The following is a 110,065-nucleotide window of genomic DNA, read 5'->3' as shown; positions in this document are numbered from 1 at the left end:
GTGCTATGTACCGTAAGCTAAAAGTTTACGCAGGTACTGAGCACAACCATGCTGCACAACAGCCTAAAGTACTAGACATCTAATTGGGAATTATGACAATGGCAGAGAATCAATACTACGGCACTGGTCGCCGTAAAAGCTCAGCAGCTCGCGTTTTCATCAAACCGGGTACTGGCAACATCGTTATCAACAAGCGTAGCATCGAAGAATACTTCGGTCGCCCAACAGCGCGTATGGTTGTTCGTCAACCTCTAGAGCTTGTTGAAATGACAGAGAACCTAGACCTATACATCACTGTTAAAGGTGGTGGTATCACTGGTCAATCTGGTGCAATCCGTCACGGTATCACTCGCGCTCTTATGGAGTACGATGAAACTCTACGTCCTGCTCTACGTGCAGCTGGCTACGTTACTCGCGACGCTCGTTGCGTTGAGCGTAAGAAAGTTGGTCTACGTAAAGCACGTCGTCGTCCACAGTTCTCTAAGCGTTAATTTTCGCTTCCAGAGTTTATCTGGCTACTGTGTACAGAAAGCTCAACCTTCGGGTTGGGCTTTTTTTTATTTATTAATAAGTTAGCAATTAACCTCCTGCTTTGTCCCTTCATTTACCATCGCCCTCTATACAGCAAAAAATTAATTTTAAGTAACGATGTTATCGTTAGGTTGCAAAAAAGAATGCATTTCTCACATTTTTTGCAAAAAAGTACCTTTAACTTGTCAAAATATCGTCTGTTACATATCCTTTTTATGTTGGAAACAGTTTGAATTTGTAATTTTACTGTTACCTTTTCGTTGGAAGTTAGCCGTAGCTCCAGGGATGCATAAGGACATAATAATAATCCAAGGCGGGAGTAAGGGAGAATATTGGATGAGCAATGCGCCAGTAAGCAAAGGACGACGTCGCTTTCTGACCGCAACAACCTCGGTTGTTGGCGGGTTAGGAGCTGCAGCTATCGCCGTTCCTTTTATTAAATCATGGAATCCGAGTGCGAAAGCAAAAGCAGCCGGTGCACCTGTCGAAGTTGATATCAGTAAATTAGAAGATGGACAAATGGTTCGCGTTGAATGGCGAGGCAAGCCGGTGTGGGTTGTTCGTCGTAGCAAGGCTGTCTTACAAGAGTTAAGTACCCATGATGGTGAATTGCGAGATCCTTCATCAGACGAGCCTCAGCAGCCATCTTATGCACAAAATGAATTCCGTTCAGTAAAGCCTGAAATCTTTTTAGCCTTGGGTATTTGTACTCACCTTGGCTGTTCTCCAACTTATTTACCCGATAGCTTTAATGAACAAGTAAATGGCGTATCGTCAGGGTTCTTCTGTCCATGTCACGGCTCTACATTTGATATGGCTGGTCGTGTATTTGCTGGCGTGCCTGCGCCATTGAACCTCGTGATACCTCCATATCAATTCTTAGATGACAACACGATTATCGTTGGTGTTGATGGGGAGGCCGTATAATGAACGCGCTACTAGGTTGGATTGAAAAACGTTTACCCGTCACGAATGCTTATAGAAAGCATTTATCTGAATATCCGATGCCGAAAAATTTCAACTTTTGGTACATCTTTGGTTCTCTTGCCATGTTGGTGCTTGTTAATCAGATCGTAACCGGGATCTGGCTAACCATGAACTATGTGCCATCAGGTGAGGGGGCATTTGCTTCCATTGAATATATCATGCGAGATGTAGAGTATGGTTGGTTGCTGCGTTATATGCACTCAACGGGCGCTTCCGCATTTTTTGTGGTGATTTATCTGCATATGTTCCGCGGCTTGATCTACGGATCTTACCAAAAGCCTCGTGAGCTACTGTGGTTATTTGGTATGTTGATTTTTCTCATTCTTATGGCTGAAGCGTTCATGGGGTATTTGTTGCCATGGGGACAAATGTCATTCTGGGGCGCACAAGTAATTATTTCGCTATTTGGTGCAATACCTGTAATTGGTGATGATCTAACTCTCTGGATTCGAGGGGATTATGTTGTCTCAGGGGCAACGCTAAACCGTTTCTTTGCATTACACGTTGTTGCGCTGCCAATCGTATTGTTGTTGCTCATTGTGTTGCACGTATTAGCACTTCATGAGGTGGGTTCAAATAACCCTGATGGTATTGAGACAAAACTGCCTAAGGGCACTAAAGGTGAAGGGTATAAAACACAATTTCGTTTTCATGAATACTACAGCAACAAGTATGACATCATTGATTCAATCCCATTTCACCCTTATGGAACAGTTAAGGATTTGATTGGTGTTGCTGTTTTCGCATTCTTCTTTAGCTACGTGATCTTTTTTAACCCAGAAATGGGTGGGTACTTCCTTGAGCCACCAAACTTTGAAGCTGCAAATCCACTAAAAACACCTGAGCACATTGCGCCCGTTTGGTATTTCACGCCGTTCTATGCGATTTTGCGTGCGGTACCCGATAAGTTATTAGGTGTGGCGGCAATGGGAGCATCGATTGTCTTCTTATTCCTGTTACCATGGTTCGATCGCTGTAAAGTTCGCTCTTTCCGTTATCGTAGCAAAGTGCATTTTATCAATATTTGTCAGTTCACTGTAAGCTTTATTGCACTAGGTATTTTAGGTACGTTACCTGCAACACCTACTTATACATTGCTTGCACAGATCTTTAGTTTTGCTTATTTTATGTTCTTCATTTTATTGTTCTTTTACAGTAAAAATGAGGCAACGAAACCGCTGCCAGAGAGGGTGACATTCAAATGAAAAAATTGATTGTAACGCTGCTGGCAATGCTTCCTACTTTTGCTTTTGCGGCAGGTAGCAACGTCCCCTTAGATACGGCGAATAATGACTTAACAGACAAAGCATCACTTCAACGTGGCGCAAAGACATTTATGAATTATTGTTCTGGATGTCACTCAACCGAATACCAACGCTACGAGCGAGTGGCAGAAGATCTTAGTATTCCACCAACGTTAATGAAAGAAAATTTGATTTTTGATCAAAATGCCAAAATTGGTGATTTGATGACAAATGCGATTTCAACCGAGTATGCGTCAGCCTCATTTGGTGCTCCTGCTCCTGACTTAACCTTGGTTGCGCGTGTTCGAGGTACAGATTGGATCTATACTTATTTACGATCCTTTTATGCCGATCCTAGTCGTCCATTTGGTGTTAATAATTTAGTGTTCCCAAGTGTAGGTATGCCGCATGTTCTCGAAGAGTTACAAGGCGCACCACATAAAGTATTTGAGACCAAAACGATTGACGGTGAGAAAGTTCAAGAGTTTGTTGGGATCGAATCTGATGGTACTGGAGAGCTGAACGCCGAAGAATATGACGATATGGTACGTGATTTGGTTAACTTCCTTGATTACTCTGCTGAGCCAATGAAGCTGGAACGACAGCAAATGGGTTTGTGGGTGATGGGCTTTATTGCGGTATTCTTTGTTTTAACAGTCCTGTTGAAGAAAGAATATTGGCGTGATGTCCACTGATAAGGTAATCTAGTGGGTTAAGAATCTCGCAATGGGGGCTTAAGCCTCCATTGCTTTTTGTGTATTAAATATACTGGAGGGGTTGATGGCTGTTGCTGCCAATAAACGCTCTGTGATGACTCTGTATTCTGATGCTTCAGACATCTACAGCCATCAGGTGCGTATCGTACTAGCCGAGAAAGGTGTTAGTGTTGAAATCGAGCTGGTTGATCCATTGAATCTACCTGAAGATCTGTTAGAGCTGAATCCATATCAGTCAGTTCCTACATTGGTTGATCGTGAATTAGCACTATACCAAGCGAACATCATTATGGAGTACTTGGATGAGCGTTTTCCTCACCCGCCTCTAATGCCGGTTTACCCTGTTGCTCGTGGTAACAGCCGTCTAATGATGTACCGTGTTGAGCGTAACTGGTACTCACTTGCAGAGAAGATTAATACTGGCACTGCCGATGAAGCTGACAAAGCACGTAAACAATTACGTGAAGAGTTACTTGCATTAGCACCAGTATTTGCAGAATTCCCATTCTTCATGAGTGATGAGTTCAGCTTAGTTGACTGTTACCTTGCTCCACTACTATGGCGTCTACCTGAAATGGGTATTGAACTAAGTGGTGCTGGCGCAAAAGAAGTGAAAACTTACATGACACGTGTATTTGAACGTGACTCTTTCCTAGCTTCATTGACTGAAGCTGAACGTGAAATGCGTTTAGCTGGCCAGTAATATGGATATGGAAAAAATGACTCCGCGTCGTCCCTATTTGTTGCGGGCATTTTATGATTGGTTAGTGGATAACGATCTCACACCGCACTTGGTTGTTGATGCAACATTACCAGGTGTACAAGTACCAATGGAGTTCGTTAGTGATGGTCAAATCATCCTAAACGTTGCTCCTCGTGCTGTGGGTAATTTAGAACTGGGTAATGAAGCAGTTAGCTTTAATGCGCGTTTTAGTGGTCGTCCACATTCTGTTATCGTACCTATGTACGCTGTGCTTGCTGTTTATGCGCGTGAAAACGGAGCAGGAACAATGTTCGAGCCAGAGCCTAGCTATGAATCAGATATGCCAGTCTTTGATGATGTTGATAATATCGAAGATATGATTGATGAAGCATCAGAGCCTAGCTCTCCATTCGCCGTAGTTAGTGAAACTGAAACTGCCGGTGATGAGCCTGATGATGAGCCGCCACGTCCTCGCGGTCGTCCAAGCTTACGTGTTGTTAAATAGATAGTTTCTCTTTAATAAAAACGCAGCCAATAGGCTGCGTTTTTTTATATCGATACAAGGGCGACTAGCGACTTTGGCTCGGTTCGAATAATGTCACTACTTTTTTAACACCATTGATATTTCGCGCAATATTGATCGCTATTTCTTTTTGGCGTGGCGTAACATAGCCTAAAAGGTAGACTTGGCCGCCCTCGCTGATCACCTGGATTACCGCTCCCGTTAACTGCTTACTTGCGATAAGTTGAGATTTCACCTTGGTGGTTAGCCAAGCATCATAACTAATATCACCTACGCTAAGTAAAGGTCTAACTTCAAGCTGGTTATAAAGATCTTTTACATTATCAATATGCTTAACCTGCTGAGCAAATTGTGTTTTTGCTGCGTCAGACGTGGCCTGACCTATCAGCAGTACTTTACCGTTAAGCGATATACTGTTAGCACTGATTGAGCGAGTAAATTGGCGGCTATTTGCCAGACCCGCAATATCCATTTCTACTTTTTGATCTTGCCAATGTTGTTCTAGATCTCGTGGATCTTGCGTGGAAAAACTCGAACATCCTTGTAATACAAGGCTAAAAATTAGCAATAGGCGGCATACCCAGTTCATTGATTATCCTTCGTGGTGCGGGAAGAGTACTTGGTCAATAAGATCGCACAAGCAATGTACTGTTAGTAAGTGGCCTTCTTGAATGCGCGCGGTACGTTGAGATGGAATACGAACTTCAACATCTTGTATACCAAGTAACCCCGCCATTTCGCCACCATCTTTACCTGTTAAGGCAATGATAGTCATATCACGTGTAAGTGCCGCTTCCATTGCTTTGATAATGTTTTTGCTATTACCACTGGTTGATAATACAAACAGAATATCACCGGCCTGACCGAGTGCGCGCACTTGTTTTGAAAACACTTCGTCGTGGTGATAATCATTAGCGATCGCTGTCAGAATTGTTGTGTCAGCTGTTAATGCTAAAGCAGGAAGGCTTGGGCGCTCAGTTTCAAAACGATTAATCAGACATGAAGCAAAGTGTTGTGAATTAGCAGCTGAGCCGCCATTACCGCAACACAAAATCTTATTGCCGTTTAATAGGCTCTGCACCATAACTTGGGCGGCTTTTGAGATGGAGTCTGGAAGTGCTTCTGCTGCTGCAATTTGAGTTTGGATACTTTCGGTAAAACTTTCGCGAATGCTATCTAGCATGATTAACCTTCAACTAAGATGTTGGTATGCCACTCAATATGGTGTTCTTGACTTTCAATTGTCACGACGTCAAATCGACATTCGGTTTGATCGATTGAAAAGCCATTTTTTTGTAACCAAAAAAGGGCAGTGCGTTTTATTTTTTGTTGTTTATGCCAATTCACCGCTTCTGAAGCTGAACCGAAATGGCGATGTGTCCGGTATTTTACTTCAATAAAGACAAAACATTTACCTTGTCGCATAATTAAATCAATTTCACCACCGCGACAGCTAAAATTTCGTTCGATAAGCTTAAGACGGTGGCGAGACAGAAACTGTTCCGCCATCCGTTCATAAGTTTGACCTTGTTGTCGTTTATTCAGGTTGAATACCGTCAACAGTGAATTTACCCCAGTCAATTTGACGATGGATCACACATTGGCCATCAGCACTTAATTTGCCCGTAACACCTTGTGTTGTGTAATCATTCATCGCACGTAATTGTGGTAGTTCATTACTTAAAAGATAAGCATCCATACCAAAAGCATGAAGACGAACGCTGGTATTACCTTCATTCGGCCACAATTGGTTGAAACGCTCCATATAACTTGCCGGCGGATTGATTAGAAGTGGAATATCACCGATTTCTACACCTTGGATCTCTGAAGAGTATCCTTTGCGATCTGGATTACTTCGAGAGCTAACATAAATTTGCGGTGGGTTACCACTTGGTGGCAATGATGCTTCAATAAATGGCTTGATAGTCATCAATTCATTTTTGCTAGCAACGATATATATCGCATCTGTATTACTACCTGGGGCGCGCCCAAATACCTGACGGATTTGCTGTGGTATCTCGTCGCTTGCACCAAATGTAGCCACTTGTGCTGGTTGACTATTTAAGCTTGTCCACTCTTGATTAAACGCGGTACTTACTCGCTGACCATAACTGTTTGATGGTACGAGTACGACAGGGTTTCGATGACCTTCACTGAAAATATGCTCTGCAGCTTGCTCTGCACTTTGCTCTGGCGATAGGGCAAAATAACACGCGTTAGGGTGGTTACTATTAATTTCAGGTGGCATATTTAACGCCAACGTATTGATGTGTGTGGTGTTATCTTGTTGAAATTCTGAGATTTTATTCTTACGCAATGGACCTACAACAAATTGAGTGCCATTTTGCTGTAATTTCGCCATGATTGAAGCCATTGATTCTGCTTCTGTATCATAGATATTAAGATTTGTATCAGCGCTTCTTTCAGCATCATCCATCATTGCATCAATAAAACCATCACGTACAGTTTTACCTTGTGCGGCAAAGCGGCCTGATAATGGTAAAAGCAAAGCAACACGATCTAGCTTAATGGCTTTAAGGTTCATTACCGCTTCAAGTTCTGCGGGTAAATATTGGTTAGCAGGATGATATGGATGTTGACTCAGCCATTGCTCAACGGCGCTTTTTAATTTTCCTGGTTGACGGCTAGCGCTGTTTTTTAGCATAGCAAGTTCAACCCAACCTTTTAATACATCTTCATCACTACCAATTTTTGCGTTACTTAATTGTGCGTTGGAGTGGCCAGATAAGTCATGCCATAGGTTATTCCAGTTGGCTGCTTTTTGATCGTTGCTTAAGTAAAAATCAAGTTTACTGCGTTCACGCGCGGCTTGAAATTTATGGTTAAGTTGATCTAATAATTCAGCACGGAATGTGTAATAACGTTGGTACTGACTTTTCGTCAATTGCCAAGACGGTTGGAAATTTAGGCTATTAAGTGCTTCTTGATATTGCCCTTGATGATAGCGGATCGCAGCACGAGCAAGTTGCCATTCAGCAATTTGCAAAGGGCTCATAGATTGTTGTGATAGTTTGGTAACTTGTTGGTCAGCTTGCTGCCATTTATCTTCTTCTATCATTGCTTTAAGGGCTAATATTTCCCAGTTAATACGCTCTGTACCCTTACTGGCTTGAGCTTTACTGAGGTAGGCGGCTGAGCTTTGAGCGGCTGCCGCAGTGATATCCGTTAATGGAGCCTGCTGATTGTACAGGTTTGACGTGCTACAGCCTGCTAAAATAACAGCAAGGGCTACAGGCGCCATTAGTCGTGATACACTTTTACGCTTATGGGTAAAATTGGGCATTGAATTCATTCAACTGTGACAAATTACTCTTGATATTAATTGCAGATGAGATCTAAGACAAATGAGTGAAACCAATTCAAGCATGGTTGATGTTGCTACGTTATACATCGTACCTACACCCATCGGTAATTTGGCTGATATAACACAACGAGCATTAGACGTGTTAGCAAATGTAGATTTGATTGCTGCTGAAGATACTCGCCATACATCACGCTTGTTATCCCATTTCTCTATCTCAACCCGCACCTTTGCGCTTCATGATCATAATGAGCAGCAAAAAGCTGACTTTTTGATTGAAAAGCTTCAGTCAGGTACCAGTATTGCTTTGGTATCAGATGCTGGTACGCCGCTGATCAGTGATCCAGGGTATCATCTTGTTAATCGCTGTCGTCAAGCAGGTGTTAAAGTTGTGCCATTACCAGGCCCATGTGCAGTGATCACTGCCTTGAGTGGTGCTGGCTTACCGTCTGACCGATTTAGCTTTGAGGGCTTTTTACCACCCAAAAGTAAAGGTCGCCGTGACTGTTTTCAAGCGTTAGCAAACGATGAGCGCACGTTAATTTTTTACGAATCGCCACATCGTATTAATGATTCCCTGAGTGATATGTTAGCCGTGCTTGGTGCTGAACGCCAAGTAGTATTAGCGCGTGAGTTAACAAAAACTTATGAAACAATCCATGGTGCACCATTAGGAGAGTTAATTGAGTGGCTTTCTGAAGACAGTAATCGTGTTCGTGGCGAGATGGTGGTTTTAGTCGCCGGTCATCGCGCGCAGAAAGAAGAGCTATCAGCAGAATCATTACGCACACTGGGCTTGTTAGTAAAAGAATTACCCTTGAAAAAAGCCGCCGCATTGACAGCGGAAATTCATGGTGCGAAAAAGAATGCGCTCTATAAGTGGGGTTTAGAAAACCTAGGCTAAAATAAAGTTAACGACTGCCAATTTTTTATGAGCTGTATGATAAAATTTGGTGAGAATTAGCTTTCTTTGCTGTTTTTTTCGTCAGGCTGTAATTTTGTTTCGGTTTTCGCTAGCAACTGTGATCGTTGTCTTATACAATCCATGCCGGAGTAGGTCAGGTAATCGCTGCTTCATTGATGTCCTTTGGGAGACTGATGAAGGGGAGGAAAGTCCGGGCTCCACAGGGCAGGGTGCCAGATAACGTCTGGGGGGCGCAAGCCCACGACAAGTGCAGCAGAGAGCAAACCGCCGATGGCCTATTGCTTGCAATAGTGCACAGGTAAGGGTGAAAGGGTGCGGTAAGAGCGCACCGCGCAGCTAGTAATAGTTTGTGGCAGGGTAAACTCCACCCGGAGCAAGACCAAATAGGTCCCTAATGGCGCGGCCCGCGTTGGGGACGGGTAGGTTGCTTGAGTCTGTGAGCGATTGCAGACCTAGACGAATGATTGCCGCCGCGTAAGCGGAACAAAACCCGGCTTATCGACCGACTCCCTACATTTAGAGAAGGTGGTGTTTGGATAACAAACACCACCTTTTTTTCGTCTTATTTCCGCATAAACATAACTTTCGCTTGATGACTACAGAGTGTGTTAGAACTCTGTTTGAATTACTGTCAGACGCTTGACATCTTTTTTGTCTCATACGTACACTTTATGGTGGGAATTTGTGGGGAAAAGTGGTGCTGTCTCATTCTCTTTGTTTTTTATTCTGCTAAAGTCGGTTACTACAGCTGATTTTTAGTATCATTGAATGGGCATTGGAATGTTAAGAGGCGCAACGGTTGTATCGCTCGATAACAAAGGACGCTTTGCGATCCCTAAGCGTTATCGTGCCGAGATACTAAATCATTGCGACGGCTTATTCGTATGCACTATTGATCACCAGTTTTCTTGCTTGTTGCTCTACCCCATGAATGAATGGGTACACATTGAAGCGAAGTTAGCGACATTATCAAGCCTTCATCCTGCGGAGCGTCGAATTCAACGTTTGTTACTCGGCCACGCTAGTGAATGTGACATGGATGGGCAGGGGCGAATACTACTTCCTGCTACCTTACGAGAATACGCGTACTTACAAGATAAGATCATGCTTGTAGGCCAATTAAATAAATTTGAAATTTGGTCTGAATCTTTGTGGCAACAGCAAATTGAACACGATATCAACCTTCAGGCTGAGGATGCGATAGCACAGTCATCGCGCCTTAGTGAGCTTTCACTTTAGCTGAACTTATATTTATGTCTGAACAATTTGAGCACGTTTCCGTTTTACTGAATGAATCTGTAGACGGATTAGCAATTAAACCCGACGGTATTTATATCGATGGTACCTTTGGCCGAGGGGGACACAGTCGCCTTATTCTTTCTCATTTAGGTGAGAATGGTCGTCTATACAGTATTGACCGAGATCCTCAAGCGATTGCTGAAGCTCAGAAGATTGATGATCCTCGCTTCGAAATTATCCATGGCCCATTCTCTGGCATGGAAAAATACATGGAAGAGCGTGATTTAATTGGTCGTGTTGATGGTGTGTTACTGGATTTAGGTGTGTCATCACCGCAATTGGATGATGCAGAACGCGGCTTTAGCTTTATGCGAGATGGTCCGCTTGATATGCGTATGGATCCGACATCGGGTCAGTCAGCCGCTGAATGGTTGGCTGAAGCTGAAGCGGATGATATTGCATGGGTACTAAAAGAGTTTGGTGAAGAACGTTTTGCCAAACGTATTGCTCGCGGTATTGTTGAGCACCGTGAAAACCCAGAAAAAGAGCCACTAACACGTACTCGTGAATTAGCGAGCTTAATTGCGGCAGTATCGCCGTTTAAAGATAAGCACAAACACCCTGCAACACGTAGTTTTCAAGCAATTCGTATTTACATTAATAGTGAGCTAGATGAAATTGAAACGGCGCTAAACGGTGCGGTGAATATTTTAGCTCCTGAAGGTCGTTTATCAGTGATCAGTTTCCATTCACTGGAAGATCGTATGGTAAAACGCTTTATTCGCAAACAGAGCAAAGGACCTGAAGTTCCAGCAGGTTTACCGCTTACTGAAGAGCAAATTAAAGCTTTAGGTAGCGCCGCACTTAAAACGGTAGGCAAAGCGATTAAACCTTCTCAAGATGAATTAGGGTACAATACGCGAGCGCGTAGCTCTGTATTACGGTTGGCTCAGCGTCTATGAAGCAACCTACAGAATCATCATTGAATCTGGCTCGCCTGATTGGACGAGATCTCGTCACAGTCGGGCTTGTTCCTCTCATTCTTTCTTTTGTTATTCTCGCATCAGCACTGTCAGTGGTGTACATCACTCATGACACACGCCAGCAAATTGTGAAACAAGAACAATTATTAACTGAACGTGAAGGCTATGATGTGGAATGGCGAAATCAGATCCTCGAAGAAAATTCGCTTGCAGAGCACAGTCGTATTGAACGATTAGCTGAGACTGAACTCAAAATGCAACGACCATCCGCTGATAGTGAAATTGTTATCCAATAAACATGAAATTATTCAATCGTTCGACGCCGAAAAATAGCGTAACCAAGAAAGCGAGACCATTTATTAAATGGCGCTTTACTGTTGTTTGTATTTTTATCCTGTTAGGTTTTTTCGGCTTAATTGCTCGTGCCGCTTACATTCAGGTACTTGAACCTGGTCGTCTTATTCAAGAAGGTGATGCGCGTTCTTTACGTACTAAGTTGATGCCTTCTGCACGCGGTATTATCTCTGATCGTAACGGTGAACAGTTGGCTGTTAGTGTGCCTGTTCAAGCTGTATTTGCTAACCCAGCAGAAATTTTCAAGCATGGTGGGTTAAGTGATGTACAGCGATGGCATGCATTAGCTGATGTGCTAAATCTCGATCGCACTTGGCTATTACATGAATTAGAAACAAAGAAAAGTCGCCGCTTTATTTATCTTGCCCGTCAAGTTAGTCCCGCGATGGCAAATTACGTCCATAAATTAAAGCTTCCAGGTATTGGCTTAAAAGATGAATCTCGTCGTTTTTATCCTTCAGGCGAAGTTAGTGCGCACTTATTAGGCTTTACCGGTATTGATGGCCATGGTCTTGACGGTGTAGAGAAAACCTATGATGGTTGGTTAACGGGTGAGCCGGGTCGACGTACCGTACGTAAAGACCGTTATGGTCGCGTGGTTGAAAATATCTCACAACAAAAGCGTCAACCGGGTAAATCATTACAGCTCAGTATTGACCAGAGAATTCAGGCCGTCGCGTATCGAGCTGCAAAAGAAGGGGTGATGGATATCCCTGCTACGTCAGTTAGTATCGCCATATCAGATGTGCGTACTGGTGAAATTCTGGCGATGGTCAATGCGCCGTCGTTTAACCCAAATAATCGCAATGATCGTCAACCATACAAGATGCGTAACCGCGTCATTACCGATACATTTGAACCGGGCTCAACGGTTAAGCCGTTTGTAGTATATACCGCGATAAAACACGGTATTGCGAATGAACATACCTTAATTGCGATTCCTCAAAGTAAGCATTTCCGTGTTGGCAGTAAGGTTATAACCGATGTTTCACGGGTTGAACCGTTAGCGACGGTACAGCGCATTTTACAAAAATCGAGTAACATCGGTGTGACCAAGTTGTCACTTGCTATGCCTGTTGACTATATCCTTGATACGTATCGTAAAGTCGGTTTTGATGAGCCATCAGGTATTAACTTGATCGGTGAGACAACAGGCCACTTCCCTAACCGTTACCGTTGGTCTGACATTGAACGTGCAACGTTAGCATACGGCTATGGTTTATCGTTAACGCCGATCCAGTTGCTTCATGCTTACACTACGCTGGGGGCGTATGGCATTAAGCGTCCACTATCAATACTAAAGACTGAAAGAGTCGTACCGGGTGAGCAAGTGCTCGATCCAGCGATCGTTAAGAAAGTCTTGTTAATGATTGAATCAGTGACTGATAAAAAAGGTGGTGGCGGTGGCTCGCGTGCTGCTGTTCCTGGTTATCGTGTTGGTGTGAAGACGGGTACCGCGAAAAAAGCGATTGCTGGTGGTTATGGTGATGATTATTTCTCCTATACCGTCGGTGTTGCACCGATCAGTAACCCACGTTTAGCGATCGTTGTTATGGTTAATGAACCGAAAGGTAAAGTTTTCTATGGTGGTGCTGTTGCTGCGCCAATTCTATCTAAAGTATTAGGCAGCGCTTTACAGATTTTAAACATACCACCAGATGCATATACGTTGCATAAAGTTGATGTGGATAAGGGAGTCTAAATAATGGCATCGTCAAAGAGTGTGATGAAATTAGGGGCGCTGTTATCACCATGGCTGGCAATTGATAAGTTGCCTCTTGAACTTACAGAGATCCAGATTGACGCGATAACATTAGATAGTAGAGAAGTGATCTCTGGAAGTTTATTTACAGCGGTGAATGGACATACTGTTGACGGTCGTCGATATATTGAAACAGCGATAAAGGCTGGTGCAAGCGCTATTATTGCAGAGGCCGATGGGATCGCTAATGAAGGGGATATAGCACTTAAAGATGGTGTGTATATTATTTACCTTCAGGATCTTAATCATAAGCTTTCCGCAATTGCTGGACGTTTCTTTGATCACCCAGATCAAAAGCTGGCACTGTATGCCGTCACGGGAACGAATGGTAAAACCACAATTAGTCAATTATTAGCACAATGGGCAAACCTTGCTGGCTACAAAGCTGGCGTGATGGGGACGACCGGAAATGGTTTGTTGACTGATTTAAAACCTGCTGCAAATACCACAGGTAGTGCGATTGAAATTCAACAAACTTTATCTCAACTGGTAGAGCAAGGTGCAGATTTTACTGCGATGGAGGTTTCATCACATGGGTTGGTTCAAGGTCGCATTCGTGATATTCATTTCAAAGCGAGTATTTTTACCAATTTAAGTCGTGATCATTTAGATTATCATGGCTGTATGCAAAATTATGCCAATGCTAAAAAGTCATTGTTCACTGAACATCAAAGTAGAATGGCGATCATCAATGCAGACGATGCTGTAGGGGCGTCATGGCTTAAAGATATACCGAATGCGGTGGCTGTAGCGATTGATCCACAAGCGGTTGCCAATCATGCAGGGTTAAAGCTGTGGGCGACAGATGTCAGGTTTAGCACACAAGGTGTCACCATTGAATTTGACTCGAGTTGGGGACTAGGTAAGTTTACCGCGCCTTTGGTTGGATCATTTAATGCTACCAACTTGTTGTTAGCGTTAGCAACATTACTCGCGACTAACCATTCAATGGCTGATTTACTTGAAAAAGCCCCTCAATTACAAGCAGTAATTGGGCGTATGGAAGTTTTTCAAGACACTGACAAAGCTATGATGGTGGTCGATTATGCTCATACGCCAGATGCGTTAGAGAAAGCATTGCAAGCACTGCGTGTGCATTGTGATGGTAAGTTATGGTGTATTTTTGGCTGTGGTGGTGATCGTGATAACGGTAAGCGGCCTATGATGGCTGAAATTGCAGAGCGTTTATCTGATTGCATTATTCTTACGGACGATAACCCTAGAAGTGAAGATCCAAACGGGATTGTTGACGATATGCTTACAGGCCTTATTTCTCCAGAATCAGCGACCATTATTCATGATCGCGAAACGGCTTGTCGTCATGCACTCACTCATGCCTCTCGCCAAGATATTATCTTAGTGGCTGGTAAAGGACATGAGGATTATCAAATTCTCGCTGATCGCACTATTCACTATTCTGACCGCGAAACGGTAGCTGCACTATTAAAGGAATTGGCATGATTGACGTTCAACTAAGTCAGCTTGCATCGGTATTAAATGCCGAGTTAATTGGCGCTGATATTTCAATTGCTGCGGTATCGACAGATACACGTAATATCCCATCAGAAACGTTATTTATCGCGTTAAAAGGTGAGCGTTTTGATGCTCATGACTTTTGTCAAACCGCGAAAGACAACGGTGCTAAAGCGCTGTTGGTAAGTAAGCCCTTACCTGTTGAATTACCACAGCTAGTAGTTAGTGATACACGCATTGCTTTAGGGATGATGGGGGCATGGCTTAAAGCACAGATGACCGAAAAATACGGTTTAAAGACATTAGCATTAACCGGGAGTTGCGGTAAAACAACCGTAAAAGAAATGTCTGCCGCGATTTTGGCTAATAAAGGTCAAGTATTAGCAACCGCCGGTAATTTTAATAATGACATTGGTGCGCCACTGACGTTGTTGCGTTTAACGCCTGAATATCAATATGCAGTTATTGAGCTTGGTGCTAATCATCAAAATGAAATTTTTTATACCACGAATTTAGTTAAGCCTAATGTCGCATTGATTAATAATATTGCGGCTGCGCATTTAGAAGGTTTCGGCTCGCTACAAGGTGTAGCAAAAGCAAAAGGTGAAATCTTTGAAGGGTTGGTACAAAACGGTACTGCCATTATTAATTTCGAATCGAATGATTTAGCGTTATGGCAGCCACTATTAGCAGAGCATCAAGTATTAACATTCTCGACAGACTCGCATCAAGCGGATTATTTTGCCGAGAAGATAAAGATTACCACTCAAGGGTTAGCCTGTTTTACAATGTGCACCCCAATTGGCAAGATCGACATTAATTTAGCACTTGCGGGCATGCATAATGTATCAAATGCATTAGCTGCTGCTGCGTTAACCGTCTCGTTAGGTGCGACATTAGCTGATGTTAAAGCTGGGCTAGAAACCATGGCAAATGTAAAAGGTCGCCTTGATATTACAGAGCCTTATGCACGGTTACGTCTGATTGATGATACCTATAACGCCAGTGTTGCTGCGGTAAAAGCAGCGATTGATGTGTTAGCAAGCTTTGAAGGTAAGCGCTACTTCATTTTTGGCGATATGGCTGAATTGGGTGAAGAAAGTGATAATTTACACCGAGAAGTGGGCGAATATGCTCAAGAAAAACAGCTTGATTGTGTGATGACGTTTGGTCACTCAAGCGCTGTTGTTAGTGAACTCAATCAAGGACAACACTTCAGTGATAAAGGTGCGTTAATCATGTCACTGAAACAACAATTACAACAATATTCTCGTCAACCTGATGCTGAGACTGTCACTGTGCTAGTAAAAGGCGCAAGAAGTTCAAAGATGGAAGACGTAATTGCAGCCTTGCAGGAAGATAAATAATGATTTATTGGTTAGCTGAACAATTTCAGTCAACACTCCCTTTTTTCCGATTGTTCGAATACCTAACATTCCGAGCGATCATGAGTATTCTGACAGCGTTGCTGTTTTCGTTATGGATGGGGCCTCGTATGATTGCCCGTTTGCAAATGTTGCAAATTGGTCAAGTCGTACGTAACGAAGGTCCTGAGTCTCACTTTAGCAAGCGTGGTACTCCAACGATGGGTGGTATCATGATCCTTGCTGCAATCACATTTACGGTATTATTGTGGTGTGATTTATCCAATCCTTATGTATGGGCCGTTTTAGTGGTCATGTTGGGTTATGGTGCAGTCGGCTTTGTTGATGACTACCGCAAAGTTGTCCGTAAAAACACGGACGGTTTGATTGCGCGCTGGAAGTACTTCTGGCAATCAGCGATTGCACTTGTTGTCGCTTTTGCACTATACGCATACGGTAAAGATACTGCTGCGACTCAGCTTGTGGTTCCTTTCTTTAAAGATGTCATGCCACAACTAGGTTTGTTTTACATTGTAATGACTTACTTTGTGATTGTCGGTACCAGTAACGCAGTTAACTTAACTGATGGTCTCGACGGCTTGGCGATTATGCCGACCGTAATGGTATCGGCAGGTCTTGCTTTTATTGCGTGGGCAACAGGTAACTTTAACTACGCTGAATACCTTCATATTCCTTACATTAAAGATGCTGGCGAACTCGTGATTCTGTGTACCGCAATAGTGGGGGCTGGTCTTGGCTTCTTATGGTTTAACACTTATCCAGCCCAAGTCTTTATGGGCGATGTAGGCTCATTAGCACTGGGTGGTGCGTTAGGTACTATTGCTGTGCTTGTTCGCCAAGAGCTATTGCTTGTGATCATGGGTGGTGTGTTTGTAATGGAAACCGTATCGGTAATTCTACAAGTAGGATCATACAAACTACGTGGTCAACGTATCTTCCGTATGGCGCCTATCCATCACCATTACGAATTAAAAGGCTGGCCAGAGCCACGTGTTATTGTGCGTTTTTGGATTATTACATTGATGTTGGTATTGATTGCGTTAGCAACGCTTAAGGTTCGTTAAAAATGAAAGGCTTGGCTGGTGTGAATAAGATCGTTGTTATCGGTCTTGGTATGACAGGGCTATCTGTTGTAAATCATTTAATGCGTCTACCACAATCACTGACCATTAAAGTGATTGATACGCGTGACAATCCGCCCGGCCAAGATCAATTACCAGATTCTGTTGAGCTATATAGCGGGCAATGGAATACCGAATGGTTGCTATCTGCTGATTTGATTGTTGCAAGTCCAGGTATTGCACTAGCAACACCTGAGCTTGTTGTTGCAGCAGAAGCCGGTATTGAAATTGTTGGTGATATAGAGCTGTTTGCTCGTGAAGTCGATAAACCTGTTGTGGCAATTACTGGCTCAAATGGTAAAAGTACAGTGACGAGCTTAGTCGGTGAAATGGCAAAAGAAGCGGGAGTTAATGTTGGCGTTGGCGGTAATATTGGCTTTGCAGCCCTTGATATGCTGGCGCAACAACACGCACTTTATGTGTTAGAGCTTTCGAGCTTCCAGTTAGAAACGACGACTTCTCTTGAGTTAACTGCCGCTGTTTACTTAAACCTTTCCGAAGATCATATGGATCGCTACCCTGGCGGTTTAGCACAATATAGCCAAGCAAAAATGCGTATTTTCGATCACGCAAAGCTGGCTGTTTTCAATCGTGATGATTTAGCAACAAAACCGACTCAGTTTAGTGGGGCAATGACAAGCTTTGGTTTTGATGACCAAGACTATGGTATTGTTTTAGTTGATGGCAAAGAGTGGCTAGCTGTGAACGGTGAAGCTGTAATGGCTGTAACTGATATTGCTTTAGTTGGTCGCCACAATGTTGCTAACTGTTTGGCCGCACTTGCACTTGCTGATGCTGCAGGGATCCCACGTGATGCAGCATATCGTGCAATGCAACGTTATACCGGTCTTGCGCATCGTTGCCAGCTTGCGGTTAACCGTCATGGTGTTCGATGGGTTAATGATTCAAAAGCGACGAACCTTGCAAGTACATTAGCAGCATTGAATGGTTTACAACTTGAAGGTAAATTGCACTTATTGATGGGTGGCGATAGCAAAGGTGCCGAGTTCAGTGAACTAAAACCTATTTTAGCTGACTTAAATGTTCAGTTGTATAGTTTTGGTCGTGATCGACACTTATTTAACGACGTTGTTGATAACGCCATCAGTGTTGAAACCATGAAGGATGCTATGGTCTGTATTAGCCGCACGGTTCAATCTGGAGATATGGTTTTATTATCGCCTGCTTGTGCAAGTTGGGATCAATTTGCCAACTTTATGGCACGTGGCGATGCTTTTGTTGAACAAGCGATTCAGTTACAAGATTCGGTTTCAGGAAATATTTGATGTTTAGTATGATCCGTAATGGATTTGCCGCTGTGGGGGGCTGGTTTATTAAACCAAGTAAGCCCTGTTTATATGACCGCCAATTGGTTTGGATCGCAATTGCATTGATGATCACAGGTCTTGTTATGGTGACATCGGCTTCTGTTCCTGTCGCAACTCGTCTTACAGGCATGCCTTTTTATTTTGCTTATCGTCACGCATTCTTTCTTTTTGGCGCGATTTGTATTGCTGCCATTGTATTGCAAATACCAATAGCAAAATGGAAGCAATATAGCTTTCCTATGTTGCTGATATCTATAGTTTTACTCGCCGTCGTGTTAATTATTGGTCGTTCAGTTAATGGTGCTGCGCGTTGGATCCCATTAGGTATATTTAATCTTCAGCCAGCCGAATTTGCCAAGCTCTCTTTATTTATATTTCTTGCAGGTTACCTCGTTAGACAATATAACCAAGTGCGCGGTAGCTTCATTGGCTTCTTAAAACCGCTTGCCGTATTGGGAATTCTTTGTGTGCTATTACTGATGCAGCCCGATTTAGGTTCATCAGTAGTAATGTTCGTTACCACTATCGGTATGCTATTTATAGCAGGTGCAAAACTTTGGCAATTTTTAATGATGCTGGTTACGGCTCTTGTGGGTATTGCCTTTTTGATCGTTTTAGAACCCTATCGTATGCGCCGCGTGACGTCATTTCTTAACCCATGGCAAGATCCCTACGGTAGTGGCTATCAGCTAACTCAGTCATTAATGGCATTTGGTCGTGGTGAATGGTTTGGACAAGGCTTAGGTAACTCAATTCAAAAATTAGCTTATCTACCAGAAGCACATACAGACTTTGTATTTGCGGTATTAGCTGAAGAGTTAGGCTTAGCTGGCGTTATTATTGTACTGTGTTTACTGTTTGCACTGGTTTACAAAGCCTTAATGATTGGTCGTAAATGTCTTGAAAGTGGCTTATTGTTTGGTGGGTTTCTGGCATTTGGCTTCGGCTTTTGGTTTGCATTCCAAACCCTTGTTAACGTTGGTGCTGCTGCAGGTATTGTTCCAACCAAAGGTCTAACATTACCACTTATCAGTTATGGCGGTTCCAGTTTATTTATTATGGCAGCAGCGGTTGCCATTCTTGTTCGTATTGATTTTGAGCAGCGTGTTGCTGAGAAATTTGAGTCAGCAGAGCCGGCTGAAATTGATAATGAAGCGCTCGATAATATGGATGGAGCGGTGCAGCAAGTAGCTACCGATCCTGAGGCTTTACTTAGTGAGCCTACTCAATTAAATAATGATAAAAAAGACGCTCATGACAAAGAATAAACGTTTATTAGTAATGGCGGGTGGCACTGGTGGCCATGTTTTCCCTGGTCTTGCTGTTGCACAAAAATTGCAACAACAGGGATGGGAGATCCGCTGGTTAGGTACCGCAGATCGTATGGAAGCGGATTTAGTGCCTAAGCATGGTATTGAAATCGACTTCATTAAAGTGAAAGGTTTACGTGGTCAAGGTGTACTGCGTTTACTGACGGCACCATTTAAGATTGTGGGTGCTATTTTACAAGCCCGTAAATATATAAAAGCATGGCAGCCCGATGTTGTACTTGGCATGGGAGGTTACGTTAGTGGTCCTGGCGGTGTTGCGGCTTGGTTATCAGGTGTTCCTGTTGTATTGCATGAGCAAAATGCCGTGGCAGGTTTAACTAACCAGTGGCTGTCTAAAATTGCAGCTAAAGTACTACAAGCTTTTCCTGGTGCATTTTCTAATAAAGAAGTTGTGGGTAATCCTGTACGCCATGATATGACAGTTTTACCCGCTCCTGCAGAACGATTTGCTGAACGTACAGGGCCTATACGTATTTTGGTTATGGGGGGCAGTCAAGGTGCACGTATTTTGAACCAAACCATGCCTGAAGCGGCAAAGGTGTTAGGCGATAGCGTTACCATTTGGCACCAAGCAGGTAAAGGTAGTCAGCAATCAACGGAACAGGCTTATAACGAACAAACCACAACACCTCACAAAGTCACCGAGTTTATTGATGATGTTGCTGCAGCTTATAGTTGGGCTGATTTAGTGGTTTGCCGTTCAGGGGCACTAACTGTTTCTGAATTGTCTGCTGCAGGTGTTGGTGCCATCTTTATTCCATTTATGCACAAAGATCGTCAACAAGCACTCAATGCTGATCACCTAGTTCAATGTGGCGCCGCAAAAATGATTGAGCAAATGGATTTGACGGTGTTAGGTTTAGCGCAAGAGATCCAACAATTAGATCGTCATACGCTTGAAAAAATGGCGTGTGCAGCAAGTGAGGCTGCTATTATTGATGCCGATAAACGAGTAGCTAACGTGATTAAATCACTAGTAAAAAATTAATACGGGAACAAAGTGATGAGTAAACTGGATAACCAGCAATTAGCAAAAATTCGTACAATGGTGCCAGAGATGCGCCGTGTTGAGCGAATTCACTTTGTCGGCATTGGCGGCGCAGGTATGAGCGGTATTGCTGAAGTACTTGTAAATGAAGGCTACCGTATTAGTGGTTCTGATATTGCGCCTAATGCTGTAACAAATCGTTTGACAGCGAAAGGTGCAGAGATCTTTTTTGGTCACTCTGCTGAAAATATTCAAGGTGCTAGTGTTGTTGTTGCTTCTACGGCAATTAGCAAAGAAAACCCTGAGCTTGTAGCCGCTACAGAGTCACGTATTCCTATTGTACGTCGTGCTGAAATGTTAGCTGAATTAATGCGATACCGCCATGGTATTGCAATTGCTGGTACGCACGGTAAGACAACGACGACAGCGTTAACGACACAGATTTATTCTGAAGCAGGCTTAGATCCAACGTTCGTTAATGGTGGATTAGTAAAAAGTGCAGGTACTAACGCACGTTTAGGTTGCAGCCGTTATTTAATCGCAGAAGCGGATGAAAGTGATGCCTCTTTCTTGCACCTTCAACCGATGGTGTGTGTGGTCACTAACATTGAAGCTGATCATATGGATACTTATGGCGGCGATTTTGAAGTATTAAAGCAAACCTTCATTGATTTTCTACATAACCTACCATTTTACGGATTGGCAGTAATGTGTATTGATGATCCTGTGGTACGTGAATTACTGCCACGTGTTGGTCGTCCAATGATCACTTATGGTTTTGCGGAAGACGCTGATGTTCGCATCACTAATTATACGCAAACAGGACATCAAGGTCATTTCACAGTATTACGTAAAGATAAACCAGCTCTGAACATTACCCTAAATACCCCAGGTAAGCATAACGCTTTAAATGCAACTGCAGCGATTGCTGTTGCGACAGAAGAAGGCGTTGATGATGAAGCGATAATGCGTGCTTTAATTGAATTTGAAGGTACGGGTCGACGTTTTGACCATCTGGGTGAATTTGAAACAGGCAATGGTAATGTGATGCTGGTGGATGATTATGGTCACCACCCAAGTGAAGTTGATGTAACGATTCAAGCTGCGCGTGCTGGTTGGGCTGATAAGCGCTTAGTGATGATTTTCCAGCCTCACCGTTATAGCCGTACTCGCGATCTTTATGATGACTTTGCCAATGTCCTCGAGCAAGTTGATGTGTTAGTGATGCTTGATGTGTACTCTGCTGGTGAAGCTCCTATTGCAGGTGCTGATGGTCGAGCGTTATGCCGAACTATCCGCTCTCGTGGCAAAATTGATCCTATTTTCGTACCTGAAGCAGAAGAGTTGCCCGCTATTCTTGCAAATATTATTCATAATGATGATTTAGTTTTGACACAAGGTGCAGGTGATGTCGGCAAAATAGCGCGTCAGCTAGCAGAAATGAAGTTGAATATCGAGACGATGAAAAAAGACGTATAAATTAGTACATGGCAATATGTATGCGTCGAAAATGATAATAGCTGGCTATGGATTGTGTATACAATAGCCAGTTGTTTTGTTTTTTTCGATATTTTGGTAGATATATACAAAATTATTCTCAGGTTGTGTACATAAAACACCTCATGAGTGTTGGAGTGGGTCGAGTTGGTCGGTATAATCGTTTAACTTTGCTTATTTACATCTGAGATAGCTGACAGCTAATTTGTACCCATGTGGTAAGGTTAAGCTGAATGAGAAAGCGAAGAGTAAACAATGACTGAAGAAGTCGTAGACCAAGAGTATATACATCCATCACCCAAAAAGTGGTCTCACTGGGGGGGATTGGCGTTTTTCCTCTTTGTCATTGGTTTTACGGTTTGGTTATTCTGTGGAACAAAAAGCTGGATGACAGATACTAACCGTTTGCCCTTGTCACAATTAGTGATTCAAGGACATTTGCATTATCTAACCAAAGACAATGTACGCCAGACTATATTAACAATTGATCATCTTGGTACCTTTATGACCCAAGATGTTAATACTATTCAGGCTCATGTAGAGGCACTGCCGTGGGTTGCTCATACTGCAGTACGAAAGCAATGGCCTGATACGATCAAAGTTTTCATTGTAGAAAACCAACCAGTAGCGCAATGGGATCATAAATATTTGGTTAATAAAGATGGCCAAGTATTTAAAGCGCCTGCTGAGCAAGTTGCAGATTTAAACCTGACTAATCTCTCTGGCCCTGAGGCCAGCAGTGAAGAGGTATTAGCTGCATTGCGAGAAATGCGTCCCTTACTAAAGAATTCTGGCTTAAGTATTGCTTCGTTATCATTAAATGAACGTCGAGCTTGGCGAATCTTATTAGCCAATGGCATTACTCTTGACTTGGGCCGGGAGGCTCGAATGGAGCGTTTTAAGCGTTTTATCGAAATTTATCCAGAATTAGTAAAACTGAATAAACCGATAGAATATGTGGATTTGCGTTATGATACTGGCGCAGCTGTGGGTTGGAAAACAATACCGGAACATGATGCCCATGTATCGGATACCAAATAAGAGCGTGTGTTAATGACTAAGGCTGCAGATCAAAAACTTATCGTTGGTCTTGATATAGGCACATCCGAAGTTACGGCTTTGGTTGGGGAAGTGCTGCCCGATAACACAGTGAATGTTATCGGTATGGGAAGCAGTCCGTCACGCGGAATGGATAAAGGCGGGGTCAATGACCTTGAATCAGTAGTTAAATCAGTGCAACGAGCCGTTGATAAAGCTGAATTAATGGCTGAATGCCAAATCAGTTCCGTGTACTTGTCGTTATCAGGAAAACATATTAGTTGCCAAACAGAAAAAGGCATGGTGCCAATTTCTGAAAAAGAAGTGACACAAGACGACGTCGATAATGTTATTCATACGGCGAAGTCAGTAAAGTTAAGCGATGAACAACGAACTTTACATGTAATTCCTCAGGAATTTGCTATTGATTATCAAGAGGGGATTAAAAACCCTGTTGGTTTATCAGGAGTTCGTATGGAAGCCAGTGTTCATTTGATCACGTGTCACAATGACATGGCGAAAAACATCGTTAAAGCAGTAGAGCGTTGTGACTTGAAAGTTGATCATCTGATTTTCTCAGGATTAGCATCAAGCTATGCTGTACTGACACCGGATGAGCGAGAGCTCGGCGTATGCGTTGTCGATATTGGCGGCGGTACGATGGATCTTGCTATTTGGTCTGGTGGTGCATTACGCCATGCGGAAGTCATTCCGTATGCAGGTAATGTGGTAACCAGTGATATTGCTTATGCATTTGGTACACCGCCGGGTGACGCTGAAGATATTAAAGTGAAATACGGCTGTGCACTGAGTGAATTGGTGAGTAAAGATGCCAAGGTTGATGTTCCAAGTGTTGGAGGTCGACCATCTCGTAGCTTACAAAGCCAAACACTAGCAGAAGTGATAGAGCCTCGTTACAGCGAATTGCTGGGGCTGGTTAATCAAAAGCTGTTAACAGTACAAGAACAGTTGCGTGAAGCGGGTGTAAAACACCACTTAGCCGCGGGCATCGTCCTAACCGGGGGCGCTGCACAAATGGAAGGTTTGACTGAATGTGCAGAACGGGTGTTCCGTCACCAAGTGCGTATAGGTCAACCTTTAGAGTTAAGTGGTTTAACTGACTATGTTCAGGCCCCAACTTATGCAACTGCAGTAGGATTACTGCATTACGGAAAGGACAGTCAATCATTTGATGAAAATGAGCTAGAACCTAAACGTTCAGTTACTGGTTTATTTTCACGAATTAGTGGTTGGTTAAAAAAAGAATTTTAAACCTGATGCGAACAGGATAACGGAGAGAACACATGTTTGAACCGATGATGGAAATGTCTGATGAAGCGGTAATTAAGGTCATTGGCGTTGGCGGCGGCGGCGGTAATGCTGTCGATCACATGGTACGTGAATCTATCGAAGGGGTGCAGTTCATTAGTGTTAACACTGATGCACAAGCACTACGTAAAACAAGCGTAAGTACAGTTATTCAAATCGGTGGTGATATCACTAAAGGTTTGGGTGCGGGTGCTAACCCACAAGTCGGTCGTGATTCTGCGCTAGAAGATCGTGAAGCAATCAAAAAAGAGCTAGAAGGCTCTGATATGATCTTCATTGCTGCTGGTATGGGTGGTGGTACTGGTACTGGTGCTGCTCCAATCATTGCTGAAGTTGCAAAAGAGCTAGGTATTCTTACTGTTGCGGTGGTGACTAAACCATTTAGCTTCGAAGGTAAGAAGCGTATGGCTTTTGCTGAGCAAGGTATCGATGAGCTTTCTAAGCATGTTGATTCATTGATTACGATTCCAAACGAAAAGCTACTAAAAGTACTTGGTCGTGGTATCACATTGCTTGACGCTTTTGCTAAAGCAAACGACGTTCTTAAGAACGCTGTTCAAGGTATTGCTGAGCTAATCACACGCCCTGGCATGATTAACGTCGACTTTGCTGACGTACGTACAGTAATGTCTGAGATGGGTCATGCGATGATGGGGAGCGGTGTTGCTTCTGGCGACGACCGTGCTGAAGAAGCGGCTGAAATGGCAATTTCTAGTCCACTACTAGAAGATATTGATCTAGCTGGTGCGCGTGGTGTTCTTGTTAACATCACTGCGGGTATGGACATGCGTTTAGACGAATTCGAAACTGTGGGTAACACAGTTAAAGCATTCGCTTCTGATAACGCAACTGTTGTTATCGGTACATCTTTAGACCCAGATATGACTGATGAACTACGTGTAACAGTTGTTGCTACAGGTATTGGTAAAGAAGTGAAAGCGGATATTACGCTAGTGACTTCATCTAAGCCTGTTCAAGCGACAGTAGCACAAGAAAAAACAGTTGTTGCGGAAGAAAAGACAGTAACTAATAATGATGGTCAAGCGACTGCGGCTAAGCCACAAGCTGATCATGATTACTTAGATATTCCTGCATTTTTGCGTAAACAATCTGATTAATATCTATAGTTAATAGGATGATGCTGACTGGGTATATAACGAGTCATGATATTAAATGTGACTATATTGAAATATTATGGTTTTTATAGCTAGATAATCAGTAAGTTAATAGTGTCTTTGACGATTAGTTTAAAGGCACTTATTTAGCCTATTTCAAATTATTTTGGATATTTAGTAGCTTATGGTATGATTTATGTCCATTTCGCGTAGTTGTACTTGAAAATGGGTTTTATTTAGCTTAGTTGCTTTATGACTAAAGTTTGTTTAACAGTTGAGATATGAGCAGATGATCAGACAACGTACACTTAAAAGCATTGTGCAAACGACTGGTGTGGGTCTCCACTCTGGACGTAAAGTGACGCTTATTCTGCGTCCTGCAGCCGCTAATACAGGCGTGATTTATCGTCGTACAGATTTAAATCCTCCTGTGGATTTTCCTGCGAATGCAGATTCTGTGCGCGATACCATGTTATGTACAGCTCTTGTAAATGAAGAGGGCGTGCGTATTTCAACGGTTGAGCACTTGAATGCAGCACTAGCAGGTATGGGTATCGATAACGTGATTATCGAAGTTAACGCACCGGAAATTCCTATTATGGATGGTAGCGCGAGCCCATTTATCTACCTGCTTCAATCTGCAGGTATTGAGACGTTGAATGCGCCTAAGCGTTTTTTACGTATCAAAAAACCTGTTCGCATTGAAGATGGCGACAAATGGGCGGAACTCGTTCCTTATAACGGTTTCCGTCTGGATTTTGCTATCGAGTTTAACCACCCTGCGATTGAATCAGATCAGCAGCGTCTAGTGTTAGATTTTTCAAGTAAGTCTTTTGTTAAAAATATCAGCCGCGCTCGAACCTTTGGTTTCATGCGTGATATCGAATACTTACAATCACAAAACTTATGTTTAGGTGGTAGTTTCGATAATGCGATTGTACTGGATGATTATCGTATTCTTAATGATGACGGTTTGCGTTTTGACAATGAGTTAGTGACCCACAAAGTATTGGATGCCATTGGTGATCTATATATGTGTGGTCATAACATTATTGGTGAGATGCGTGCTTATAAATCAGGACATGCGTTAAACAACCAATTATTACGTGCAGTACTTGCTGATCAAGAAGCCTATGAATGGTCCACTTTTGAAGATGAGCAGCAGGTTCCGGTTACTTTTGCTCAACCTGGAATGGTACTAGCTTAATACCAAGCGCAAAAAGAATTAAAAAACGCCGAGCATCTTGTTCGGCGTTTTTGTATCTGTTGTTTCTATTAAAACAAATAATTCGCAATAGTACTGTCATAAAAGCTTATAACCTTTGTCTTTGTAAGGAAATAATTGACCTTTATATTTGAAATTATCTTTTTTGATGATGAATAATTATGCGTCCTTATAACTCAATCCAAATAACATTACATTGGCTAACACTTATACTGATCCTCTCTACATATACATCTATGGCAATGATTAAATTTATTCATATTTCGCCTGCAATGTTTGGTTTCCTTTATAAATTACATATGACTACTGGAATTTCAGTTGGGGTCATCTTTGCGGCTAGATTGTATTTGCGTATCAGTCGACTGGTTAAATACCGCGATCAACCGACAGAGAAAAAAGAGTTATTAACGATAAAAAGACCATAGATATATATGTATTTGTGTTTCTTTTTGGCTCCTTTATTCGCAATATTAATGCAAGCTGAATTAATAATTCCAACGGAAGTGTTAGGTATAAAACTATCATCTATCACAACGCTAATGAGTAACTATAGTTATTCATTGCATCTCGGACACTTTGCTATCGCGATATTGGGACTAGGCTTTATTGTTCGTCATGCAATAAAGGCTTGCTACAAACATATTATAGGTAGGGAAGGGAATATAAAGAAAATGTGGTTTGCTTCCTAATACTTAATATTAAATAGCGGAATAAGACTTTGCTATTTAATATTATTTGCCCGTTTATGAGCTAATTGTGCGATACGTTCTAAACGTTTTTTGACCTTATCTGGAGCAGTTGCTGCAGTGGCTAATAGGTGCTGGGCAGCAACTTCGGTTATTGGTTTTTGTATAATATCCGGTATTTTGTCTTGTTGCTGCTTCTGTACAGCTGCAAGAGAAGGGTTCACTTTTATTTCAATATCTTGCAGTTTAGGCAATAGCTTTTCTCGTAACTTCATCATCAAAGTGTGGCGTTCGTAATTAAGGCGCATCGACCAAGCTGCAGACTCTGTTTCTATAATTAAAATTCCCTGGCGATAATTACTCACACGGCAATGTTCAGCACAATTAACATGCTGCTTTATCGCGGTATTTAACTGGCTTAATGCGATAGCTCGCTGTTGAATATTATTAAGCCCTGTTTCTTCTAAAAGATCCCCGGTAGTTTGGGGACGGCGATCTCTCATAGTCTGTGATCCTAAGTAATGATGTTGCTCAAAGTTGAAAAATTGCGGATATGATCCTAATTTTGCGAATATAAAAAGTGCTGAGCCTGCTTTTCCCATAGGCGATGACACTAATATGACTTATTATATCACTCATATAGGTTAATATATCTTGAAAGATGTACCTGCAAGTGTTGTTACTGCCACCGTCGTATTTAAGCGTTAAATTGCTATCTCGTTTTATTTGGTGATGGTTATTAATGAATACCCCTTGAAAAGTGGTTTTCATGACACAATATTAGTATGACACAGTTTCAGGATTATCCTCTTAGTCACCATTGTGGCGATTCTAGTGGGACAGGGATTGCTTACGGTCCCCCAGAGAATGAAACCAGATTAAGCGATTCAGCAATAGATACGCTGATATAACAAAGAGAAAACGGCATCGCCATGTTATCAAAACTACTGACTAAAGTTATCGGTAGCCGTAACGACCGCACTCTGCGTCGTATGCGCAAAATTGTTGATCAAATCAATAAGCTAGAACCTCAATTTGAAAGCCTACAAGATCATGAGCTGCAAGCAAAAACAGCTGAATTTCGTGAGCGTTTAGATCAAGGCGAAACGCTAGATCAACTACTACCAGAAGCCTTCGCGACCGTTCGTGAAGCATCCAAGCGTATTTACGGTATGCGCCACTTCGACGTCCAGCTGCTTGGCGGCATGGTCTTGAATGATTGTAAAATTGCAGAAATGCGTACCGGTGAAGGTAAAACTCTGACTGCAACCCTTCCTTCATACTTAAATGCTTTAACAGGTAAAGGCGTTCATATTGTAACCGTGAACGATTACCTAGCAGCACGTGATGCCGAAACTAACCGTGAGTTATTTGAATTTCTCGGTATGACTGTAGGTGTAAACGTACCTAATATGTCACCACCTGCTAAAAAAGAAGCATATGCAGCAGATGTTCTTTATGGAACGAATAACGAATTTGGCTTTGATTACTTGCGCGATAATATGGCATTCCGCCCAGAAGATCGTGTTCAACGCGAACGTTTCTTTGCGGTTGTCGATGAAGTTGACTCCATCTTAATTGATGAAGCACGTACTCCGCTGATCATTTCAGGCCCTGCTGAAGATAGCTCTGAAATGTACATTAAGATCAATGAATTAATTCCTCTACTTGTTCGTCAAGATAAAGAAGATAGCGAAGAGTACCGTGGTGAAGGTCACTACACAGTAGATGAAAAATCGAAACAGGCTTATCTAACTGAAAATGGTCAGGAGTTTGTTGAAGAGCTGTTGATTAAAAATGGCTTAATGGAAGAGCACGATACTTTGTACTCTCCAGCGAACATTAGCTTATTACATCACGTAAATGCAGGCCTACGTGGTCACGTATTGTTTGAAAAAGACGTCGATTATATCGTTCAAGATGACGAAGTGATCATCGTTGATGAACATACGGGTCGTACCATGCCTGGTCGTCGTTGGTCTGAAGGTCTTCACCAAGCTGTTGAAGCTAAAGAAGGCGTGAAGATCCAAAATGAGAACCAAACGCTAGCATCGATTACCTTCCAGAACTACTTCCGTTTATACGATAAGCTTTCTGGTATGACAGGTACGGCTGATACTGAAGCGTTTGAATTCCAGTCTATCTACAATCTAGATACAGTTGTGCTGCCAACTAACCGTCCGATGGCACGTATCGATAACGGTGACTTGGTTTATATGACAGAAACTGAGAAGTTTGCTGCGATTAGCCTAGACATTAAAGAGCGTGTACAAAACGGTCAGCCTTGTTTGGTGGGTACTGTATCGATTGAAAAATCTGAGTTGTTGTCAAATGCACTTAAGAATGAAGGCATTAAACACAACGTACTAAACGCAAAATTCCACGAAAAAGAAGCGGATATTATCGCCGGAGCTGGTGCGCCAGGTGCGGTAACTATTGCAACTAACATGGCCGGTCGTGGTACCGATATCATGCTTGGTGGTTCGTGGAAGACTGATGTTGAAAAACTCGATAACCCAACTGAAGATCAAATCGCGAAGATCAAAGCCAAATGGCAAGAAAAGCATGATGCAGTATTAGCGTCAGGTGGTTTGCACATTATTGGTACTGAGCGTCACGAATCTCGTCGTATCGATAACCAGCTGCGTGGTCGTGCGGGTCGTCAGGGTGATGCTGGTTCTTCTCGTTTCTACCTATCAATGGAAGATGGCTTAATGCGTATCTTCGCTTCAGATCGTGTATCAGGCATGATGAAGAAGCTAGGTATGGAGCAAGGCGAAGCGATTGAACACCCTTGGGTATCGAAGGCTATCGAGAATGCACAACGTAAAGTTGAAGGACGTAACTTCGATATTCGTAAGCAGTTGCTTGAGTTTGATGATGTTGCTAACGATCAGCGTAAAGTTGTTTACGAATTACGTGATGAATTAATGCATGCTGAAGATATCAGCGAAATGATTGAGCACAACCGCGAAGACGTGCTAAATGCATTAATGGATAGCTATATTCCACAACAATCTCTTGAAGAAATGTGGGATATTAAAGGCTTAGAAACTCGCCTGAAAGATGATTACGATCTTGAGCTACCGATTCAACACTGGCTTGATACCGAAGATAAACTTTACGAAGAAGCACTTCGTGAGCGCATTGTAGAAAAAGCGCTTGAAGTTTATCGTGAGAAAGAATCTGTTGTTGGTGCTGAAGTCCTACGTAACTTCGAGAAAACAGTAATGCTGCAAAATCTTGATACGCTATGGAAAGAACACCTAGCGGCGATTGATCACTTGCGTCAAGGTATTCAGTTACGTGGTTATGCACAGAAGAACCCTAAGCAGGAATACAAGCGTGAATCGTTTGAACTGTTTGAAGAAATGCTGGATAACTTGAAGAGTGATGTTGTTGCTATCTTAAGTAAGGTACGTGTACAGCAGCAGGAAGAAGTTGATCGCATGGAAGAAGAGCGTCGTCAAATGGCAGAAATGCTAGCTCGTCGTCAACAGTTCCAGCATCAAAGTGCAGAAAGCCAAATCACTGATGAATCATCAGAAGAGCCTGAAGCTCAAGGTACTTACGAGCGTGAAGAGCGTAAAGTAGGTCGTAATGAGCCTTGTCCTTGCGGTTCAGGTAAGAAATACAAGCAATGTCACGGTCAGATCAACTAAGATTGTTGTTATTGTAGATATTAAAAAAGTCGCTCTAGAGCGACTTTTTTATTGGCTGAAAATCAAGGTTAAAAATGTAGATTGTCGGTCTTCAAGCTAATTTATTAAGCGAAAGACTGCTGTATTTTATCGAGCACAGCTTTATTAGCATCTGGGAAAGGGTAATCAGTGAGTGCATTGATAGCGACCCATTCCCCCGGTTGACCTTCTTTACCAAAGGCTTCGCCATTAAATTGATGGATCAGAAAGAAATCAAATTTTAGCGATTTATCTGAATAATCATGAGCAAGGCTAATAAAAGGCTCAACGTCAGTGGCATGAATACCGACTTCTTCTTGCAGCTCACGGATCACTGCTTGCTTTGCTGTTTCACCTGTTTCTACTTTTCCGCCAGCAAATTCCCATAAGCCACCTTGATGTGCTTTATCAGCGCGGCGGGTAATGAAAACATGCTTTTTCTCTGAATCTAAAATAATGCCTGCCGCAATCCAAACTTGCTTCTTATCCATGCTGTTAATAACCCATATCGTCAGACCAACCATCAGAATCAGATAGGTCAGGTGCGCCTGGAATCGATTTTTCTTCTTCCGCCCATTCGCCAAGATCAATCAATTGGCAGCGTTTACAGCAAAAAGGACGAAATGGACTCTGTTCACCCCAAACCACATCAGTTTTACAGGTAGGACATTTTACGACAGTAATATTGGTATTGGTTGTTGATTGAGACACAAAAACCTCAGCAAATGGCTAATTTAAATTCAATATCGCTTGCGACAGGGTCCCCTTCCACAAAGGGAGAGAAACGAATAGCAAAGCGACTACGATGTCCCGATATCATAGGATAAACGCCATCTTTAGCGCAAATTTCTAGCCGTAATAAACAGGCATTTTCAGCGTCATACTGAAAGAAGCCATTACGTGCATGATTGGTTTTATATTGTGCGCTTTCTCGGGTTAACTTCAACCAGAGATTGAGCGCTTCATTAAGTTCTGAAAGCTCATGCAACCAGCTTTTCATTGCTTGTTGTTTATGCTCATCGCTAAGATGCAGCCAGTGATGCAATGACGGTAGATCAAAACAACAACTACCACCGGGAATGGAAAAACGTTGTTTTATGCTGGAAAGAAAACGATCTTCTCGTAAGTTCTGTCCTAGACGAGGGGATGAAATTAACGCTTTTTGTGCTTGTTCCATCGAATCGATAATTTGTTGCAGTGCAAGCTCGTCAACACCATCAATGTTTAACCAATTCATCAGTTGCTGACGTTGTTTCTCTATATCTTTAGCAAGATCGGTTTTAACTTGTACTTGGTCTAAAATCTCAAGCAAATCAAAAAGGGCATGGAAGAAGATTTTATATTGCCAAGGATCATTTTGGTTGCTGCTGTGATGCATTTGTTGCAACAGATAATCAAGGCGTAAATAAATACGGACTTTTTCTGTTAAAGGGTGTTCATAGCGCGTCATTTGCGTAGCTTGCATAAAGGGAATACCAAACAGGAACCAAGATCGTAATAAGAATTATCATAGTTAAGACGGCATTTTACTACAGATCAAGATCCATTTTGAGATATTGCCTGTGAAGTTGCGCGATTTGTAATGTTAATGCTGGACTATTACCAAAATTAGTAATGACATCATCTGCGGCATCTAACCGTTGTTGGCGCGTTGCTTGGCTCGCTAAGATATTTTTTATTTGCTCAATAGAGACATTATCACGCTGCTGTGTACGTTCGATTTGGGTTTGCTCATCGACATCAACGACCAGTAAACGATCGGTCATGGTTTGTAGATTATTTTCAACCATCAATGGCACGACTAATAAACAATAAGGTGATTTGCTTAGATTAATATCATGGAGCATCTTTTCACGGATTAATGGATGAAGTAGCTCATTTAACCATTGCTTTAATTCAGGCTGGCTAAAAATAGCCTCACGCAGTTTTGCTCGATTCAAGGTGCCATCTTCAAGTAAAATATCAGCGCCAAGTTTTTCGATAATAGTGTTTAAACCAACGGTATTTGGCTCGACGACTTCACGTGCAACCATATCGGCATCAATAATATCAATGCCGTAATTATCAGCAAATAAGTTAGCAACCGTAGTTTTACCGCTACCAATTCCGCCTGTTAGACCTATGACAATACTCATTAATTACATTCCCAAGTACGAGGTAACATACCAATTCACAATAGGCTCACCCCATAACAATGCAATCCAACCAGCAACCGCAAGGTAAGGACCAAATGAGAACGGGGTTTGATTATCAGTATCTTGCATTTTCAATAAAACAATACCGCACAGCGCGCCGACTAAAGATGAGAGCAAAACGACAAACGGTAGCAATTGCCAGCCAAGCCATGCACCTAATGCGGCAAGTAATTTAAAATCGCCATAGCCCATGCCATCTTTTTTAGTCAGTAACTTAAAGGCCCAGAATACGCTCCATAGCGATAAATAACCTGCTATTGCACCAATCACCGAATCGGTCAGTGATACAGGGCTAATACCCATTATAGAGAGTAAAATACCCGCCCACATTAGCGGTAAGGTAATTTGATCGGGCAGGAGCATTTTATCAATATCGATAAAGGTAAGCGCAATTAACGCGAAGGTGAAAAAGATCACCGCGATCGCCCACCATGTTGGTGTCAGCATCAGTGATACTGTTAAGCTCATAGCTGCGGTCAGTAATTCAATTGCTGGGTAGCGTTTACTTATCGGCGCTTTGCATTCTTTGCATTTGCCACCCAGAGCTAGCCAGCTGATCACTGGAATATTTTCCAGCGCGCTAATGGCATGATTACAGTGAGGGCAGCGTGAGCGTGGCACACTTAAATTAAAGACTGAATCGTCTGGCTTGTTATCGATTTCAGGGAAGCATTCTTGGCACTCTTTGCGCCATTGACGTTCCATCATAATCGGCAAGCGGTAAATCACCACATTTAAAAAACTCCCCACTAACAGACCAAAAATTACGGCAAAAAGGGGATATAACCAAGGGTAATAGGAAAGTACTGCCATGTGAGGATCTCTTAAAAATTAGGCGGTTATTGTAAGACAAACGGCTAGGTGTTCCTAGCCGATGATTATGGGAAATGAGTAATGCGATTAACTTGTAGGTAATTACTAAAAATAGTCTTAACCGATAACACTCATTAAGGTGAAGATTGGCATATACATAGCAACCAGTAAGCCGCCAATTAAGCCACCCAAAATAATGATAATGAAAGGCTCTAAAATTTGCCCGAGGTTATCAACGGTATTATCAACATCTGCTTCATAGATTTGTGCCATTTTATTAAGCATGTCATCAAGCGAGCCAGATTCTTCGCCAATCATCACCATTTGCAGCATGAGTTCGGGAAAGACACCAGATTGACGCAGTGCTAAATAAAGCGGCATACCGCCAGCGGTACTTTCGTAAACTTCTTCAATTGCTTTTTCGATATACAAATTACCACAGGTTCTTCCTGCGGATTGAATACCGGATAACAGCGGAATACCCGCCATAAAGGTGGTAGCTAAGGTGCGGGCAAAACGGGCGATAGTTGCTTTTAATAATACATCACCAAAGATCGGCAATTTTAAAGCAAATTTATTGGCTCTATAGCGAAAGTCATCGGATTTTTTATAAAAATAACGATACAGGAAAAAGGCTATTGCTACACCAGCCCCAAGATAGACGCCATAGGCGATGAGAAAATCTGAAGCATGAACAACGATTTGGGTAAAGAGTGGAAGCTCAGCCCCAAAGCTTGAAAATATTTGGGCAAACTGAGGAATAACAAATACCAACATTAAAACAGTAACAAGTACGGCTGTTAATGTGACCATTGCAGGATAAATCATCGCCTTGATAACTTTTTTACGCATCGCTTCGTTTTTTTCACGGTATACCGCAATACGCGCAAAGACTTGACCGAGGTGACCGGTTTGCTCACCGGTCGCGACTAAATCACAGAAGAATTTATCAAACAGAGGCGAGCTTGAGCGCATCGCGCTAGAAAGCGAAGCACCAGATTCGACTTGAGTGGTGATTTGGAGCAAGGTGGCGCGCATTTCGGCTTTATTATAACTGCTTGCCATTAGCTGTAAGGCTTGGACTACGGGAACGCCTGATTCGATCATGGTGGCAAGCTGTCGAGTAACTACGGTGACATCTTCGCCTTTCATTTGATCGCGTATTTTAGTCAAAAAAGAAGGTGAGGTTTTCTTGATTTTTTTGACCAAAATTTTCTGTTCAAGCAGTTGATGACGGACTTCTTGTTCTTGAAAGCCTAAAGTAGTGCCAGAAACTTTACGTCCTGCTTGGTTGGTTCCCCGCCAGTTGTAATAACGAATTTTAGTGGCTGCTGTACTCATAAGCGGAATTCTCTATCAAACAATTAATACAAAGTTGGGAAGGTTATAACTGTAGTACTCGTTGTAATTCGGCAAGGCTAGTAATGCCATCGGTTAACTTTTCAATGCCTGATTCTTTTAATCGCTGCATCCCTTGTTGGGCGGCAATATCTTCTAATTGCAGCGCAGTAGCATTGGTCATTAAGGCTTCGGCGATTTCTCGACTAAATACCATGACTTCATAAATACCAACGCGTCCGGCGTAGCCTTTATTGCAATCATCGCACCCAGCGTTATTGGCTTTATATACACTGGAATTTTGCGGTAGTTTTAATCGCTGACAGGTAATTGGATCAAGTGGGTGAGGCTGTTTGCAGCTTTTACATAAGCGACGGGCAAGGCGCTGGGCGATAATTAAACTCAGTGATGAGGCGAGGTTAAAATCTTCTACCCCCATATTGGTTAAACGGGTGATGGTTTCAGCGGCAGAATTCGTATGCAGAGTCGATAATACTAAGTGCCCTGTTTGAGCTGCTTTGACCGCAATGGATGCCGTTTCTAAATCACGAATTTCCCCTACCATCACAATGTCGGGATCTTGACGCAAAAAAGAGCGCAAGGCATCAGCAAAGCTTAAACCGACCTGCTGATTAATTTGTACTTGATTAATACCGGGCAGGTTAATTTCTACAGGATCTTCGGCAGTCGAAATATTGCGCTCATCGGTATTTAAAATATTTAGCCCAGTATATAGCGAGACGGTTTTACCACTGCCCGTTGGCCCGGTAATTAATATCATTCCTTGCGGGCGCTCAAGGGCGGTTAAATAATCAGATTTTTGTTTATCGTTATAGCCGAGAATATCAATATTAAGATTCGCTGCGGAGCTATCTAAAATCCGCAGTACGACTTTTTCGCCCCATAGCGTCGGTAGGGTTGATACCCGTAAATCAATCGCCAAATTATCAGAAAGCTTTAGCTTTATTTGTCCATCTTGCGGTTGGCGACGCTCGGCAATGTTGAGCTTTGACATGACCTTTAAACGGGTTGATAAACGGCGCGATAAACTGGCGGGTGGGGTTAAGTGCTGATGTAAAATACCGTCACAGCGAAAGCGAATCCGGTAGTTGTGCTCATAAGGTTCAAAATGAATATCGGAGGCTTTACGGCGCACAGCATCGAGCAGTACTTGGTTGATATAACGGGTAACAGGGGCGCTGTCTTGGCTTAAATCAGTGGCGTCATCGAGTTCAGAATCACTAATATCAACTAATTCACCTAAATCGGCATCGCTGACTTGCTTGCTATGGCTGGTTTCACCAATATCACTGCCGTAAACACGGCGAATGGCAGATTCTAATTGTTTGTTTTCTAATACCAGAAACTCAACAGTTTTACCCACCGCAAAACGGAATTCGTCTTGCGCATCCATATTGGTGGGATCGCTGATCCCTAAAAATAGGCTATTAGTATCTTGGGTTAATGGTAGGGCGCGATGGCGCAATACTAACTCACGTTGGTAGACACTTTGACAACAACCGTCATAGTCGTAGTGGTGAACATCAACTTTTTGTAGCCCAAATAAATTAGCTAAATTATCAGCTAAATCTACATCACTCAATATGCCTAAACGGGTTAAGGCGGTCGGGACATTAATCCCTTCCGCCGTCACAAACTCGACCACTTGTTGTTCTTGCTCTGGGCTAATTAAATTAGCTTGAGCCAAGATGGAAGCGAGGTTGGTTTGCATTTATGTTAGCTACATCCCTTAATTGTAATTCCACTATCTTGTGTACATGTCCAACCATTAGCAGTTCTTTCTAAAGTGATTTTTTTATTTTCTATTGAGGATGTGTTATTAAATTCGAATTCTAGCGTACTATTTGCATCACTTGTTCCAGCAGTAGCTGTAATTTTACCTAGAGTATTAGAGCCTGCAGACATACCTAATTTAGATACATCTGTATCTAGTGTTCCAGTTTCTTGGATTGTAAGCGTGCCATAAACACCGCATTCTAATCACTTTACTCGAAGAATAAGATCAAATCTCCAATCCAAAGGAGATTTAAAATGGCAACACGACGTACCAATCAAGAATGGCAGACTTTGTTTGAGTGTTATGAATCCAGCCAACTCACTCAACGTGCTTTTTGTGAACATCACGGATTAAGTCTTTCCACGTTTCATGCCAAACGCCAACAGTTAACACACCTTCAAACACCACAGACTAACGGCTTCGTCAAAGCAAACGTTGTAGAGCAGACAACACGTTACCATATGACGCAAATACCTACCGCGAATATGACACTTTTTGTCAACGACGTTGAGCTGAGTATTCCTCAAGGCACGCCCGCTGCCTACCTGGCAGAACTCATTGGAGCCTTGTCATGAAACATATGCTAAGTGCACCAGATATTTATCTGTATCGTGAGAGTGTCGATTTTAGAAAGTCCATCAATGGCCTCGCGGCGATTATCGAAAGTGACACCGATTTACCCTTGGGAAGCGGCGCACTATTCCTGTTTACCAATAAACAGCGCGACAAAATCAAAGTGTTGTACTGGGATAAAACAGGCTTTGCACTTTGGTATAAACGCCTTGAAAAAGCCAAGTATAAATGGCCGTCAAAAGAGAAAAATGACGTGTTTACCCTGACTCAATGCGAGCTTGATAGACTGCTTTCTGGCTTCACGATTATCGGCCATAAACCCGTTCAAATAAACGATTTTACAATGACTTAATCGATAATAAAGCTATATCCACCAAGCGTTAACGGCATGACTTTAGTATAATAAATGCCATGAAAAAGACGCCAAATATCAACCCAGAAAGCCAAGATGTTGCCGAGCTACAAGCGATGGTGAAAGAGTTGTTGGCGTTGCAAAAACACAGCGAATCTCAGTGGAAACAAGAGCGTCAATCTCTGCTTGAGCAACTCAAACTGGCTTTCGACCGCCAGTTCGCAAAACGCTCGGAGGCGTTAAAGCCCTACGATGAATCTCAAGGTGACCTCTTCAACGAAGCGGAATGTGAAGCCGCTAAGGAAGAAGAGGTTGAGGTTACGACGACCACCACAACCACAACGAAGAAACGCGGTAAGCGTAAGCCTCTTCCAAAGACCTTACCTCGTGAAGTTATCGAACTTGATTTAGACGACCATGAAAAGCAGTGTGCATGCTGCAATCATGACCTGCATAAAATCGGTGAAGACAGCAGTGAAAAGCTGGAGTTTTCGCCAGCCGTACTCAAAGTGCTGGAATATGTTCGCCCTAAATATGCTTGCCGCCAGTGCGAGCAAACTGAAGACAGCAATCACATCGTTCAAAAGCCAGCACCGCAAAGCATTATCCCGAAGAGCTTTGCCACAGAAAGCTTGCTTGCCAACATCATTCTTGGCAAATACCAGTACGCGATGCCACTTTACCGCCAAGAGTCGCTGTTTACCCAGTCGGGAATCGAGCTATCACGAACCACTATGGCCAGATGGGTTATCCAAGTTAGTGAGAAGTTCAAACCACTCTATGCCGCTCTAAAAGAGCACCTACTTCAACAAGTGGTGGTCCAGGCGGATGAAACGCCACTCAATGTTCTCAAGGAAGAAAAACAGTGTTACATGTGGCTCTACTGCTCGGGCGCAGACTCGCCAGAAGCCGCACTCCCCAATGTGAAGAATATTGCCTTGTACGACTATCAAAACAGTCGCGCGAGGGCATGCCCTGTTGCCTTCTTGGGGGATTACAGTGGTTATCTACAAACCGATGGCTATGGTGCCTATGATGGTCTTTATCACGTCACCAATGTTGGCTGCATGGCACATGCACGGCGAAAGTTCATGGAGGCTAAGAAGCTTCAAGGTAAAGGTAAGTCAGGCAAAGCAGATAAAGCGCTGGCCAAAATCCAGAAGCTCTATGGGATAGAATCGCGCTTAAAAGGTGCGACTGTCGAAACACGAAAAGCAGAACGTCAACTGCATAGCAAACCGATACTGGACGAGTTGTACGAGTGGATGACATCTCAACAAGTGATAGCGTCTAGCCCGCTGGGTAAAGCGATAAAATACACGCTCGGCCAATGGCCGAAGGTGATCCGCTATATCGATGACGGTCACTTATCGATAGACAATAACCGCGCTGAACGCGCAATTAAACCGCTGGTCATTGGCAGAAAGAACTGGTTGTTCTCGAACACGCCAAATGGTGCTGATGCGAGTGCGATGCTTTACAGCATCGTCGAGACTGCGAAAGCCAACGGCCTTATCCTCTACGACTACATGGTCAAGTGCATGAAAGAGCTCGCGAAAGCTGAGCCCGATATCGATGCACTCCTACCTTGGAACCTCAAACACTAACAAATATCGCCCCGTGGGTTCATGGGGCGTTTACCTTGGATTTGTAGTTCTGCTGGTGTTCTTATTGATTTTAAAGTAGCCATTGCTGAAGCTAATTCACTTTTTGATACATAATTTTTATATGCAGGAATAGCTACTGCAGAAAGTACACCAATGATCGCCACTACGATCATCAATTCAATAAGTGTAAAACCCTGTTGTTTTTTCATTTCTCTATCCTTAAGTAACAAAATAATAAATGCGTTAATTTCATAAATTCGCGAATGGAATTAAGTTCAGAATAGAGGCTTTACTGTTAGAGTGAATAACAAAAAGGGGATAGCTCGGTGCGGATTAAAAAAAAATATGGTGTGTTGCAGAAGTTGCAATAAGCAAAGCGAGTAAATGCTCGTAATTAGGTTTGATTTTTATGAAATTCAGTAATGTGTGAAGTAGAAAGAGAAAAATGAGCGGTTATTTTTCTCTTTCCTTATAAATAGATGTGTTAGTTAAATAAAAAGATCATATAACTCTGTTAAGTACTTACCGTGAGCTATCGTGTATTTTTTAAGCCTCTTTATTTGAAGCGCATAGAAAGATCCATGGCTTTAACGTGTTTAGTCAGTGCGCCTACCGAAATATAATCCACGCCCGTTTCTGCACATTCTCGAATATTGCTCAGGGTAATATCCCCTGAGTTTTCCAATGCTACACGTCCTGCGTTAAACGCGACGGCTTCACGCATCATGTCTAAGGTAAAGTTATCTAGCATCACAATATCAGCGCCTGCTTCAATGGCTTGTTTTAGTTCTGCAAGGCTTTCAGTTTCAACTTCGACAGGTTTATTTGGGTTAAGCTGCTTAGCTGTAGTAATGGCTTGTTCAATGCCACCACAAGCAATGATGTGGTTTTCTTTTATAAGGTAGGCATCAAACACACCAATACGGTGGTTAAAGCCACCACCACACGTCACGGCATATTTTAATGCGCTACGCAGACAAGGAACGGTTTTGCGGGTATCAAGCAGGCGAGTATTGGTGCCGTCTAACTGTTTTACATATTCAGCGGTTAATGTCGCGCAACCTGATAGGGTTTGAATAAAGTTCATCGCGTTACGCTCACCAGTGAGCAGCGCTCGTGACGGACCTGATAGAGTACACAAGGTTTGATTTGGCTCGACGACATCACCATCTTCCACGTGCCAATCGATATTTACTTCACCACCAAGTTGCTTAAATACTTCATCAGCCCACAGTTTTCCGCAAAATACGCCATGTTCGCGAGTAATAATAGTGGCAACGCCTTGGCTATCGGCAGGAATTAGATTGGCTGTAATATCGCGACTGGCATCAATCTCGCCACCTAAATCTTCACGTAGCGTATCGGCAACAGTACGGCTGATCTCGATTGGGAGAAGTTGTTTAAGGTAAGCGAGGCGGGCACTACTATCGTGTTTGTGTTCCATATCTGTCTTCTTGTATCCATTGCGCGTTTAACAGCAAAAGTGCTGCGAATGATGGCACAAATCATACCGTGAGAAAGGAGTAGGATAAAGTGAATACGGGTTAATCGAGTGTTAATATCGAAATGTTTGGTTGTTTCTATCTATTACTGCGATAGGCAAAAGCGATGAGAGGAAATTGGCTTTTCAATATAAGCTAATGATACTTTACCTGCTTGTTTAGTTTTAGTAACACGTAAATAGAAGATGGGTTATGACGTTATTGATTAACGATGATCATTGGTTAAAGACAGCAAGGCGCGTGCCGTCCCCTTTTTGTGATGCACGACCCCATGACGAAATGTCATTGCTGGTGGTACATAACATCAGTTTACCACCGGGTAAATTTGGTGGGCCTTATATTGAGCAGCTGTTTACCGGGCAATTAAACCCTGCTGATGATCCGTATTTTGAAATCATTCATCAGTTTCGTGTTTCTGCTCACTGTTTGATCCGCCGAGATGGTGAGATAGTACAGTTTGTGCCTTTTAATCAGCGAGCTTGGCATGCGGGTGTATCAAGGTTTGAAGATCGGGATAAGTGTAATGACTTTTCAATTGGTATCGAATTGGAAGGGACGGATTACCTGCCATATACTCCTGAGCAATATCAAATACTGACAAAATTGACTCAATCTTTGATGATCCGCTATCCCGCTATTACCCGAGAGCGTGTAACTGGGCATGAATTTATTGCCCCTGGACGAAAAACCGATCCAGGCTTATCTTTTGATTGGCAAAGGTTTAAAAAGCTGCTTTAACAGAGCAGTTATTAGACTAAAGTTTTATTTACGAATGGAAATTGGTCAAATTGGTCCGACCAATTTCCGAAATCACTCCATTTTTACTTCTTCCTTTCCCCTTTTTCGTTGCTTGGCTGTTTCTAGCTTTGAATATGTAATGTTTTATTAATAAGTCAAAAGTTTAATTTTTTGTTAAAACCCACTTCGTTCTATGATTTCAATCAAGTTGCGTGTGGACATCTTTGTTTATTTCTGTACACTTTGCCCCTGTAAAATAATTGGTAATACCAATTATCCGATGATTCGGTCTTTATGAAACGGATTTAATATAAGAAGCGTCGATAAAAATGACTTATAAACGCATTAAACAACCAAAGCTTTCTGATGCTATTGAGCAGGAATTGGAGCGCTTGATTTTAGAGGGAATTTTGTCCCCAGGTCAGCAATTACCTCCAGAGCGAGAGTTGGCAAAACAATTCGATGTTTCTCGTCCTTCCGTTCGTGAGGCGATCCAACGTTTAGAAGCAAAGCATTTGCTTACTCGCCGTCAAGGTGGCGGGACATTCGTAAAAGAAAAATTATGGCAAAGCTTTTCTGAGCCCTTATTGGATCTATTAGCGACTCATCCGGAAACACAATTAGATTTATTGGAAGCTCGCCATGCGCTGGAAGGCCTAGCCTCTTATTTTGCGGCATTGCGAGGTAACGAAGAAGATTTTGTCCGCATTCGTGATTGTCATCAACGTATTCAAGACGCACAGCAACAAGGGGATTTACCCTTAGAAGCTAGTGCGGTGATGCAATATCTTATTGCGGTAGCAGAATCGGCTCACAATGTGGTGTTACTGCATATTATTCGTAGTTTAGCGCCGCTACTTGAGCAAAACGTATTACAAAATTTCGAACTCCTAAACCGCCGACCTGAAGTGGTGGAGAAAGTAAGAAAGCACCGAGCTAATATTGTGCAGGCGATTGTTTCTGGTGAGCCTGAAAAGGCCCGTGAAGCATCGCACGCACATTTGGCTTACATCGAGGAAACCTTGTTGGATTTATCGCGTGAAGATAGCAGACGTGAACGCTCTCTTCGTCGGATTCAACAGCGCAAGGACGGGTTAGAGTCTTAACTTCATACCTAAAAACGAAGTTAGACCTAGTCGCGACATTGTTAGTAGATTATCAACGAAAGGATAGATCGCATGTCTGAAGTCATGAAAAGTGACGTGGATGTACTGGAAACTCAAGATTGGCTTGAAGCACTTGAATCAGTTGTCCGTGAAGAAGGTGTAGAACGCGCACAGTTCTTACTTGAGCAAGTATTAGAAAAAGCTCGTTTAGATGGTGTAGATATGCCGACTGGCGTAAACACAAACTACATCAACACAATTCCAGCAGCACAAGAACCTGCGTACCCAGGTGATGTAACATTAGAGCGTCGTATCCGTTCTATCATCCGTTGGAACGCAATCATGATCGTTCTACGTGCTTCTAAGAAAGATTTAGACTTAGGTGGCCACATGGCTTCTTACCAGTCTGCTTCTGCTTTTTACGAAGTATGTTTCAACCACTTCTTCCGTGCACCTAACGATGTTGATGGCGGTGATTTGGTTTACTACCAAGGTCACATTTCTCCAGGGATTTATTCTCGTGCGTTTGTTGAAGGTCGTCTAACTGAAGAGCAGCTAGATAACTTCCGTCAAGAAGTTGATGGTAAAGGTATTCCTTCATACCCACACCCTAAACTAATGCCTGAATTCTGGCAGTTCCCAACGGTTTCTATGGGGCTAGGTCCAATTTCTGCGATCTACCAAGCTCGTTTCCTTAAGTACCTAGAAGGTCGTGGCCTTAAAGATACTTCAGCTCAGCGCGTATACGCGTTCTTGGGCGATGGTGAGATGGATGAGCCAGAATCACGTGGTGCTATTTCTTTCGCTGCGCGTGAGAAACTAGACAACCTATGTTTCCTAATCAACTGTAACCTACAGCGTCTAGACGGCCCAGTAATGGGTAACGGTAAGATCATTCAAGAGCTTGAAGGTCTATTTAAAGGTGCTGGTTGGAATGTTGTTAAAGTTATCTGGGGTAACAACTGGGATTCACTACTAGCAAAAGATACGACGGGTAAGCTTCTACAGCTTATGAACGAGACTATCGATGGTGATTACCAAACATTTAAATCTAAAGATGGCGCTTATGTACGTGAGCACTTCTTTGGTAAGTACCCTGAAACAGCAGCACTTGTTTCTGATATGACTGATGAGCAAATCTTCGAATTGAAGCGTGGTGGTCACGATTCTTCGAAACTATTTGCTGCATTTAACAATGCAAAAGAAACAAGCGGTAAGCCAACTGTGATCCTAGCTAAGACTGTTAAAGGTTACGGCATGGGTGAAGCGGCTGAAGGTAAGAACATCGCTCACGGTGTTAAGAAGATGGACATGACTCACGTTCAATACTTACGTGATCGTCTAGGTCTACAAGATCTTATCTCTGAAGAAGAGCTTAAGGCTCTGCCTTACCTAAAACTGGAAGAAGGCTCAGCTGAGTACAACTACTTACACGCTCGCCGTGATGCGCTACACGGTTACACACCTAAGCGTAGCCCTAAGTTCACTCAAGAATTTAAAGTGCCTGAGCTTGATGCATTTGCACCACTACTAAGTGAGCAGAAGCGTGAAATCTCAACCACTATGGCTTATGTTCGTGCACTAAATATTCTTCTTAAAGATAAAGCGATCGGTAAGAACATCGTTCCAATTATCTGTGATGAAGCGCGTACGTTCGGTATGGAAGGTCTGTTCCGTCAGGTTGGTATCTACAACCCAGATGGTCAAACTTACACACCAGAAGATAAAGGTATTGTTTCTTTCTACAAAGAAGCAACATCTGGTCAGGTACTTCAAGAAGGTATCAACGAACTAGGTTCAATGGCATCTTGGGTTGCTGCTGCAACATCTTACAGCACCAACGATCTTCCAATGATCCCATTCTACATCTACTACTCAATGTTCGGTTTCCAACGTATTGGTGACATGGCATGGCTAGCAGGTGACCAACAAGCACGTGGCTTCCTACTAGGTGCTACTGCAGGCCGTACAACACTGAACGGTGAAGGTCTACAGCACGAAGATGGCCACAGCCACATTCTTGCAAACACAGTACCTAACTGTATCTCTTACGATCCAACGTTTGCTTACGAGCTAGCGGTTATCATGCAAGACGGTATTCGTCGCATGTACGGTGAAAATCAAGAGAACGTTTACTACTACCTAACAGTAATGAACGAAAACTACGCAATGCCAGCAATGCCAGAAGGCGCTGAAACAGGTATCCGTAAGGGTATTTACAAGCTTGAGTCTCACGCTGGTGATAAGTCTAAAGTTCAGTTAATGAGCTCTGGTACTATCATGAACGAAGTACGTAAAGCGGCACAGATCCTAAGCGAAGATTACGGTGTAGCGTCTGATGTTTACTCTGTAACATCATTCAACGAACTAACGCGTGATGGTCAAGATAGTGAGCGTTACAACATGCTTCACCCAACTGCAGAGAAGAAGGTTCCTTACCTAACAACTGCAATGGGTTCTGAGCCTGCAATCGCTGCAACGGACTACATGAAGAACTACGCAGAACAAGTACGTGCATTCATGCCATCTGAGTCTTACAAGGTTCTTGGTACTGATGGTTTCGGTCGTTCTGATAGCCGTGCAAACCTACGTCGTCACTTCGAAGTGAATGCTGGCTACGTTGTTGTTGCTGCACTTTCTGAACTCGCTAAACGTGGCGATATTGATAACGCTGTAGTTGTAGATGCAATTGCTAAGTTCGATATCGACGCTGACAAGATCAACCCGCTATACGCATAAGAGGCAAATTAAAAATGGCAATCGAAATTAATGTACCAGACATCGGTGCGGATGAGGTTGAAGTAACTGAGATTCTTGTTAGCGTTGGCGACAAGGTTGAAGAAGAGCAATCACTGATCACTGTTGAAGGTGATAAAGCTTCAATGGAAGTTCCTGCTTCTCAATCGGGTATCGTTAAAGAAATCAAAGTTGCTGAAGGCGACACGGTTTCTACTGGTTCTCTAATCATGATTTTCGAAGCCGAGAGTGCAGCTGACGCTGCACCTGCTCCTGTGGCTGAAGCAGCGACTGCTGCTCCAGCTCCAGCAGCAGCGGCTGAACTGAAAGAAGTTCATGTTCCAGATATCGGTGGTGATGAAGTTGAATGTACTGAAATCATGGTATCTGTTGGCGATACAGTAGAAGAAGAGCAATCTCTAATTACTGTTGAAGGTGACAAGGCTTCTATGGAAGTCCCTGCGCCATTCGCTGGTACTGTTAAAGAAATCAAAATTGTAGAAGGCGACAAGGTTTCTACTGGTTCTTTAATCATGGTATTTGAAGTAGCAAGTTCTGGCTCTGCACCTGCAGCACCTGTAGCTCAAGCGGCAGCGCCTGCTCCAGCAGCACCTGCGGCATCTGCAGCGAAAGAAGTTAACGTTCCAGATATCGGTGGCGACGAAGTAGAAGTTACTGAAATCATGGTATCTGTTGGCGATACAGTGGAAGAAGAGCAATCTCTCATCACTGTTGAAGGTGACAAGGCTTCAATGGAAGTTCCTGCACCATTCTCTGGTACTGTTAAAGAAATCAAAATTGTAGAAGGCGACAAGGTTTCTACTGGTTCTTTAATCATGGTATTTGAAGTTGCTGGTGCAGCACCAGCAGCGGCTCCTGTAGCTCAAGCGGCAGCGCCTGCACCTACAGCAGCACCTGCGGCGGCTCCAGCAAAAGCTGAAGCGTCTGCTGCAACAGGTGATTTCGTTGAAAACAACGAATACGCACACGCATCACCAGTTGTTCGTCGTCTAGCTCGTGAGTTCGGTGTTAACCTTGCGAAAGTGAAAGGTACTGGCCGTAAGAACCGCGTTCTTAAAGAAGACGTACAAAACTTCGTTAAAGATGCACTTAAGCGTCTTGAATCTGGTGCAGCAGCTTCTGCATCAGGTAAAGGCGACGGCGCAGCTCTTGGTCTACTACCTTGGCCGAAGATTGACTTCAGCAAGTTTGGTGAAACTGAAGTTAAGCCACTTTCTCGCATTAAGAAGATCTCTGGTGCTAACCTACACCGTAACTGGGTAATGATCCCTCACGTTACACAGTGGGATAATGCAGATATCACAGCACTTGAAGCATTCCGTAAAGAGCAGAATGCTATCGAAGCGAAGAAAGATACTGGCATGAAGATCACGCCACTTGTGTTCATCATGAAAGCGGCTGCTAAAGCACTTGAAGCATTCCCTTCATTTAACTCTTCTCTATCTGACGATGGCGAGAGTTTGATCCTGAAGAAATACGTGAACATCGGTATCGCAGTCGATACGCCAAACGGCCTAGTTGTTCCTGTATTTAAAGATGTGAACAAGAAAGGTATCTACGAGCTTTCAGAAGAGCTAATGGCTATTTCTAAGAAAGCACGTGCTGGTAAGCTAACTGCATCTGATATGCAAGGTGGCTGTTTCACTATCTCAAGCCTTGGTGGCTTAGGTGGTACTGCATTCACACCAATCGTGAACGCACCAGAAGTAGGTATCTTAGGTGTATCTAAGTCTGAAATGAAACCAGTATGGAACGGTAAAGAGTTCGAACCGCGTCTACAACTTCCACTATCACTATCATACGATCACCGTGTGATTGATGGTGCTGAAGGTGCGCGCTTCATCACTTACCTAAATGGCTGTCTATCAGACATCCGTCGTTTAGTACTTTAAGGTTTCACATCCACAACGCCATGCCTACAACGCGTAGGCATGGAATTGTTGTGTAGCTCACAGGCTTCGGTAATTTATTTTTCACTCTGTTAACAGGTCTGTAGACTTGTTGCCCATCTGAAAGATAAACGTATACAAATACGTAAAAGTTACCTGATAGCTTGTTAGGGATATAAGACTTACAACGAGGTCATAATGAGTAAAGAAATTAAAGCCCAGGTAGTGGTGTTGGGTTCAGGCCCTGCTGGTTACTCTGCTGCATTCCGTTGCGCTGACTTAGGTCTAGATACGGTTCTAATTGAAAAATTCAACACACTAGGTGGTGTATGTCTTAACGTGGGTTGTATCCCATCAAAAGCATTACTTCACGTAGCAAAAGTTATCGAAGAAGCAAAAGCAATGGCTGAGCACGGCATTGTTTTTGGCGAGCCACAAACTGACATCAATAAAGTTCGTCTGTGGAAAGATAAAGTAATTACTCAGTTAACTGGCGGTCTTGGCGGTATGGCTAAGATGCGTAAAGTAAATGTTGTTAATGGTTACGGTAAATTTACTGGTCCTAACAGCATTGTTGTTGAAGGCGCTGATGGCCCAACAACGGTTAACTTTGATAACGCGATTATCGCGGCGGGCTCTCGCCCAATCGAACTACCATTCATCCCGCATGAAGACCCACGTATTTGGGATTCAACAGATGCGCTAGAGCTTAAAGAAGTACCTGAGAAGTTACTTGTTATGGGCGGCGGTATCATCGGTCTTGAAATGGGTACGGTTTACCACGCGCTAGGTTCTCAAATCGACGTCGTTGAGATGTTCGATCAAGTGATCCCTGCTGCGGATAAAGATATCGTTAAAGTATTTACTAAGCGTATCGCGAAGAAATTCAACCTGATGCTTGAAACGAAAGTAACAGCTGTTGAAGCAAAAGAAGACGGTATTTATGTAACGATGGAAGGCAAAAAAGCACCTGCTGAGCCTGTTCGTTACGATGCTGTTCTTGTTGCTATCGGTCGTGTGCCAAACGGTAAACTAATTGACGCTGAAAAAGCGGGTATCAATGTTGATGAGCGTGGCTTTATTAACGTTGATAAGCAAATGCGTACTAACGTTGCTCACATTCACGCGATTGGTGATGTTGTTGGTCAACCAATGTTGGCGCACAAAGGTGTGCATGAAGGTCACGTAGCGGCTGAAGTTATTTCTGGTAAGAAGCACTACTTCGATCCTAAAGTTATTCCTTCAATTGCGTACACTGAGCCAGAAGTTGCGTGGGTTGGTAAGACTGAGAAAGAAGCGAAAGCGGAAGGTATCAACTACGAAGTTGCTACATTCCCATGGGCGGCCTCAGGTCGTGCTATCGCATCTGATTGTGCTGACGGTATGACGAAGATGATCTTCGACAAAGACACGCACCGTGTGATCGGTGGTGCTATCGTAGGTACTAACGGTGGTGAACTACTAGGTGAAATCGGTCTAGCGATCGAGATGGGTTGTGATGCTGAAGATATCGCATTAACTATCCACGCTCACCCAACACTACACGAATCAGTGGGTCTTGCCGCTGAAGTATTTGAAGGCTCTATCACTGACCTTCCAAATGCAAAAGCTGTGAAGCGTAAGAAGTAATTACTACTTGTTATGATAATAAAAAAGCGCCCAAGGGCGCTTTTTTGTTGTCTGCCGTTTAGCAGTACTAACATTCAATTTAAGGTTACAACTTAAACGTACCGACCATGTCATCAAGACGTTGTGATAGTTGACGTAATGCTTGGCTGGAATCTGCTAATTGCGCCGCTGTTTCTGCGGTTAGCTGTGTCGTTTCATTAATCTCTTCAATATTACAATTAATATCTTGTACCACGGTTGATTGCTCTTCTGTCGCGGTAGCTACTTGGGTATTCATATCGGCAATTAGACTAATACGCTCAGAAATCGACACCAAAGCAACAGATGCTTGATCTGAGGCTGATACACCATTTTCAGACAGTTGACGACTTTGCTCCATCGCGACCACAGCATTGAATGCTTCTTGTTGTAAGCGGTTGATCATTGTTTGGATCTCGTCGGTAGAATCGGCAGTACGACTAGCAAGGTTACGCACTTCATCGGCTACGACCGCAAAGCCTCGTCCTTGCTCGCCAGCACGCGCGGCTTCAATAGCTGCATTAAGAGCAAGTAGGTTAGTTTGCTCTGAGATCCCACGGATCACATCTAAAATACTACCAATCGACTGGGTATTACTTGCTAGTGAGTCAATGACATCGCTGACTTGGCTAATATCCGATGACAGTTGATTGATAGTATTACGCGCTTCACCAACAACTAGCTGACCATCATGGGTTTGTTGCTCTGCTTGTTGCGTAGATTCAGCAGCTAATGCGGCGTTACTGGCGATTTCATTAACCGTAGCGCCCATTTCATTAATTGCTGCGACAACTTGAAGGGTTCTATCACGTTGGCTATGACTATTATCCAGTGTGAGTTGAGCTTGATGGGCGACAGATTCTGCTGCTTGGCGCAGTGAATTTCCGGTTTCTGCTACTTCTGTTACTGAGTGGTGGATTTTACCAATGAAGCCATTAAACCCTGATGATAATTGTGCAATCTCATCATTTCCTTCCACTGTTAAGCGGTGACGTAAATTGCCGTCACCTTCACCCAGATCTTTAAACATTGAAGCGAGTTGTTGAATAGGGCGCGTAATGCTACTGGCGAGGAAAATCGCAACAACAATGAAAATGGCAGCAATCAGACAGGTAAAGAGAATCACTTGATTACGAATAGTAGTAAGCGCGGCAAACGCTTCTTGTTTTGGTAGTTCACCAATCACGTACCAATCCATCGCAGGAATATAGCTAGCCGCTAAGAACACATCTTTTTGATCACTGCTTGCTTATACCACGCTAAAGCTTTGTTTATTTAATAATTTTGATGCGATGTTGGAATCAAACAGTGTAGAGATTGAGTTGTGATTTAGCATCTTTTTATTATCGCGGTGGATCTTAACTGTCCCTTTGCTATCGACTAAATACACAAACCCTGTTTGTTTTATTTTAAATTGGCTAATGAAGTTCGCCATCTCATCCAGTGACTTAGACAGCCCTGCTAATGTGTCACCATTGGACTGTTGATAGTTAAAAAACAGCTTAACCTCGCCATTATTCTCACGAAAAATGCTTAAGCTACGAGCTTGATTACTGCGCACAGCATCAAAAAACCAACTATCCTGTTGAGGTGTTAACTGACGAAGAAAGCCATTTTGATTCCAATAGTCACCGTTATTTCGATCAGCAATAGAGACATCAAGTAGGTTGTATTGGTTCTTTATATTTTGTAGTTCTTGAACCAAACGAGTCTTGTCTTGTGGTGCTTTGTTATCTAATACGCTATCGACAACATAGCTGTTATTGGCCAGTTGTTCTGCAGCGGATTGAAGTTGGATAACTTCTTTTTCTACATTATTACGAATTTGTAGCAAAATCGCGGGTAATTCGAGATCTAAAATACGGTTGGTAATCGCAGTACGAACTTGGTTTTGGCTGAGTACACTGACGAGAGTGGTAGAGGCAATAACAGCCATCGTTATCGCGATGATCAGTTTAGATTTGATACTTAAATGTTTGTAATTCATAAAACGGCTTATATTTATGAGCAAATGAACAGACCATGCACAACGTGACAACGCAATACTGATCAATGAAATGAAAACACGCCGTTATGTATCTGCAATTTTGTTACAAAACTTTAGTGATTTATGTCACTTAATATGACCTGTAGCTAAAAACGAGAAAATAAAACCAATATGAAATAAGCGACTTTTATTTTATGCGTTATAAATATTGAGGATCGCTTTACACATTATGAACAAGAATTTTCCTAAAATGTGAATGTTGTAAAAAAGCAGTAGTTTTTAAGTTTAAGTTAACAATGGTATGATGTTTACACAGATTTGGTCTCTACTAAATGAATTTTGCTCAGAAGGTATTTAGCAAAACAAGATTGATAATAATCCAGAGATCATCCACTTCCAAGGATGTCTAGTCACTAGAGCTAGGCCGTAATATGAGGAATATGTCGTGCTTGAAGCCTACCGTAAACACGTCGAAGAGCGTGCTGCTGAAGGGGTTGTTGCCAAACCATTGGATGCTGAACAGGTTGCCGCTCTTGTTGAGTTACTAAAAAATCCGCCAGCAGGCGAAGAAAGTGTTCTGCTGGATCTACTAGAAAATCGTATTCCCCCTGGCGTTGATGAAGCCGCATATGTAAAAGCAGGTTTCCTTTCAGCTATCACAAGAGGTGAAGCGCAATCACCTATAGTGAGTAAAGTAAAAGCTGCAGAGTTACTCGGTACAATGCAAGGTGGTTACAACATTGAGCCATTAATTGCGTTACTTGATGACGCTGATCTTGCTCCGATTGCTTTTAAAACATTGTCACATACATTATTAATGTTTGATGCTTTCTATGATGTAGAAGAAAAAGCGAAATCGGGAAATACTTTTGCGCAGCAAGTTCTACAATCATGGGCTGATGCTGAGTGGTTCCTATCTAAACCCGCATTGGCTGAAAAAATCACGCTGACTGTATTTAAAGTCACTGGTGAAACTAATACCGATGATCTGTCACCAGCACCTGATGCGTGGTCTCGTCCCGATATTCCACTTCACGCACTTGCGATGCTGAAAAACGAACGTGAAGGTATCGTGCCTGATCAACAAGGTTCTGTTGGTCCGATTAAGCAAATCGAAGCGTTAAAAGAAAAAGGTCACCAACTTGTTTATGTTGGTGATGTTGTTGGTACCGGGTCTTCTCGTAAGTCTGCGACTAACTCTGTGCTTTGGTTCATGGGTGATGATATCCCTTATGTACCAAATAAGCGTGCAGGTGGTTATGTCTTAGGTGGTAAGATTGCTCCAATCTTCTTTAATACTATGGAAGATGCTGGCGCATTGCCAATTGAAGTTGATGTGACTCAGCTTGAAATGGGCGATGTGATTGATGTGTACCCATTCAAAGGTGAAGTTCGTCGTCATGATAGCGATGAGTTAGTTTCTACCTTTGAGCTAAAAACAGATGTACTGATTGATGAAGTACGTGCAGGTGGCCGTATTCCATTGATCATCGGTCGCGGATTAACTGATCGTGCTCGTCAAGCGTTAGGCTTAGCATCATCAGATGTTTTCCGTCGCCCAGTGGCTGTTGAAGATAACGGTAAAGGTTATACCTTAGCGCAGAAGATGGTAGGTAAAGCATGTGGTGTTGAAGGCGTTCGCCCTGGCACTTATTGTGAGCCTAAGATGACGACAGTAGGTTCGCAAGATACTACTGGTCCTATGACCCGTGATGAGCTAAAAGACCTAGCGTGTCTTGGTTTCTCAGCAGAACTTACGATGCAGTCTTTCTGTCACACCTCTGCTTATCCAAAACCAATTGATGTTAATACTCACCATACATTACCTGATTTTATCATGAACCGTGGCGGTGTATCACTGCGCCCTGGTGATGGTGTTATTCACTCATGGCTAAACCGTATGCTACTACCTGATACTGTCGGTACAGGTGGTGACTCACATACGCGTTTCCCATTAGGTATTTCATTCCCAGCAGGCTCTGGTCTTGTTGCCTTTGCTGCTGCGACAGGTGTGATGCCATTGGATATGCCTGAATCAATTTTGGTTCGCTTTAAAGGTGAGATGCAAGAAGGTATTACGCTACGTGATCTTGTGCATGCGATCCCTTATTACGCGATTCAGCAAGGTCTACTGACGGTTGAGAAAGCGGGTAAGATCAACGAATTCTCTGGCCGAGTACTGGAGATCGAAGGTGTTGAACACCTAACAGTTGAGCAAGCATTTGAGCTGTCTGATGCATCAGCAGAGCGGAGTGCGGCAGGCTGTACGGTTAAGCTTTCTCAAGAGTCGATTGCAGAATACTTAAACTCAAATATCGTGATGCTTAAGTGGATGATTTCTGAAGGTTACGGGGATCGTCGTACCATTGAGCGTCGTATTACCGCGATGGAAGAGTGGTTAGCAAATCCAGAGCTAATGACTGCAGATAATGATGCTGAATACGCACACGTGATTGATATTGACTTGGCAGACATTAATCAGCCAATTCTATGTGCGCCAAATGATCCTGATGATGCGCGTTTACTGTCTGACGTCCAAGGTACACAAATCGATGAAGTGTTTATCGGTTCATGTATGACGAACATTGGCCACTTCCGTGCAGCAGGTAAACTGCTAGAAAAATTCGGTGGTCAGCTAGATACACGTTTGTGGGTTGCACCACCAACCAAGATGGATAAAGATCAGCTAACTGAAGAAGGTTACTACGGAATCTTTGGTCGTGCAGGGGTTCGTATTGAAACGCCGGGATGTTCACTGTGTATGGGTAACCAAGCACGTGTTGCAGACAAAGCGACAGTGATGTCGACCTCAACCCGTAACTTCCCTAACCGTTTAGGTACTGGTGCAAATGTTTACCTCTCTTCAGCAGAACTTGCTGCGGTAGGTGCTATTTTAGGTCGTATTCCAACTAAAGAAGAATACCTAGAATACGCGAAACAAATTGATGCAACGGCGGCAGATACATACCGTTACTTAAACTTCCATCGTATGGAAGATTACACGAAGAAAGCGGATGATGTGATCATTCAAAAACCAGCTTAATCATTGTGCTGAGTTTTGATTAAATAATAAAAAACGCCTCGAATGTTCGAGGCGTTTTTGTTTGTACGAGAAAAGTTTTTATTCACGAGTTATTGCGTAAATCGCAGCCACATTACGTGCTGTAAGCTCAACGTTAATTGCAGCTTCTACTAGCGCTTCAGCCAAACTAACCGAGCGTGGTACGACACTGAATACGGCATCAATACCGTGGTCATACACCACATCACAGTCGTAAGATAGACACCCAGCAATACCTATGACAATTTTGTTGAAACGTTTTGCTGTGCGTGCGACCCCAATTGGAGTTTTACCATGAATAGTTTGGCTATCAATGCGACCTTCACCAGTAATCACTAAATCAGCGTCTTTTAATACGTCAGCTAAATTGACCGCATCCATGACTATTTCTATTCCTGAACGTAACTGTGCGTTAAAGAGTCCAAGCAAAGCTGCTCCCATACCGCCAGCAGCACCCGCACCAGCCCTATTTTTTATATCTATTCCTAAATCACGTTTTATGATCTTGGCATAATAGGCAAGGTTGTTATCAAGCTGATCAACCATCTCAGGAGTTGCGCCTTTCTGAGGGCCGAAGATTCGTGATGCGCCTTTCTCGCCACACAGTGGATTATCGACATCACACGCAACGTCTAATTTTACCTTAGTAAGGCGAGGGTCGATGTTACTGATATCAATATGGTGCAAGCGATCTAATGCGCCACCGCCGAAGCAAATGTGGTTGTTGTTTTCATCCAGTAGACGTACACCCAACGCTTGTGCCATACCGGCACCACCGTCGTTAGTTGCGCTCCCGCCAATACCAATAATGATGTGCTCTACACCTTTGTCTAATGCGGCGATAATTAATTCACCAGTACCAAAGCTGGTGGTCATCATTGGGTTGCGTTGCTCAGAGCTAACAAGATATAAACCAGATGCCGCCGCCATTTCGATAATGGCGGTTTTGTTATCACCCATTAAACCGAAAAAGCTACTTACCTGTTCGCCTAAAGGCCCTGTTACTGTGCACTCAATAATGCGACCACTGCTAGCATCTACCATTGATTGCACTGTGCCTTCACCGCCATCAGCCATGGGAAGTTTAATGTATTCTGCGTTTGGTAATACTTGGCGAAAACCGTTTTCAATCGCGGTAGCCACTTCCATTGCCGTCAGGCTTTCTTTGTAAGAATCAGGAGCAATAACAATTTTCATAATAATGAGCTCTAAACGAAGAGAAGGAATACGATTATTTTTGCCATGGTTACGTTATTGTGTAGCACGATTTGCGTCTACTTGTGGTATTGAGTTGCATTTCTTGAGTAGATCCTGACAATGGGCGGCAAGCGTATGGGCTGTATTTTATCAGTTTATTAAAGCAAAAAGATCATCTATGAGGAACGAAAGGTATGGACTACGAATTTAAAAAAAATACCTTGGACGGTACTTATCACGCTATTTTTTCTATGGGTCATGAAGTATTGGGTCGTTGGATCATTGAAGAAATAGGTAAGGATACCGAGAAGCTCGATCTCATCATGGATCAACTTAGTGCAATTAAAAACAGCAGCCAAGAGTGGCGTTTAGTAGGTGAAGAATTAACCCTATTATTGCAAGATAATGAAGCCTTAGTTCAAGCTAACTGTTTGTTTTCAGAAGAAGAGGAAGACTTTGAAGAAGATTTTCATTTCTATGATGAAGAAAGTCTTTCTGTTTGTGGATTTGAAGATCTTGAGCAAGTGTTAGAAGGTTGGCGTACTTTTATTGCTCGTTTTTAATTTTCTTATCGAGTTTTAAAAATAGAATTGATTTGAGGCGTTTTTATGCTTCATGTTAGTGAGAAGGCTGCACTGTGATGGTGCAGCCTTTTTTCGTTAAATTTCTTCAAATATCTTAAGTTATTGAATTTTAATGTAAATGAAAGTTGGCACAATGCTTGTTTGTTAAGTAACTGTAAACATCAAGGATTGGGTATTTGAGGAGCAAGCAATGAAGATAATTAACGCCATTATTAAGCCATTTAAATTAGACGACGTACGTGAAGCATTAGCCGATGTCGGTGTAGAAGGTATGACTGTCTCGGAAGTCAAAGGATTTGGCCGACAGAAAGGGCATACAGAGCTTTACCGTGGTGCTGAATATCAGGTTGATTTTTTACCTAAGGTGAAAATTGAAATTGCGACACAAGCTCAGAATTTAGATGCCATTGTTGAAGCCATCGGCAAAGCCGCACAAACCGGGAAAATCGGTGACGGCAAAATTTTTGTTTACGATCTTGAACACGCAGTACGAATTCGTACCGGTGAAGTGGACACAGAAGCACTGTAGTTCACAACAATAAAAGAATTGATGAATTGGGTTATTAGGGGAAGACGACCATGGAATTATCAACAACAGTAATAGAATTACGTTATGCGTTAGACACATTTTTCTTTTTGATCTCTGGCGCATTAGTGATGTGGATGGCGGCAGGTTTTGCGATGTTAGAAGCAGGCCTTGTTCGTTCGAAAAACACTACTGAAATTTTAACTAAAAATATTTGTTTGTATGCTATCGCTTGTACCATGTACCTACTGGTTGGTTACAACATCATGTATGTCGATAACAGTGCGGGTGGTTGGTTACCCTCGTTTGGAGCATTAATTGGAACGCAAGCTGAAGGCGCTGATCACTCTTTAGAATCTGACTTCTTTTTCCAAGTTGTCTTCGTTGCGACTGCGATGTCTGTTGTTTCTGGTGCAGTAGCTGAACGTATGAAGCTATGGTCATTCTTAATCTTTTCTGTAGTGCTAACTGCGGTTATTTATCCTGTAGAAGGTTACTGGACATGGGGTGGTGGTTTCCTATCAGAAGCTGGCTTTAGTGACTTTGCAGGTTCAGGTATTGTACACATGGCAGGTGCATCAGCAGCACTAGCGGGTGTAATACTGCTAGGAGCACGTAAAGGTAAATATGGTAAAAATGGCGAGATTTACCCAATTCCAGGTTCTAACATGCCACTTGCAACATTAGGTACATTTATTCTGTGGTTCGGTTGGTTTGGTTTCAACGGTGGTTCACAGTTAATGGTATCTGACTTTGAAAACGCAACAGCTGTTGGTCAAATATTCCTAAATACTAATGCCGCAGCCGCTGCTGGTGCCATTGCAGCACTAGCAGTATGTAAAACAACATGGGGTAAAGCTGATTTAACTATGGTGTTAAACGGCGCGTTAGCTGGTCTTGTGGCTATCACGGCAGATCCATTATCACCATCACCTGTTGCAGCTGTAATTATTGGTGTGGTTGCTGGTGCATTAGTTGTGTTTAGTATTATTGTACTTGATAAAGTGAAGATTGATGATCCAGTAGGTGCTATTTCAGTACACGGTGTATGTGGTTTATTTGGTCTAATGGTTGTGCCATTTAGTAATGCAGATGCAAGCTTTATGACTCAGTTATTTGGCGCTGCAGTTATCTTCGGTTGGGTGTTTGCAGCAAGTTTAGCTGTATGGGGTGTACTAAAAGCCACGATTGGTATTCGCGTAACAGAAGAAGAAGAATTGGAAGGTATGGATTCACATGACTGTGGTGTTGATGCTTACCCAGAATTTGTTAGCGTAAAATAAAATATAAGTAATTAATTACTTTATAGATGAAAAATCGTCACCTAGGAATAGGTGGCGAGTTTTATTTTTGATTGTAATAAATTGTAACTACTGGATTGCGAAGGTAAGTGTTTTACGTATAATGAATCTTATTGAGAAACATTATCATTACATTTTGTGTTTAAGGGAATAATCAATGAAAAAGCTTTTAGCTTCAGCAATCCTTATGGGTTTAGCCGCTCCTCAAGTTGCTACTGCAGCTGAAGAGGTTAATGTTTATTCATACCGCCAACCTTTCCTAGTTGAGCCTATGTTTAACGAATTCACTAAAGAAACTGGCATTAAAGTTAATGTGAAGTTTGCTAAAAAAGGTCTTGCAGAAAAGCTTGAGCAAGAAGGTGAATACAGCCCTGCTGATGTTGTACTAACAACTGATATTAGCCGTCTGGTAGAGCTATCTGATAAGAAATTAGTTCAGCCAGTGGATAGCAAACTGATTGATGGTAATGTTCCTGCACAGTTTCGTGATAACGAAGATGAGTGGTTTGCTCTAACATTGCGTTCTCGTAACGTTTACTCATCAAAAGATCGTGTAGGTAAATTACCGGCTTCTTTTGATTACGCAGATTTAGCCAAGCCTGAGTGGAAAGGTAAAATTTGTACACGTTCAGGTAAGCACCCTTACAACGTTTCACTTGTTTCATCAATGATCGCTCACTATGGTGAAGCGGAAACGAAAAAGTGGCTTGAAGGTGTGAAAGCCAACCTTGCTCGTAAACCTCAAGGTAACGACCGCGCACAAGTTCAAGCTGTGAAAGAAGGCCTATGTGATCTAGCGATTGGTAACAGCTACTACCTAGGTAAAATGGTTAACGATGAAAACCAAAAAGCATGGGCTGAAGCGGTTTACATTAACTTCCCTGGTCAAGAAGGTAATGGTACGCACGTTAACGTAAGTGGTATGGCAATGGCGAAATACGCGCCAAACCAAGTTAATGCACTTAAGTTAATGGAATTCTTAACCTCAGATAAAGCACAAGAAATGTACGCTGAAGTGAACTATGAGTACCCAGTTAAAGAGGGTGTGAAGCGTTCAGAGCTAGTTGCATCTTGGGGTGATTTTAAAGCTGATGATGTATCACTAGACAAGATTGCACAGTACCACAATGCAGCAACAAAACTGCTGGATGAAGTGAAGTTTGATCTGTAATTAGTTACAAAATAAATGGGGTGCTAAGCCCTATTTTTGCATCATGCTTGGTAAATTTTGCAATAAGTTGTGGTAGTTTCCTCTTCCCATTACTAGGGAATGTCGATGCTTAATCTTGCCGTTTTTTCTTATGGTGGATATATTGGAAAATACTAAGTAGTAGTCAATGAAAGAAAAGTTTTTGTTCTGGAAAGCCGGTAGTTGGACCTTTGCTCTGCTACTGGTTTTTCCTATTCTGGCAATATTTTTTACCGCAATGGGCAATTCAGATGAGGTGTTTGGTCACCTAATGAATACGGTGATGCCTACCTATGCCTTTAATACTGTTGCTTTAGTTTTTGGCACGGTACTGTTATCTCTGTGCTTCGGCCTTCCTACTGCTTGGTTAATGGCAATGTGCCGTTTACCAACCGAAAAAACACTTCAATGGGCACTTGTTTTACCTTTAGCCATGCCCGGCTATATTGTTGGTTATCTCTATACGAATTGGTTTGACTACGCTGGCCCAATTCAGATTTTTTTACGCAGTATGTTCGGCTGGCAGCATGTTGGTGACTATTGGTTTCCTGATCTTCGCTCATTAGGCGGGGCATGTTTTGTTTTAGCCTTAGTGCTTTATCCTTATATTTATCTTCTCGTTCGTGCTGCTTTTATGGAGCAGAGTGTCAGCTTATTGCAATCAGCACGTTTGCTTCGTTGCACACCTTGGGAAAGTTTCCGTCGTATTTCACTGCCGTTAGCACGTCCAGCTATTGCTGTTGGTGTGTCGCTTGTGGCAATGGAAGCATTAGGGGATTTTGGTACGGTTAGTTACTTTGCCGTTAATACGCTAACGACAGCGGTTTATGATACGTGGCTAGGTTATTCTAATCTTTATGCTGCCGCGAAAATCTCAGCCATCATGTTGCTTGTTATTTTCTTTTTGATCAGTAGTGAGCGCTTCAGTCGTCGTAAACAAAAGATGTTTCAACATCAATGTGATAACGATGGAGATGTTAAGTACAACTTAAGAGGATGGAAAAAGTGGCTAGCACTTGTATGGTGTTGGGGGCTTGTTGGCTGTGCTTTTATTTTTCCGCTGCTACAACTGGGCTATTACGCCGTTGAGTATTTTAGCCAAAGTTGGACACCTGAATTTAAACAATACAGCGTAAATAGCTTATTTGTCTCGATTACTGCTGCTGTTATAGCGGTAATGTTAGGGCTTTTGGTTAACTTTTATCGACGCCTTGATGGTAATGGTTTTAGCCAAATGCCAATCCGTTTATCGTCATTAGGCTATGCGGTACCGGGTACTGTGTTAGCGATAGGAGTGATGATCCCACTAACCAGTGCAGATCATCTGGTGAATGATATTGCGATTAGCTTAGGGCTAGGTCGCCCGGGATTAATTTTCTCAGGTACGATATTCGCGATTATTTTTGCCTTTGTGGTCCGTTTTGCTGCCGTTGCGATTGGTAGCATTGAAACAAGCTTAACCAAAGTATCGCCATCATTAGATATGGCGTCGAAAACCATGGGCTATGCCTCAACGGCGATGTTGAGAAAAGTTCATCTGCCGTTAATACGTCGTGGTTGTTTAATTGCTGGATTATTGGTGTTTATTGAGTCAATGAAAGAGCTCAATGCAGCCTTACTTCTGCGGCCATTTAATTTTGAAACCTTAGCGACTTATGTATTTAATTTTGCGTCAGATGAACAGCTTGAGTTAGCTGCATTACCGGCTATTTTGCTGGTGGTTGTGGGCTTAATTCCTTTGGTATTGGTTAACCGATCTTTGGAGCAAAAGAACTAATGAAATATGCATTATCAGTCAGCGGCTTAACTTGTAGTTACCATGGTCAGGCCGTGTTGCAAGACTTATCGTTAGCGGTTAATTCAGGTGAGATCGTTTGTTTGTTAGGCGCAAGTGGTTGCGGTAAAACAACGTTGTTAAAAGCGATTGCAGGATTGCTCCCCTTGGAACAAGGTTTAATGTCGATTAATGGCCGGACAATTGTTGATGAGCAGCAATGGTTACCACCAGAGAAACGTAATATTGGGATGATTTTCCAAGATTATGCATTGTTCCCGCATTTAACCGTGGCGCAAAATATAGCCTTTGGCTTACGCCATTGGGATAAAGCCCGTACAGCAGCCAAGATCCAAGAAATGTTAACCTTGGTGCATTTAACGGGGTTAGAGGATCGTTATCCACACCAATTATCAGGAGGGCAACAGCAACGTGTCGCGATTGCTCGTGCACTGGCGTGTGAGCCTGATTTGATCTTATTGGATGAGCCGTTCTCAAACATAGATACTCAGGTACGACATAGTTTGATTCGTGATATTCGAAAAATCTTTAAAGCGCAGGGAGTGACAGCGATCTTTGTTACCCATAGCCGTGAAGAAGCTTTCGCCTTTGCTGATAAAATGGCGGTTATGAATCATGGAGTGATAGAACAATTTGGTAGTGCTACGGAGTTGTATTATCAGCCAAGTAGTCGATTTGTTGCAGATTTCCTCGGCACCGGGTCTTACCTCCCAGCTACGGTAAAAAATCAAACGCGTTTGTTGACACCCTTAGGTGAGTTAGCGTTAGCGTCTAATGAAACGTTACTTGATGAGACGTCAGTTGACTGGCTTTTAAGGCCACAAAACTTGCGTGTCATGTTACAAAATGATGGTGATGGTGAGATTATCGAACAACAATTCATGGGAGATAGCTGTCGTTATACGGTTGATTTTTCAGGTTATAAATTGATTGTTAATTCAAACTTATTGATGAATGTTGGAGATCGTGTTGTGGTTGAAGTTGAACCCCATTTACCTGTGGTATTTGCGGTTGCATAGCTATTTGCAAAAAGATCGTTGTTCTCAATTTCGCTAATAATAAAGCCTGCATTATGCAGGCTTTATTATTTATGCACTTGAATTAGCGATTTAAAGCTAATGCTTCAAGATAGATTTCAGCTTGCTCTTGAAGTGCCGTTTGATCCGGCAGTAAATTAGCTTGGATATAAATGACATAACAAATACCGTGTAATAATTTTGCTAAATCATCGGCTTTTTGTGCGGTAGTAATTTCGCCGTTATCAATAGCTTGGGCAAATGCGTCACGTACTTTATGAAGGTTGTTACGGTTAGTTTCAACAAATTGTGGCCATACTTCATCGCGTACAGAAGTACTCCATTCAAACCATACTTTAATCCAATCTTGTTGGTCTAAAACCGTATCGATAAGATTGTGACTAATGCAGGTTAAACGAGCATGAAGTGTCTTGTTTTTATCGCCCAGACATTCTTCTAGTAATGCACTAAACTCGTTTTCAACCTCAACGAGAACTTGTTCAACTAGCGCCTCACGGGTTGGAAAGTAATTAAATACAGTTGCAACAGAAACGTTTGCCATTTCAGCTATATCAGCATGTCCTGCACGGCCAATACCTCTTCTGGCAAATACTTCTAATGAGTAATCAAGAAGTTGCTGTCTTCTTTTTTCAGGTGAAAGACGAGTACGGGTTTTTTTTGTAATCGTATCCATAATTAATAATCCCTAGCCTAAGTATAATAACTGTTTATGCATCTGTTTTAATAAGGCTAGGTTACATAATAAACAACTGTTCGGCAAATATAACTAATCTAAAGTGTTTCGGATAATTGACACTATTGATTAAATAACCATTATTTCTGAGGAGTGGTACAATGCGATTCCTTTGAAATAAGTAGCCTGTGATGGCTAGTGCAGTCGCACAAATGGAGAAGAAAATGAAACATACAATTGAAGTAATGATTTCTGAGCAGGAAGTTCAAGAACGTGTTAAAGAGCTAGGTAAGCAAATTACTGAATGTTACAAAGATTCAAAAGATCTTGTGATGGTAGGTTTATTGCGTGGTTCTTTTGTGTTCATGGCAGATCTTGCTCGTGCGATTGACTTGCCTCATGAAGTCGATTTTATGACTGCATCAAGCTACGGTAATACGATGGAAAGTAACCGTGATGTTCGTATCTTGAAAGATCTTGATGATGACATCAAAGGCAAAGATGTACTGCTTGTAGAAGATATTATCGATACCGGTAATACTTTAAATAAAGTGTGTGAGATCTTATCGCTGCGCGAGCCTAACTCTATTCGTATTTGTACCTTACTTGATAAGCCAGAGCGTCGTGAAGTGGACGTGAAAGTTGATTGGTACGGTTTTGTTATTCCTGATGAATTTGTTGTGGGTGTCGGAATTGACTACGCACAAAAATACCGTCATTTACCATTTATTGGTAAAGTGGTTCCGGAATAAAAAAAAGCGACCATCAGGTCGCTTTTTTTATCATGATCAATTTTGAAGCTTAGTTATTTTTTTCAGAAATATGATCATTAATAGACTGCTCTAACGGTGGCAGCAGTGAAGACATTGCCGATTGGTAGCCGACTTCAAGCGTTTCACGACTGGTTGAGGTCACGCCAAGATCTTTAAGTACACCATTACTTGTACCGTAGATCCAACCATGGATCTTCACTTCTTGTCCCCGTTCCCATGCTTGTTGCATTATTGTTGAGTTACCTAAGTTGTATACTTGAGAGGCGACATTGATTTCAGATAACTTGTCATCCCACTCTTGGCGAGGAAGAGCACCAAATTCATTTCGATGCGTTAAATAAAGATCGCGAATATGAAGCAGCCAGTTATTGATTAAACCTAGCTGTGGGTTTTCAAGGGCAGCAGTTACACCACCACAGCCATAGTGGCCACAGATAATAATATGTTTCACCTTCAGTACATCAACAGCATACTGAACCACGGATAAACAGTTAAGATCGGTGTGGATCACTTGGTTAGCTACGTTTCGGTGAACGAATAGCTCACCAGAGACAAGTCCCGTTAAACGTTCTGCGGGAACACGGCTGTCAGAACAACCAATCCAAAGATATTGTGGATGTTGTCCTTTTGCTAATTCTGTAAAGTAGTCAGGATCTTCATTTTTAATGTTCTCTGACCAAGATAGGTTGTTTGCGAAGAGCTGCTTAATATCTGCCATGATGATACCTTATATTGATATGTTCCTTACTATACACAAGCTTCGCTAATAGCAAATCGGATTAGTGATAGATAATTAATAATTCCTTTTATTTTTGTAACAGAAAGATTGCAATTTATGAATGCTTTAGAAATAAAAAATGTAAGAAAAACTTACAAAGGCGGTGTAGAAGCTTTAAAAAATATGAGCTTAACCGTTGATGAAGGCGACTTTTTTGCTTTATTAGGCCCTAATGGTGCAGGAAAATCGACCACTATTGGTATTATTAGCTCATTGGTAAATAAGACTTCTGGTTCAGTAAAAATCTTTGGTTATGATTTAGACTCTGAAAAAGTCTATGCGAAAAATCAGCTAGGGTTAGTGCCACAAGAATTTAATTTCAACCCTTTTGAAACGGTTGAGCAAATCGTGATTAACCAAGCAGGTTATTACGGTGTAGAGCGATTGCTTGCTAAAGAGCGTGCCAAGAAATATTTATCACAGCTTGATTTATGGGGTAAGCGCAGTGAGCGTGCGCGTAATTTATCGGGTGGGATGAAGCGTCGATTAATGATTGCTCGTGCATTAATGCATGAGCCTAAGTTGCTGATTTTAGATGAGCCAACTGCAGGTGTTGATATTGAATTACGCCGATCTATGTGGACGTTTTTACGTAAAATAAACCAAGAGGGGGTGACGATTATTCTTACCACTCACTACTTGGAAGAAGCTGAAATGCTGTGTCGTAATATCGGCATCATTGACCAAGGTGAATTGATTGAGCATACCTCAATGAAACATTTATTGGGAAAGCTTGAATTAGAAACCTTTATTTTAGATATCAATCCGCAAGAGACTGCACCGAACCTGATTGGCTTCAATAGTCTATTGATTGATAGTGCGACTTTGGAAATTGAACTGAAAAAAGGCGAAAGTTTAAATCCTGTATTCAGTCAATTAACTGAGCAAGGGATCGAGGTTAAATCGATGCGTAATAAGAGTAATCGCTTAGAGGAGTTATTTGTCACTTTGGTAAACCAAGCACAGAACAATAAAGGAGTGAAGGCGTGAAGAAACAATATTGGATCGCTTTTAAGAGCTTAACCGGCAAAGAAATCCATCGATTTACACGTATTTGGGTACAAACGTTAGTACCACCTGCAATTACCATGACCTTGTATTTCATTATTTTTGGCAACTTAATTGGTAGCCGAATTGGTGATATGGAAGGGTTTAGTTATATGGCCTATATCGTGCCGGGTTTGATCATGATGTCAGTGATCACTAATTCTTATTCTAATGTCGCGTCTTCTTTTTTTAGTGCTAAATTTCAGCATAATATTGAAGAGTTATTGGTTGCGCCAGTTCCTAACTACATCATTATTGCCGGTTATGTCGGTGGCGGTGTTCTACGTGGTTTAGCGGTGGGTACATTAGTTACGATTGTGTCATTGTTGTTTGTAAAGCTTCACATTGCACATATTGGTGTGATTGTCGCAACCGTGGTAATGACATCTATCGTGTTCTCATTAGGCGGCTTAATAAATGCGGTATTCGCTCGCACGTTTGATGATATCAGTATTATTCCAACGTTCGTGTTAACGCCGTTAACTTATCTTGGTGGGGTGTTTTACTCGATCAATTTATTACCTGAATTTTGGCAAGGTGTATCGAAAATCAACCCAATCGTTTATATGGTAAATGCCTTCCGCTACGGCTTTCTTGGCGTCTCTGATGTGGGGATTGGTACATCGTTTGCTGTGTTGAGTATTTTTGTTATTGCGTTGTATAGCGTGGCATATTATCTAATATCACGTGGTATTGGCTTACGTTCATAACGTGATACTTAAGATAAAAAATGCCGCTCAATGAGCGGCATTTTTTATTAACCGTTATTACTAACGTTTATTCAGCGACATCTTCATCTGATGTTTGAGTCGGTCCCAAGTCAACAACTTGGTTATCGATCAGGCGGACTTTACCTAATTGAGATGACATCAAGATCACCGCATGCTGAGTTCCTTCGGTTACAGGCAACAAGGTGACTGCATCACGAATGAAACATTTGTCAGGCTGTAAACCTGCCGCACGTAATTGATCATTGGCATCGACGACAAGCTCGTCACAGTCAGTACGACCACCACGCATTTGGCTACTGACCCAACGCATAGTTCGGGCAAGTACAGGCGCTCGTTGACGTTCATCTACTGTTAGTTTGCCATTGCGCGAGCTCATGGCTAAACCGTCCATTTCACGTACTGTAGGCACACCAACAATTTTGATATCGAGTTCAAGGTCAATAACCATTTGACGAATAAGCGCCAATTGTTGGAAGTCTTTTTCACCAAAGCAGGCAACATCAGGCTGAACGATATTAAAAAGTTTATTAACGATGGTTGCTACACCACGAAAATGACCAGGACGCAATTCGCCTTCTAAGATGCTAGATAAGCCTGGTACTTCAACAAATGTTTGATTGTCTAAGCCTGCAGGGTACATAACTTCCGGCGTTGGTGTGAATACCACATCAACCATATTTTGCTGGCTCAGTTTGGCAATATCTTGCTCTAACGTACGTGGATACGTTTGTAGATCTTCTGTCTTGTCAAACTGCATTGGATTAACAAAGATACTAGCAACAACAACATCGGCATGTTTACGCGCTTTACGCATTAGCGTTAAGTGGCCTTCATGCAAATTACCCATTGTGGGAACAAAAGCGATACGGCGCCCATCACGGCGCCAGGTACGAATTTGCTCTCTTAGTGGAGCAATCTCGGCGAATGTTTGCATCTTTTATTCCTTATTCAAAGGTATGTTGAGAGCCTGGAAATTCACCTTTCTCAACATCTTTAATATATTTAGTGACGGCCGCACGCATGTCGCCAGTTTCTGCGAGGAAGTTTTTCGAGAACTTCGGCATATAATTGGCAGAAATACCGAACATATCGTGCATAACTAGAATTTGACCATCGGTACTGTTACCTGCACCAATACCAATTACGGGGATCTCTACCGCTTTGGTAATGCGCTCAGCAAGGCTAGCTGGTACACATTCAAGAACAATGATTTGTGCGCCTGCATTTTTTAATAGGATAGCGTCTTTAACCATTTCATCGGCTTTGTCGATATCACGGCCTTGTACTTTGTACCCACCAAAAATATTGACGGATTGTGGTGTTAAACCGAGGTGAGCACAAACGGGTACGGCACGTTCAGCTAGCATAGAAATGGTATCTGCTAACCATGCGCCACCTTCTAGTTTGACCATATTAGCGCCAGAACGCATTAGCTTTGCTGCATTTTCACAAGTTTGCTCTGGTGTTGCATAACTCATAAATGGCATATCAGCCATCAGTAATGCATTAGGGCTACCCGCACGAACACTACGTGTGTGGTAAGCGATTTCTTCTACAGTAACAGGAAGCGTATCTTCACGGCCTTGTAAAACCATGCCAAGAGAATCACCAACCAGTAATACTGGCATTTCCTGTTGCTCAAATAATTGAGCAAAACTTGCATCGTAGGCAGTGACTGATGCGAACTTACGACCTTCTTGCTTCCATTTCATGAGATCGTTGATAGTAATTTTCTTCATAGCTTTTCCTCGCCCTGATAGATTTTTATTTTTGCCAGATAGCTAAGCCATTTAGGTCTACCTGATCCAATAGAGTGGATAAAGAGGTGTTGTCAGGTAGGGTTAACTTAGGGTTTATCTCAGCTAACGGGTAGAGTACAAATTCTCGTACTTTCATACCGTAATGGGGAACGGTTAAACGTTTGCAATGGTGTATAAGATCACCGTATAACAGAATGTCGAGATCCAAGGTTCTTGGTCCCCAACGCTCATCTTTACGTACTCGACCATGTTTAAGTTCAATGGCTTGGGTTTGATCAAGTAATGCGAGTGGTGCTAAATCGGTATCGATTGCTACCACGGCATTTATATAATCGGGTTGGTTCTGTGGTCCCATAGGTGTACTGCTATATAGGGATGACACAGCAACGACCGTCATATCAGGATGTGCGTGTAACGCATCAATGGCGTTATTAGCTTGGGCGATAGGATCGCCCAAGTTACTGCCTATTGCGATATAAGCTCGGATCATGATGATTTCGGCTGTGGCTTTTTACGGCGCTGTTGCGGACGGCGACGACGTGGGCGACGACTGCCACTTTCATTCAGGTTCAGCACCATTTTACCGCGCTGGTTGCGATCCACGTTTTGGAATTCATTCCACCATTGCGCTAACTCTTTAATATCATGACCTTCAAATAGGGCACGCATTTCTAAGAAGTCGTAAGCGGCACGGAATTTAGGGTGTTCCATGGTTTTAAACGCACGCTTGCCACTGCGACGAGCAAAGCGTAATTGCTGTTGCCAAATATCGCGCACAGTGGTGGTATGGCGGCGTGGAATCGCAATAGTACGGACTTGATCATCAAGAATATCGTTACTAGCAACCATAAAGGCGTCGTAGAATGATAAACCACTTGCAAAAGACACTTCTTCTGCACGGATCATCATTGGATACCACAGCATTGCCGCATAGATAAAGGCAGGATTTACGCGTTTATCTTCTGCAATTCGCTTATCGGTAGATGCCAAGATATGCTCAATCATCTTCTCTGTTTGGCTGCTGTTATCTTCAGTAAAGTGATCGGCCAAAATAGGGAAAAGCTGTTGGAATAGGTTATATTCACGTAGCATACGGTAGGTTTCTAAACCTTGCCCTGATTGCAGCAGTTTTAGGCTTTCTTCGAACAAACGTGCCGATGGAATATCTAGCATGAGTGGCGCAAGATCTTTGATCGGTGCTGCTGTTGCAGGATCAATTTCCATATCCAGTTTTACCGCGAAACGAACTGCACGTAACATTCGTACAGGATCTTCACGGTAACGGGTTTCAGGATCACCCATTAAGCGAACAATACGATTGTTAAGATCGTGAACACCGTTGGCGTAATCGGTCACCGTAAAATCTTTCACACTATAATAAAGTGCGTTGATGGTGAAATCACGACGCTCTGCATCTTCTTCAATCGTGCCGTAGACGTTGTCACGAAGTAACATGCCTTCTTGGCTACGCGATGAGATTTGTGGTTTTTGTTTGCTATCTTTTGGTGTCGTCGTCTGAACTGGCGCGTCTGAATGGTGTCCGCGGAATGTTGCCACTTCAATAATGTCACGACCGAATAGGATATGGGCAAGACGAAAACGACGACCAATTAAGCGACAGTTACGAAAGAGCTTTTTAATGTCTTCAGGTGTTGCATTAGTTGCAATATCGAAGTCTTTAGGTTGTTTGTCTAGAAGTAAATCACGTACGCCGCCACCTACTAAGTAAGCGTCGTAACCGGCTTTGTTTAGACGATATAGTACTTTCAGCGCATTTTCGCTGATATCTTTACGTGAAATGCTGTGCTCTTGGCGTTGGTAAACTTGCAAAGTTTGTTCCTCTGGAACGCGAGTACTACTGTCGCGATTCAATACTTTACGGCAAAAGCTGGCTACTCGATTAAAGATAATACACCCCATTATGTGCATCTGGTTCAACAAACAGCCGTATATAATATATCACGGCAGACTATTTTAGAATGCTAGTGTGATAGCGGTGGTTTTTGGTAGCTTATCAAGCTGCCAATGTTCAACGCTCCACAATAAAATTTCTTCTACAGTTAGTTCAGCAAGTTCTGCTGGTGGCGCTAGGCCTAAAAAATGTAGCGCTGCAACTAAAGCTGGCCGAGGATTGTGTTTATCAATCGCTGGCGCATGGTTTTGTTTTGACAATTTATTGCCATTTTCCGTTACAGCGAGCGGTAAGTGTAAATAGCTCACAGGGGCATGACCAAGCTGTTGGTATAAGCCAATTTGACGTCCCGTAGGTTCAATTAAATCAGCACCACGAACAACTTCAGTGATCCCTTGTTCGATATCATCAAGTACAACCGCAAGATTATAAGCAAATAACCCGTCTCGACGTCGAATGATAAAATCTTCTCCCGCAACAGAAGTTGGTAGAGCGATTTGGCCATGTAATTGATCATCGAAAAGAGTGATAGGTTTGTCCACTTTTAACCGAACAGCACTGTCTTTAGGCTGTTGATTGAGGTTACGACAGGTACCTGGGTAAAAACCGCCTGCTTCTTTGATTGCTTTACGACTACATTGACAATAATAAGCATCGCCTTGGACTAACCATTGGTCTATTTGACTTTGGTATGCATCATGACGTTGGCTTTGATACATAATTCCGCCGTCCCACGCAAAGCCATAAGCTTCAAGAGTACGAAGAATATCATCTGCAGCACCTGGCATCTCTCGTGGTGGGTCGAGATCTTCCATTCTGACAATCCAGCGCCCTTGATGTGACTTGGCTTGCAAGTAACTACCGAGTGCGGCTATCAATGATCCGAAATGAAGTGGCCCTGAGGGTGATGGCGCAAAGCGTCCTATATATTGTGTCGTCTGTGTCATAAATTATGAACAATAAAGCAGCCTAGACCTGATTAGGTGACTAGGCTCGGCGTTAAAATATGTTGACCAGAGCTAGGGGATACTGCAGCAAGGCAAGCCCTCCAAACTGAATAAGACTCTTAATACAGAACCTTATTCAGTTTGGTGCGAGCCAATCTTAAGCTCAATTGAGCGTGATTAGAGCGCAAGCAATGATCAACATGGATAAGTCGCGCTAATAATAGCGCCACACAAATTAAATCGCACGTTAGTGTAAACGAAAGAGGGAGCTTTCGCTCCCTCTAAAATTAGGCATTAACGCAGGTGACGTAATTAGCCTGCCATTTGCTTTTCTTTGATTTCTGCAAGTGTCTTACAGTCAATACAAAGTTCTGCTGTTGGGCGAGCTTCTAAACGACGAATACCGATCTCGATACCACAAGAGTCACAGAAGCCGAAATCATCTTCTTCAATGCGCTTTAGCGTTTTTTCGATTTTTTTGATCAGTTTACGTTCACGGTCACGGTTACGTAATTCAAGGCTGAATTCTTCTTCCTGAGCTGCACGATCGACAGGATCTGGGAAGTTAGCGGCCTCGTCTTGCATATGGTTTACTGTACGATCAACTTCTTCACGAAGCTGATTACGCCATGCTGAAAGAATCTTATGGAAGTGATCGCGTTGAGCTTCACCCATATACTCTTCACCAGCTTTTTCCTGGTAAGGTTCAACCCCAGCAATAGCCAGGATGCCTAGTGATTTTTTAACGTTGCTCTCTGGCATATAGCATCTCCTAATGTACCTAATAACCGTCACTGGTTAATTTTGGGCGGTATCTATAGCAGAAAGGGTTGGCTGTGGCAATTATTGTCTTTCTTCAATTCTATACCAATGTGAAGAAACCATCATTTTTTAGTTTGAATGACGAAATTCTATACAATTAGTCAGCTTGATTTGGTTTTTATTGAGCTCTGCTTTGTAGCAAAGAACCTCAACACCAGCCTTCACTGCTTGCGTTAATAGTTGAGCGTATATTGGATCAATATGATCAGCTACAGATACGTTATCAATTCCCGAATGTAATACTGCAAATAAAAGCACCGCTCTGTTACCTTGATCAACCATCTCCATTAACTCTCTAAGGTGTTTTTGGCCTCGAGTGGTTGCAGCATCAGGAAAATGACCTTGTCTATCTTTCCCTAATAAGGTGACGCTTTTTACTTCAATATAGCAGGGTGGTCGACTTTCTGACTCAAGTAATAAATCAATGCGGCTATTTTCAGTGCCATATTTAACTTCTGCTCGCAGTGATGTGTAACCTGTTAGTTCATCAATTACGTCATTTCTAATTGCTTCTTCCACTAATCGATTGGCTTGGGCTGTGTTCACGCAAATCCAATCATTATTCAGTGTTTGAGTTAGCTCCCAACTATTGGGATATTTACGCTTTGGATTGTCAGAGGTTGAATACCAAACAGTACTGCCAGACTCAGCACAGCCTGTCATAGCACCTGTATTGGCACAATGGATAGTACGAACGTCACTATTATCAAGTTCAATATCAGCTAAAAAACGCTTATAACGTTTGATCAGTTTGGCCGATTGTAAAGGTTGCACAAATTTCATAGTTCTCTCAGTGGCTGATGATTGTTTTTCGTTGTAGGTTACCTTTTCGCTACAATGGCAATTAAAGGCATAGGCATTAGCCGATAAATTCGATCATGACATAAGGTACTCAGCTTGTCACAACTCCCAATAGTAGACGTATTACCTAATTTATTATCAGCATTGATATCTTCACCTCAACTGATTTTAAAAGCGCCACCGGGGGCTGGTAAGTCGACATTTCTACCGCTTTCATTATTACAAGAAAATATGTTTACCGGACGTATCGTAATGTTAGAGCCAAGACGATTAGCTGCAAGAAATATTGCGGGGTATTTAGCTCAGCAGTTAGGTGAGAAGGTTGGGGATACTGTCGGCTTACGTGTACGAGGAGAAACTAAAGTCAGTGCAAGGACCAAGCTTGAGATTGTCACCGAGGGGGTGATGACACGAATGCTGCAGCAGGATCCTGAGCTGACGGGCATTGATTTACTGATCTTTGATGAATTTCATGAACGTTCTACTCACGCCGATACCGCATTGGCGTTAGCACTCGAAGTACAGCAAGCGCTACGTGACGATTTAAAAGTTCTGGTGATGTCAGCAACCTTATCTCAGCAAGAATTGATAACGCTATTGCCTGAGGCTAGCTATATCGAATCACAAGGACGCTGTTTTCCTGTTGAATATCGTTACGCTGGGCAAACGGAGCCGAGAGAACTTATTGAAAAAATGGCGCAAGCAATATGCCAATTACTCAACACTGAATCAGGATCTATGTTGGTGTTTTTACCAGGTGTTGGTGAAATTAAACGCTTAGAGCAATTGCTAAAAGAACGTTTAGATGACGAAACATTACTTTGCCCGCTCTATGGACAACTGAGCATTGAGCAGCAACATAAAGCGATCAGTGCGCCAATCAATGGGCAACGTAAAGTGGTATTGGCGACAAATATTGCTGAAACCAGTTTAACCATTGAAAGTATTCGATTAGTGGTTGATTGCGGGTTAGAGCGTATTGCACAGTGGGATCCAAAATCAGGTATCAGCCGCTTACAGCAAGTACGTATTGCGCAATCATCGGCAGAGCAAAGAGCAGGGCGAGCAGGACGTTTATCGGCGGGTATTTGTCTGCGAATGTTCAGTGAAGAGCAACTACAGCGTCAACCTGCAATACCGCAGCCTGAAATTTTACGCAGCGATTTAACCTCATTGGCAATGGAATTAGTACAGTGGGGTTGTCACGATCCTGCTGAACTACAATGGCTAGATATTCCTCCCGCGATCGCATTGCAAAAATCTCGTGAATTATTGGTGCAACTTGGCGCTATAGATATGCGAGGCCAACAAACTGAGCGAGGCAAAATGATTCAAGGTTTAGGTGCCGATCCTCGTCATGCCGCGATTCTAGCCTTCGCTCTTGAACACTATCGAGCGCAACAGGATGAGACAATATTGTCTACAGCCGCCATGCTTGTGGCGTTATTGGAAGATCCGCCACGAGGGGTGGATAATCCTGATCTCAGTTTTCAATTACATTTATTGGAAAGTCAAAAGCTTGCCAAAGCAGGGCATTACTGCCAGCGCGCAAAACAAACCCAACAAAAACTTTATCGATACTTTGATTACAAACCAAAGAGCACATCGTTGACGGTTAATAATCAATGGTTAGGTGCATTGTTAGCTGCAGGTTTTCCTGATCGTATCGCGATCACACGTAACCATGATGGACGTTATCAGTTGGCAAATGGTCAAGGTGTGATACTCGATGTGGATCAAAATCTGGTATCTGAAAATATCTTGGTGGTCGCGGATGTGGTGAAAACACGTCAAGGTGACAGTCGAGTATTTTCTGCAGTGTCTGCTGATTTAGCACAATTACAACAGATGCACCCTCAGTTATTTACCGAGAAAGACTGGCTGGATTGGGATGATAAAAAAGGACGCTTAAGTGCTGAGCATCGGATTTATTGTGGCAACCTCATCGTTAGTCGAGATATTGCTGCAGATCCTGATCCAGCGCTTGCCAGTGAAGCGTTGGTTAATGCAATAAAACGCAAAGGCTTATCGGTATTAACGTGGACAGATAAAGCCACTTCGTTGCTGACACGTGCACGTTGTGCCGCTCGCTGGTTACCAGAATTAATGCTCCCTGCATTAGATGAAACGGATTTACTTGAAGCGGCTGATCGTTGGTTGCTGCCTTATATGAATGGGATAAAAACCATGAAAGGTGTCGCTAAGTTAGATGTACTTGCCGCATTAGAGGCGTATTTAGGTTGGGATAAAAAGCAACAAGTTGATTTGCTACTGCCCACACATTATCAAGTCCCAACAGGAACTACTATAAAGATCCGATATCATGAGCAACAGCCCCCTGTACTTGCGGTGAAATTACAAGAAATGTTTGGTGAAAAAGTGTCGCCTTGTATTGCTAATGGCAAAGTGGCACTGGTATTGGAATTATTGTCTCCAGCACAAAGACCACTGCAAATTACCCAAGACTTAGCTGCTTTTTGGCAGGGCTCGTATAAGGAAGTACAAAAGGAAATGAAAGGTCGATACCCTAAACACCCATGGCCGGATGATCCTGCTAATCATGTACCTACCCGTAAAACCAAAAAATATATGTAGCAATAGACCTGTATATATAATCAGGTATAGTGTTCATTATTAGCCATAATCACGTTTTAGGAGCAATGGTCGTTGCTCCTATTTTAATATAGGAATGACCTTAGTTGATGTATTATGATTAAGTTGCCTCTTCATTTTCAGTCAAGAAAACACGTTGCACCACCCAAAGACAGTGGTGGAAAAAAGCCGACGACACCACGAAAGAAAACCCCAGTAAAACCTACAGCAAAAAAGCCCACTAAACGTACTCCTACTGCGAGTTCGACCAAAAAGGCGTCGGCGAAGAGATCTGCCAAGAAAAAAACAAAAAAATCGGTTAAAACAGATCGTCCTTGGTTACGCAAACTGGGTTGGTTGAGCTTTAAAATCGGCTTAGTGGTTGTTGCCGCAATGCTGGTTGTGGGGATTTACCTTGATACGATCGTACGAAATAAAATGGATGGTCAAATTTGGGATTTACCGTCCGTTGTGTATGGTCGAGTATTAACACTTCGCCCTGATCAACATATCAGTATTATGGATGTGCGCCGTGAATTGGATTTATTGATATACCACAAAGTGCGCACGCCAACCCGTATTGGTGAGTATTCCGCTTCATCAACTCGCATTGAATTGATCCGTCGTCCGTTTGATTTTCCTGAAGGTGCTGAGAGAAAACAGCATGTGTTACTGACGTTTTCTGGAACTACGCTAACAAACATTAAAGATCTCACCACTAAGCGTTCGTTAGGTTATTTCAACATTGAACCTAAAATGCTAGGCATGCTGGGACTTTCAGGTAACGAGCAGCGTATTTTTATGAAGCGCGATGAGTTTCCACCACTCTTAATTGATGCATTACTAGCGACAGAAGATAGAGGTTTCTATCAGCATGATGGAGTATCACCATTGGCGATCATTCGTGCCATGTTTGTGAACTTGCGTGCGGGTCGAACGGTACAAGGAGGCAGTACCTTAACTCAGCAGCTTGCTAAGAACTTATTTTTAAGTCGTGAGCGTAGCCTATGGCGTAAAGTTCGTGAGGCCTATATCGCCGTTATTATTGATTATCGCTATAGCAAAGATCGGATATTAGAAGCTTACCTTAACGAGATTTATCTTGGTCAAAATGGCGGCAAAGAAGTTCATGGTTTTCCATTGGCTGCTAGATTGTATTTTGGTCGTCCACTAGAAGAGCTCACTTCTGCTAAATTAGCAATGTTGGTGGGAATGGTTAAAGGACCTTCTCAATTTAACCCCTGGCGACATCCTGAACGTACTCTAGCGCGCCGTGATTTAGTCCTCAGCCTATTGCTGAAAAATAACACCCTCACAGGTGCTGAATATGAAGTGGCAGCTTCTAGTCCGTTAGGGGTGCAAAAAACACCGAAGATTGCGAGTCGACAGCCCGCTTATTTCCAGCAGCTACAACGTGAATTAGAGCGCGATGTCGGTGATATTTATAAGTCAGGTAAAGGGCTACGTATATTTAGTACTTTAGATCCATTGTCTCAACAGTCGGCTGAGCAAAGCGTCGCATCAATGGTACCTAAGCTAAATAAAAAAGCAGGGCTTAAAGTAGAAACCGCGATGGTAGTGGTTGATCGCTTAAGTGGTGAAGTTCGTGCTGTTATAGGCGGAAGTCGTCCTGGTTATGCTGGGTTTAATCGTGCATTAGATGCTAGTCGTCAAATTGGTTCATTGGCAAAGCCTGCGGTGTATTTATCAGCATTAAGTCAGCCGAATCGTTTTAGCTTAGCAACCAGTCTAGATGACAAATCCATTGTTCTACGTGGCAGTAAAGGTAACTCTTGGCGTCCACGTAATTATGATCGTAAGTTTAGAGGACAAGTACCGCTTTATTATGCGTTAGCAAATTCATTAAATGTGCCGACTGTTAACCTGGGTTTAAAAGTCGGGTTAGGGACTGTGATTGATACCATGGCTAAGTTGGGGGTTGATCGTAATGAAGTGCCTAAATTGCCGTCTATTTTGTTAGGCTCATTTACCTTATCGCCTTATGAAGTTGCACAAATGTTCCAGACAATCACAAGTGGTGGTCGCAGAGCAGATTTAACGGCATTACGCGCGGTTGTTGATCAGAAAGGTAGGATTCTTTATCAAAACTACCCAAAAGCCTCTCAGGTGGTGCCAGAGCAGGCAGCATGGCTAACAACCTATGATATGAAGAGGGTTGTGAGTCAAGGCACCGGACGTTACTTACAGAGTAAATTTAGTGCCGCGAAATTGGCAGGTAAAACAGGTACCACAGATAAAAACCGTGATAGCTGGTTTGCGGGAGCAGATGGACATGAAGTATCAGTGGTATGGGTTGGACGTGATGATAATACGCCAGTGCGCTTAACGGGCTCTAGCGGCGCATTAAGAATCTATGCTGATTATTTAACACGTCGTAAGCCTGCACCATTAACGCTGCCATGGCCTAAGCAGATCACTACCATGAAATATGATAAGCAAGCGAATGGGACATTAACACCGAACTGTAGCGGTAATGTAACTTTGCCGGTTTGGGATCAAGACGGACAGCTTAAAGCGCAGTGCTCGACTAAAAAGCCAGCAGCTTGGATCACAAATATGTTCAGTGGTGGTTAACCGCGTGTATTAATCATTATTGGTAGTAAAGCCTCGCTCATTGTAGCGGGGCTTTTTATCTAATAGTTGTTAGATAGGCTAAGAAGCAAGATAGATAATCGATTTTATTGAGATGAAAAAAAACCTCATCAAAGATGAGGTTTCAAAAGATGGTGCCGACTACCGGAGTCGAACTGGTGACCTACTGATTACAAGTCAGTTGCTCTACCTACTGAGCTAAGTCGGCACATTTTATTCTTTTTGTATAACGTCAATGACGCTACTTTTTAATATGGTGCCTCGAGGCGGAATCGAACCACCGACACGAGGATTTTCAATCCTCTGCTCTACCGACTGAGCTATCGAGGCAGAAGTAGTGATGGTTAAGTCTCTACTTTTGCATTCTTACGTGAGTAAGAAAATAAATGGTGCCGACTACCGGAGTCGAACTGGTGACCTACTGATTACAAGTCAGTTGCTCTACCTACTGAGCTAAGTCGGCACACGTTTATTTGGCTCCTCTTGCTGGACTTGAACCAGCGACATACGGATTAACAGTCCGCCGTTCTACCAACTGAACTAAAGAGGAATTGTCTCTTTTATCTTACCTGACGTATCAAGTGAGATTAATATGGTGCCTCGAGGCGGAATCGAACCACCGACACGAGGATTTTCAATCCTCTGCTCTACCGACTGAGCTATCGAGGCAAACACAGCAATCAAATTGCTATTTTTGCATTTCTTACGTGAGTAAGAGAATAAATGGTGCCGACTACCGGAGTCGAACTGGTGACCTACTGATTACAAGTCAGTTGCTCTACCTACTGAGCTAAGTCGGCACACTATATTCTTTTAATTTCCCCGCTCTATTGAGCCAAGAAATAAATAGTGGCTCCTCCTGCTGGACTTGAACCAGCGACATACGGATTAACAGTCCGCCGTTCTACCAACTGAACTAAGGAGGAACAGATTGTGGTTGCTTTGCACCAAACTTCGAAAGGGAAGTAATGGTGCCTCGAGGCGGAATCGAACCACCGACACGAGGATTTTCAATCCTCTGCTCTACCGACTGAGCTATCGAGGCAACGGAGCGCATTAAAAAGGTTTTCGGTCTTTGCGTCAATGCTTTTTTTGTAAATAATTATCAACCTTGTCTTTTTTGTTCCGTTTGTTTGAAAAGTAAGCTTTTGTTGAGGTTTAATACCTGTTTGATCATTAGTTTGCGAAGCAAGCAACAGAAATAATTAAAGATTATTTTGTGAAATATCGAAAGAAAAAGTGAGTAATAATTAAGTTTTTAACTGAACAAGGTCTCATTGCAGGTAAGGCGATTAAAAAAGGTCGTGGAATAATGATTTTGAGAGAGGGGATTCTTGTTGAAAAGTAGTATAGGGAGATGAAAGTTAACAAATTAAAGGCGAAAAAAAACCTTGTCTTACGACAAGGTTTTTTAACTTGGCTCCTCTTGCTGGACTTGAACCAGCGACATACGGATTAACAGTCCGCCGTTCTACCAACTGAACTAAAGAGGAATTGTGTCTTTTATCTTACTTGACGTATCAAGTGAGATGAATATGGTGCCTCGAGGCGGAATCGAACCACCGACACGAGGATTTTCAATCCTCTGCTCTACCGACTGAGCTATCGAGGCAGAAGTAGTGATGGTTAAGTCTCTACTTTTGCATTCTTACGTGAGTAAGAAAATAAATGGTGCCGACTACCGGAGTCGAACTGGTGACCTACTGATTACAAGTCAGTTGCTCTACCTACTGAGCTAAGTCGGCACACGTTTATTTGGCTCCTCTTGCTGGACTTGAACCAGCGACATACGGATTAACAGTCCGCCGTTCTACCAACTGAACTAAAGAGGAATTGTCTCTTTTATCTTACCTGACGTATCAAGTGAGATTAATATGGTGCCTCGAGGCGGAATCGAACCACCGACACGAGGATTTTCAATCCTCTGCTCTACCGACTGAGCTATCGAGGCAAACACAGCAATCAAATTGCTATTTTTGCATTTCTTACGTGAGTAAGAGAATAAATGGTGCCGACTACCGGAGTCGAACTGGTGACCTACTGATTACAAGTCAGTTGCTCTACCTACTGAGCTAAGTCGGCACACTATATTCTTTTAATTTCCCCGCTCTATTGAGCCAAGAAATAAATAGTGGCTCCTCCTGCTGGACTTGAACCAGCGACATACGGATTAACAGTCCGCCGTTCTACCAACTGAACTAAGGAGGAACAGATTGTGGTTGCTTTGCACCAAACTTCGAAAGGGAAGTGATGGTGCCTCGAGGCGGAATCGAACCACCGACACGAGGATTTTCAATCCTCTGCTCTACCGACTGAGCTATCGAGGCAACGGGGCGATATTAAAAGGGTTTTCAGCCTTTTCGTCAACACTTTTTTTAATAAAAAAAGATAAATAGTGTTGTTTGTTGTCTTTTTGTTCGTTGTGGTGTGATTTTGATATTCATTATTGAGATTTCATCTATTTAAAGCAAATTCTGAGATGAAACCTCAATCATGCATTTTACTTTTCTGGCGGTGTATAGCCGTCGATAATTACATCCTGACCTTCGAACAAAAACTTAACCATTTCAGTTTCTAACAACTGGCGATGTTCTGGATTCATCATGTTGAGCTTTTTCTCGTTGATCAGCATGGTTTGCTTACCTTGCCATTCAGCCCATGCTTGTTTAGAAATATTATCAAAAATACGTTGGCCTAGTTCACCTGGGTAAAGTTGAAAGTCTAAACCTTCAGCGTCTTGTTGTAGTCGAGTACAAAAAACAGTACGACTCATGAAATATTCCTTACTGTAACTCGCTGATATACAGGCTCAGCGAAAATGAGTGATTAATTGATAGTTATACCAGAGTCAGTGACTGGCATCTAGCATCACTGAACGGAAATCAAAGCGGTAAAAACCGCCTTATATTTGATGGTTTAATGAGTATGCCAAACTGTCTAAAATTTTCTGTACTGGTGCTGCTAATCCGATTTTGGGGGGATTATTAAGATCATACCATTGACCTAAAGCTTCATTGATCACTGTAGGTTGTGATTTAAGTTCGTATAAGATCGGCACAATATCAAGATGATAATGGCTAAACGTATGACGAAAAGCGGTTAACTGACTTTGCTGTTCGATAAGTGACAGTTGTTGCCCTAATTGCTTGTCTAATAGCGATGTTAAATCAGCATTGTCATGTTGAGGGAAACACCAAAGACCACCCCAAATGCCAACTTGCGGGCGTTGTTCTAACCAAACTTTATCGCCGCACTGTAAAATAGCGAACCATGTTTGTTTTTCAGGTAAGGTTTTTTTGGGCTTTTTACCAGGGAATTCGGTTTGTCGTAATTCTTTGAGTGCAATGCACTGTGTGCTTACTGGGCATAATTCACATTTAGGCTTACTACGGGTACAAATCATTGCTCCCATATCCATCATAGCTTGGTTATAACGCTCGACTCCCATTTCGGGCGTATTTGTCTCTGCAATTTGCCATAATTTGTTTTCAACGATTTTCTTCCCCGGCCAACCTTCAATCGCATAACAACGGGCAAGCGTACGTTTCACATTGCCATCTAAGATAGGGTGATGTTGAGCGAGTGAGAGTGAAAGAACAGCGCCAGCAGTTGAACGGCCAATACCCGGTAATGCTTGGACTTGAACGATATCTGTTGGGAAAATGCCGTTATGTTCGCTAACAATTAATTGTGCTGCTTTATGGAGGTTACGCGCGCGAGCGTAATAGCCAAGTCCTGTCCATAAGTGTAAGACTTCATCTTGCTCGGCAGCAGCTAAGTCTTGCACGGTAGGGAAGCGCTCCATAAAACTTTCAAAGTAAGGGATCACGGTTGCTACCTGGGTTTGTTGCAACATGATTTCTGAAAGCCATACTTTATATGGGGTTTTGTTTTGTTGCCAAGGTAGGGTTTTGCGGCCGAATTTGTCGTACCACGCTAAAATGGCATCGGAAAATGTTGTACTCAATGTTGTGCTCACTTTACAGTTTATAGCTACTTATCTTTATACTGCGCAAAGGGATATGGTATTTGCCAATGAAAAGTCGCTATCGAGTTATTTTTCGCTACACAGTGAAAATTGGTGTCCGCTAGTGCAATCACTTATACTGCAAACAGAAGTGCAACGTTATTTATTGTCTATTATGGGCAAGATTGCACCATAAACTGGCCATTGTCGCAATTGATAGACTTGAATTGAGTCGATAACTTTGGATAATGCCAATCCGTTTCTTTTTTGTTTGGATAGTTATTAGCATGAGCGAAGTTTCAAAGAAGTCAGGTGAAGTGACCCTGACCGAATTTACCGAAGATGGCAAACTGGTTCGTAAGATCCGTAGCTTTGTCCGTCGTGAAGGCCGTTTAACTAAGGGCCAAGAACATGCGATGGAAAACAACTGGCCAACTATGGGTATTGATTTCGCCAAGCAAATGCTGGACTGGAAAGAAGTATATAACCGTGAAGCGCCAGTCGTGTTGGAAATTGGTTTTGGTATGGGTGCATCATTAGTTGAAATGGCTAAAAACGCCCCTGAGAAAAACTTTATTGGTATCGAAGTTCATAGCCCAGGTGTGGGTGCGTGTCTAATGGGTGCGGAAGATGCGAGTTTAACTAACCTTCGTGTAATGTGTCACGATGGCGTTGAAGTGTTTGAATACATGATCCCTGATGGTAGTTTAGATACCGTACAGCTATTCTTCCCAGACCCTTGGCATAAAGCACGTCACCATAAGCGTCGTATCGTTCAGCCTGAGTTTGCTGAAATGCTGCGTAAAAAGCTTAAAATTGGTGGTATTTTCCATATGGCAACTGACTGGGAAAATTACGCTGAGCATATGGTTGAAGTTATGGATGCTGCGCCTGGTTACCGTAATACGGCAACAAACGGTGATTATATTGATCGTCCTGAAGATCGCCCATTAACCAAATTCGAAGCTCGTGGTCATCGTTTAGGTCACGGTGTTTGGGATATGAAGTACGAGCGTACTGAATAATTTCTCTTTGGCATTATATGCTGAAGAAATAAAAAATTATTGATTTAATGACGTTTCGTTAAATCAATGAAAAAGCCAACCTTGTGTTGGCTTTTTTTCCCCTTGGAGAAAGAGATATGAAGCCAACAGCTACACTGCTAAATGAAGTATTAGATGAAGTGAGACCATTGATAGGTCAAGGAAAAGTGGCTGACTATATTCCTGCTTTAGCTAACGTGCCTGCGAGTAAATTAGGTATTGCAGTATGCTACAACGACGGAGAAGTTATTCAGGCGGGTGATAGCCAAGAAGGTTTTTCTATTCAATCGATCTCTAAGGTGTTGTCGTTAACACTTGCAATGACGTTATATGAACCAGAAGAGTTGTGGTCTCGAGTCGGAAAAGAACCATCAGGTCATGCATTTAACTCCATGATCCAGCTTGAGCTAGAAAAAGGTATCCCACGTAATCCGTTTATTAATCCTGGTGCGATTGTGGTGTCGGATTTATTGCATAGTCGTTTATGTGCACCGCAATATCGGATGTTGGAATTAGTGCGAGAGCTTTCTTGTAATCCGCATATTGTCTACGACAAAGTGGTGGCGAGCTCTGAAATGCAACATAGTGATCGTAATGCTTCCATTGCTTATTTGATGCGCTCCTTTGGTAACTTTGATAACGAAGTGATGCCAGTACTCACTAATTATTTTAGTTATTGTGCCCTTAAGATGAGTTGTGTCGATCTCGCCAGAACATTTAGTTATTTAGCCAATAAAGGGCTTCCTTTAGGCGCGAAAAAAAGAATTATCAGCCAAACTAAAAGTAAGCATATAAATGCATTGCTTGCGACCTGTGGTTTATATGATGGTGCAGGTGAATTTGCCTATCGTGTTGGCATGCCAGGGAAGTCTGGTGTAGGTGGTGGCATTGTTGCGATTGTACCGGGTGAGATGACGATTGCTGTATGGTCGCCAGAACTTGATCAATCCGGTAATTCTGTTGCAGGGACAGCAGCGTTAGAGAAATTATCTGAGCGTATTGGACGTTCTATTTTTTAGTGAGCCCGTATACATAAAACAGCGAGGCTCACATTAGGGGGAGAATCGTATGTTAATGAATAAGGGGTTTCACGGATTAAAAACATCAATATTAGGCGCAATAGTGGCGATGCTCAGCTTCTTTACGGTATCGGCTCATGCGGTTGAATGCAAGCCACAGTGGCATAACTCACTGAGTTTAAATGAAGGACGGTTAACTTTAGTACAAGGTAAACAAGAATTTATTGTTGATGCTAAAGGGCAGATGTTTTTCGATGTACATAAGGTTGCATTGAGTCCTAAACAAACACAATTATTATCGGACTATTACGAGCTTTTAGATAATGACTTGCCTTATTTGTTGTCGCATTCTCAGCGTATTGATAAGCAAGTGTGTGACTTTGTTTCGCTACGGATAGAACAAGAACAACGGTTGCAAGATGCGATTCCGGCATTAAAAAACTGGCGTAGCGTAACGTTAAATTAGTCTGTATGTAACAAGAGAAAAGCGAGCACTGTGAATAACATAGTACTCGCTTTTTTATTAGATATTATTCGTTCTCATCGTCAACGAAGGCTGCTAAGAGATCATTTAAGAATAATTTTCCGTGTTCGGTTATTTGCCAATGATCGCCTGTATCTTGGAGATAGTTTTGCGTTATCGCCCAATCAATTGTCGGCTCTATGGTTGTTAAGGCTAAACCAGTTCTTGCAACAAAATCTTGCTTTGGACAGGATTCTAGTAAACGAAAACGATTCATAAAGAACTCGAATGGACGTTCGCCATCAGCAACCTGATTCTCTTGTGTTAAATATGGCTTATCTGCTTGTAAATACCCACGAGGATGTTTGACTTTAACGGTACGGATAATTTGCCCATCAGCAAAACTAATTTTGCCATGTGCGCCACAACCAATGCCAAGGTAATCACCAAAACGCCAATAGTTAAGGTTATGCTGACATTGTTTTCCCGTCTTGCTGTAGCCTGATATTTCATATTGCTGATAACCGGCTTCTGTTAAAAGCTGATGACCTTGCTCAAAAATATCCCACAAGTCATCATCATCAGGCAATGTCGGTGGTTTTGAGTAATACAGGGTATTGGGTTCAATTGTCAGCTGATACCAAGACAAGTGCGGTGGATCGAGTGCGATCGCTTGTTTTAAATCACTGATCGCATCACTCACGCTTTGATCCGGTAAGCCATGCATAAGATCGACATTAAAGCTATTTAATCCCGCCTTCTTGGCAAGCCCAGCAGCACGAATCGCTTCATCTGCGCCATGAATACGGCCAAGACGGTCGAGCTTTTCATTTTGAAAACTTTGAATACCAATAGAAATACGGTTTACACCGGCTTGGCGATAAGCTTCAAAACGACCCGCCTCCACCGTGCCAGGGTTGGCTTCCATAGTGATTTCAATATCATCACTAAATAGAATGCGTTGCTCAATGGCTTTTAATAAACGACCAATCTCACTTGGAGAGATCAAGCTAGGCGTGCCTCCACCAATAAAAATTGAGTGTAGAGGACGTGCCCCATTGATTAGCTGATAAGCACTAAGATCGGTTTCTAAGTCGTCAATTAAGGCATCAATATAATCAAGCTCAGGAAGATCTGTCTTTAAGGCGTGAGAGTTGAAATCACAATAAGGACACTTTTGTACACACCAAGGGATGTGGACATATAAACTCAGTGGTGGAGGTACAAGCATTTAATCGGCCTTTAATGCGCTAAACAATTGCTGTAGTGCTTTACCACGGTGTGATAGTTGCTTTTTACGAGCAGGTGGAAGTTGAGCTGAAGCACATTGATCTTCGGGTACCCAAAATACCGGATCGTAACCAAAACCATTTTCGCCATGACGTTCATTTAAGATGCTACCTTCCCAAGAGCCATGACAAACCAGTGGCGTAGGATCGTTTTCATGGCGCATCATCACAAGAACACAATGGAAACGTGCAGTACGTTGCTCAACGGGGACATCTTTCATTTCCACAAGTAGCTTATCAATGTTGTCAGCATCTGATGCGTCTTTACCGGCAAAACGTGCAGAATAAATACCAGGAGCACCATTGAGGTAATCAACTTCTAAGCCAGAGTCATCAGCAATGGCTGGAAGGCCCGTTTCCTTTGCTGCATGGCGCGCTTTAATGATCGCGTTTTCAATAAATGTTGTGCCCGTTTCAGCAACGGATGAAACGTTATAATCACTTTGCGCGACTACATCAAAACCAAAATCAGCCAGTAAGTCGGCCATTTCTTTTACTTTGCCTTGGTTGCCAGTTGCTAGTACAAGTTTACTCATTTTGATGCCTTTTGAACGTCAAGCTATGTAATATTGGCGGCTATAATAACGGTTGTTATCGTAATAAAAAAGGCGCGAGTGCGCCTAGTGATTGTAGAGATATTGATGCTCAATTGGTTACTTGTCAACGAAGAAGGTCTGCTTAAAGGTCAGTGTTTCTTTTTTACCGTTTGAGAAAATAGTGATAGTAAAAGTAAACGTTTCATCATTAGCGTGTTTAAATTCAGCAAGGTAATAAATTGATTGACCTTCTTTTATTTCTCTAAAGTTCAAGTTTTTTTGCTGTCCTAATACATTACGAGCAATACCGGTTAACTGTGCTTTTACAGCTGTTTTTTCTTCTTTACTGGTATCGAGAATCGCAATATTGACCAAGGCACTGTAACGGCTGCGCTGAATTTTATAGTGGCTGGCAATCTCTGGGGTTATAAACGTTGAGGCAAAACTAGAATAATGCACTTCTAAATCGCCAAATTTTTTGAATTGTTCGGCATGGCTAGGCAGAGTGAAAACAAGCAGTAGAAGGCTGAGTAATATTTTCATTGAAGTATCCTTATCTTTCAGTAAGTCACTGAAGTATTTCCTTTATGCCACGACGTGTAGCTTTATTTGATCATTGTAGCTAAGAGTAGGGGGATAAAAAAAGCGAATATCGATAATTGATATTCGCTTTGTTGAACCGATCAAATTACATGATGGTGGCGATCTCTGAGGGAATAACTTTCGGGGTTTCAATCCGAATTTGTTTATGTCGACCTTGTAAGCCTTTCTCTAAATGAATTAACCCTTTAGCGACCTTAAATTGTTTTGAAAGGTACTTTACTAAATGGGCATTGGCTTTTCCGTCCACCGGTGGTGCGGTAATGGCAATTTTTACTTCGTTGCCATGCAAGCCGACGATTTGATCGCGGCTTGCTTTCGGTTGGATATAAAGTCGGATAATGAGATCGTCATCATCACGAAAGATGGTTTTTTCTGTCACAACATGTACCAAACGTTGCCAACTAAAGAGCCCATCGCGTAGTTAGCAAATTGCAGTGCAATAAAGATCACAAGAATACTCAGATCTAGGCCGCCCATTGCAGGTAGAACGCGGCGAACAGGTGCCATTAGTGGTTCGGTTAATTGGTGCATGACATATTCGATAGGGCTTCGACCTTGGCTAACCCAGCTTAAGATTGCACGGATTAATAACACCCAGAACAATAAGCTACCAGCCGCTTTCAATAATGCTAAAAGTCCTAAGAATAAGAAGCTTGGTTCAAAGGAAAAACCACCACTACTGATTGAAATAATGATGATAAATTTAGCGACACACAGTACATAAGCAAACAGAACAGTTGCCATATCTAGCGAACCAATTGATGGGATCACGCGGCGTAATGGCGCAACGATCGGTTGTGTCGCTTTAATAATAAATTGTGAGAAGGGATTATAAAAGTCTGCACGAGACCATTGTAACCAAACTCGTAATAATACGACCATGATGTAAAGATCAAAGCCGGTTTGAACTAGATAAACGAAAGGATTCATAGATAAACCTTAAAACAATTGTTCCATTTCTTTAGCTCGAGATACGGCTGCTTGCATCGCTTTAGCAACAATATCTGAGAATTGATGTTGATTAAATGTATTAATAGCTTCAGCTGTCGTGCCACCTTTTGAAGTGACTTGATCACGTAGTGTCGACAATGAAGTATCTGGATTCGCTTTTACTAATTCAGCTGCACCTAAAGCTGCTTGTTGAACCAGTAAGCGCGCAGTATCGGCATCAAACCCTTGGTTCATTGCTTCTTGCTGCATTGCTTCCATAAACAAAAAGAAGTAGGCGGGAGCACTGCCTGCTGCGGCAATAATACCATTGATACCTGACTCTTCTTGGACCCAACAAATTTCGCCTACGGCTTGTAATAGTTGAGTGGCAAATAGTCGGTCGGTTTCTGTGAGTTGTGGTTTCGCATATAAGCCGCTCATCCCCTTACCAATTAAAGAGGGAGTATTTGGCATTACACGAACTAATTCAACTTGCTGACCTAACATTTCACACAAACGATCGCAATTAATGCCAGCAGCAATAGAAATCACTAATTTTCCGGCAAAGTTAATGTCTTGCAGTGGTTTACACACTTCTTCCATAAGTTGTGGTTTAACCGCAAGAACAACAACATCAGCATTTTGAGCAGCATTTAAGTTATCGCTAGTGGTATGGATACCAAAGTCACGTGCTAAAGGTTCACGTCGAGCATCGCTAGGAGCGGTGGCCGTGAGCTTTTTTGCATCGTAACCGCTAGCAACTAAACCTGCGATAATTGAGCGAGCCATATTACCTGCCCCAATAAAGGCAATTGAGCGTTGTTCCATGTAAAATCCTTATAAATAGGTACAAACTTAATGTTTTTTACCTTAATTGAGCTGTTGTTATCATGAACAGTACGAATATTGGTAATTATTCTTTGTTGCCATAATCACGAGCACCAAAAATCGCGGTGCCGATACGAACAATTGTGCTGCCAGCTGCAATTGCTGCTTCCATATCACCACTCATTCCCATTGATAATGTATCAACGTTTGGATAGGTCAATTTCAGCTGTTCTAGTGTATCAGCCAATGCTTTAAAAGTGGCAAATTGGCTGTCGTAATCTGTAGCCGGTTGTGGGATCGACATTAAACCGCGCAGTTCAATATTTGGCATTGCTGCTATTTCTGCGGCTAGTGCAGGCACTTCAGCCAATGTTATCCCCGATTTTGTTGCCTCAGCGCTGCTATTAACTTGCAGTAAGACTTGTAGCGGTGCCATTGATGTAGGACGTTGATCGTTTAAACGTTTTGCTGTTTTGATGCGATCAATAGAGTGCACCCAATCAAAATGTTCTGCGACAAGGCGAGTTTTATTGGATTGGATCGGCCCAATAAAATGCCATACAAGCAAGTTGTTCTCTGGATGGCCCGAAAAGTGATTTACCTTATCAACACCTTCCTGTACATAGTTTTCGCCAAATGCATACTGGCCTGCAGCGATGGCTTCTTCGATCGCTTCCACTGGCTTGGTTTTACTTACTGCCAATAGTTGCACGGAATCTGCAGCCCTGCCGCATTTTTCAGTTACTAGGGTGATCTGGTTGATGACCTTAGCAATATTTTGTTTGATACTAGTCATAATTGATTCTTGGGGAAAATTTATGGATATCACCGAATTACTGGATTTTAGTGTAAAGCATAACGCATCGGATCTACATCTTTCTGCAGGTGTTCCACCGATAATTCGTGTTGATGGCGATGTTAGAAAACTCAGTATGCCTGCACTCGATCACAGTGAAGTGCACCGTTTAGTATTTGATATTATGAACGATGCCCAACGCCGTGAGTATGAAGAAAACTTAGAAGTCGATTTTTCATTTGAAATTCCCGACATCGGTCGCTTCAGAGTCAATGCTTTTCATCAGTCTCGAGGTTGTTCGGCGGTGTTTCGAACTATCCCTATTCATATTCCAACATTGGAATCGTTAAACGTTCCTAATGTTTTTTATGATATTGCCCAGCTTACACGTGGCTTGGTATTAGTAACGGGTGCGACTGGCTCAGGTAAATCGACCACGATTGCTGCGTTAGTTGATTATATCAATACCAACTATAACCGTCATATTCTGACGATTGAAGATCCGATTGAATTTGTTCACAGCAGTAAACGTTGCTTGATCAATCAGCGAGAAGTACACCGTGATACATTGGGCTTTCAAAACGCACTGCGTTCAGCACTGCGTGAAGATCCCGATGTCATTTTAGTTGGTGAGCTTCGTGATCAAGAAACAATCAGTTTAGCGTTAACTGCAGCTGAAACGGGGCACTTAGTTTTAGGTACCTTGCATACAAGCTCTGCGGCAAAAACAGTCGATCGTATCATTGATGTTTTCCCTGGAAGTGATAAATCCATGGTTCGCTCTATGTTATCGGAGTCGTTACGTGCTGTGGTATCACAAAGCTTATTAAAGTGTGTGAGCGGTGGTCGTGTAGCCAGCCATGAAATTATGATGGCAACACCTGCGATTCGTAACTTGATCCGTGAAGATAAAGTCGCGCAAATGTTTTCAATGATCCAAACCGGCTCATCGATGGGAATGCAAACCATGGAGCAAAGCGTGAAGATGCTGGTGGCAAAAGGCTTAGTTGAAGCTGAAGAAGGTCGCCGTATTGTTGATACTAGTCAGCGCGGCTTCTAATGACATCTCAGGTTTAACGAGGTAGGAAAAGAGATGAATTTAGACAGTATATTAGCGCAAATGGTTAAGCGTAAAGCGTCGGATTTATATATTACCGTCGGCTCAGCATGCTTACTTAAAATCGATGGTAACTTACATCATCTTGGCGAATTACTTAATCGCGCAGCGGTGGATTCTTTGTTCCACGAAGCCATGGATGAGGAGCTGTATAAAGAATTTGTTACGACGCGTGAAGCCAATTTTGCCATTGTACGTAATGGTTGTCGTTTTCGATTAAGTGCATTTTGGCAACGTGAATTACCAGGTATTGTGGTCCGTCGAATCGAAACCAAGATACCGAATATTCATGATCTTAACCTACCGCTGGATATGGAAAGATTAGCACTGGCAAAACGTGGTTTGGTGCTGGTGGTTGGTGCGACAGGTTCTGGTAAATCGACATCCATGGCGGCAATGACCGGTTTTAGAAATCAAAACCGCTGTGGGCATATTTTAACGGTTGAAGATCCGATTGAGTTTATCCATGAACATAACAAATGCATCATAACTCAGCGTGAGGTTGGGCTTGATACTGCCAGTTATGAAGTGGCATTAAAAAATTCACTGCGTCAAGCCCCTGATATGATCTTGATCGGTGAAATCCGAAGTCGTGAGACGATGGAATATGCGATGACGTTTGCCGAAACAGGGCACTTGTGTATGGCAACGCTACACGCGAATAACGCTAACCAAGCACTTGAGCGTATTCTTCACCTTGTACCAAAAGAGCGCCGCGAGCAGTTTTTGTTTGATCTATCGTTAAACTTAAAATGTATTTTAGCGCAACAGTTGATCCCTGATGCCAATGGTGTCGGACGACATGGTGTTTATGAACTGCTGCTCAATACGCCACGTGTCGCAGACTTGATCCGTCGCGGTGAGTTGCATGAAATTAAAGATGTGATGGCTAAATCAAATCAGGCAGGAATGGTGACGTTTGATCAATCGTTATATGCATTATTTCTAGATGGGAAAATCACCGAGCAAGATGCACTTCACCACGCTGATTCACCGAATGATCTTCGTTTAATGATTAAAGTGGGTGATCCTAATAATAAAACGTCTAACAGTGCCAGTGCTCTATCTGGTGTGAAATTAGATTTTCAGTAATAGGATTATGATGATCCTAATACATTAAGAATATTATGAACTAATCACTCATATTTAATGCTTTATTTGATCTAAATTTTAAGTTGTTGAATTATATTTAAAATAATTTCATGTGTTTAAGTGGTAATTGTCGGAACAGCTTTTGGGTTCAAGAGGTGAAAAAGCTGTACAAGCTGTACAAACAAGAAACAGCGAGGCCTTGAGGGAGGATCTTAGTACAGGTTTTGATCGTGTTTAGCTTTATGATGATCAATAAGAGAAAAGCTGTACAAGATATCGACAGTTGTTAAATGTTAAATAATAAAAAAGACAAGTACCTCAACAGGAATTGTCTTTTTTGTTTTGGAAACTTGTAATATTAAGCGCCGTATTGACGTTCAAACCAGCTTTCTAAAATAACGACAGCGGATTGTGAGTCGATATTACCTTTACTTAATGAGCGATAACCACCACGCTCAAACAGCTCTGCTTTTGCTTCAACAGTACTTAAACGTTCATCATGTAATTCAACTTGGCAACCAAAACGACCATGTAAGCGGTTAGCAAATTTTTTCGCTCGTGGTGTAATGCTTTCAAGCTCTTTACCTTTAAGATCTAAAGGTAATCCTACAACGACTAAATCAGGGAGCCATTCTTTTAAAATCTTTTCAATATCATCCCAATTTGGGATTCCATCTTTTGCTTTTAAAGCGGCAAGGGGAGTAGCGATTCCTGTTAGCTCTTGACCAATAGCAACACCAATACTTTTGGTGCCGTAATCAAAACCTAATACACTGCGAGATTGACTCATGCGTGACCTATATCTAAAGAAAGGTTTGCTGGCGTAAAGCCAAGTTTTTCAATGGCTTTATGCCAACGTTCGTCGATAGGAGTGGAAAAAATAATGGTGTCATCGGCCTCAATAGTGAGCCAATTGTTATCAACCAGTTCTTGCTCTAATTGACCTGCATCCCACCCTGCATAACCCAGTGCGACCAGAAATTGTGTAGGCGCTAGTGAAGTACCCAGTTCAGATAAAATATCAAGTGAGGTGGTCACCGCCAATGCGTTATTCACAGGCAAACTTGAACTATATTCACCTTTTGTAGTGTGAAGTACAAAACCACGATCTTCAGAAACGGGCCCGCCATTAAGCACAAGTGACTCTAAACTAACAGGGTCGGCAACAGGCAGTTTTCTCTCTATTTCTATTTGCTCCAACATATCAGCAATAGAAATATCGATAGGTTGATTGATAATGATCCCCATAGCGCCTTCATCATTATGCTCACAAAGATAAATAACACTTTGCTTAAATTGAGGATCTTGCATAGTGGGCATAGCCACTAAAAAGTGGTTAGTCAAATTCATCTACAACACCAGAGTTTGATACAAACCAGCGAGCGTTCCACTCGTGACTGATAGGCAAAAAAGCAGCGACATTGCCGCTGCATTCTTGATTTGAGTATGGTTGATGATTGTCAGTAAAGCGATATTACTTCGCGTTTACTCGACGTTCGATAGCATCCATTAATTTACCTGTAATTGAGATATCAAAAGCTGCTTCAATCTCACGGATACAGGTTGGGCTCGTCACATTAATTTCCGTTAGCTTGTCACCAATTACATCAAGACCAACAAAAATTAGGCCTTTTTCTTTTAGAACAGGTGCCACTGTTTCTGCGATTTTACGATCAGTTTCACTGATTGGACGCGCTTCACCACGACCGCCTGCAGCTAAGTTACCGCGAGTTTCTCCTTTGGCTGGAATACGCGCTAGGCAGTAAGGCATAGGCTCGCCATCAACCACTAAGATGCGCTTATCACCATTACTAATATCAGGAACAAAGGTTTGTGCCATACAGTAGTTTTGACCCATATTAGTCAGCGTTTCAATGATCACTGATACGTTAGGATCGCCTTTCATTACACGGAAAATTGAAGAGCCGCCCATGCCATCAAGTGGCTTTAGGATCACATCACCGTGTTCTTGGTGGAACGCTTTTAGTTTCTCAGCGCGACGAGTAACAATAGTGGTTGGTGTCAGCTCTGGGAACCATGCTGTAAATAGCTTTTCATTACAGTCACGTAAGCTTTGTGGTTTATTAACGATTAGCGCACCGTTATCTTCTGCACGCTCAAGGATGTAAGTCGCGTAAATGTATTCAGTATCAAATGGAGGATCTTTACGCATTAGAACAGCATCAAGATCTGATAATTCAATCTCTTGCTCGCTGTGGAAATCAAACCAGTGTTCAGGATCTTGTTGTACTGTGACGACACGAGTACGAGCAATCGCTTTGCCTTGCTCTAACGAAAGATCATTCATTTCCATGTAATGAATTTCCCAGCCGCGACGCTGAGCTTCTAACATCATGGCAAAGCTTGAATCTTTCTTGATATTGATAGACTCGATAGGGTCCATCACGATACCCAGTTTGATCATTGTGTTCTCCTAATCTAATTAGCCTAAATCACCAAAACGTACTTGTAGTGCGGTGATGGCTGTCATTGCTGTGGTTTCAGTACGAAGTACACGAGGCCCCAACAAAATTTCATCAAATTTATATTCTTCCGTCATGCCGATTTCTTCCGCTGATAAACCGCCTTCAGGACCAATCAACAAACGTAGATTAGTCACAGGTGTCGGCAAGGTATTAATGGAATACTTAGCACGAGGGTGTAAATTGAGCTTTAATCCATCATATTCTTCAGCACACCATTGTTCCAGTTTCATTACTGGGCGAATGGTGGGTACAACGTTACGACCACATTGCTCACAGGCAGCAATGGCGATCTTTTGCCATTGTTCGAGTTTCTTTTCAAAACGCTCAGCATTTAATTTAACGCCGCAGCGTTCTGAAATTAGCGGTGTAATGGTATTTACCCCTAACTCTACTGATTTTTGAATGGTGAATTCCATTTTATCACCACGTGAAATCACCTGACCTAAATGGATATCTAGTGGGGATTCAATATTGTTTTCAACCCGAGATTGGATCTCAACTTCAACGCTTTTTTTACTTGCGTTGGTGATCACAGCGGGAAACTCTGCATTACTGCCATCAAACATTAATAGTTCTTGACCTGCTTGCATACGCATAACGCGGCCAACATGGTTAGCAGCATCGTCACTGAGCATTACCTTGCCTTGGGAAGGTAAAGATTCTGGATGATAAATACGTGGGATTCTCATAATGCGGTCATCTATGCAATAAAAAAAGAGTAATGATGAATCTTAACATGGATGCTCTGTTCGCCAATTATTCGAGGTTAAATAAAACGCGTTATTTACATATAACGCGTTTTTGAACGCTAAAGTGCGTGTAAGTAAAAGATGCTGTTATGAACAACGGCTCGCAAGAATAGGGTTAACGTTACCTTGGATTTTTTCAATCTTAGCGGCACGTTGACATTCCCATTTAGTCACTGGGTATTGTTTATCCCAAGCATCCATTAATCGACGTTGTTGACGACTCATTTTATATTTTGGATATACGGCTTCAAAATACATATAAGTACGAGCAATCACACCGCGCGCTCGCTCTGGCGGTTGAGCATCATGATCTTTTTTATCAATGATCATGTCGCAACTACCAAATGAACGATAATTCTTGCTGTTGGTTTTAGGTAGCATGACATAATTATAGTTTTGTCGTGCTGCATTAACGGCACCAATAGCAGGGTATAAATTATAAAGGTCGGATTGCATTAAGCGGTATTCGTTATTGGCTTTTTCAGCACATTTACGGCCTTTAAAGGCTTTTCCCTTACGATCAACACAAATGACAGCACCGTCACGCCACTCACTAAAAGCGCGACCAAAGTTCTCGGCAGGAACGACATGCTCTGCTTCCCAACGTTTAACGCGTTTTTTATACACTTCAGTGGTAAAACCGGATGGTAATGTCACGTATTTTTTATTGTTGAAATCGGCACCACAGTAAATGGTTTTCATGTCTTGAGGAGAAATATAAATTTCCTTTTGCATGATTTTTTTTGCTTTGCTGAAAGAAGGGTTTTTCGTGTTGCCAAGGTCGCTTGGCTTATAAGAGGTCGCAAGTGCGGTAACAGGTAACAGTAGGGCAATAGCAAAAAAGCTTGAGATACGCGTCATGAATGTATGTCATTAATTATTTATCGTATCACTAGCTTACTGATATTTTTCTCTTTGAGAAGTGTGTCGCAATTATTTGTAACTATGCTTTGAGATTATTTTTATACAAAATTTTATGTTACTGAGGCGAGTACACCAAAACTTCACGGCATCGGCGACAATGGTAGTTGGCTTGTCCACGTAAAATACGGTTATGCCGGCGGATGGTTAACGGATATTCGCTACAGCTGCATTTATAAAGATAAGTGTCACCTGCGACAGAGCTGACATCAAAGCTATGTGTTGTTCTTGGCGCTACCTGAAACACTTCTCGCATGATCAATTGCCACTCTCTGCCATGCGGTTTTACTCGTCCAAACAGTTTAAACACGATTAAATGTGCCACTTCGTGTGGAACGACTTCGTTTAGAAAAGCGTCTGCGTTTTCATTGAGTAAGACTGGGTTAAAACGTACTTCCCAACTTTGTAAGCGTGCACTTCCTGCAATTTTCCCTCGTTGGGTAAAAGTCACCGTTGGCATTTTTAAACGTTTATTAAGGCGTTGATTTGCGGTTTTGATGGCGTGTTCGACACGTTTGATTACTTGTTGTTGCAGTGAGTTCATTCTTACTCGTTCTTTGTTATTGAGATCTGCACTATACACCGAAGATAAAGCGCTGGCGAGAGTAGGTGAGCAAGGTGTTTTTATTGTAAATAGATAAACAATAAGTAATAAAAAAGGACGCCTAAGCGTCCTTTTTTGTGCACAATTAAGTGTATTACTTAATGTTTGCGAAATCGCGAAGTGCAGCCACTTTATCTGTTTTTTCCCAAGGGAACTCTTCACGGCCAAAGTGACCGTAAGCTGCAGTCTTCTTATAAATTGGCTGTAGAAGATCTAGCATTTCTTGCAGGCCATATGGACGTAGGTCGAAGTGCTGGCGTACTGCTTCAATGATGATCTCATGTGCTACTTTTTCAGTACCGAATGTTTCCACCATGATAGATGTAGGATCGGCTACACCGATAGCGTAAGAAAGTTGGATTTCACAACGATCTGCCATGCCTGCTGCGACGATATTTTTTGCTACATAACGTGCAGCATATGCTGCTGAACGGTCAACTTTTGATGGATCTTTACCAGAGAAAGCCCCACCACCGTGACGTGCAGCACCGCCGTAGGTGTCGACGATGATCTTACGGCCAGTCAAACCACAGTCACCCATTGGGCCACCGATAACGAAACGGCCGGTTGGGTTAATAAAGAATTTTGTCTCTTTATTTAACCATTCAGAAGGCAGTACTGGTTTGATGATTTCTTCCATTACTGCTTCACGTAGATCAGACGTTGAAATTGAATCACTGTGCTGAGTTGATAGAACAACCGCATCAATACTAACAATTTTACCTTGATCGTAAGCGAACGTTACCTGAGATTTTGCATCAGGGCGTAACCAAGGAAGCGTGCCATTTTTACGTACTTCTGCTTGGCGCTGAACTAAGCGGTGAGAGTAAGTGATTGGCGCAGGCATGAAGACTTCAGTTTCATTGGTTGCGTAACCAAACATGATACCTTGGTCACCAGCACCTTGCTCTTTAGGATCGGTTTTATCAACACCTTGGTTGATATCAGGAGACTGCTTACCGATGGTGTTCATTACTGCACAAGAGTTTGCATCAAAGCCCATATCAGAATGGACATAACCGATTTCACGTACGGTTTCACGTGTTAGCTCTTCAATATCAACCCAAGCAGATGTTGTGATCTCACCACCAACCATTACCATGCCGGTTTTTACGTAAGTTTCACAAGCTACACGCGCTTTAGGATCTTGTTCAATAATTGCATCCAATACAGCATCTGAAATTTGATCTGCAATTTTATCTGGATGACCTTCTGATACCGACTCAGAAGTGAATAAATGTTTTGCCATCGGTAGTCTCACTTTCTTTTGAATTTAGTCGCACGGTAGCGTTTATAACGCTGTTATATAGCTATATGTACGTTTGTATGTATAGAGCTACTTCCGTCTAGACGTCTATAATACATCGAGAACAGATAAAATCAACAATATGAAAACTAGGGTTTCTGATTGTATAAAAAAATTAAATAGCTCTGTTGTGGTGGTTTACAGATATAGTTTTTAACTAACGTACTGATAAGTAATAATATTTACTTTCAGTATTTACAATGTAATTTTTTTAAACTAAAAAGTGCAATCACAAATTGACTATATAAAGTTTCTTTTTTTAAAAATTACGATAAACAGACTTTATATACCTAAGTACAGCTTTATTTAATAGGTAATAAAGTTTGCTTCGTTTGCTGGTGGACTTAGTTATAGATTGCTGTATCTATAATACGACAAGAATTTATTATCTTTTTTCGAACAGGTTGATGAGATCAACGGTACCTGCTTGAGCACGAGACACGTAATTTGCCATGATCAAAGAGTGGTTAGGTAATAAACCAAATCCCATACCATTTAAAATCATTGGGCTCCAAACAGTTTCTTGTGTTGCTTCAAGCTCACGAATTATTTGATCAATCATGACCGTTGCTTTTTCTTCTTCTAACAGTGGTTTAAAATCATGTTTCATTGCATTCATGAGCAGTAATATGGCCCAAGTAGAGCCTCGTGATTCGTAAAAAACATTATCAATTTTGAACCAGCTTGTTTTCGACGCATTGAGTGAAACTTCCTTACCTTCTGCTTCTCTATCCATTATTAACTGTGGTTCACCCACAGATGAGCCAAGATCTTGTGAAATAGTGCCTAAGCGTTTTTGTACTACTTCAAGCCAAGCCACTAAATTATCATCCCGTGAATAAAATTGTGCTGGGTGGCGAGATGCCGAAAGGCGGTCACGGTATCGAGTAAGGGCGTCAATTGCATTTTGATATTCAGACTCTGCGCTTGGAAAGTTCCAACTATTGCTATTGATATTAAGTGCTGGTTGGGCTTCTTTTAAATCTGAATCGATATGGCTTTCATTTTGAGGACGGCTAAGATTATCTTTTAGTACTAGTGCCATATCTCGCACTTGGGTTAATACACCAGTTTCCCATGCCGGCATGTTATCCATTAATAAGCTTGGAGGGAGTTTATCGTTTGTAAGAAAGCCTCCAGATTTATTAATTAATAGCTCAGAAATATGAATCAACGTTGTGGTGGTTTCATACCCAGTCGTTAAAGTTTGTTGATTGAGCTTGGCTTGTTCTGCCGCATAACTGTCTGGATTAAATGTATCTGGTTCAAATGACCAATAAACAGATAAAAGGTAAAGTACGAAGGTGAAGAATACTGCGCCAATAATGACTTTTACTTTCGACATAACCACCTCTTTGGGATTGCTTAATATTAACTTTTTTTCATTTATCTATTAGCTATATGTAAAAAAGTGAAGGTTTGTTAATACCAATCCTAATATTAAGCGCCGTTTATTAATGCGTAGAAAAAGACGCTGAATGAACAAATAGTGACTTTTTAATACGTGATATTTCGCTGTTTTAAGCCTATAAATCAGTGGTTTTTTAAGGTTAAAGTAGAGGATATACGCAAAAATATTGATGAGTAATGAGTCTATCTATTTGGTTCTATTAGATATTAAGTCTGCTTGGTGAGAGATGTCACAATTATGGTGATTCTGTATCTAGCTTGGTATACACTAACGCAGCTTAGTATTTTTGTAGCACGGATATGACACTAAAAGTCGCAATAAATGGATTCGGTCGCATTGGTCGCAGTGTGCTTCGCGCATTGTATGAAAGCGGCAAACATCATCAGATTAACGTCGTGGCAGTTAACGAATTAGCAGAGCCGGAAGCAATGGTTCATCTACTTCAATACGATTCTAGCCATGGACGTTTCAAAAATCCTGTCAGTCATGATCAGGAGCATCTTTTTATTGCCCATGACAATGGTCGCCAAGATCAAATTCGTATCCTTCACCAACTTGATCTAAAATTGTTGCCTTGGCATGATCTTGATGTCGATATTGTTTTAGACTGTACTGGTAAGTTTGGCTCTCGTGCCGACGGTTTAGCGCATATCGCATCAGGCGCTAAAAAAGTATTATTTTCCCATCCTGCTAGCAAAGATATTGATTGCACTGTTATCTATGGTGTTAATCATCAACAATTAACATCTCAGCACCGCATTGTTTCTAATGGCTCATGTACAACGAACTGTATTGTTCCCATTATAAAAATCTTAGATGACCAGTTTGGTATTGAATCTGGCACCATTACGACAATTCATTCAGCCATGAATGATCAGCAAGTCATTGATGCTTATCATCCTGATTTACGCCGAACGCGCGCAGCAAGTCAGTCAATTATTCCAGTTGATACTAAACTACACCTTGGAATTGGTCGTATATTTCCGAAGTTTTCCGACAAATTTGAAGCCATTTCTGTGAGGGTGCCCACAATAAATGTCACTGCTATGGATTTGAGTGTCACTGTTAAAACAAATGTGAAAGTTAATGACGTAAATCAATCATTAAAAAACACGTCTCGTTGTACATTAAGTGGTATTGTGGATTACACAGAAGCGCCTTTAGTGTCGATTGACTTTAATCACGATCCCCATAGTGCAATTGTTGATGGCAGCCAAACTAGGGTAAGCAACCAGCATTTGATTAAATTGTTGGTATGGTGTGACAATGAATGGGGCTTTGCTAATCGAATGTTGGATACAGCGTTAGCAATGTACGCAACCGAACATACGGATACTGAAAAGTAAAATAGTAAGAATTACAGGGCTTGGCGTTGAACATTAACGACGGCAGGCTGTCAATTTTATGAACTTTTATTTTTAATAATGTTTGAGAGGACAAAACATGTCTGTAATCAAGATGACTGATCTGGATCTAGCTGGTAAGCGTGTATTTATTCGTGCTGACCTAAATGTGCCAGTAAAAGACGGTAAAGTAACTTCAGATGCACGTATCATTGCATCTCTACCTACAATTAAGCGTTGTCTAGAAGCTGGCGCTAAAGTAATGGTTACTTCTCACCTAGGTCGTCCAACGGAAGGCGAATACGCAGAAGAATTCTCTCTACAGCCTGTAGTTAACTACTTAAACGACGCACTAGATTGCGACGTTAAACTAGCAAAAGATTACCTAAATGGTCTTGAGCTAAATGCTGGTGAGCTTGTTGTTCTTGAAAACGTACGTTTTAACAAGGGCGAGAAGAAAAACGAAGACGAACTATCTAAGCAATACGCTGCACTTTGTGACGTATTCGTAATGGATGCATTTGGTACCGCTCACCGTGCACAAGCATCAACTTACGGTGTGGGTATGTTTGCGCCAGTTGCATGTGCTGGCCCTCTACTAGCTGGCGAGCTAGAAGCACTAGGCAAAGCAATGGACAATCCAGCACGCCCAATGGTTGCTATTGTTGGTGGTTCTAAAGTATCAACTAAGCTAACTGTACTTGAGTCACTATCTAAAATTGCTGACCAAATCGTAGTAGGTGGTGGTATTGCTAACACATTCATCGCAGCTGAAGGTAACGATGTAGGTAAGTCTTTATACGAAGCTGACCTAATCCCAACAGCTAAAGAACTAATGGCACACACTGACATTCCAGTAGCAACGGATGTGGTGTGCGCTAAAGAGTTCTCTGATTCTGCTGAAGCAACTATCAAGCCTGCAACTGAAATTGCAGCTGACGACATGGTTCTTGACCTAGGTCCTGATTCAGCACAAGCACTTGCTGACATCATCATGAACGCGAAAACGATTCTTTGGAACGGCCCTGTAGGCGTGTTTGAAATCGAGCAATTTGGTAAAGGAACTGAAGTTGTTGCTAACGCAATCGCGGAATCTGCTGGTTTCTCTGTTGCGGGCGGTGGTGACACACTAGCGGCTATCGATAAGTACGGCATCAAAGATAAAGTATCTTACATCTCAACAGGTGGCGGTGCGTTCCTTGAGTTCGTTGAAGGTAAGAAATTACCTGCAGTTGAAATGCTAGAGTCTCGCGCTAAAGCATAATTATTTTGGGCGTGGGAGCCGAATTTACACTACGTATGAGTGTTGCTTCCACGTTTAAATGTTTGTGATAGCTATTAACTTTCAGTAGAATAGCAAGTAATCGCAAACGTTTGCACAAGAATTTTTCCACAGACAACAAAGTAAATAATAGGACTATTGTTATGTCTAAGATCTTTGATTTTGTAAAACCTGGTGTTATTTCTGGCGACGACGTTCAGAAAGTATTCGCAGTAGCTAAAGAAAACAACTTCGCTCTACCTGCTGTTAACTGTATCGGTACTGATTCTGTTAACGCAGTACTAGAAGCGGCAGCTAAAGTTAAGTCTCCAGTTATCGTTCAGTTCTCTAACGGCGGTTCTGCATTCTTTGGTGGTAAAGGTCTTAAACTAGAAGGTCAAGGTTCACAAATCCTTGGCGGTATCGCTGGTGCTAAGTATGTTCACGCTGTTGCTGAGTCTTACGGTGTTCCTGTAATTCTTCACACAGACCACGCTGCTAAGAAACTGCTTCCTTGGATCGACGGTCTACTAGACGCGGGTGAAGAGTTCTTCGCTCAAACTGGTAAGCCTCTATTCTCTTCTCACATGATCGACCTTTCTGAAGAGTCGCTAGAAGAGAACATCGAAATCTCAGCTAAGTACCTTGCGCGTATGGCTAAGATGAACATGACACTAGAAATCGAACTAGGTTGTACTGGTGGTGAAGAAGACGGCGTTGATAACTCTCACATGGACGCATCTGAGCTTTACACTTCTCCAGAAGACGTTGCATACGCATACGAGAAACTAAGCGCTGTTAGCCCACGTTTCACTATCGCTGCTTCTTTCGGTAACGTACACGGTGTTTACCAAGCAGGTAACGTTGTACTAACTCCAACTATTCTACGTGACTCTCAAGCATACGTTTCAGAGAAGTTTGGTCTTCCAACTAACTCTCTAGACTTCGTATTCCACGGTGGTTCAGGTTCTTCTGAAGCTGAAATCCAAGAGTCTATCGGTTACGGTGTTATCAAAATGAACATCGATACAGATACTCAGTGGGCTTGTTGGGATGGTATCCGTCGCTACGAAGCTGAAAACCACGATTACCTACAAGGTCAAATCGGTAACCCAACAGGTGAGTCAGCGCCTAACAAAAAATATTACGATCCACGCGTATGGCTACGTGCAGGTCAAGTATCAATGGTTGAGCGTCTAGAAAAAGCATTTGCTGATCTAAACGCAGTTGACGTTCTTTAATCGAACTTCAGCCATATAAAATATGAAAAAGTCCGCTTAGGCGGACTTTTTTTTGTATTTATTGATATATTGTACTTACATTGTTCTAAAGTAATATTTAAGTTAATTTATGTAAACATAGTTTTTTTTAGTAGCTATTTACTGATAAAAACAGGAATAATTAGTATCAATATTCCGTAAGTATGTTTTTTACGAAAAGATAAACAAACGGAAATCTGTTCTAATGGAATGAATAGTAGAATAATTATTTTATCTACTCTTAATCTATAGATATTTTTTAGTAAATTCGAGAGAGAACTTCAAATGACTGAGAGCGTTACAGACAAGGTTGTCGAAAAAATTTCTGATAACACATTAACTAATGGCGTATTGCACGCAAGTAACTGGATTACTGATAATCAAGATCTTCTGGTTCAATATGCAGTAAATCTAGTTTCAGCCCTTCTTATTTTATTTATTGGTAATATGATTGTTAAAGCAGTTGCTGGCGCAGTTGCTAAAGTATTACGCAAAAAAGAAATGGATAACGCGGTGGTTGAATTTATTCACGGCTTAGTTCGTTATCTATTATTTGTTATCGTATTAATTGCTGCTCTTAGCCGTATTGGCGTTCAAACTGCTTCAGTGGTAGCAGTGATTGGTGCCGCGGGTCTTGCCGTTGGTCTTGCTCTTCAAGGTTCTCTATCAAACTTTGCTGCAGGCGTTCTGATTGTTGCTTTCCGTCCATTCAAATCTGGTGATTTTGTTGAAGTTGCCGGTGTTTCTGGCGCAGTTGAATCAATTCAGATTTTCTCTACAGAGCTTCGTACGGCTGACAACAAAACAGTTGTAGTACCAAACTCATCTATCATTGGTAACCCAATTACAAACTATTCTCGTAATTCGACACGTCGTATTGATCTTACAATTGGTGTTTCTTACAGTGCTGATCTTCAAAAAACAAAAGAAGTACTTAAGCGCGTTGTAACTGCTGATGAGCGTGTTCTTAAAGATCCAGAGCCAACAATTGGTGTTGTGGCTCTAGCTGACTCTTCTGTAAACTTCGTAGTACGTCCATGGGTTAATACGCCTGATTACTGGGCTGTATACTTCGATCTTAACCAAGCTATCAAGGAAGAGCTTGATAAAGAAGGTATCGAAATTCCATTCCCACAAATGGATGTTCACCTAAACAAAGTTGATGCTTAATTTACTTAAAGCATAACGAAGAGAAATGGAGCCTAAATGGCTCCATTTTTTATCTATAGAAAATAGAAAGAGTCATTAAGTCGTTACAAAGGAACGTTGTTCAAAATAAATAATGTTATAAGGGATAGATTCCATATTTTTAGGGTCAAAGTTCATAGATTATTTATCTCATGACTACGATAAATAAAAATAACTCTTTGTTAGCGAGAATTGATAATGAAAAAACACCTATTAGCTATATTATTAAGTACCAGTGCACTTATCTCTACAGGCGCTGTTGCTGCTGATCTATCATTTCCTCATATAGAAACAACTGGACGCGGTGAAGTTGTTGTTAAACCGGACATGGCTGCATTTTCTGTGGATGTCGTTGCTACGCAACCTACAGCTTCAGGAGCAAAGCAAGCTGCGGATCAGGCTGTAACAAAATTTATAGATCGTTTAACTAAAGCAGGTGTTGAACGTAAAAATATTAATAGTGCCAATATTTCTCTTTCTGCACAGTACCGTTACCCTAAAGACAAAGCGCCAGAGTTCACTGGCTTTAAAGCGACTCGTAATGTCGTTGTAACGGTTTATAAATTAGAAAATCTAAACACTTATCTTGATGACGCATTAGGGGATGGTATTAATCAAATTAATAACATTACTTTGAAAGTAAAAGATCAGAAGAAGTATCAAGATGAAGCTCGTCAAGCGGCCATTGCTAATGCTAAAGAAGTTGCAGCATCATTAGCTAAAGGCTTTGGTGATAAAGTTGAAGGCGTGTGGCAGATAGATTACAACACCAATGCTCGTCCAATGCCTTATGGCATGAGAAGTGCTCCAATGATGTATGCAAGCGATGAAAATTCCGCTGTGAATCAAAGCTACAGTGATAATAACATCGTGATTTCTGATAGTGTAAATGTGATTTTTAAATTAGCTAAGTAATCATATTCTGTATCATGTTTCGACATAGAATACGTTGATGAGATAAAAAAGGAGAGCCTCGGCTCTCCTTTTTACGATCATGCTTACGTCATTAATTATGAGCAATTAGTGCAAAATACGGGCGCGAATAGTACCTTCGATTGTTTTCAGTTTTGCTAGTGCTTCTTTTGAACGTTCAGTTTCAACATCAATAACCACATAACCAATTTCAGCGCCTGTTTGTAAGAACTGAGCGGCGATATTGATACCTTCTGAAGCAAAAATTGTAGTGATTTGATTTAAGACTCCAGGGCGGTTTTCATGAATATGAAGTAGACGAGAGCAACCACGGTGCTCAGGTAGTGATACCTCAGGGAAGCCAACAGCAGATAGCGTTGAACCATTATCTGAGTATTTCACTAGTTTACCCGCCACTTCAATGCCAATATTTTCCTGTGCTTCTTGCGTTGATCCTCCAATGTGAGGCGTCAAAATAACGTTATCAAATTGCAGCAGGGGGGATTCAAATGGGTCGTTATTGGTTTTAGGTTCTACAGGGAATACATCGATAGCAGCGCCTGCAATATGTTTGCTTTCTAATGCGCTACAAAGGGCATCAATATCAACGACAGTTCCACGTGCTGCGTTAATAAAAATAGAACCTGGCTTCATGCGTGCAAATTCTTCAGCACCCATAATGTTTTGTGTCTCTGGCGTTTCTGGAACGTGCAGTGAAATCACATCCGATTTATTTAACAGCTCACTTAACGATGCGACTTGTGTTGCATTACCTAAGGTTAATTTACTTTCAATATCGTAAAAACAAACGCGCATTCCGAGGTTTTCAGCCAATATACCAAGTTGAGTACCAATATGACCGTAGCCGATAATACCTAAGGTTTTACCACGCGCTTCAAATGAGTTATCTGCAGATTTTATCCATTCACCACGATGCGCTTTAGCATTCTTTTCTGGGATGCCACGTAACAGAAGAAGCAGCTCACCTAAGACAAGTTCTGCAACACTACGGGTATTTGAAAATGGTGCGTTAAAAACGGGGATACCGCGGCGCATAGCTTCATCTAAATCAACTTGGTTAGTACCAATACAGAAACATCCAACAGCGGTAAGTTTTCTCGCTGCAGCAAAAACTTCAGGCGTTAATTGTGTACGAGAGCGAATACCAATGAAGTGGGCATCTTTTACGGCTTCTAGTAACTCTTCACCAGCGAGCGATCCTTTGTGGTATTCAATGTTGGTGTAACCAGCTTGTTGTAGCACTTCTAGAGATGAAGGGTGTAGTCCTTCTAATAATAGAATTTTAATTTTATCTTTATTGAGTGAAACTTTGGCCATGGTTCTCATCCTTAAAAACGCAGCTAACTGAATGTAAAACAAAGAAAAGTCAGGTGGTGAAATGTCTTCTTTACAGCCCACAGTAGCGAAATGGTTAAACGTTTGCTAATAGCTTATTAATAAAGTATCAAAAAATAGCCACTATGGGTAAGAATATTACAAAAAAGATAATAAAAAACGGCATAAGCTAGAATTAGAATCAATAAGCTATGCCGTTTTGAAAGGAAATAACATTTATACTGGGATCAGTAGCGTTTTATCTTTTTGAATATAACGCGATCATTTTATGTTATTTCTCGAATTTTTTTACACCGTCAGGTGAGCCAACCAATAATACATCAGCGCCACGGTGAGCAAATAGACCAACAGTTACCACACCAGGTAGGGCGTTGATCTTATCTTCCATTGTTTTAGGATCTGTGATCTTCATGTTGTAGACATCAAGGATCATATTACCGTTATCGGTCACAACGCCTTCACGGTAAGCCGGATCGCCACCAAGTTTTACCAACTCACGACCAATGAAAGAGCGCCCCATAGGGATTACTTCAACTGGAAGCGGGAATTGGCCCAATACGTCAACTTGCTTGGTGTCATCAACGATACAGATAAATTTTTTCGCGATGGCTGCCACGATTTTTTCACGAGTAAGCGCCGCACCACCGCCTTTAATCATGTCGTAGTCTGCGTTAATTTCATCAGCACCATCGACATAAATATCAAGTGAAGCAACTTCATTCGCATCAAATACAGTAATGCCTAGTTGTTCAAGACGTTCAGTTGAAGCGACTGAACTTGAAACAGCACCTTTAATTTCTTCTTTGCGAGTTGCTAAGGCATCGATGAAGTGATTAACCGTAGAGCCAGTACCTACACCTACAATTGTTCCTTTCTGTACGTATTCAAGTGCTGCCCAACCTGCTGCTTTTTTCATTTCATCTTGTGTCATGCCATTCTCCTCGTTATGACTAATACGCCGAGTAAGCGTTGATGCTAATTATAACGAATTGGAATTCGTTCGTCAGTGTGATTATGAACAATCACAATGCAAAATAAGAAATAAAAACATAAGGTTATTTATAACAATTAGTTAGATTGTTCGTTTTTATTGAAACTAAAGTAAACGATTGCTTCAGTATGTCCATTTGATGTGCGTATTTGTATTATTACCAACTATAGATCTTTGACGGGGTAATAATTTTAGGTAACGGCACATCCCATTGCTCGCTTGGCAATTGTTCTACATGTTGGCAATCATGGGCTAAACCTAGTGGGTAAGGGCCTTGTTTATGCTGATGCCACTGACTAAGAGTGCGATCATAGTAGCCCCCTCCCATACCTAATCGTTGCCCCGACTTATCAAAAGCCACCAGTGGGGTACAAATAATATCTAATTCATTAACGGGTTTAACTACTCGCACATCGAGAGTGGGCTCTGAGATTTGATAGCGATTTTTACGCATAGGGGTGTTAGGGGTGTAGTGAAGAAATAACAAGTGCCCTTTGCTAAAAGGGTGCAAAACCGGTAGGTAAACAGATTTTCCGCTTTGCCATAACCAGTCGATAATGGGTTGAGTGCTGATCTCACCATCATTGCTCAAATAAAGCGCAATATTTTGACTAGCAGTAAACTGTTGGCATTGCTGAGCTTGTTTAAGCAATTTTAGGCTAGCGTGTATTTGTTGTTCAGGAAGAAGTTGTTGTCGCTGTAAGCGGATTTGTTGTCTGATTTTTTGTCGTGGAGTTACAAAATGTGATGTCATTTGGCTCAATCCTTGAATTGGGATTTTGCTAAATTGTATGAATATGGTATTGAAATTGGAAGTAAAACAGAGGAAGTTCCCCAAGGTGCCGTTGCGAAATAATGCCCTTGAACCAGAAGTTCAAGGTGGATCGGCAACATTAACCGTAGGCTTCTCAGTCGAGCTGAGCATGCTCAATAGCTAATAAAAGCAGATCCTGGGTATTTGCTTATCGGCTCGGGGACGTTCATTCACTGACGCACACCCCAGGGTTAATTCATTATCAACGCTTTGGATAATTTTGCAATGCTTTATCTAATTTTTCTTCTAGTGCACTGATCTTATTGGATAAAATTCCAGCGCTTCCGTTATGTTCTAGTCGCTCTGAATGTAACTCGTTGCAGATGTTAAGCCCTGTAAAGAGTAACAGTTGCTCTACATTGGATACTTTAGTGCGCTCTGACATATCTTTCAAGCGTTGGTCAAAATCAGAAGCGGCAGCACGAAGTGCATCCTCTTGACCTGTTGGGCAGTTAACTTTGATGCTTCTGCCGAATACTTGAATTTCTACAGCCTGAGTACTCATAAATCTTCGGTTTGCTCCATGCCTAATGGGTATTCATTCCGCTTTTGCTTATAGCCAAATCATAGGAAAACAGGTTACAACATGCAAGCGGCTATACTTCACTTTGTGCTTAATAGTCTCTAACTAAATAGATATTAATCACATCAAATTGATGGTTGGTTAACTATTGAACGTAATGCTCGGCGTTATGATTTGCCGAACAGAGCTTAAGTGTTAGCATAACACAGGCCGTTACTGACCCATTGTTATTTCTGCTTTAGAAATTAAGTAAAAATGTAATTATTGATGTTTGTTTGATTTGAATTATCCAAATGAAGTGGATATAGCAATGTGAAGTAACAATAGAGCGCTTTGTTCGTTGTTTGATATAAAAATTAAGGTAATAAACCATGAGTGAAATAACCCTACCTACATACCAAGCTGTTGAATCTGCGTTAAAAGAGCAAGGGCTTGCAGCGGCACCTGCTGAATTACATGGTTTATTAAGTGGCATGATTTGCGGTGGTTTAGCGATTGATGATGAGAGCTGGGTTGGGCCTGTGAGTGATTATGCCAACGAAGGTGAACCATTAACCGATGGTGCTAAAACAATGATCCGTGCTTTGTTTACGACTACAGCGAATGAGTTGTTTAGTGGTGGCTTTGAGTTTTCATTACTGATGCCCGATGATGATGAGCCATTAACGATACGAGCAGATGCATTAACAGAGTGGGTAAATAGTTTTATTTCTGGTTTAGGACTGATGGATCTCCAAAAGAACCAATTGTCTGAAGCTGTCACTGAAGCTTTAGCTGATCTTCAAGATATCGCTCAGTTAGGTATTGATGAAGATGACGATATGGAAGAACAAGCAGCCTTATTTGAACAAGTTGTTGAACATGTCCGTATGTGTGTATTGAGTTGTCATTCTGAATTAGGCCAGCGTCCGGTTGATGAAGATGCAGAGGAAAAACCAACGTTGCACTAAACGTTGTTTTGTGAAGGGATAAATAGTGAAGCACTATGATGTTGTAATTGCTGGTGGTGCAATGGCAGGGGCTAGCCTTGCTATCGCATTAGATGTATTGAGTCGTCACTCATTACGTATTGCAGTGGTTGAATCTGTGATGCCTGAGTTTGATACTCATCCTGGTTATGATGCAAGAAGCATCGCTTTATCGTATGGAACGACACGCTTGCTGGATAACATTGGTATGTGGTCAGCCTTGCGTGATGTTGCAACGCCGATAAACGATATTCATGTTTCAGATCGTGGTCATGCGGGGATGGTCCGTATTTCATCACAGGAGCAGGCGGTCGATGCGTTAGGTTATGTGGTTGAACTCGCTGATGCTGGTGAAGTTTTTCAT

General features: G+C 42.1%; 100 protein-coding genes, 16 tRNA genes, 2 other RNA genes and 4 pseudogenes. 58 read left to right on the top strand and 64 right to left on the bottom strand.

Going from position 1 to position 110,065, the window contains the following annotated elements:
* The 7 genes and pseudogenes from SKA34_RS20270 to sspB all read left to right on the top strand — a co-directional run.
* A pseudogene (locus SKA34_RS20270) lies at window positions 1-83 on the top strand (uL13 family ribosomal protein); the annotation flags it as partial.
* 15 nt (window positions 84-98) lie between these two features.
* Window positions 99-491 carry a 30S ribosomal protein S9 gene (gene rpsI, locus SKA34_RS20265; protein ID WP_005371189.1) on the top strand — a complete coding sequence of 131 codons (393 nt, stop codon included), beginning with the start codon at window positions 99-101 and terminating at the stop codon, window positions 489-491.
* A gap of 376 nt (window positions 492-867) precedes the next feature.
* Window positions 868-1,458: a ubiquinol-cytochrome c reductase iron-sulfur subunit gene (gene petA / locus SKA34_RS20260; protein WP_006647345.1), complete on the top strand. Its 591-nt coding sequence runs from the start codon at window positions 868-870 to the stop codon at window positions 1,456-1,458.
* A complete protein-coding gene (locus tag SKA34_RS20255; protein ID WP_006647344.1) occupies window positions 1,458-2,723 on the top strand; it encodes a cytochrome bc complex cytochrome b subunit in 1,266 nt (421 codons plus the stop codon). The genes petA and SKA34_RS20255 overlap by 1 nt, the downstream gene beginning before the upstream one ends.
* Window positions 2,720-3,457, top strand: coding sequence for a cytochrome c1 (locus SKA34_RS20250; protein WP_006647343.1), 738 nt, complete (start codon window positions 2,720-2,722; stop codon window positions 3,455-3,457). The genes SKA34_RS20255 and SKA34_RS20250 overlap by 4 nt, the downstream gene beginning before the upstream one ends.
* An 85-nt stretch (window positions 3,458-3,542) precedes the next feature.
* Complete coding sequence (gene sspA / locus SKA34_RS20245) at window positions 3,543-4,181, top strand: stringent starvation protein SspA (protein WP_005371197.1); 639 nt, start codon at window positions 3,543-3,545, stop codon at window positions 4,179-4,181.
* Window position 4,182: 1 nt separating this feature from the next.
* Window positions 4,183-4,686, top strand: coding sequence for a ClpXP protease specificity-enhancing factor (gene sspB / locus SKA34_RS20240; protein ID WP_006647342.1), 504 nt, complete (start codon window positions 4,183-4,185; stop codon window positions 4,684-4,686).
* Window positions 4,687-4,750: 64 nt separating this feature from the next.
* Here sspB and SKA34_RS20235 read toward each other — a convergent pair whose 3' ends face one another.
* Genes SKA34_RS20235 through SKA34_RS20220 form a run of 4 tightly spaced genes read right to left on the bottom strand, consistent with a single transcriptional unit; the run spans window position 4,751 to window position 7,966 of the window.
* Entirely contained in the window at window positions 4,751-5,293 is a 543-nt protein-coding gene (locus tag SKA34_RS20235) for a BON domain-containing protein (protein WP_006647341.1), read from the bottom strand.
* 3 nt (window positions 5,294-5,296) lie between these two features.
* On the bottom strand, window positions 5,297-5,887 hold the full coding sequence (locus SKA34_RS20230) for a phosphoheptose isomerase (RefSeq protein WP_006647340.1): 591 nt from the start codon (window positions 5,885-5,887) through the stop codon (window positions 5,297-5,299).
* 2 nt (window positions 5,888-5,889) lie between these two features.
* The gene (locus SKA34_RS20225) at window positions 5,890-6,264 is read right to left on the bottom strand and encodes a YraN family protein (RefSeq protein ID WP_006647339.1); all 375 of its coding nucleotides are present in this window, start codon (window positions 6,262-6,264) and stop codon (window positions 5,890-5,892) included.
* A complete protein-coding gene (locus tag SKA34_RS20220; RefSeq protein WP_050764812.1) occupies window positions 6,242-7,966 on the bottom strand; it encodes a penicillin-binding protein activator in 1,725 nt (574 codons plus the stop codon). Before SKA34_RS20220 ends, SKA34_RS20225 begins: the two co-directional genes overlap by 23 nt.
* A gap of 103 nt (window positions 7,967-8,069) precedes the next feature.
* Between SKA34_RS20220 and rsmI the strand changes: the two genes are divergently transcribed.
* The 18 genes from rsmI (at window position 8,070) to SKA34_RS23940 (ending at window position 27,544) form a co-directional block, all read left to right on the top strand.
* The gene (gene rsmI / locus SKA34_RS20215) at window positions 8,070-8,930 is read left to right on the top strand and encodes a 16S rRNA (cytidine(1402)-2'-O)-methyltransferase (protein WP_006647337.1); all 861 of its coding nucleotides are present in this window, start codon (window positions 8,070-8,072) and stop codon (window positions 8,928-8,930) included.
* Window positions 8,931-9,076: 146 nt separating this feature from the next.
* Window positions 9,077-9,465: RNase P RNA component class A (rnpB, locus tag SKA34_RS22630), an RNA gene on the top strand.
* A gap of 266 nt (window positions 9,466-9,731) precedes the next feature.
* Window positions 9,732-10,190, top strand: coding sequence for a division/cell wall cluster transcriptional repressor MraZ (gene mraZ, locus SKA34_RS20205; protein ID WP_006647336.1), 459 nt, complete (start codon window positions 9,732-9,734; stop codon window positions 10,188-10,190).
* A 14-nt stretch (window positions 10,191-10,204) separates the two neighbouring features.
* Entirely contained in the window at window positions 10,205-11,152 is a 948-nt protein-coding gene (gene rsmH / locus SKA34_RS20200) for a 16S rRNA (cytosine(1402)-N(4))-methyltransferase RsmH (RefSeq protein WP_006647335.1), read from the top strand.
* Window positions 11,149-11,469 carry a cell division protein FtsL gene (ftsL, locus tag SKA34_RS20195; RefSeq protein ID WP_005371215.1) on the top strand — a complete coding sequence of 107 codons (321 nt, stop codon included), beginning with the start codon at window positions 11,149-11,151 and terminating at the stop codon, window positions 11,467-11,469. Before rsmH ends, ftsL begins: the two co-directional genes overlap by 4 nt.
* Window positions 11,470-11,471: 2 nt before the next feature.
* Window positions 11,472-13,229 carry a peptidoglycan glycosyltransferase FtsI gene (locus tag SKA34_RS20190; protein ID WP_006647334.1) on the top strand — a complete coding sequence of 586 codons (1,758 nt, stop codon included), beginning with the start codon at window positions 11,472-11,474 and terminating at the stop codon, window positions 13,227-13,229.
* Window positions 13,230-13,232: 3 nt separating this feature from the next.
* The gene (gene murE, locus SKA34_RS20185; protein WP_006647333.1) at window positions 13,233-14,750 is read left to right on the top strand and encodes a UDP-N-acetylmuramoyl-L-alanyl-D-glutamate--2,6-diaminopimelate ligase; all 1,518 of its coding nucleotides are present in this window, start codon (window positions 13,233-13,235) and stop codon (window positions 14,748-14,750) included.
* On the top strand, window positions 14,747-16,129 hold the full coding sequence (gene murF / locus SKA34_RS20180; protein WP_006647332.1) for a UDP-N-acetylmuramoyl-tripeptide--D-alanyl-D-alanine ligase: 1,383 nt from the start codon (window positions 14,747-14,749) through the stop codon (window positions 16,127-16,129). Before murE ends, murF begins: the two co-directional genes overlap by 4 nt.
* Window positions 16,129-17,211: a phospho-N-acetylmuramoyl-pentapeptide-transferase gene (mraY, locus tag SKA34_RS20175; RefSeq protein ID WP_006647331.1), complete on the top strand. Its 1,083-nt coding sequence runs from the start codon at window positions 16,129-16,131 to the stop codon at window positions 17,209-17,211. Before murF ends, mraY begins: the two co-directional genes overlap by 1 nt.
* A gap of 2 nt (window positions 17,212-17,213) precedes the next feature.
* Complete coding sequence (murD, locus tag SKA34_RS20170; protein WP_006647330.1) at window positions 17,214-18,554, top strand: UDP-N-acetylmuramoyl-L-alanine--D-glutamate ligase; 1,341 nt, start codon at window positions 17,214-17,216, stop codon at window positions 18,552-18,554.
* Window positions 18,554-19,864, top strand: a complete 1,311-nt coding sequence (gene ftsW / locus SKA34_RS20165; protein WP_006647329.1) for a cell division protein FtsW — start codon at window positions 18,554-18,556, stop codon at window positions 19,862-19,864. The genes murD and ftsW overlap by 1 nt, the downstream gene beginning before the upstream one ends.
* Complete coding sequence (gene murG, locus SKA34_RS20160; RefSeq protein WP_006647328.1) at window positions 19,851-20,915, top strand: undecaprenyldiphospho-muramoylpentapeptide beta-N-acetylglucosaminyltransferase; 1,065 nt, start codon at window positions 19,851-19,853, stop codon at window positions 20,913-20,915. The genes ftsW and murG overlap by 14 nt, the downstream gene beginning before the upstream one ends.
* A gap of 15 nt (window positions 20,916-20,930) precedes the next feature.
* Window positions 20,931-22,394 carry a UDP-N-acetylmuramate--L-alanine ligase gene (murC, locus tag SKA34_RS20155; protein WP_006647327.1) on the top strand — a complete coding sequence of 488 codons (1,464 nt, stop codon included), beginning with the start codon at window positions 20,931-20,933 and terminating at the stop codon, window positions 22,392-22,394.
* A 273-nt stretch (window positions 22,395-22,667) separates the two neighbouring features.
* Window positions 22,668-23,453 (top strand): cell division protein FtsQ/DivIB, encoded by a 786-nt coding sequence (locus SKA34_RS20150; protein WP_006647326.1) that lies wholly within the window; start codon window positions 22,668-22,670, stop codon window positions 23,451-23,453.
* 12 nt (window positions 23,454-23,465) lie between these two features.
* Window positions 23,466-24,722 (top strand): cell division protein FtsA, encoded by a 1,257-nt coding sequence (ftsA, locus tag SKA34_RS20145; RefSeq protein ID WP_006647325.1) that lies wholly within the window; start codon window positions 23,466-23,468, stop codon window positions 24,720-24,722.
* Window positions 24,723-24,754: 32 nt separating this feature from the next.
* Window positions 24,755-25,897, top strand: a complete 1,143-nt coding sequence (gene ftsZ, locus SKA34_RS20140; protein WP_006647324.1) for a cell division protein FtsZ — start codon at window positions 24,755-24,757, stop codon at window positions 25,895-25,897.
* 286 nt (window positions 25,898-26,183) lie between these two features.
* Window positions 26,184-27,101, top strand: coding sequence for a UDP-3-O-acyl-N-acetylglucosamine deacetylase (lpxC, locus tag SKA34_RS20135; RefSeq protein ID WP_005371241.1), 918 nt, complete (start codon window positions 26,184-26,186; stop codon window positions 27,099-27,101).
* A 179-nt stretch (window positions 27,102-27,280) separates the two neighbouring features.
* Window positions 27,281-27,544 (top strand): cytochrome b/b6 domain-containing protein, encoded by a 264-nt coding sequence (locus SKA34_RS23940; RefSeq protein WP_083784434.1) that lies wholly within the window; start codon window positions 27,281-27,283, stop codon window positions 27,542-27,544.
* A gap of 296 nt (window positions 27,545-27,840) precedes the next feature.
* Here SKA34_RS23940 and SKA34_RS20125 read toward each other — a convergent pair whose 3' ends face one another.
* The gene (locus tag SKA34_RS20125; RefSeq protein WP_039861023.1) at window positions 27,841-28,308 is read right to left on the bottom strand and encodes a DUF721 domain-containing protein; all 468 of its coding nucleotides are present in this window, start codon (window positions 28,306-28,308) and stop codon (window positions 27,841-27,843) included.
* 429 nt (window positions 28,309-28,737) lie between these two features.
* Here SKA34_RS20125 and secA point away from each other — a divergent pair, with 429 nt between their 5' ends.
* Complete coding sequence (gene secA / locus SKA34_RS20120; protein WP_006647322.1) at window positions 28,738-31,467, top strand: preprotein translocase subunit SecA; 2,730 nt, start codon at window positions 28,738-28,740, stop codon at window positions 31,465-31,467.
* A 104-nt stretch (window positions 31,468-31,571) separates the two neighbouring features.
* Here secA and mutT read toward each other — a convergent pair whose 3' ends face one another.
* From mutT to SKA34_RS23935, 8 genes are all read right to left on the bottom strand, one after another.
* Window positions 31,572-31,976: an 8-oxo-dGTP diphosphatase MutT gene (mutT, locus tag SKA34_RS20115; RefSeq protein WP_006647321.1), complete on the bottom strand. Its 405-nt coding sequence runs from the start codon at window positions 31,974-31,976 to the stop codon at window positions 31,572-31,574.
* Between the two features lie 4 nt (window positions 31,977-31,980).
* Window positions 31,981-32,196 carry a DNA gyrase inhibitor YacG gene (gene yacG, locus SKA34_RS20110; protein WP_006647320.1) on the bottom strand — a complete coding sequence of 72 codons (216 nt, stop codon included), beginning with the start codon at window positions 32,194-32,196 and terminating at the stop codon, window positions 31,981-31,983.
* A 7-nt stretch (window positions 32,197-32,203) separates the two neighbouring features.
* The gene (zapD, locus tag SKA34_RS20105) at window positions 32,204-32,950 is read right to left on the bottom strand and encodes a cell division protein ZapD (protein WP_006647319.1); all 747 of its coding nucleotides are present in this window, start codon (window positions 32,948-32,950) and stop codon (window positions 32,204-32,206) included.
* A 64-nt stretch (window positions 32,951-33,014) separates the two neighbouring features.
* Window positions 33,015-33,620: a dephospho-CoA kinase gene (gene coaE, locus SKA34_RS20100; RefSeq protein ID WP_006647318.1), complete on the bottom strand. Its 606-nt coding sequence runs from the start codon at window positions 33,618-33,620 to the stop codon at window positions 33,015-33,017.
* 3 nt (window positions 33,621-33,623) lie between these two features.
* Window positions 33,624-34,493 carry an A24 family peptidase gene (locus SKA34_RS20095; protein ID WP_006647317.1) on the bottom strand — a complete coding sequence of 290 codons (870 nt, stop codon included), beginning with the start codon at window positions 34,491-34,493 and terminating at the stop codon, window positions 33,624-33,626.
* Window positions 34,494-34,610: 117 nt separating this feature from the next.
* Window positions 34,611-35,834 carry a type II secretion system F family protein gene (locus tag SKA34_RS20090; RefSeq protein ID WP_006647316.1) on the bottom strand — a complete coding sequence of 408 codons (1,224 nt, stop codon included), beginning with the start codon at window positions 35,832-35,834 and terminating at the stop codon, window positions 34,611-34,613.
* A gap of 43 nt (window positions 35,835-35,877) precedes the next feature.
* The gene (pilB, locus tag SKA34_RS20085; protein WP_006647315.1) at window positions 35,878-37,563 is read right to left on the bottom strand and encodes a type IV-A pilus assembly ATPase PilB; all 1,686 of its coding nucleotides are present in this window, start codon (window positions 37,561-37,563) and stop codon (window positions 35,878-35,880) included.
* A gap of 5 nt (window positions 37,564-37,568) precedes the next feature.
* Window positions 37,569-37,802, bottom strand: coding sequence for a pilin (locus SKA34_RS23935; RefSeq protein ID WP_369750693.1), 234 nt, complete (start codon window positions 37,800-37,802; stop codon window positions 37,569-37,571).
* A gap of 81 nt (window positions 37,803-37,883) precedes the next feature.
* On the opposite strand from SKA34_RS23935, the gene SKA34_RS20080 reads away from it, so the two are divergent.
* The 3 genes from SKA34_RS20080 to SKA34_RS20070 are packed head-to-tail and all read left to right on the top strand — an operon-like array spanning window position 37,884 to window position 40,161.
* Window positions 37,884-38,204, top strand: a complete 321-nt coding sequence (locus SKA34_RS20080) for a hypothetical protein (protein WP_004998436.1) — start codon at window positions 37,884-37,886, stop codon at window positions 38,202-38,204.
* Window positions 38,201-38,554, top strand: a complete 354-nt coding sequence (gene tnpB / locus SKA34_RS20075) for an IS66 family insertion sequence element accessory protein TnpB (protein WP_006643801.1) — start codon at window positions 38,201-38,203, stop codon at window positions 38,552-38,554. The genes SKA34_RS20080 and tnpB overlap by 4 nt, the downstream gene beginning before the upstream one ends.
* A gap of 59 nt (window positions 38,555-38,613) precedes the next feature.
* Window positions 38,614-40,161, top strand: a complete 1,548-nt coding sequence (locus SKA34_RS20070; RefSeq protein ID WP_006644249.1) for an IS66 family transposase — start codon at window positions 38,614-38,616, stop codon at window positions 40,159-40,161.
* A 35-nt stretch (window positions 40,162-40,196) separates the two neighbouring features.
* Here the strand turns inward: SKA34_RS20070 and SKA34_RS23840 are convergent.
* Window positions 40,197-40,370 (bottom strand): annotated as a pseudogene (locus SKA34_RS23840) (prepilin-type N-terminal cleavage/methylation domain-containing protein); the annotation flags it as partial.
* Window positions 40,371-40,717: 347 nt separating this feature from the next.
* Window positions 40,718-41,605 (bottom strand): carboxylating nicotinate-nucleotide diphosphorylase, encoded by an 888-nt coding sequence (gene nadC, locus SKA34_RS20060; protein WP_006647313.1) that lies wholly within the window; start codon window positions 41,603-41,605, stop codon window positions 40,718-40,720.
* A 250-nt stretch (window positions 41,606-41,855) separates the two neighbouring features.
* Here nadC and ampD point away from each other — a divergent pair, with 250 nt between their 5' ends.
* The 5 genes from ampD to lpdA all read left to right on the top strand — a co-directional run bounded on the left by ampD (window position 41,856) and on the right by lpdA (window position 49,782).
* Window positions 41,856-42,401 carry a 1,6-anhydro-N-acetylmuramyl-L-alanine amidase AmpD gene (gene ampD, locus SKA34_RS20055; protein WP_006647312.1) on the top strand — a complete coding sequence of 182 codons (546 nt, stop codon included), beginning with the start codon at window positions 41,856-41,858 and terminating at the stop codon, window positions 42,399-42,401.
* A 329-nt stretch (window positions 42,402-42,730) separates the two neighbouring features.
* Window positions 42,731-43,507, top strand: coding sequence for a pyruvate dehydrogenase complex transcriptional repressor PdhR (gene pdhR / locus SKA34_RS20050; RefSeq protein WP_006647311.1), 777 nt, complete (start codon window positions 42,731-42,733; stop codon window positions 43,505-43,507).
* 72 nt (window positions 43,508-43,579) lie between these two features.
* Entirely contained in the window at window positions 43,580-46,246 is a 2,667-nt protein-coding gene (gene aceE / locus SKA34_RS20045) for a pyruvate dehydrogenase (acetyl-transferring), homodimeric type (protein ID WP_006647310.1), read from the top strand.
* A 14-nt stretch (window positions 46,247-46,260) separates the two neighbouring features.
* On the top strand, window positions 46,261-48,156 hold the full coding sequence (gene aceF / locus SKA34_RS20040; RefSeq protein ID WP_006647309.1) for a pyruvate dehydrogenase complex dihydrolipoyllysine-residue acetyltransferase: 1,896 nt from the start codon (window positions 46,261-46,263) through the stop codon (window positions 48,154-48,156).
* Between the two features lie 195 nt (window positions 48,157-48,351).
* Entirely contained in the window at window positions 48,352-49,782 is a 1,431-nt protein-coding gene (lpdA, locus tag SKA34_RS20035) for a dihydrolipoyl dehydrogenase (RefSeq protein WP_006647308.1), read from the top strand.
* A gap of 85 nt (window positions 49,783-49,867) precedes the next feature.
* On the opposite strand, the pseudogene SKA34_RS20030 reads toward lpdA, so the two are convergent.
* Window positions 49,868-51,787, bottom strand: a pseudogene (locus SKA34_RS20030) (methyl-accepting chemotaxis protein).
* Between the two features lie 445 nt (window positions 51,788-52,232).
* Here SKA34_RS20030 and acnB point away from each other — a divergent pair.
* Window positions 52,233-54,830 (top strand): bifunctional aconitate hydratase 2/2-methylisocitrate dehydratase, encoded by a 2,598-nt coding sequence (acnB, locus tag SKA34_RS20025; RefSeq protein ID WP_006647305.1) that lies wholly within the window; start codon window positions 52,233-52,235, stop codon window positions 54,828-54,830.
* A 78-nt stretch (window positions 54,831-54,908) separates the two neighbouring features.
* Here acnB and SKA34_RS20020 read toward each other — a convergent pair whose 3' ends face one another.
* Window positions 54,909-56,045 carry a glycerate kinase gene (locus SKA34_RS20020; RefSeq protein WP_006647304.1) on the bottom strand — a complete coding sequence of 379 codons (1,137 nt, stop codon included), beginning with the start codon at window positions 56,043-56,045 and terminating at the stop codon, window positions 54,909-54,911.
* Between the two features lie 194 nt (window positions 56,046-56,239).
* Between SKA34_RS20020 and SKA34_RS20015 the strand changes: the two genes are divergently transcribed.
* From SKA34_RS20015 to SKA34_RS19990, 6 genes are all read left to right on the top strand, one after another.
* Window positions 56,240-56,608, top strand: a complete 369-nt coding sequence (locus tag SKA34_RS20015) for a YacL family protein (RefSeq protein ID WP_006647303.1) — start codon at window positions 56,240-56,242, stop codon at window positions 56,606-56,608.
* A gap of 211 nt (window positions 56,609-56,819) precedes the next feature.
* Complete coding sequence (locus SKA34_RS20010) at window positions 56,820-57,158, top strand: P-II family nitrogen regulator (RefSeq protein WP_005371288.1); 339 nt, start codon at window positions 56,820-56,822, stop codon at window positions 57,156-57,158.
* 50 nt (window positions 57,159-57,208) lie between these two features.
* On the top strand, window positions 57,209-58,438 hold the full coding sequence (locus tag SKA34_RS20005; protein ID WP_006647302.1) for an ammonium transporter: 1,230 nt from the start codon (window positions 57,209-57,211) through the stop codon (window positions 58,436-58,438).
* Between the two features lie 175 nt (window positions 58,439-58,613).
* The gene (locus tag SKA34_RS20000) at window positions 58,614-59,627 is read left to right on the top strand and encodes a Fe(3+) ABC transporter substrate-binding protein (protein WP_006647301.1); all 1,014 of its coding nucleotides are present in this window, start codon (window positions 58,614-58,616) and stop codon (window positions 59,625-59,627) included.
* A 166-nt stretch (window positions 59,628-59,793) separates the two neighbouring features.
* Window positions 59,794-61,422, top strand: a complete 1,629-nt coding sequence (locus SKA34_RS19995; RefSeq protein WP_006647300.1) for an iron ABC transporter permease — start codon at window positions 59,794-59,796, stop codon at window positions 61,420-61,422.
* A complete protein-coding gene (locus SKA34_RS19990) occupies window positions 61,422-62,459 on the top strand; it encodes an ABC transporter ATP-binding protein (RefSeq protein WP_006647299.1) in 1,038 nt (345 codons plus the stop codon). Before SKA34_RS19995 ends, SKA34_RS19990 begins: the two co-directional genes overlap by 1 nt.
* A gap of 82 nt (window positions 62,460-62,541) precedes the next feature.
* On the opposite strand, the gene SKA34_RS19985 is transcribed toward SKA34_RS19990, so the two are convergent.
* Entirely contained in the window at window positions 62,542-63,150 is a 609-nt protein-coding gene (locus SKA34_RS19985; RefSeq protein ID WP_006647298.1) for a TetR/AcrR family transcriptional regulator, read from the bottom strand.
* 224 nt (window positions 63,151-63,374) lie between these two features.
* Here SKA34_RS19985 and hpt point away from each other — a divergent pair, with 224 nt between their 5' ends.
* Entirely contained in the window at window positions 63,375-63,902 is a 528-nt protein-coding gene (gene hpt / locus SKA34_RS19980) for a hypoxanthine phosphoribosyltransferase (protein WP_006647297.1), read from the top strand.
* A 49-nt stretch (window positions 63,903-63,951) separates the two neighbouring features.
* Here hpt and can read toward each other — a convergent pair whose 3' ends face one another.
* Window positions 63,952-64,641, bottom strand: coding sequence for a carbonate dehydratase (gene can / locus SKA34_RS19975; RefSeq protein ID WP_006647296.1), 690 nt, complete (start codon window positions 64,639-64,641; stop codon window positions 63,952-63,954).
* A 117-nt stretch (window positions 64,642-64,758) separates the two neighbouring features.
* Here can and SKA34_RS19970 point away from each other — a divergent pair, with 117 nt between their 5' ends.
* Window positions 64,759-65,691, top strand: coding sequence for an ABC transporter ATP-binding protein (locus tag SKA34_RS19970; protein ID WP_006647295.1), 933 nt, complete (start codon window positions 64,759-64,761; stop codon window positions 65,689-65,691).
* On the top strand, window positions 65,688-66,458 hold the full coding sequence (locus SKA34_RS19965; protein ID WP_006647294.1) for an ABC transporter permease: 771 nt from the start codon (window positions 65,688-65,690) through the stop codon (window positions 66,456-66,458). Before SKA34_RS19970 ends, SKA34_RS19965 begins: the two co-directional genes overlap by 4 nt.
* A 67-nt stretch (window positions 66,459-66,525) precedes the next feature.
* Here SKA34_RS19965 and panC read toward each other — a convergent pair whose 3' ends face one another.
* The 7 genes from panC to sfsA all read right to left on the bottom strand — a co-directional run bounded on the left by panC (window position 66,526) and on the right by sfsA (window position 72,703).
* Window positions 66,526-67,413: a pantoate--beta-alanine ligase gene (panC, locus tag SKA34_RS19960; protein ID WP_006647293.1), complete on the bottom strand. Its 888-nt coding sequence runs from the start codon at window positions 67,411-67,413 to the stop codon at window positions 66,526-66,528.
* 10 nt (window positions 67,414-67,423) lie between these two features.
* Window positions 67,424-68,218 carry a 3-methyl-2-oxobutanoate hydroxymethyltransferase gene (gene panB / locus SKA34_RS19955; RefSeq protein WP_006647292.1) on the bottom strand — a complete coding sequence of 265 codons (795 nt, stop codon included), beginning with the start codon at window positions 68,216-68,218 and terminating at the stop codon, window positions 67,424-67,426.
* Between the two features lie 25 nt (window positions 68,219-68,243).
* Window positions 68,244-68,729, bottom strand: coding sequence for a 2-amino-4-hydroxy-6-hydroxymethyldihydropteridine diphosphokinase (gene folK, locus SKA34_RS19950; protein WP_006647291.1), 486 nt, complete (start codon window positions 68,727-68,729; stop codon window positions 68,244-68,246).
* Window positions 68,726-70,159, bottom strand: a complete 1,434-nt coding sequence (gene pcnB, locus SKA34_RS19945; RefSeq protein WP_086004128.1) for a polynucleotide adenylyltransferase PcnB — start codon at window positions 70,157-70,159, stop codon at window positions 68,726-68,728. Before pcnB ends, folK begins: the two co-directional genes overlap by 4 nt.
* A 54-nt stretch (window positions 70,160-70,213) precedes the next feature.
* Window positions 70,214-71,098 (bottom strand): tRNA glutamyl-Q(34) synthetase GluQRS, encoded by an 885-nt coding sequence (gluQRS, locus tag SKA34_RS19940; RefSeq protein ID WP_039860973.1) that lies wholly within the window; start codon window positions 71,096-71,098, stop codon window positions 70,214-70,216.
* Between the two features lie 312 nt (window positions 71,099-71,410).
* On the bottom strand, window positions 71,411-71,860 hold the full coding sequence (gene dksA, locus SKA34_RS19935; protein ID WP_006647288.1) for an RNA polymerase-binding protein DksA: 450 nt from the start codon (window positions 71,858-71,860) through the stop codon (window positions 71,411-71,413).
* 129 nt (window positions 71,861-71,989) lie between these two features.
* A complete protein-coding gene (gene sfsA, locus SKA34_RS19930; protein WP_006647287.1) occupies window positions 71,990-72,703 on the bottom strand; it encodes a DNA/RNA nuclease SfsA in 714 nt (237 codons plus the stop codon).
* A 114-nt stretch (window positions 72,704-72,817) separates the two neighbouring features.
* Between sfsA and hrpB the strand changes: the two genes are divergently transcribed.
* Together hrpB and mrcB are read left to right on the top strand one after the other, a co-directional pair.
* Entirely contained in the window at window positions 72,818-75,316 is a 2,499-nt protein-coding gene (gene hrpB / locus SKA34_RS19925) for an ATP-dependent helicase HrpB (RefSeq protein WP_006647286.1), read from the top strand.
* Window positions 75,317-75,430: 114 nt separating this feature from the next.
* Window positions 75,431-77,908 (top strand): penicillin-binding protein 1B, encoded by a 2,478-nt coding sequence (gene mrcB, locus SKA34_RS19920; RefSeq protein WP_006647285.1) that lies wholly within the window; start codon window positions 75,431-75,433, stop codon window positions 77,906-77,908.
* 150 nt (window positions 77,909-78,058) lie between these two features.
* Here mrcB and SKA34_RS19915 read toward each other — a convergent pair.
* From SKA34_RS19915 to mutY, 18 genes are all read right to left on the bottom strand, one after another.
* A tRNA-Thr gene (locus SKA34_RS19915) sits at window positions 78,059-78,134 on the bottom strand.
* Between the two features lie 46 nt (window positions 78,135-78,180).
* Window positions 78,181-78,256: transfer RNA gene (locus tag SKA34_RS19910), tRNA-Phe, on the bottom strand.
* Between the two features lie 57 nt (window positions 78,257-78,313).
* A tRNA-Thr gene (locus tag SKA34_RS19905) sits at window positions 78,314-78,389 on the bottom strand.
* Window positions 78,390-78,400: 11 nt separating this feature from the next.
* A tRNA-Asn gene (locus SKA34_RS19900) sits at window positions 78,401-78,476 on the bottom strand.
* A gap of 43 nt (window positions 78,477-78,519) precedes the next feature.
* Window positions 78,520-78,595 (bottom strand) — tRNA-Phe (locus tag SKA34_RS19895).
* A gap of 55 nt (window positions 78,596-78,650) precedes the next feature.
* Window positions 78,651-78,726: transfer RNA gene (locus tag SKA34_RS19890), tRNA-Thr, on the bottom strand.
* Window positions 78,727-78,776: 50 nt separating this feature from the next.
* A tRNA-Asn gene (locus tag SKA34_RS19885) sits at window positions 78,777-78,852 on the bottom strand.
* Window positions 78,853-78,895: 43 nt separating this feature from the next.
* Window positions 78,896-78,971, bottom strand: a tRNA-Phe gene (locus SKA34_RS19880).
* Between the two features lie 372 nt (window positions 78,972-79,343).
* Window positions 79,344-79,419 (bottom strand) — tRNA-Asn (locus SKA34_RS19875).
* A 43-nt stretch (window positions 79,420-79,462) separates the two neighbouring features.
* A tRNA-Phe gene (locus SKA34_RS19870) sits at window positions 79,463-79,538 on the bottom strand.
* Between the two features lie 57 nt (window positions 79,539-79,595).
* Window positions 79,596-79,671, bottom strand: a tRNA-Thr gene (locus SKA34_RS19865).
* Window positions 79,672-79,682: 11 nt separating this feature from the next.
* Window positions 79,683-79,758, bottom strand: a tRNA-Asn gene (locus SKA34_RS19860).
* Between the two features lie 43 nt (window positions 79,759-79,801).
* Window positions 79,802-79,877, bottom strand: a tRNA-Phe gene (locus SKA34_RS19855).
* Window positions 79,878-79,932: 55 nt separating this feature from the next.
* A tRNA-Thr gene (locus SKA34_RS19850) sits at window positions 79,933-80,008 on the bottom strand.
* Window positions 80,009-80,058: 50 nt separating this feature from the next.
* Window positions 80,059-80,134 (bottom strand) — tRNA-Asn (locus tag SKA34_RS19845).
* Between the two features lie 43 nt (window positions 80,135-80,177).
* Window positions 80,178-80,253 (bottom strand) — tRNA-Phe (locus SKA34_RS19840).
* Window positions 80,254-80,426: 173 nt separating this feature from the next.
* Complete coding sequence (locus tag SKA34_RS19835) at window positions 80,427-80,699, bottom strand: oxidative damage protection protein (protein ID WP_006647282.1); 273 nt, start codon at window positions 80,697-80,699, stop codon at window positions 80,427-80,429.
* A gap of 129 nt (window positions 80,700-80,828) precedes the next feature.
* The gene (mutY, locus tag SKA34_RS19830; RefSeq protein ID WP_006647281.1) at window positions 80,829-81,893 is read right to left on the bottom strand and encodes an A/G-specific adenine glycosylase; all 1,065 of its coding nucleotides are present in this window, start codon (window positions 81,891-81,893) and stop codon (window positions 80,829-80,831) included.
* Window positions 81,894-82,180: 287 nt separating this feature from the next.
* Between mutY and trmB the strand changes: the two genes are divergently transcribed.
* From trmB to SKA34_RS19815, 3 genes are all read left to right on the top strand, one after another.
* A complete protein-coding gene (gene trmB / locus SKA34_RS19825; RefSeq protein ID WP_006647280.1) occupies window positions 82,181-82,918 on the top strand; it encodes a tRNA (guanosine(46)-N7)-methyltransferase TrmB in 738 nt (245 codons plus the stop codon).
* 116 nt (window positions 82,919-83,034) lie between these two features.
* The gene (glsB, locus tag SKA34_RS19820) at window positions 83,035-83,955 is read left to right on the top strand and encodes a glutaminase B (protein WP_006647279.1); all 921 of its coding nucleotides are present in this window, start codon (window positions 83,035-83,037) and stop codon (window positions 83,953-83,955) included.
* A gap of 49 nt (window positions 83,956-84,004) precedes the next feature.
* A complete protein-coding gene (locus SKA34_RS19815) occupies window positions 84,005-84,421 on the top strand; it encodes a hypothetical protein (protein ID WP_006647278.1) in 417 nt (138 codons plus the stop codon).
* A 64-nt stretch (window positions 84,422-84,485) separates the two neighbouring features.
* Here SKA34_RS19815 and hemW read toward each other — a convergent pair whose 3' ends face one another.
* From hemW to SKA34_RS19780, 7 genes are all read right to left on the bottom strand, one after another.
* The gene (gene hemW, locus SKA34_RS19810) at window positions 84,486-85,649 is read right to left on the bottom strand and encodes a radical SAM family heme chaperone HemW (RefSeq protein WP_006647277.1); all 1,164 of its coding nucleotides are present in this window, start codon (window positions 85,647-85,649) and stop codon (window positions 84,486-84,488) included.
* On the bottom strand, window positions 85,650-86,243 hold the full coding sequence (locus tag SKA34_RS19805) for an XTP/dITP diphosphatase (RefSeq protein ID WP_006647276.1): 594 nt from the start codon (window positions 86,241-86,243) through the stop codon (window positions 85,650-85,652).
* 117 nt (window positions 86,244-86,360) lie between these two features.
* Entirely contained in the window at window positions 86,361-86,786 is a 426-nt protein-coding gene (locus tag SKA34_RS19800; RefSeq protein ID WP_006647275.1) for a DUF4426 domain-containing protein, read from the bottom strand.
* A gap of 145 nt (window positions 86,787-86,931) precedes the next feature.
* The gene (gene yggU, locus SKA34_RS19795) at window positions 86,932-87,225 is read right to left on the bottom strand and encodes a DUF167 family protein YggU (RefSeq protein WP_006647274.1); all 294 of its coding nucleotides are present in this window, start codon (window positions 87,223-87,225) and stop codon (window positions 86,932-86,934) included.
* Window positions 87,222-87,776 carry a YggT family protein gene (locus tag SKA34_RS19790; protein WP_006647273.1) on the bottom strand — a complete coding sequence of 185 codons (555 nt, stop codon included), beginning with the start codon at window positions 87,774-87,776 and terminating at the stop codon, window positions 87,222-87,224. Before SKA34_RS19790 ends, yggU begins: the two co-directional genes overlap by 4 nt.
* A gap of 9 nt (window positions 87,777-87,785) precedes the next feature.
* The gene (gene proC / locus SKA34_RS19785) at window positions 87,786-88,604 is read right to left on the bottom strand and encodes a pyrroline-5-carboxylate reductase (protein WP_006647272.1); all 819 of its coding nucleotides are present in this window, start codon (window positions 88,602-88,604) and stop codon (window positions 87,786-87,788) included.
* Window positions 88,605-88,689: 85 nt separating this feature from the next.
* Complete coding sequence (locus tag SKA34_RS19780; protein WP_006647271.1) at window positions 88,690-89,400, bottom strand: YggS family pyridoxal phosphate-dependent enzyme; 711 nt, start codon at window positions 89,398-89,400, stop codon at window positions 88,690-88,692.
* Window positions 89,401-89,422: 22 nt separating this feature from the next.
* Between SKA34_RS19780 and SKA34_RS19775 the strand changes: the two genes are divergently transcribed.
* Window positions 89,423-90,460 (top strand): type IV pilus twitching motility protein PilT, encoded by a 1,038-nt coding sequence (locus SKA34_RS19775; RefSeq protein WP_006647270.1) that lies wholly within the window; start codon window positions 89,423-89,425, stop codon window positions 90,458-90,460.
* 33 nt (window positions 90,461-90,493) lie between these two features.
* Window positions 90,494-91,609, top strand: coding sequence for a PilT/PilU family type 4a pilus ATPase (locus tag SKA34_RS19770; RefSeq protein WP_006647269.1), 1,116 nt, complete (start codon window positions 90,494-90,496; stop codon window positions 91,607-91,609).
* A 358-nt stretch (window positions 91,610-91,967) separates the two neighbouring features.
* Here the strand turns inward: SKA34_RS19770 and ruvX are convergent, their stop codons facing one another.
* The 8 genes from ruvX to SKA34_RS19730 form a co-directional block, all read right to left on the bottom strand.
* Window positions 91,968-92,399 (bottom strand): Holliday junction resolvase RuvX, encoded by a 432-nt coding sequence (gene ruvX, locus SKA34_RS19765; RefSeq protein ID WP_006647268.1) that lies wholly within the window; start codon window positions 92,397-92,399, stop codon window positions 91,968-91,970.
* Window positions 92,396-92,959: a YqgE/AlgH family protein gene (locus SKA34_RS19760; protein ID WP_006647267.1), complete on the bottom strand. Its 564-nt coding sequence runs from the start codon at window positions 92,957-92,959 to the stop codon at window positions 92,396-92,398. The genes ruvX and SKA34_RS19760 overlap by 4 nt, the downstream gene beginning before the upstream one ends.
* 124 nt (window positions 92,960-93,083) lie before the next feature.
* Complete coding sequence (gene gshB / locus SKA34_RS19755; RefSeq protein ID WP_006647266.1) at window positions 93,084-94,034, bottom strand: glutathione synthase; 951 nt, start codon at window positions 94,032-94,034, stop codon at window positions 93,084-93,086.
* An 18-nt stretch (window positions 94,035-94,052) separates the two neighbouring features.
* The gene (gene rsmE / locus SKA34_RS19750; RefSeq protein ID WP_039860968.1) at window positions 94,053-94,784 is read right to left on the bottom strand and encodes a 16S rRNA (uracil(1498)-N(3))-methyltransferase; all 732 of its coding nucleotides are present in this window, start codon (window positions 94,782-94,784) and stop codon (window positions 94,053-94,055) included.
* Between the two features lie 147 nt (window positions 94,785-94,931).
* Complete coding sequence (locus tag SKA34_RS19745) at window positions 94,932-95,705, bottom strand: endonuclease (RefSeq protein ID WP_006647264.1); 774 nt, start codon at window positions 95,703-95,705, stop codon at window positions 94,932-94,934.
* A gap of 118 nt (window positions 95,706-95,823) precedes the next feature.
* A complete protein-coding gene (locus SKA34_RS19740; protein WP_006647263.1) occupies window positions 95,824-96,309 on the bottom strand; it encodes a SprT family zinc-dependent metalloprotease in 486 nt (161 codons plus the stop codon).
* 154 nt (window positions 96,310-96,463) lie between these two features.
* Window positions 96,464-97,618, bottom strand: a complete 1,155-nt coding sequence (metK, locus tag SKA34_RS19735; RefSeq protein WP_006647261.1) for a methionine adenosyltransferase — start codon at window positions 97,616-97,618, stop codon at window positions 96,464-96,466.
* A 442-nt stretch (window positions 97,619-98,060) separates the two neighbouring features.
* Window positions 98,061-99,020, bottom strand: coding sequence for a DUF2333 family protein (locus SKA34_RS19730; protein WP_006647260.1), 960 nt, complete (start codon window positions 99,018-99,020; stop codon window positions 98,061-98,063).
* A 365-nt stretch (window positions 99,021-99,385) separates the two neighbouring features.
* Here SKA34_RS19730 and epd point away from each other — a divergent pair, with 365 nt between their 5' ends.
* The 5 genes from epd (at window position 99,386) to SKA34_RS19705 (ending at window position 105,052) form a co-directional block, all read left to right on the top strand.
* On the top strand, window positions 99,386-100,432 hold the full coding sequence (epd, locus tag SKA34_RS19725) for an erythrose-4-phosphate dehydrogenase (RefSeq protein WP_006647259.1): 1,047 nt from the start codon (window positions 99,386-99,388) through the stop codon (window positions 100,430-100,432).
* Between the two features lie 97 nt (window positions 100,433-100,529).
* Window positions 100,530-101,693, top strand: a complete 1,164-nt coding sequence (locus SKA34_RS19720; protein WP_006647258.1) for a phosphoglycerate kinase — start codon at window positions 100,530-100,532, stop codon at window positions 101,691-101,693.
* Window positions 101,694-101,854: 161 nt separating this feature from the next.
* Window positions 101,855-102,931, top strand: coding sequence for a class II fructose-bisphosphate aldolase (fbaA, locus tag SKA34_RS19715; RefSeq protein ID WP_006647257.1), 1,077 nt, complete (start codon window positions 101,855-101,857; stop codon window positions 102,929-102,931).
* 303 nt (window positions 102,932-103,234) lie between these two features.
* Complete coding sequence (gene mscS / locus SKA34_RS19710; RefSeq protein WP_006647256.1) at window positions 103,235-104,119, top strand: small-conductance mechanosensitive channel MscS; 885 nt, start codon at window positions 103,235-103,237, stop codon at window positions 104,117-104,119.
* Window positions 104,120-104,335: 216 nt separating this feature from the next.
* Window positions 104,336-105,052, top strand: coding sequence for an oxidative stress defense protein (locus SKA34_RS19705; protein WP_006647255.1), 717 nt, complete (start codon window positions 104,336-104,338; stop codon window positions 105,050-105,052).
* A gap of 105 nt (window positions 105,053-105,157) precedes the next feature.
* On the opposite strand, the gene serA is transcribed toward SKA34_RS19705, so the two are convergent.
* The 5 genes from serA to zapA all read right to left on the bottom strand — a co-directional run bounded on the left by serA (window position 105,158) and on the right by zapA (window position 108,715).
* On the bottom strand, window positions 105,158-106,387 hold the full coding sequence (gene serA, locus SKA34_RS19700) for a phosphoglycerate dehydrogenase (RefSeq protein WP_006647254.1): 1,230 nt from the start codon (window positions 106,385-106,387) through the stop codon (window positions 105,158-105,160).
* 289 nt (window positions 106,388-106,676) lie between these two features.
* Window positions 106,677-107,336 carry a ribose-5-phosphate isomerase RpiA gene (rpiA, locus tag SKA34_RS19695; RefSeq protein ID WP_006647253.1) on the bottom strand — a complete coding sequence of 220 codons (660 nt, stop codon included), beginning with the start codon at window positions 107,334-107,336 and terminating at the stop codon, window positions 106,677-106,679.
* Between the two features lie 217 nt (window positions 107,337-107,553).
* On the bottom strand, window positions 107,554-108,150 hold the full coding sequence (locus SKA34_RS19690) for a 5-formyltetrahydrofolate cyclo-ligase (RefSeq protein WP_006647252.1): 597 nt from the start codon (window positions 108,148-108,150) through the stop codon (window positions 107,554-107,556).
* Window positions 108,151-108,223: 73 nt separating this feature from the next.
* Window positions 108,224-108,405: non-coding RNA, 6S RNA (gene ssrS, locus SKA34_RS22690), on the bottom strand.
* A 7-nt stretch (window positions 108,406-108,412) separates the two neighbouring features.
* Complete coding sequence (gene zapA / locus SKA34_RS19685; protein WP_006647250.1) at window positions 108,413-108,715, bottom strand: cell division protein ZapA; 303 nt, start codon at window positions 108,713-108,715, stop codon at window positions 108,413-108,415.
* 389 nt (window positions 108,716-109,104) lie between these two features.
* Here zapA and SKA34_RS19680 point away from each other — a divergent pair, with 389 nt between their 5' ends.
* The gene (locus tag SKA34_RS19680; RefSeq protein WP_006647249.1) at window positions 109,105-109,683 is read left to right on the top strand and encodes a YecA family protein; all 579 of its coding nucleotides are present in this window, start codon (window positions 109,105-109,107) and stop codon (window positions 109,681-109,683) included.
* Window positions 109,684-109,708: 25 nt separating this feature from the next.
* Window positions 109,709-110,065: pseudogene (locus SKA34_RS23370) on the top strand (2-octaprenyl-6-methoxyphenyl hydroxylase); the annotation flags it as partial.

The sequence above is a fragment of the Photobacterium sp. SKA34 genome (assembly GCF_000153325.1).
Lineage (GTDB): Bacteria > Pseudomonadota > Gammaproteobacteria > Enterobacterales > Vibrionaceae > Photobacterium.
Note: the sequence above shows the minus strand (reverse complement) of the source record. Positions and strands in the feature narration are given on the sequence as shown.

Coding starts and splice junctions, on each gene's coding strand:
- SKA34_RS20190 (WP_006647334.1), top strand. CDS start 11,472: ATGAAATTATTCAATCGTTCGACGCCGAAAAATAGCGTAACCAAGAAA.
- lpdA (WP_006647308.1), top strand. CDS start 48,352: ATGAGTAAAGAAATTAAAGCCCAGGTAGTGGTGTTGGGTTCAGGCCCT.
- SKA34_RS19740 (WP_006647263.1), bottom strand. CDS start 96,309: ATGAACTCACTGCAACAACAAGTAATCAAACGTGTCGAACACGCCATC.
- dksA (WP_006647288.1), bottom strand. CDS start 71,860: ATGCCAGAGAGCAACGTTAAAAAATCACTAGGCATCCTGGCTATTGCT.
- nadC (WP_006647313.1), bottom strand. CDS start 41,605: ATGGAACACAAACACGATAGTAGTGCCCGCCTCGCTTACCTTAAACAA.
- zapA (WP_006647250.1), bottom strand. CDS start 108,715: ATGAGTACTCAGGCTGTAGAAATTCAAGTATTCGGCAGAAGCATCAAA.
- aceE (WP_006647310.1), top strand. CDS start 43,580: ATGTCTGAAGTCATGAAAAGTGACGTGGATGTACTGGAAACTCAAGAT.
- SKA34_RS19815 (WP_006647278.1), top strand. CDS start 84,005: ATGTTAATGAATAAGGGGTTTCACGGATTAAAAACATCAATATTAGGC.
- SKA34_RS19680 (WP_006647249.1), top strand. CDS start 109,105: ATGAGTGAAATAACCCTACCTACATACCAAGCTGTTGAATCTGCGTTA.
- mscS (WP_006647256.1), top strand. CDS start 103,235: ATGACTGAGAGCGTTACAGACAAGGTTGTCGAAAAAATTTCTGATAAC.
- mrcB (WP_006647285.1), top strand. CDS start 75,431: ATGATTAAGTTGCCTCTTCATTTTCAGTCAAGAAAACACGTTGCACCA.
- SKA34_RS19770 (WP_006647269.1), top strand. CDS start 90,494: ATGAATTTAGACAGTATATTAGCGCAAATGGTTAAGCGTAAAGCGTCG.
- sfsA (WP_006647287.1), bottom strand. CDS start 72,703: ATGAAATTTGTGCAACCTTTACAATCGGCCAAACTGATCAAACGTTAT.
- folK (WP_006647291.1), bottom strand. CDS start 68,729: ATGATCCGAGCTTATATCGCAATAGGCAGTAACTTGGGCGATCCTATC.
- gluQRS (WP_039860973.1), bottom strand. CDS start 71,098: ATGACACAGACGACACAATATATAGGACGCTTTGCGCCATCACCCTCA.
- SKA34_RS20015 (WP_006647303.1), top strand. CDS start 56,240: ATGGACTACGAATTTAAAAAAAATACCTTGGACGGTACTTATCACGCT.
- petA (WP_006647345.1), top strand. CDS start 868: ATGAGCAATGCGCCAGTAAGCAAAGGACGACGTCGCTTTCTGACCGCA.
- SKA34_RS19745 (WP_006647264.1), bottom strand. CDS start 95,705: ATGACGCGTATCTCAAGCTTTTTTGCTATTGCCCTACTGTTACCTGTT.
- panB (WP_006647292.1), bottom strand. CDS start 68,218: ATGAAGAAAATTACTATCAACGATCTCATGAAATGGAAGCAAGAAGGT.
- proC (WP_006647272.1), bottom strand. CDS start 88,604: ATGGAACAACGCTCAATTGCCTTTATTGGGGCAGGTAATATGGCTCGC.
- zapD (WP_006647319.1), bottom strand. CDS start 32,950: ATGCAAGCTACGCAAATGACGCGCTATGAACACCCTTTAACAGAAAAA.
- ftsW (WP_006647329.1), top strand. CDS start 18,554: ATGTTTAGTATGATCCGTAATGGATTTGCCGCTGTGGGGGGCTGGTTT.
- murD (WP_006647330.1), top strand. CDS start 17,214: ATGAAAGGCTTGGCTGGTGTGAATAAGATCGTTGTTATCGGTCTTGGT.
- SKA34_RS19805 (WP_006647276.1), bottom strand. CDS start 86,243: ATGAGTAAACTTGTACTAGCAACTGGCAACCAAGGCAAAGTAAAAGAA.
- panC (WP_006647293.1), bottom strand. CDS start 67,413: ATGCAAACATTCGCCGAGATTGCTCCACTAAGAGAGCAAATTCGTACC.
- mraZ (WP_006647336.1), top strand. CDS start 9,732: ATGTTAAGAGGCGCAACGGTTGTATCGCTCGATAACAAAGGACGCTTT.
- SKA34_RS20235 (WP_006647341.1), bottom strand. CDS start 5,293: ATGAACTGGGTATGCCGCCTATTGCTAATTTTTAGCCTTGTATTACAA.
- hpt (WP_006647297.1), top strand. CDS start 63,375: ATGAAACATACAATTGAAGTAATGATTTCTGAGCAGGAAGTTCAAGAA.
- murC (WP_006647327.1), top strand. CDS start 20,931: ATGAGTAAACTGGATAACCAGCAATTAGCAAAAATTCGTACAATGGTG.
- pcnB (WP_086004128.1), bottom strand. CDS start 70,159: ATGGGGTGTATTATCTTTAATCGAGTAGCCAGCTTTTGCCGTAAAGTA.
- ftsA (WP_006647325.1), top strand. CDS start 23,466: ATGACTAAGGCTGCAGATCAAAAACTTATCGTTGGTCTTGATATAGGC.
- murF (WP_006647332.1), top strand. CDS start 14,747: ATGATTGACGTTCAACTAAGTCAGCTTGCATCGGTATTAAATGCCGAG.
- SKA34_RS19780 (WP_006647271.1), bottom strand. CDS start 89,400: ATGACTAGTATCAAACAAAATATTGCTAAGGTCATCAACCAGATCACC.
- hemW (WP_006647277.1), bottom strand. CDS start 85,649: ATGCTTGTACCTCCACCACTGAGTTTATATGTCCACATCCCTTGGTGT.
- coaE (WP_006647318.1), bottom strand. CDS start 33,620: ATGAGTATTGTCATAGGTCTAACAGGCGGAATTGGTAGCGGTAAAACT.
- aceF (WP_006647309.1), top strand. CDS start 46,261: ATGGCAATCGAAATTAATGTACCAGACATCGGTGCGGATGAGGTTGAA.
- SKA34_RS20230 (WP_006647340.1), bottom strand. CDS start 5,887: ATGCTAGATAGCATTCGCGAAAGTTTTACCGAAAGTATCCAAACTCAA.
- SKA34_RS19970 (WP_006647295.1), top strand. CDS start 64,759: ATGAATGCTTTAGAAATAAAAAATGTAAGAAAAACTTACAAAGGCGGT.
- sspA (WP_005371197.1), top strand. CDS start 3,543: ATGGCTGTTGCTGCCAATAAACGCTCTGTGATGACTCTGTATTCTGAT.
- SKA34_RS19800 (WP_006647275.1), bottom strand. CDS start 86,786: ATGAAAATATTACTCAGCCTTCTACTGCTTGTTTTCACTCTGCCTAGC.
- metK (WP_006647261.1), bottom strand. CDS start 97,618: ATGGCAAAACATTTATTCACTTCTGAGTCGGTATCAGAAGGTCATCCA.
- SKA34_RS20020 (WP_006647304.1), bottom strand. CDS start 56,045: ATGAAAATTGTTATTGCTCCTGATTCTTACAAAGAAAGCCTGACGGCA.
- SKA34_RS20000 (WP_006647301.1), top strand. CDS start 58,614: ATGAAAAAGCTTTTAGCTTCAGCAATCCTTATGGGTTTAGCCGCTCCT.
- SKA34_RS20005 (WP_006647302.1), top strand. CDS start 57,209: ATGGAATTATCAACAACAGTAATAGAATTACGTTATGCGTTAGACACA.
- tnpB (WP_006643801.1), top strand. CDS start 38,201: ATGAAACATATGCTAAGTGCACCAGATATTTATCTGTATCGTGAGAGT.
- rpsI (WP_005371189.1), top strand. CDS start 99: ATGGCAGAGAATCAATACTACGGCACTGGTCGCCGTAAAAGCTCAGCA.
- SKA34_RS20255 (WP_006647344.1), top strand. CDS start 1,458: ATGAACGCGCTACTAGGTTGGATTGAAAAACGTTTACCCGTCACGAAT.
- epd (WP_006647259.1), top strand. CDS start 99,386: ATGACACTAAAAGTCGCAATAAATGGATTCGGTCGCATTGGTCGCAGT.
- SKA34_RS19690 (WP_006647252.1), bottom strand. CDS start 108,150: ATGACATCACATTTTGTAACTCCACGACAAAAAATCAGACAACAAATC.
- SKA34_RS20095 (WP_006647317.1), bottom strand. CDS start 34,493: ATGGCAGTACTTTCCTATTACCCTTGGTTATATCCCCTTTTTGCCGTA.
- mutT (WP_006647321.1), bottom strand. CDS start 31,976: ATGGATAAGAAGCAAGTTTGGATTGCGGCAGGCATTATTTTAGATTCA.
- glsB (WP_006647279.1), top strand. CDS start 83,035: ATGAAGCCAACAGCTACACTGCTAAATGAAGTATTAGATGAAGTGAGA.
- SKA34_RS19705 (WP_006647255.1), top strand. CDS start 104,336: ATGAAAAAACACCTATTAGCTATATTATTAAGTACCAGTGCACTTATC.
- SKA34_RS19730 (WP_006647260.1), bottom strand. CDS start 99,020: ATGTCGAAAGTAAAAGTCATTATTGGCGCAGTATTCTTCACCTTCGTA.
- SKA34_RS19835 (WP_006647282.1), bottom strand. CDS start 80,699: ATGAGTCGTACTGTTTTTTGTACTCGACTACAACAAGACGCTGAAGGT.
- rsmH (WP_006647335.1), top strand. CDS start 10,205: ATGTCTGAACAATTTGAGCACGTTTCCGTTTTACTGAATGAATCTGTA.
- SKA34_RS20125 (WP_039861023.1), bottom strand. CDS start 28,308: ATGAGAGATCGCCGTCCCCAAACTACCGGGGATCTTTTAGAAGAAACA.
- SKA34_RS20010 (WP_005371288.1), top strand. CDS start 56,820: ATGAAGATAATTAACGCCATTATTAAGCCATTTAAATTAGACGACGTA.
- rsmI (WP_006647337.1), top strand. CDS start 8,070: ATGAGTGAAACCAATTCAAGCATGGTTGATGTTGCTACGTTATACATC.
- sspB (WP_006647342.1), top strand. CDS start 4,183: ATGGATATGGAAAAAATGACTCCGCGTCGTCCCTATTTGTTGCGGGCA.
- SKA34_RS20070 (WP_006644249.1), top strand. CDS start 38,614: ATGAAAAAGACGCCAAATATCAACCCAGAAAGCCAAGATGTTGCCGAG.
- SKA34_RS20080 (WP_004998436.1), top strand. CDS start 37,884: ATGGCAACACGACGTACCAATCAAGAATGGCAGACTTTGTTTGAGTGT.
- pdhR (WP_006647311.1), top strand. CDS start 42,731: ATGACTTATAAACGCATTAAACAACCAAAGCTTTCTGATGCTATTGAG.
- SKA34_RS19760 (WP_006647267.1), bottom strand. CDS start 92,959: ATGAATTTGACTAACCACTTTTTAGTGGCTATGCCCACTATGCAAGAT.
- SKA34_RS20220 (WP_050764812.1), bottom strand. CDS start 7,966: ATGGCGCCTGTAGCCCTTGCTGTTATTTTAGCAGGCTGTAGCACGTCA.
- SKA34_RS19790 (WP_006647273.1), bottom strand. CDS start 87,776: ATGAATCCTTTCGTTTATCTAGTTCAAACCGGCTTTGATCTTTACATC.
- lpxC (WP_005371241.1), top strand. CDS start 26,184: ATGATCAGACAACGTACACTTAAAAGCATTGTGCAAACGACTGGTGTG.
- SKA34_RS20090 (WP_006647316.1), bottom strand. CDS start 35,834: ATGAGTACAGCAGCCACTAAAATTCGTTATTACAACTGGCGGGGAACC.
- trmB (WP_006647280.1), top strand. CDS start 82,181: ATGAGCGAAGTTTCAAAGAAGTCAGGTGAAGTGACCCTGACCGAATTT.
- SKA34_RS19775 (WP_006647270.1), top strand. CDS start 89,423: ATGGATATCACCGAATTACTGGATTTTAGTGTAAAGCATAACGCATCG.
- rpiA (WP_006647253.1), bottom strand. CDS start 107,336: ATGACACAAGATGAAATGAAAAAAGCAGCAGGTTGGGCAGCACTTGAA.
- murG (WP_006647328.1), top strand. CDS start 19,851: ATGACAAAGAATAAACGTTTATTAGTAATGGCGGGTGGCACTGGTGGC.
- secA (WP_006647322.1), top strand. CDS start 28,738: ATGTTATCAAAACTACTGACTAAAGTTATCGGTAGCCGTAACGACCGC.
- SKA34_RS19720 (WP_006647258.1), top strand. CDS start 100,530: ATGTCTGTAATCAAGATGACTGATCTGGATCTAGCTGGTAAGCGTGTA.
- gshB (WP_006647266.1), bottom strand. CDS start 94,034: ATGATCAAACTGGGTATCGTGATGGACCCTATCGAGTCTATCAATATC.
- can (WP_006647296.1), bottom strand. CDS start 64,641: ATGGCAGATATTAAGCAGCTCTTCGCAAACAACCTATCTTGGTCAGAG.
- ampD (WP_006647312.1), top strand. CDS start 41,856: ATGACGTTATTGATTAACGATGATCATTGGTTAAAGACAGCAAGGCGC.
- SKA34_RS23940 (WP_083784434.1), top strand. CDS start 27,281: ATGCGTCCTTATAACTCAATCCAAATAACATTACATTGGCTAACACTT.
- SKA34_RS19990 (WP_006647299.1), top strand. CDS start 61,422: ATGAAATATGCATTATCAGTCAGCGGCTTAACTTGTAGTTACCATGGT.
- serA (WP_006647254.1), bottom strand. CDS start 106,387: ATGGCCAAAGTTTCACTCAATAAAGATAAAATTAAAATTCTATTATTA.
- SKA34_RS19995 (WP_006647300.1), top strand. CDS start 59,794: ATGAAAGAAAAGTTTTTGTTCTGGAAAGCCGGTAGTTGGACCTTTGCT.
- SKA34_RS19985 (WP_006647298.1), bottom strand. CDS start 63,150: ATGGATACGATTACAAAAAAAACCCGTACTCGTCTTTCACCTGAAAAA.
- ruvX (WP_006647268.1), bottom strand. CDS start 92,399: ATGAGTCAATCTCGCAGTGTATTAGGTTTTGATTACGGCACCAAAAGT.
- mraY (WP_006647331.1), top strand. CDS start 16,129: ATGATTTATTGGTTAGCTGAACAATTTCAGTCAACACTCCCTTTTTTC.
- pilB (WP_006647315.1), bottom strand. CDS start 37,563: ATGCAAACCAACCTCGCTTCCATCTTGGCTCAAGCTAATTTAATTAGC.
- SKA34_RS20150 (WP_006647326.1), top strand. CDS start 22,668: ATGACTGAAGAAGTCGTAGACCAAGAGTATATACATCCATCACCCAAA.
- SKA34_RS20250 (WP_006647343.1), top strand. CDS start 2,720: ATGAAAAAATTGATTGTAACGCTGCTGGCAATGCTTCCTACTTTTGCT.
- fbaA (WP_006647257.1), top strand. CDS start 101,855: ATGTCTAAGATCTTTGATTTTGTAAAACCTGGTGTTATTTCTGGCGAC.
- rsmE (WP_039860968.1), bottom strand. CDS start 94,784: ATGAGAATCCCACGTATTTATCATCCAGAATCTTTACCTTCCCAAGGC.
- ftsZ (WP_006647324.1), top strand. CDS start 24,755: ATGTTTGAACCGATGATGGAAATGTCTGATGAAGCGGTAATTAAGGTC.
- murE (WP_006647333.1), top strand. CDS start 13,233: ATGGCATCGTCAAAGAGTGTGATGAAATTAGGGGCGCTGTTATCACCA.
- ftsL (WP_005371215.1), top strand. CDS start 11,149: ATGAAGCAACCTACAGAATCATCATTGAATCTGGCTCGCCTGATTGGA.